This is a genomic window from Aquabacterium sp. G14 (assembly GCF_037482285.1).
Taxonomy (GTDB): domain Bacteria; phylum Pseudomonadota; class Gammaproteobacteria; order Burkholderiales; family Burkholderiaceae_C; genus Aquabacterium.
Genome location: NZ_JBBEYB010000010.1, coordinates 1 through 113819 on the forward strand (window position 1 = coordinate 1; position 113819 = coordinate 113819).

A 113819-nucleotide genomic window follows, 5' to 3' on the forward strand; every position below is an offset into this window, starting at 1 on the left:
ATTGTGAGCACAGCTGGCCTGGATGCGGTGCTGGTGGCAGTTGAATTGGCGCTGGAGAGCGCGCCACCGTCTGGCAAGGTCAGCGTCGAGCATGTGATCAATGTTCTGAGCAGGCTCAACCCTGCACCCACGCCTGAAGATGCACAGACCTGTTTGCAGGCGACAGTGGCCCCACTGGCCAACACGGCGCGCTACGACAGCTTGCGCGGGCAAGGCGGCACGGAGGAGATCAACCATGCGTGATATCGCTGCAGAGCTCAAACAACTGCGCCTGCACGGCATGGCGGGCGCATGGTTGGACCTGATCGAACAAGGGTCCAGTACGGGCTCAGAGGATGCACGGTGGTTGATTGAACACCTGCTGCAGGCCGAGGCCACAGACCGAGGCATGCGCTCGGTGAGCCATCAGATGCATGCAGCCAAGTTCCCTGTGCATCGAGACCTGGCTGGGTTCGACTTCGCTGTGTCCCCCGTTGACAGCAAGCTGGTTCACACGCTGGCAGAGACAGGCTTCACAGAAGTGGCGCACAACGTGGTGTTGGTGGGAGGGCCTGGCACCGGCAAGACCCACCTGGCCACAGCCATTGGCGTGTCCGGCATCACCAAGCATGGCAGGCGCGTGCGCTTTTACTCCACGGTGGATCTGGTCAACGCGCTGGAGCAAGAGAAGGCACAAGGCAAGGCCGGACGCATCGCGACGAGCTTGTTGCGCCTGGACCTGGTGATCCTCGATGAGTTGGGCTACCTGCCGTTCAGCCAGGCAGGCGGTGCGCTGCTGTTCCACTTGCTCAGCCGGTTGTACGAGCACACCAGCGTGATGATCACGACGAATCTGGACTTCGCGGAATGGTCGCGTGTCTTTGGTGATGCCAAGATGACGACGGCGCTGCTGGACCGGCTCACACACCACTGCCACATCCTGGAGACGGGCAACGAGTCACACCGATTCCTGCACAGTTCCAGCACGGCCAAGAGGCGCATCAAGGCACGAGAGCAGTCTCGGATGCAGGCTGCAGCAGAGGGCAAGGCCTGAAGCTCAAAGCGAAGGGGGAAGCCGCTGCGCGGCTTCCCCCTTGATGTTCAACCAAGCCGGCCGGAAAACTCAAAACCCAGGCCAGGCTCTACACTTATCCACAGCTGACCACCCTTTGGTCGGCTACCAGCCCTGGCTCAATATTGGATCGGCACGGTGGCTCAGATTTGGATCGGGGCGGACACATTGAGCTCGGTGCTTGGGATTACGCCATGAGTCACCATGCGCCTCGACGTAGGCTGTGGCCGCTTGTTTAAACGTAGTCTCGCGAAGTTGTTGTGCGCGTAACTCGCTGGCAAGGTTTTTTCGTTTTGCGATGGGATCCACCCCTGTGCCCACTTCATCGCGTGCCTGCCGAGCTTTCTCTCTTGCTTGTGCCAACGTCACGTCGGGGTAGCCACCCAAACCCATGTGGCGTCGTTTTTCCCCAACCATGATGCGCAACACCCATGACCGTGCACTGGCCTCGTTTACGTAAAGGTAGAGCCCTGCGACACCGCCAACGGCGTGATGGCCTGGCTTGGTCAACCGACTGACCTCCAGCGCAGACAGATCCTTTGCCTTACGAACCATAAAAGCCCTCTGATTTTTCCACCATCGTTTCTACCATCATGGGTGACATTGGTGTGCATGTCAATGCATGCGTTTGGACGCCTGCAAGAGTCATCTCCTAGAGGGGAAGTTGCAATTTGGATAACTTAGGGGCATATCGGATGATGGAGAGGCAGACACCCTCTCCGCCAAAACAAAGCCCAAGTGATTGATTCACTTAGGCTTTTTGGTTTTCAGGGGTCAAGCCAGGGCCCGCTGAATGAGGATCTTCTGCACATCGGATGTGCCTTCATAGATCTGGCAGACCCGCACATCGCGGTAGATGCGCTCAACGGGGAAGTCGCTCACATAGCCGTAGCCACCATGGATCTGGATGGCATCGCTGCAGACCCGTTCGGCCATTTCGCTGGCGAAGAGCTTGGCCATGGCAGCTTCTTTCAGGCAGGGCAGGCCGGCATCGCGCAGGGCAGCAGCGTGGTGGGTGAGGGCGCGTGCAGCCTCGATCTGCGTAGCCATGTCGGCGAGCTTGAAACCCACGGCCTGGTGGTTGAAGAGGGCTTGGCCAAAGCTCTCGCGCTCTTTGGCGTAGCGCAGCGCGCACTCCATGGCGCTGCGTGCCATGCCGATGCTTTGGGCGGCTATCCCGATGCGGCCGCCCTCCAGCGCCGACAGGGCGATCTTGTAGCCTTCGCCTTCCGCGCCAATGAGGTGGTCAGCAGGAATGCGGCATTGATCGAAGTTGATCTGCGCCGTGTCGCTGCTGTGCTGCCCCAGCTTGTCTTCGAGTCGTGCGACGACGTAGCCGGGGGTCGACGTGGGCACCAGGAAGGCGCTCATGCCACGCTTTCCCGCCGCTTTGTCGGTCACCGCGATCACGATGGCCACGTCCGCCTGCTGACCACTTGTGATGAACTGTTTGACGCCGTTGAGGACATAGTGATCACCATCGCGTGTGGCGGTGGTGCGCAAGGCCGCGGCGTCGGAGCCGGTGTGGGGCTCGGTCAGGCAGAAGGCGCCCAGCATGTCGCCCGCGGCCAGGGGGCGCAGCCATCGCGCTTGCTGTGTGGCGTTGCCGTAGTTCAGCAAGATGGCGTTGACCGGGCAGTTGGTCACGCTGATGGTGGTGCTGACACCCCCATCGCCCGCGGCGATTTCTTCCAGCACCAGGGCCAGCATCTGGTAGTTCAGGCCCGCACCGCCCAACTCTTCCGGCACGCAGATGCCGTAGCAGCCCAACTGGGCCAGGCCTCGGTGCACTTCTTTGGGAAAGGTACGGGACTTGTCCCACGCCGGCGCGTGCGGCCAGATCTGTTCTTGCACGAACGCGCGGATGGCGTCGCGCACCATGGTTTGGTCGTGGGTGAGGATCATGGGGGCTCCGCGGGTGTCAGAGCATCTCGATGGCCATGGCGGTGGCTTCGCCGCCACCGATGCACAGGGTGGCCAGGCCTTTGCGCAGCCCACGTGCGCGCAGCGCGTGCATCAGTGTCACCAGGATGCGAGCGCCCGATGCACCAATGGGGTGACCCAGCGCGCAGGCACCGCCGTTCACGTTGACGATGTCGTGGCTGACCTGCAGTTCGTGCATCAAGGCCATGGGCACCACGGCGAAGGCCTCGTTCACCTCCCACAGGTCTACATCCTGCACAGACCAGCCCGCACGAGCGAGCGCCTTTTGGGTGGCGCCGATCGGGGCTGTGGCAAACCAGCTGGGCTCGTGGGCGAACACGGCATGGCTCACGATGCGAGCCAGCGGACTCAAGCCCCGCTCGGCAGCGCTGGAAGCGCGCATGAGCACCAGGGCTGCGGCACCGTCGCTGATGCTGGAGCTGCTGGCGGCGGTGATGGTGCCGTCTTTCTTGAACGCGGGCTTGAGGGTGGGGATCTTGTCGAGCTTGACCTTGCCCGGGGCTTCGTCGGTGCGGATGACGGCCTCGCCTTTGCGGCTGGCAACGGTGACCGGCGTGATCTCGGCGTCGAAGGCACCCGAGGTGGTGGCCGCAACCGCACGTTGCGCACTGGTGGTTGCAAAGTGGTCTTGCTGTTCTCGGGTGAACTGGTACTTGGCCGCGCAGTCTTCACCAAACGTGCCCATGGAGCGCCCAGGTTCGTAGGCGTCTTCCAGGCCGTCGAGCATCATGTGGTCGAAGATGCGGTCATGACCAATGCGGTAGCCACTGCGTGCCTTGGGCAGCAAGTAGGGGGCATTGGTCATGCTCTCCATGCCGCCAGCGACGATGACATCGGCGCTGCCCGCGGCCAGCATGTCATGGGCAAACATGACGGCGCGCATGCCGGAGCCGCACATTTTGCTGAGGGTGACCGCGCCGGTGCAGATGGGCAGGCCACCTTTGAAGGCAGCCTGGCGGGCTGGAGCCTGGCCTTGGCCAGCCATCAGGCAATTGCCCATGAGGACTTCGTCCACCTGGCTGGGCGGCAGCCCGGCGCGTTCAACCGCTGCGCGGATGGCCGCGCCACCGAGGTCGTGGGCAGCAAGGGGGGCGAAGTCGCCCTGGAAGCTGCCCATGGGCGTGCGGGCAGCGGAGACGATGACGATGGGGTCCGTGGACATGGCGGTTCGCTTCAAGAAATGATGGATGGGGACGGATGAGCCATGCCGGCGCAGATGCCAACACGGAGGCGTCTCATCACTTGGGGGCCATGCGGATGGCGCCGTCGAGGCGGATGACCTCGCCGTTGAGGTAGCCGTTGTTCACGATGTGCCCCACCAGTGCGGCGAACTCGGCGGGCTTGCCCAGGCGGGCAGGGAAGGGCACCATCTGGCCCAGCGAGTGCTGCACTTCTGGCGGCAGGCCCAGCAGCATGGGCGTTTCCATGATGCCCGGGGCAATGGTCACGACGCGCACGCCGATGCGGCTCAGTTCGCGCGCCAGTGGCAGGGTCATGGCCACGATGCCGCCTTTGGAGGCGGCGTAGGCGGCTTGCCCGATCTGGCCGTCGAACGCGGCCACGGACGCCGTGTTGACGATGACACCCCGTTCGCCGTTGGCATCGGGTTCGGTGCGCGCCATGATGTCGGCGGCCAGTCGGATCATGTTGAAGCTGCCCACCAGGTTGATCTGGAGGGTGCGGGAGAAGGAGGCCAGCTTGTGCACCCCGTCGCGCCCCAGCACTTTCTCGGCGGTGGCGATGCCGGCGCAGTTCACCAAGCCTCGGAGGGTGCCCAGGCGTGTGGCTTCGGCGAAGGCGAGGCTGGCGCTGTCTTCGTCGCTGACATCGGTTTGCACGAAGCGGGCCTGGCTGCCCAGTTCCGCCGCCATGGCTTCACCCGCTTGCGCATTGAGGTCGGCGAGCACCACCTTGGCGCCCTGTTCGACCAGGTGCCGCGCAGTGGCCGCTCCCAGGCCGGAGCCTCCGCCGGTCACCACAAAGACGCTGTCTCGAATTTCCATGTGTCATGCTCCTGAGGAATGGGGTGGCACCACGCTCGGGCAGACGCCTGCCATCGTTGATGGGTGCCTGGATCTCCCGGCAATCTAGCGTCTTGGGGCGTATCTGGGAATGTCGCTTGCGCTCAATTGGGGTGAGCGAACGGGTCACTGCCTCTAAACTTCTGTGGATGCATCCCCGTCAGATGGAAAAAGGCAGTGTCTCGATCGGCTTTGTGGCAGAGGCGATGGCCTGTATCCGTCTGAGGGGGCTGGATCCGGAGGGGGTGTTGCGCCAGGCGGGCATTGCCCCCGATCTGCTGAACGCGCCCCATGCGCGCGTGTCGTCCCGCCAGTTTGGGGTGCTGTGGCACGCCATTGCCCAGGCCATCGATGACGAGTTTTTTGGCATGGACCGCCACCCGATGAAGGTGGGCAGTTTCACCCTGCTGTGCCATGCCGTGATCCAGAGTGACACGCTGGAGCGTGCGCTGTTGCGGGCCCTGCGTTTTTTGCGTCTGGTTCTGGACGAGTTGTCTGGCGAGTTGGTGTGTGAAGGCGAGGTGGCGCACATCGTGCTTCACGACCGACGCATGGACAGCGATCGGCCACAGGCCCTGTCGGCGCAGCCGCGTCGTGCCTTTGCGCACGGGACCTTCATGGTCATCCTGCATGGGCTGGCTTGTTGGCTGGTGGGGCGACGGATCCCGGTGATGGGGGCCTCGTTCTGTGATGACGCACCACCTTACGCGGACGAGTGGCGGGTGTTGTTTTGCCAGAATCTGCAGTTCCGGCAAGCGCGCAGCTGCATCAGCTTTCCGGCGACATACCTGGCGCTGGCCAACATCCAGAACGAGCGCTCCATGAAGGCCTTTCTGCGAGACGCGCCCGCCAACTTTCTGGTCAAGTACAAAAACAGTGCAGGTTTGGCGGCGCAGATTCGACGTCGTTTGCGGGCCTGGCCGCCAGCCTCTTGGCCTGATTTTGACGAGATGGCCAGGCAGCTGCACGCGTCTTCGGCCACGCTGCGTCGTCGGCTGAGCGAGGAGGGCACGTCGTATCGGGCGATTTGTGATGAGTTGCGGCGCGATCTGGCCATTTCCTTGTTGGGTGACACGCGGCGCAGCCTGGTGGACATCGCGGGCGAGTTGGGCTTTGCCGAGGCCAGTGCCTTTCATCGCGCGTTCAAGCGTTGGACCGGCGCTCGCCCGAGCGAGTATCGGCACCCACGCGAAGGGTGATGGGCGCGGATCGGAGTCCCCGCTTCCGCGGTCTGGCTTGTGTCAGCAAATTGCGTGGCGGGCGTGCGATTCGGGCTCGCAGAATGGCACAGTAGAGGCCATGAACATCATCATTTTGGGTGCTGGCCGCGTGGGCGAGAGTGTGGCTGAGAGCCTGGTCTCGGAGCAGAACGACATCACGGTGATCGACCAGGATCCTGTGCGCTTGCGCGTCCTGGAAGAGCGTCTGGACCTGCGCGGCGTGGTGGGCAACGGCATCCAGCCCTCGGTGCTGCGCGAGGCCGGTGCGCAGGACGCCGACATGGTCATTGGCTGCGCCACCTCCGATGAGTCCAACCTGGTGTTCTGCAAGGTGGCACACAGCGTCTTTCAGGTGCCGACAACCATCGCGCGGCTGCGTTCCCCCGAGTTCAGTGAGGGCGACGCCTTGCTGTCCAAGTCGGGCTTTGCGGTCGACGAGGTGATTTGTCCGGAAGACTCCGTCACGCATTACATCAACAAACTGCTGGAGTACCCCGAAGCCTTGCACGTGCTGGAGTTTGCGGGCGGTCGGGTTTGCCTGATCGGGGTGAAGGCCGTGGCAGGCAGTGCCTTGGCCGGGCGCACACTGGCCGATTTCAAGCAACTGTTCCCAACGTTCGAGATGCGGGTGGTGGCGCTCTACCGGCAGGACGTGGGTTTGGAGCCCAGTCGTGACACCGTGGTGATGCCGGGTGACGAGGTGTTCGTGCTGGCCGCCAAGGAACACATTCGCCAAGTGCTGAGGGCCATCCACAATATGGATGCCCCCATGCAACGTGTCATGATCGGCGGTTGCGGCAAGGTGGGTTTGCGCCTGGCCCGCAGCCTGGTCGGTCAGTACCAGGTCAAGCTCATCGAGCAGAGGCTGCCGCGCTGCGAGTACCTGGCCAGCCAGTTGCCATCCGATGTCCTGGTGCTCCACGGTGACACGGTGGACGAAGACCTGCTGGAGGAAGAGGGCGTCGCCGACATGGACATGTTCCTGGCTCTGACCGATGACGACGAGGACAACATCATGGCAGCGATGCTGGCCAAACGCCTGGGCGCTCGTCGGGTGATGGCCTTGATCAATCGTCGCTCCTACGCTGACATGCTCAATGGCGGCATGATCGACATCGCGGTGTCGCCGGCGCAGACGGTGATCGGGGAGTTGCTGACCCACATCCGCCGCGGTGACGTGGTGGGGGTGCACAGTTTGCGTCGGGGGGCCGCGGAGGCACTGGAGGGCGTGGCGCGGGGGGATGTGAAAACGTCCAGGCTGGTGGGTCGACGCATCGAAGAGATCCATCTGCCCACAGGTGCGCGGTTCGGGGCCATCGTGCGGGGAGAGGGGCGGCAGTCTCAGGTGTTGATGCCGCATCACGACACGCTCATCGAGTCCGATGACCACATCATCATTTTCATTCCACACAAGCGTCTGGTGCGTGCGGTAGAGAAACTCTTCCAGGTGGGGGCGACCTTCTTCGGGTGAACGTCATGCAGTTGTTTGGTCCGGTTCTCGCCTTGCTGGCGCGCATCCTGATGGCGTTTGCCTTTGCCTTTTTCGTGCCGTTGGCCTGGGCATGGTTTGCCGATGATGTGGCCCTGCGCGCCGTGTGGGCGGCCTCGTTCGGCCTGGCTTTCGGCAGCGGCTGGGTGCTGCTCTTGCTCACGCGCCGCTACAGCCGCGAGTTGTTGCCCCGTGATGGCTTTTTGCTGGTCAATCTGGTGTGGGTTGTGCTGACCGTTTACGCCATGGTGCCGCTGTTGTTCGCGGTGCCTGACATCACCGTCAGCAAAGCTTTCTTCGAGGCGATGAGTGCCTTGACCGCCACCGGGGCCACCGCCTTGTCCGGACTCGACAGCCTGCCGGTGTCGGTGAACGTGTGGCGCTGTTTCCTGCAACTGGTGGGGGGACTTGGCATCGTGCTGTTGGTGGTGGCCGTGTTGCCTTTGCTGGGACTGGGGGGCATGCAGCTCTACAAGGCCGAAACCCCGGGCCCCATGAAGGATGCCAAGTTCACGCCGCGCATCGCCGAGACGGCCCGCGGACTGTGGGCGGTGTACTTTGTGCTCTCGGTGGCGTGCTTCCTGGCTTATCGCTGGGCTGGCATGAGTTGGGCCGATGCCTTCATGCACATGTGCACCACCATGGGTCTGGGCGGCCTGTCGTCGCACGATGCGAGTTTTGGCTTCTGGAATTCGCCTGCCATCGAATGGGTGGCCACCTTGTTCATGACACTGGCGGGCATCAGTTTTCTGCGCTATTTCATGGTGTGGCGCACCCGCTCCATCAAGCCGGTCATCGACGACCGGGAGATCCGCATGTACATCGTGGTGCTGCTGGTGGCCACGCTGATGGTCTTCATCAGTCTGCTGGAACACCAGCCTCAGTCACATGCGGTGGACACGCTGCGCACCGCACTGTTCCATGTGGTGTCCGTGGCGACCACCACGGGCTATGCCTCGCAGGATTACACGCAGTGGCCTGTGGCCCTGCCGGTGTTGATGATGTTTCTGGGGGCATTTGCCTCGTGCGCAGGCTCCACCGGCGGTGGCATCAAGATGGTCCGCATGGTGTTGCTGATCAAGCAGGCCCGACGCGAACTGGTGCGCATCATTCACCCAAGGGTGGTGAACCCGGTCACCCTGGGCGGGCAGACCGTGCCGCCTGCGGTCATGCAGGCGGTGCTGGGTTTCATGCTGATCTATGGCGGTGCCACCATGGGGCTGACCTTCCTGATGCTGTTGTCGGGTTTGGACATCGTCACGGCGTTTTCCGCGGTGGTGGCCACGGTCAACAACATCGGACCCGGATTGGGGCAGGTGGGGCCGGCCGGCAACTTCGGTGGCCTGAGCAGCTTTCAGCTCTCGGTACTGAGCTTTGCGATGCTGTTGGGCCGACTGGAGTTCTTGACGGTGCTGGTGCTGTTCACCCGCCATTTCTGGCGTCGCTGATCCTTGCGCGGTCCGCCCAGTGCTTCACTGGGACATCGACTGCGGCCGATAATTTCGGTTTGCGGTGATCGGCGGAGATGGGTGTGCTGACCTTCATTTACCTGGTGGCCATCACGGCCGAGGCGATGTCTGGCGCCCTGGCAGCCGGGCGGCGGCGCATGGACATCTTTGGGGTGGCCGTGGTGGCTTTCGTGACTGCGCTGGGCGGGGGCACGGTGCGTGACCTGATCCTCGGCCATTTCCCGATTGGTTGGACCCAGCACCCCACCTACATCTACCTGGTGATCGGTGCCGGTCTGCTCACGGTGCTGGTGGCCCCCTATCTGCACCACCTCAAACGCACGTTCCTGGTCCTGGATGCCTTGGGGCTGGTGGCCTTTTCCCTGATCGGCTGTGATGTTGCCCTGCAGATGGACTATCCCGTGGCGGTGGTGATCATGGCGGGCATGATCACCGGCATCTTTGGCGGCATCCTGCGCGATGTGCTGTGCGCGCAGGTGCCGGTGGTGTTCCAGCGCGAGATTTACGCCATGGTGTCGCTGGCGGTGTGCATGCTGTTCCTGGGTTTGCGCGCCTTGGGCGTTGACCCCACGTGGAACACGGTGATCAGCCTGGTGACGGGCCTGTCGCTGCGCCTGGCTGCCATCTATTTCAGCTGGAGTCTGCCCACGTTCGCCTACGACCGGCGCTGGGACTGACGTCAGGTCATGGCAGTCGAACGGCGCCGAGGGCCTCGTAGAACTGCGCCAGGTGAATGCCATCGACCACGCCGTGGTGGGCTTGCACGGCCACCGGCATCACCCAGCGGTCATCGCGGGGGGTGAACTTGCCCAGCGTGATCACCGGGATGTAGGCATAGAGTGGGTCATACGGGTGCGTGAAGGCCGTGAAACTCAGCCAAGGCACCGTCGTGATGAAAAACATGTGGTGTTTCGCGCCCACCGACAGATCGGGGGCTTGCTTCACCGCTGCCATGCGCGCTTGGGCCTCCCGGCAGTAGGCCTCGAAGTCGTCGAGGTGCAGGCCGTCGCAAAACGAGAACAGGCCCCCCTCGCGCGCGACGGTGTAGCCTGGGTCGGTTCGGTCGTACTCATGGAGCACCCCGTCGATCACGCGCTGGCGGAAGGCTGCCACCGATTGCACCGCGCACGACACCGCATAGCTCATCCCCAGGAAAAACGAGCGTGCCTGGGCCTGGCAGACCTGCCGGATGTGGGTGACATCGACGTCGCAGGTGACGCTGAGTTGGGGCATGGCCCGATCGGCGAAGGCCTTGAGGATCTCGGCGCGCGGGTAAGTGGCGAGGTCGATGACGCGGGGCGTGGGAGGGTACACGGGAGGGCGTGGAACGTGATGGAAGCGGCATTGTCCCGGGCACCGGTAAGCCCGGGACTGGCGTGGGTTAAGGGTTTACCCTAGAATCCGTTCGTTTTCACTCACGCCTCATCATCATGCCTGCCGATCCGAACACCAGTCTGAACCTCATGCTGGGCTGGAGCGCCGCGCCGCTGACGGTGGCCAACGCCTACTTCAGTCAGTTGGAGCGGGGTTCGATCCACTCCCCGCATTCGCACGACCGTGCCTTGTCGCGCGCCCTCAACACCTTCAACACCCAGTGGTTCAACCTGGGTTTGGACGCCGTGAGTGCGTCGCGTCAGGCCATCCGTCAGGCCGAAGACCTGGGGCTGCCCAGTGCCCTGTTGTCGGCCACCGATCAGGTGCTCTCTCAGCAAGAGGCGTCCTTGCGTGCCACCGCACGCAAGGTGGTTCGCATGGCCTACGCCTACTGAGTCCGCTTGCGGTCACAGCGCTGTCAAATTGCGTCTCTATAAAGCGATCTTTACCGTTCCACGGAGAGAACGGTCAACTATCAGCATTGGAGATGGAAGATGCGATCGCTTTTGAGCCTGTCTGCCGCACTCGCTGTGGCGCTGTCGTTGACGGCCTGCGGCACCATGACGAATGAGGCCCCGGTGTCGGCCGAAGGTTTCCCCACACGCACGGCCGAGGGCCTGCTGGTCGGCCCCAACGGCATGACCGTGTACACCTATGCCAAGGACGGCAAGAACGCCGGCATGTCGGAGTGCTATGACGCCTGCGCCACCAACTGGCCACCGCTGACCGTGGCACCGGGCACCGTGGCCACCAAAGAATACCCGCTGATCATCCGCATGGATGGCAAGTACCAGGTGACGCTGGACGGCCAGCCGCTGTATTACTACGCCCAAGATGCCAAGCGCGGCGACACCGCCGGCGACGGCCGTGGCGAAGGTGCCTGGAAGGTCAACCGCCGCTGATCGGACACCATCGCGGCCAAGGGCATCACGGACCGTGGTGTCCGCTCAAGGGGTCGGGTGCATCCAGCGCCCGGCCCATTTTTTCATCTCGCTGACCCACAGCACCGCACTGCCCATGGCAAGGCACACGCCCCATTGCGCGAGGGTGAGTGGCACGGTGCCGAAGGCCACATTGAGCACCGGCAGGTGCACCACGGCTACCTGCAACAAGGCCGACAGTCCCACTGCGCCCCACAGCCACAGGTTGGTGTTCCCCGACTGGAAGACACTGCGCATGTCCGAGCGGGCGCTGAAGGCGTTGAACAACTGGGCCAGCACCAGTACGGTGAAGGCCGCCGTGCGGGCTACATCCAGCCCTTCCTGACCTTCTAGCAGACCGCCGGGCAGATACCCATCGAGCGTCAGCAAGGTGCACACGGCGATCACCAGTCCGTTGAGCAGCACGTCCATCCACATCCGCAGGTCGATCACCCGGTCGCTCAGGCGGCGAGGTGGGCGCGACATCACATCGCCACTCGGGGGGTCCATGCCCATTGCCAGCGCCGGGCCGGAATCGGTGATCAGGTTCACCCACAGCAACTGCGTGGCCAGCAGAGGCAGGATCACCCCGTGTGTGTCGTCCAGCAAACCCAACCATGCGGCGCCGATCACGCCCAGGAACACGGTCAGCACCTCGCCCATGTTGGACGACAGCAGATAGCGCAGGAACTTGCGGATGTTGTCGAATATGGCGCGCCCCTCGCGCACGGCTTCGACGATGGTGGCGAAGTTGTCGTCCGCCAGGATCATCTTGGCGGCCTCCTTGCTCACCTCGGTGCCGGTGATGCCCATGGCGACCCCGATGTCAGCCGTCTTCAGGGCCGGGGCATCGTTGACCCCATCACCCGTCATCGCCACGATGTGGCCTTGCGCCTGCAGGGCGTCGACGATGCGCAATTTGTGGGCTGGGGCCACCCGCGCAAAGACCGAGGTGTTGCGCACGGCATGGGCAAAGCCCGCATCGTCCAGCGCGTCCAGTTCGGTCCCGGTGAGCGCGCGGGCGCCAGGTTCGATCAGGCCCAGATCGGTGGCGATCCGCTCGGCGGTGCGAGGGTGGTCACCGGTGATCATGATGACGCGCAGACCTGCCCGGCGCGCTTCGGCAATGGCGTCACCTGCCTCCGCGCGCGGCGGGTCGATGATCCCTGCCGTGCCCACAAAGATCAGTTGCTCCTCCAGATCCTGACCGGCGCTCAGATCCTCATGCGGGGCCAAGGGGCGGTAGGCCACAGCCAGGGTGCGCAGGGCCGCTTGCGACAACTCGTCCACATGCGACAAGGCCTGGGCACGACGCTCGGGTGTCAGGGGCTCGATGGCATCGCCCACGCGCAGGTGGGTGCAGCGTGCCAGCAGCACATCGGGGGCCCCCTTGCACACCAGCACGGGCGCATTGTCCTGGGTTCGGTCATGCGCCAGCACCGACATCATCTTGCGGTCGCTCGTGAAGGGCAACTCTGCAAACCGTTCGAAGCGGGTGCCGCGCAGGCCCTGTACGCCCAGCTTGTGTTCGGCCACCAAGAAGGCGGCCTCGGTCGGGTCGCCCTGAATCTCCCACTGCCCGTCTGGGGTCTGGCGCAGGTCGGCGTTGCCCGCGAGGCTGCCTCCGCTCAGCAAGGCCGTGTGCTCGCTGTGGACATCGCCTTCGGTCAGTGTTCGACCCTGGTGCTGCACCTCGCCGTTGGGCGCGTAGCCCACGCCGGTCACATGGGTGCCGCCCGAGGCGGTCATGCCCCGCTGCAGGGTCATCTCCGATCGGGTGAGTGTGCCGGTCTTGTCGGTGCAGATGACCGAGGCCGAGCCCAGCGTCTCGACCGACGACAGGTTCTTCACGATGGCGCGCTGACGCGCCATGCGCTGCACGCCAATGGCCAGCACCATCGAGAGAATGGCCGGCAAGCCCTCGGGTACCGCCGCCACGGCCAGGGAGACGCCCAGCATCATCACCGACACCAAAGCCGGCACGCTGTGCACCTCGGTCACCAGCAAGACCGAGCCCACCACCACGGCGCAGATCACGATCACGGCCAGGCCCAGCATCTTGCCGACCCGTCGGATCTCCTTTTGCAGCGGGGTGGCATCCTGACGGGCCTCAGCCAGCAGGTGTGCGATGGTGCCCATCTGGGTTGCCATGCCCGTGGCCGTGACGATGGCCAGGCCGGTGCCTTGTGCCACGGCCGTGCCCTTGAAGACCATGTTGCGCTGGTCGGCCACAGCGGCAGGTTCGTGCAGGGTGTCGGCATGCTTGAGCACCGATTCGCTCTCGCCGGTCAGCGACGCCTCTTGCACGCGCAGGGCCGTTGCACGCACCAGTCGGGCGTCCGCGCCCACTGCGTCGCCTTCTCCCAGCACCAGCAGGTCGCCACGCACCAGGGTGTCGTTGGCCACCCGCTGCACCATGCCATCGCGCATCACCGAAGAGGTGGCCGCCACCATGCGTGCCAGCGCGGCCGCGGCATCGGCGGCCTTGGACTCCTGCACATAGCCCAGCACCCCGTTCAGGGCGACGATCACCACAATCACCAGCGCATCGACGGGCCAGCCCACCTGGCCCTCGATGTGCCAGGCCAGCAAGGTCACCCCCACGGCCGCCATCAGCAAGTAAATGAGCGGGTCCTGAAACTGCGTCAGCAAACGGCGCCAGGCCGGAGGTGGCGGGGCGTGCCGGAGCCGATTGGGGCCGTCGAGGGCGAGCCGACGAGCGGCTTCCGCAGCACTGAGACCCTGCTTGAGATCACTGTGCAGGGCTGCTGCAAGCGCGTCAGCCGATTGCAAAGAGGGGGGCTGGGGCAGATCGGGATCGGCCATGGTGAGGGCGGGGCGGCAGATGGGGGAAGAAGCTCAACCATACAGCCTGACCGTGACAGTCAGGGAGCGGGCGCGCCGCTCAGGCACGCGGTGGCAGCGCGATCACCTGTTCACCCAGCGGCAAGTGGGCCACCGGGGCCACCAGATCGGCCAGCGTCACACCGTCGAGCACCGCCAGATACTGTGCCATCGCGTCCTTCAAGGTGCGCTTGAGCAGACACAGGCCATCGAGTCGGCAGGTGTTCACCTTCGCATCGAAGCACTCCACCAGGTTGAAGTCCGTTTCTGTTTGTCGCACCACCGTGCCCAGCACGATCTGATTGGCTGGCTTGAGCAGACGCAAGCCGCCCCCACGTCCACGGGTTGTCTCCAGCCAGCCGTTGGCCGCCAGGGTCATGGCGATCTTGGTCAGGTGACTGCGCGAAATCCCGTGTTCTTGCGCGATCTCGCTGATCGTTGGCGGCGTCGGTCGGTTCTCGGTGGCGGCGCAGTACATCAGTACCCGCAGGCTGTAGTCGGTCCACTGGGTCAATCGCATGGTGTCAGTGTGTCATCACAAAAAGATTCACACAAGATGAATCTTCTGTGTTTAGAATATGCATGTTGAATGAATCTTTAAGGAGCCCCCATGCACGCCGTTAACACGCCACATTCGCTGGCCCCAGTCACCCCTCTTTCGGCCGATCTCGCCCAACAATCGCTCGGAGAGATCGCCGTGGCCTTGCCTGGCGCCACCGCCGTATTCCGTCGTCTGAAGCTGGACTTCTGTTGTGGGGGGCAAGTGCGTCTGGTGGACGCTTGTGCGGCCAAGGGCTTGGATGCCGACGCCCTGGTCACCGAACTGAAAGCCTTGGTGCGCGACGACCTGGCCCCCGCCACCCCCGAGCCTGCGGCCCTGGTTGACCACATCGTTTCGCGCTACCACGAGGTGCACCGTGCCCAATTGCCCGAGTTGATCCGCATGGCCCGCCGCGTCGAGGCCGTGCACCGCGATCACCCGCATGTGCCCGTGGGGCTGGCCGATCACCTGGAGCGCATGAACGAAGAGTTGTGCGATCACATGGCCAAGGAGGAAGGCGTGCTCTTCCCCATGCTCAAGGCGGGAGGACACCCGATGGTGGGTCAGCCGATTGCCATGATGCGTCACGAGCATGTCGACCACGGCGAGCACCTGGCTCGCCTGGTGGAACTCACCAACGAACACACGCCACCCCAGGGGGCCTGCAACACTTGGCGTGCGCTGTTCGCCGGCACCGCCCAGTTGGCCGAGGACCTCATCCAGCACATCCATCTGGAGAACAACGTGCTGTTCCCGGCTTTCGAGAGCCCGTCTCACTGACTTTGTCTCACATGATGGACCGGAGGGCGACAGAGTGCGCAACTTGTCGTTTTCCGGTCTTCTGGTTTTTGCGGGTGACAGGTAAAATCCATCTACTCCCTTTGCATGTCAGGGTCATGACCGTGCAACACCCAAGAGAACACGATGATCTTTGGAAAACTGCTGCCCCGTGAGGGCAATTTTTTTGAGCTGTTCAACCAGCACGCTCAACACACGGTCACGGCGGCCCACGCCTTTGCCGAGCTCGTCAAGCACTACGCCGATCCGGCCTTGCGCGAGCGCCACAACCGTGCTGTCGACGATGCGGAGGGGGCAGCTGACACGGTGACGCTGGAAGTCAACCGCCTGCTGCACCAGACCTTCATCACCCCGATTGACCGGGAACAGATTCACTCGTTGATCAACACGATGGACGATGTGGCGGACCTGTTGCAGGACGCCGCCGAGGCGATGTCGCTCTACGACATTCGCGCCATGACCGAGCACATCGTGCGCCTGACCGATCTGTGCGTGCGCTGCGTCGAGCGCGTCAAGACGGCCATCGGCCTGCTGCATCAGGTGGGTCAGGCCGCGTCGGCCGAAGCTGCCCTGAAGATCTGCGCCGAAATCGACCAACTCGAAGGCGAGGCCGACAAGGTGCTGCACACGGCCATGAGCAAGCTCTTCCGCGAAGAGCCCGATGTGCGTGAAGTCATCAAGCTCAAAGCCATCTATGAATTGCTGGAAACCGTCACCGACCGCTGTGACGACGTGGGCAAGCTCATCGAGGGCGTGATCCTCGAGAACTCCTGATCCGAGGGGCCTGACCATGGCAACCATGCAGGTGGCTCTCTGGGTCATCATCTTTCTGGTCGCGCTGGCGCTGGTGTTCGATTTCATGAACGGCTTCCACGATGCCGCGAACTCGATTGCCACCGTGGTCTCGACCGGTGTGCTCCGACCGGGGCAGGCGGTGGTCTTTGCCGCCTTCTTCAACTTCATCGCCATCTTCGTCTTCCACCTCAGTGTGGCAGCGACGGTGGGCAAGGGGATCGCGGCCCCGGGGGTGGTCGACGTCTACGTGGTGTTCGGCGCGCTGTGCGGCGCGATCACCTGGAACGTCATCACCTGGTACTACGGCATCCCCAGCAGCTCTTCGCATGCGCTGATCGGCGGCATCGTGGGCGCCGTGCTGGCCAAGGCGGGCACCGGTGCCCTGATCACCACCGGCATCCTGCGCACCGTGGCCTTCATCTTCGTGTCGCCGCTGCTCGGTTTCGTGCTCGGCTCCTTGATGATGGTGCTGGTGGCCTGGATCTGCCGGCGCACGGCTCCGGCGCGGGTTGATCGCTGGTTCCGGCGTTTGCAACTCGTGTCGGCCGGGGCTTACAGCCTGGGCCACGGCGGCAACGACGCGCAAAAGACCATCGGCATCATCTGGATGCTGTTGCTGGCCACCGGCTATGCCTCCACGGCCGACAAGAGCCCGCCCACCTGGACCATCGTGGCCTGCTATGCCGCCATCGGCATCGGCACCATGATGGGCGGTTGGCGCATTGTCAAGACCATGGGCCAGCGCATCACCAAGCTCAAGCCGGTGGGGGGGTTCTGTGCCGAAACCGGCGGCGCCCTCACGCTGTTCATCGCGACCGGTCTGGGCATCCCCGTGTCCACCACCCACACCATCACCGGCGCCATCGTCGGGGTCGGTTCGGTGCAACGCGCCAGTGCGGTGCGTTGGGGCGTGGCGGGCAACATCGTCTGGGCCTGGGTGCTCACCATCCCGGCATCGGGTCTGGTGGCGGCACTGGCTTACGGCGCCAGCCGCATGCTGTTCTGATCTGCAGTGGGGCGGGTTCCGCCCGGTTCCACAGGCAATGAAAAGGCGCCCACCTCGCGAGAGGGGGCGCCTTTTGCATGGCGCTGCCAGTTTTCCGTGCGTCAGGGTTGCGCCACCGTGGCCATCACCCAGTAGATCCCAGCTGCCATCAGGGCGGAGGCCGGCACGGTGATGATCCACGCAGCGGCAATCTTGAACACCGCCGAGCGCTTCACCAATTCCTGACGGTACACCTTGCGCATCTGCTTGCGCTCGGATTTGGTCAACTGCGCTTCGGCCGTCTTGGCCTTCAGTTGCTCCAACATGATGCGCTTTTGCTTGATGTCGGCTTTTGCAAAGTCGTTCAGGTAGCGCGCCACCGTTTCCTTGTCGTCACCCAGGTGGTGGCTCTTGATCTCTTCGATCATCTGGGAATAGTTCGTCTTGATGAACTCACGCAGGAAGCCCACCCCGAACACACCGCCCAGCGCAATGTGGGTCGAGCTCACGGGCAGCCCCATCTGCGAGGCAATGATCACCGTCACGGCCGCCGACATGGCGATGCTGAAGGCCCGCATCTGATCCAGCTCGGTGATCTCGCCGCCCACTGTGCGGATCAGCTTGGGACCGTACAGGGCCAGACCCAGCGCGATGCCCAGGGCGCCCACCATCATCACCCACAACGGGATGCCGGCGCTGTCCGACACCTGGTGTCCGCTGTTGAGCACCACGTCCGTGATGGCCGCCAGCGGCCCGATGGCGTTGGCCACGTCGTTGGCACCATGTGCGAAGCTCAGCAAGGCGGCTGCGCAAATCAGGGGCAGGGTGAACAGTGCGTTGATGCTGGCTTTGTCGTTGCTCAGGGTGGGCGCACGACGGCGAATCGAGGCGCTCATCAGCGCCCAGGTCAGCACGCCAATGGCCAGACCGACCAGCGAGGCGGTCAAAAAGTCTGTCTTCCAGACCTTGTTGAGGCCCTTCAGGATCAGGTAGGTCGCAAACGCGAAGGCCATCAGGCCGATCAGCAAGGGCACGGTGCGCTGTGCCGCACCCACCATGTCGGGTTTGTAGGTGATGGCGCGCTTGATCCAGAGCAGGAAGCCGGCGGCCACCAAGCCGCCCAGCACGGGTGAGATCACCCAGCTGGCCACGATCCCGCTCATGGTGCCCCAGTTGGCCGCATCCAGTCCGCCTGCCATCACGCCGGCGCCCAGCACCGCGCCCACGATGGAATGGGTGGTGGACACCGGCGCCCCGATGGCCGTGGCAAAGTTGAGCCACAGCGCCCCCGCCAGCAGGGCCGAGGTCATGACCCAGATGAAGCGGCTGCCGTCCGCAATGGCCTCGGGCTTGATGATGCCGCCCCGGATGGTGGAGACCACATCGCCCCCGGCGATCAGGGCGCCCGCCACTTCGAAGACGGCCGCCAGGATGATGGCGCCGGTCATCGTGATGGAGCGCGAACCCACGGCCGGCCCCACGTTGTTGGCCACGTCGTTGGCACCAATGTTCATGGCCATGTAGCCACCGATCATGGCGGCCATCACCAAAATGATCCCTTGCGGCCCCTTGGCACCGATGCCCAGCGCGGCATACAACATGATGCAGACCACGAAGATCAGTCCGAGGCCCAGGCGGAAGAACTCCTTGCGTCCGCTCTTGGTGGCTTTCTCGATTTCTGCAAAGTCTTTGAGTTGCATGAGAGGGGGGGCTTGCTGTAAACCCTGTATTGTGACAAATGTGTGACGGGCGGCGGTTCACACATCTTTACCCGCCACGCACACACAGTTCACGGCCTGGGCGCAACATGAATCCATCCAACATCCCATGGAAGGAGTGATGACCATGACACCACGCACCACCACCGCCAAGCTGGCGTCTCAACCTGCCCGCCGCCTTTGGGCCCTGGGCAGTGTGCTGCTGATCGGCGCAGCCGCCGCTGCCTTCAGTGCCACCGCTTTGGCTGGCGGTCACCGCGGCCATTCTGGCGACCACGGCTCCAACGGGCCGCATCAGGGCGGGGACTGCATGCACGAGGGCCACATGGGGCAAATGGGTCACATGGCCCGCCATGGCGGCAAGCACGCGATGGGCAGCACCCGACACCTGGACCGCTTGCTGGGTGACGCCCACAAGCTCACCGATGCCCAGCGCACCCAGATCCGTGACATTCAGGCCAAGGCCCATGCCGATCTGAAGGCCCTGCACACACAGGACCGCACGCCGATGGCCCACGGCCTGTCGCTGCTTGGCGAAGCCAAGCCTGATGCGGCCGCCGCCGAGAAAGCCCGTCAGCAGATGTTGGCGCACCATGACAAGGCCAGCCAGCGCATGCTCCAGGCCCAGCTGGACATCGCCAATGTGTTGACACCGGCCCAGCGCGCCCAGATTGCCGCCACACTGAAGGCACGTCAGGAAGGCCTGAAGGAGCGCTTGAGCGAGCGTGCAGAACGTCGCGCAGCCCATCAGGCCGCACGTGCCGCCTCGCAGCCGTCTGCAGCGCCGTCCGCCACCCGCTGAGCCCTCCCTTCAGACCGATCCGGAGCACGCGACAATGGCGGACATGAGCAATGAGCACATTCTGTTGATCGACGACGACCTGCGCCTGAGCGCCATGGTGGGCGACTACCTGCGCGGTCATGGCTACGACGTGTCCAACGCCCCGAGTCTGGCCGCCGGCCGGGAGTTGCTGGCCCGTCAGGCCTTCGATGCGCTGGTGCTCGACCTCATGCTGCCTGACGGCGACGGGCTCGATCTCTGCAAGGAGTTGCGGGCCTCGCCGCGACACCGGCATCTGCCCCTGCTGATGCTCAGCGCGCGTGGTGAGCCCACCGACCGCATTGTCGGCCTCGAAGTGGGCGCCGACGACTACCTGCCCAAACCTTTCGAACCCCGCGAATTGTTGGCCCGCATCCGGGCCTTGTTGCGCCGGGCCGGTCAGTCGGCCGACGACGGCGATGACGTGCTGCGTTTCGGCCGGCTTGAAGTGGACAACGGCCTGCGTCAGGCGCGTCTGGATGGCCAGTCCTGCGACCTGACGTCTTACCAGTTCGACCTCCTGCACGTGCTGGCCCAGCACCCGGGGCGCGTGATGAGCCGCGACCAGATCATGGATGCCCTCAAGGGTCACCCACTGGAAGCCTTTGACCGCTCCATCGATGTCCACATCTCGCGCATCCGCGCCGCCATCGAGGACGATCCCAAGGAGCCGCGCCGCATCCTCACCGTCCGTGGTGTGGGCTATGTGTTTGCCAAGAAGCAGGACGCTGACACCGGGGTCGCATGAAAACCCTGGCGCTGCGCATTTACCTGACCGTCGTCGCGGTCCTGCTGATCTTTGCGCTGATCACCGGCTGGCTGGCCCAGCACAACCTTGAACACGAACGCACCGTGGTCCAGAGCCAGTCGGCCTGGACCGAGCGCGCGGCTGCCTGGGGCGAGTTGCTGGAAAACAGCTTGCCGCCGGTCACCGCACCTGAGGCGTTGCAGGCCCAGGTCTTTCTCGATTGGGCTGACCGCTTGCGCCTTCCGATGGCCCTGGAGTCTCCCGAAGGCGAGCGCATCGCCACCTCCAGTTTGTTGCAGGAGCGCCTGCGTTTGGCGGGCGAGCACCGTCCGGTGTTGCATCGCGTGCAGCTCTCGGACGGGCGCAGCCTTTGGATGGCCAAGCGCCTGACTCGTGGCCCGCGTCAGCACCCAGGTGGGGCTTCCTTGCCAGCGGGGCTGTCACCGCCTGACGCACCGCCAGGCTCCATCCAGCCTTGGCTGGAGCCCCTGTCGCCCATGCTGCCCCCTTGGCTGGCACACGGTGCGCCCGCCCTCATCCTGTCCCTGATCCTCCTGTTTGTGGCGGTGGCCGTGAGCGCCTGGCCGGTGGCCCACCACCTGACGCGGCGTCTGCAGGCTTTGCGTCGCGGCGTGGAGATGTTCGGCGCCGGGGAGTTGCACCACCGTGTCGCCGTGGAAGGGCGCGATGAGGTGGCGACCTTGGCACGCAGTTTCAACGAAGCCGCCCAGCGCATCGAAGACCTGGTGACGTCCAATCGCAGCCTGCTGGCCAATGCCAGCCATGAGCTGCGCTCGCCACTGGCGCGGCTGAAAATGGCCGTGTCCATCATGGCCGACCTGCCACCTGAGCGCGCGGCCCAGATCAAGGATGAAATCCATCAGGACATCCGCGAGCTGGATGCGCTGGTGGAAGAGGTGCTGCTGGCCAGTCGCATCGACGCACGACAAACCATCGATCGCGGTCCGGTGGACCTGGTGGGGCTGATGGTGGAAGAGGCCAGCCGTGTGGGGGCAGAAGTCGATGTGGCCGAAGGCTTTCCGACCCAGCCATACCTGGGAGACGAGCGCTTGCTACGCCGCGCGGCACGCAACCTGCTGGAGAACGCACGTCGTTACGGTGGGGCGGATGTTCAGGTGGAACTCAGCCACGACCCCGCCTACATCTTCCTTCGCGTGAATGACCGCGGACCCGGCGTGCCGCCGGATCAGCGCGAGCGCATTTTCGAGCCCTTCTACCGTCTGCCAGGTCATGCCGAGCATGCCGGCGGCGTGGGCCTGGGGCTCAGCCTGGTGCGCCAGATTGCCGCCAAGCATGGCGGCCAGGCACGCTGCGAAGCCCGCGAGGGCGGGGGCAGCTGTTTTGTGATCCAGCTGCCCAAGACCCCTCCCGGGGTCTGAGCAGCCTGATACCGCAGGATCAGCCCTTGCGGCCGACGCTCTCGTACACCAATCCCGCCTTTTGCACGAGGCTGGGCTCGTACAGGTTGCGGCCGTCGAAGATGGTGGGCGTCTTGAGCGTGGCCTTGATGCGGTCGAAATCCGGGCTGCGGAATTCCTTCCACTCGGTCACGATCACCAGGGCATCGGCACCGTCCAGAGCGGCCATCGGGTTCTCGGCGTAACGCAGGCGGGGTTCGTCGCCGAAGATGCGACGGGCTTCGTCCATGGCCACCGGGTCGTAGGCGGTCACGGTGGCGCCGCGCTCGAACAGCTCGGCCAGCACCACACGGCTGGTGGCTTCGCGCATGTCATCGGTGTTGGGCTTGAACGCCAGGCCCCACAAGGCAAAGTGCTTGCCCTTGAGGTCTTCACCAAAGCGGCGCGTCACCTTCTCGACCAGCACATGCTTTTGGCGGTCGTTGGCCGCTTCCACGGCCTTGAGCACCAGCAACTCCTGGCCTTCGTCGCTGGCGGTCTTGATCAACGCCTTCACGTCTTTCGGGAAGCAGCTGCCACCGTAGCCGCAACCGGCGTACAGGAAGTGCGTGCCGATGCGGGGGTCGGAGCCAATGCCCACGCGCACCGCTTCGATGTCGGCGCCCATCTTCTCGGCCAGCAGGGCCAGCTCGTTCATGAAGCTGATGCGGGTGGCCAGCATGGCGTTGGCGGCGTACTTGGTCAGCTCGGCGCTGCGCACGTCCATCACCACCAGGCGTTCGTGGTTGCGCTGGAAGGGCGCGTACAGCGCGCGCATCAGCAAAATGGCCTGCTCGTCGTCGGCACCCACCACGATGCGGTCGGGGCGCATGAAGTCTTCCACCGCCGCGCCTTCTTTCAGGAACTCCGGGTTGGAGACCACGGCGAACTGGGCATCGCTGTTGCGCTTGGCCAGTTCATCGGCCACGGCGGCACGCACCTTGTCGGCCGTGCCCACCGGCACCGTGCTCTTGTCGACGATGACCTTGTAGTCCGTCATCAGGCGGCCGATGTTGCGGGCAGCGGCGAGCACGTACTGCAGGTCGGCCGAGCCATCTTCATCGGGTGGGGTGCCCACGGCGATGAACTGGATGGTGCCATGCGCCACCGCACGGGCCACATCGGTGGTGAAGTGCAGGCGACCCGCCTTCACATTGCGCGCCACCACCTGGTCCAGACCGGGTTCGTGGATGGGGATGCCGCCGTTTTCCAGGATCTCGATCTTGCGTGGGTCGACGTCCAGGCACAGCACGTCATTGCCCATTTCGGCCAGACAGGCGCCTGTGACCAGGCCGACATAACCGGTGCCAACAACGGAAACTTTCATGATGGGATGCTCTCTTGGATTGAATAGGGTGTGTGGAGCCGAGGCGGGTGCGGGTTCACGCGTGGCGTCATGCGTGGTACCGACGGTACCAGGCCACGAAGCGGCGCACGCCCTCGCTCAGGTCCACCTGAGGCTGCTGGCCCGTCCACTCGGCCAGGGCGCTGACATCGGCGTAGGTGGCGGCGACGTCACCGGGGGCCATGGGTTGCAGATCTTTTTGGGCCTGAACACCCAGGGCCTCTTCCAGGGTGCCGATGAAGTCCAGCAGGGGCACCGGCTCGCTGCGGCCGATGTTGAACACCTTGTACGGCGCCCATGAACCAGCGGCCGACGGCTCGGCGCGGTTGAAGTCGGGGTCGGCCACCGGCGGTCGGTCCAGTGTGGCCACCACACCGCGCACGATGTCGTCGATGTAGGTGAAGTCGCGCTTCATCTGCCCGTGGTTGAACACCTTGATGGGCTCGCCCGCCAGGATGGCGCGGGAGAACAGCATCGGGGCCATGTCCGGGCGCCCCCAGGGGCCGTAGACCGTGAAGAAGCGCAGACCGGTGGTCGGCAGGCCGTACAGATGGCTGTAAGTGTGCGCCATCAGCTCATTGGCCTTCTTGGTGGCCGCGTACAGACTGACCGGGTGATCGACCGGGTCGGTCTCGGCAAACGGCATCTTCACGTTGCCGCCGTACACGCTGGAGCTGCTCGCGTACACCAGATGCGCGGTCGCGTGGTGGCGGCAGGCCTCCAGGACGTTGACAAAGCCGACCAGATTCGACTGGGCGTAGGCGTGCGGGTTGGTCAGTGAGTAGCGCACGCCCGCTTGAGCGGCCAGGTGCACGACCCCGTCGAAGCGCTCGCGGGTGAACAGGGCCTGCAGGGCCGCGTTATCGGCCACATCCATGCGCTCAAAGCGCCAGCGCTCGGCCCCCGCCTGCTTTTGCAGATGGCTCAGCCGGTCCTGCTTGAGTTGCGGGCTGTAGTAATCGTTGAGATTGTCGATGCCGACGACCTCATCCCCCCGGGCCAACAAGGCCTGGGCCACGTGCATGCCGATGAAACCTGCGGCACCGGTGACAAGAAATTTGCGCATGGCCCGTATTGTCCGTCAGGCGCGGGCATCTCCCCAGCGCAGGCTGGTGCTTTCGTCGCCCTGGTAGGTGGTGTGACCGTGTCGGTCCACACAATATTGGGATGAGGCCACCACCTCGTTGAACACCGTGCCTTCGTTGAGGCGGGTGTATTCGAAAAGCACGCTGCGCACCACCTTGCTGCCCTGCCGCAGCAGGCTGCCGTGTCCGATCCAGGCGGGGCCTTCGATGGTCACGCCCGGCTCGATGCGGGTGCTGGAGCCGATGTACACCGGTCCGGTGATGTGGACGCTGTCCCAGTCGATGCGGGTGTTCAGTCCCACCCAGACGCCGGGGCGGACCTCGGTGCCGGGCATGTGCATCTGGTTGACCTCACCGCGCAGCACTCGCTGGCACACGGCCCAGTAGTCGCTCACCCGACCAATGTCGATCCAGTTGAAGAAGCGGCTTTGGGCGTAGAAGGGCAGGTGCTTCTCGACCAGCAGGGGGAAGAGCTGGCTGCCGATGTCGAACTCCTGACCGGGCGGGACCAGATCGAGCACGCTGGGCTCGAAGATGTAGATGCCGGTGCTGGCCAAACGCGAGCGCGCTTCAGTGGGTTTGGGCTTTTCCTGGAAAGAGGTGATCCGTCCGTCGGGATCGGCCACGACGATGCCGTAGTTCTGCACTTGGTCTTCAGGAACCTCCAGCGCCACGACGCTGGCGATGGCTTGCTTGGCGTGGTGCTCGGCCAGGGCCGCTTCGATGTCCAGGTCAATGATGGCGTCGCCACACAGCACCAGGGTCGTTTCGTCAAAAAAGCCGCTGAAATCCTGGATGCGGCGCATGCCGCCGGCCGACCCCACGGGGCGTGGCACGATTTCTCCATGTTCACGCACGCCCTCGTAGGCGTAGCCGATCTGCACACCCCAGCGGTGGCCATCGCCAAAGTAGTTTTCGATCTTCCAGTGGTTGAACGCCACGTTGATCATGATCTCCTTGATCCCGTGGCGCGCCAGGTGCTCGATGATGTACTCGAGCACCGGTTTGCCGAGGATGGGCACCATTGGCTTGGGCGTCTGCTTGGTCAGGGGGCGTACCCGGGTTCCTTGCCCGGCTGCCAGGATCATTGCTTTGGCCATGTGGACTTCTTCACGCGTGTGGCGTTGCTGGTGTAGCCGTACATGATGCAGCAAATGAATTGAGGCTCAGTGACGATCGGGTGGCGAGTCCCCCGTTGGAGGGGGACCGAGACCGTCCACGTCACCGTGAAGAGGGGTGTCTCCTTGCATAATCTGCCCCATCTCTCGTTCCAGGACCCAGGATGATCCTCATCACAGGCGGCGCCGGCTTCATCGGCGGCAATTTCGTGCACCATTGGTTTGAGCGCGGCGCGCGCCTGGGCTTGCCCGAAGAGCCCGTGGTGGTCTTCGACAAGCTGACCTACGCAGGCAACCCGCACACGATTGGCGAGCACCTGCAGGCCGGTCGTGCCACTCTGGTGCAGGCTGACATTGCCGACCGCGAGGCTGTGCGTCAGGTGCTGGCCACCCACCGCCCGCGCGCCATCCTGCACTTCGCCGCTGAGAGCCATGTCGACCGCTCCATCCACGGTCCTGGCGAGTTCATCCACACCAATATGGTGGGCACCTTCAGCCTGCTCGAAGAGGCGCGGGCCTACTGGGGGGGGCTAGAGGGGGCGGGCAAGGAGGCCTTTCGCTTCCTGCACGTCTCCACCGACGAGGTCTACGGTTCGCTCAGCGACACCGATCCAGCCTTCAGCGAAACCACGCCCTACGCGCCCAACAGCCCGTACTCGGCCAGCAAGGCCGGCAGTGACCACCTGGTGCGGGCCTACCACCACACCTACGGCTTCCCCACGCTGACCACCAACTGCAGCAACAACTATGGGCCGTATCACTTTCCGGAAAAGCTTATCCCGCTGATGATCCTCAATGCACTGGACGGCAAGCCGCTGCCGGTGTACGGCGACGGCCTCAACATCCGCGACTGGCTGTATGTGCGTGATCACTGCGAGGCGATCTGCCAGGTGCTGGAGAAGGGCCGCCTGGGCGAAACCTACAACGTCGGCGGTATCAACGAGATCAAGAACATCGACGTGGTGACCACCATCTGTCGCAAGCTCGACGCCCTGCGTCCGCGCGCCGATGGCCAGCCCTACGAGAGCCTGATCACCTATGTGAAGGATCGCCCGGGACACGACCGCCGCTATGCGATCGACCCGACCAAGATTCAGCGTGAGATTGGCTGGAAGCCAGCGGAGACCTTCGAATCGGGCATCAACAAGACGGTGCAGTGGTTCCTCGATAACACGGCCTGGATCGACACCGTGCGCTCGGGTGCTTACCGCGACTGGATCGCTCAGAACTACGCGGAGCGCGCATGAACATCCTGCTGTTGGGCAAAGGCGGTCAGGTCGGCTGGGAGTTGCAGCGCGCGCTGAGCACCCTGGGTGCCGTGACGGCCCTTGGCCACGACACGCTCGGCCCCGTCGCATGTCCGGACCTGCGTGCCGATTTCAGCCAGCCCGAGCAGGTGGCCGCGCTGGTGCGCGCGGTCCGTCCGGACGTCATCGTCAATGCAGCGGCCCACACCGCCGTGGACAAGGCCGAGAGCGAGCCCGAACTGGCACGTGCCCTCAACGCCACCACGCCGAGCCTGATCGCCCAGGAAGCTGCCCAGCTGGGTGCACTGCTGGTGCACTACAGCACCGACTATGTGTTCGATGGCAGCGGGGACCAGCCTCGCACCGAGACGGCCCCCACGGGCCCTTTGAGCGTGTACGGTCAGACCAAGCTCCAAGGGGAGCAGGCCATCCAGGCCAGCGGCTGTCGGCACCTGATCTTCCGCACCAGCTGGGTCTACGCTGCGCGTGGGGGCAACTTCGCCAAGACCATGCTGCGACTGGCTTCCGAGCGCGACCAGCTCAAGGTCATTGCCGATCAGATCGGTGCGCCCACCGGGGCGGATTTGTTGGCCGATGTCTCGGCCCATGCGATCCGCTCGGCGCAGTCTCAACCAACTCGCAGCGACCTGTTGGGCCTCTATCACCTCGTGGCCAGTGGTCACACGAGCTGGCATGCGTACGCCCGCTTTGTCATCGAATGGGCACGCGCGCACGGTTTGCCGGTTCGGGTGGCGCCCGAAGCCGTCTTGCCGATCCCGACCGCCGAGTACCCGACACCGGCTCAGCGTCCGCTCAATTCGCGCCTCGATACCGCCAAAGTCTGCCAAGCCTTCGGGCTGACCTTGCCGCACTGGCAGCAGGGCGTTGAGCGCATGCTCATTGAAATCTCAGGGAAGTGATTCATCCATGAACCGTAAAGGCATCATCCTCGCCGGAGGCTCCGGCACCCGTCTGCATCCCGCCACCTTGGCCATCAGCAAACAGCTGCTGCCGGTGTACGACAAGCCCATGGTCTATTACCCGCTCAGCACCCTGATGCTGGCCGGTATCCGAGACATCCTGCTCATCAGCACCCCGCAAGACACGCCGCGCTTCCAGGCGCTGTTCGGCGATGGCAGCCAGTGGGGCCTGAACCTGAGCTACTGTGTGCAGCCCAGCCCGGATGGCCTGGCGCAGGCCTTCATTCTGGGCAAGGACTTCGTCGGCAACCACCCCAGCGCGCTGGTGCTGGGCGACAACATCTATTACGGGCACGACCTGCAGCGCCTGCTGCACAACGCCAACAACCAGCCCTCCGGAGCGAGCGTCTTCGCGTACCACGTACACGACCCCGAGCGTTATGGTGTGGTCGAGTTCGATGCCCAGCATCGCGCCCTGAGCATCGAAGAAAAGCCCAAGGCCCCCAAGAGCAACTACGCGGTCACGGGCCTGTATTTCTACGACCAGCAGGTGTGCGACATCGCTGCGAACATCCAACCGAGCCCGCGCGGCGAGCTGGAGATCACCGATGTCAACGCCGTGTACCTGAAGCAAGGGCAACTCAGCGTCGAGATCATGGGGCGTGGTTACGCGTGGCTCGACACGGGCACGCACGATAGCCTGCTCGAAGCTGGCCAGTTCATCGCCACGCTGGAAAAGCGTCAGGGCCTGAAAGTGGCCTGCCTGGAAGAAATCGCCTACCGTTCGGGCTGGATCACGGCTGAGCAGGTTGAGAGGCTCGCGCAACCCATGCTCAAGAACGGCTACGGCCAGTACCTGCTCAAGGTCCTGCGCGACCAGGTTTTCTGAACACCATGAAACTCATTCCCACTCGCATCCCCGATGTCGTCATCGTCGAGCCAGCCGTGTTCGGCGACGAACGTGGCTGGTTCATGGAAAGCTACCACCACGGCAAGTTCGTCTCAGCCTTGGCCGAGTTGGGCCTGCCCGCGCCGCGTCCCTTCGTGCAGGACAACCACTCCTGCAGCAAGGCGGGGGTGTTGCGTGGTCTGCACTATCAGTTGCCGCCTCACCCGCAAGGTAAGCTGGTGCGCGTGACCCAGGGCGCCGCGTTTGACGTGGCCGTGGACATCCGCAAAGGCTCGCCCACCTATGGTCAGTGGGTGGGTGTGGAGCTGTCGGCCGAGAACAAACGCCAACTGTGGATCCCTGAGGGTTTCGCGCACGGTTTTGTCTCTCTGCAGGACGACACCCATTTCCTCTACAAGACCACCGATGTGTACGCCAAGGACTGTGAGCGTGCCATTGCGTGGAACGATCCGGACATTGGCATCGATTGGCCTTTGAAGGGACAGCAGCCTGAGTTGGCGCCCAAGGATGCACAGGCCCCCAGGTTGTGTGATGCCGAGACGTTCTGATGCGCGGGCTCACCTGAGCCCTCTGAGCGTGCGAGCATGAGCACGCCCAGTTTGAACACGGACCTGCAACCGGAGGCAGTGCCATGGTGGCGCCGCGTCCTCGTTTACGGGGTGTTTGCCCTGTTCGCCGCCTGGTGCATCAAGGCGTTTCATCACGACATCGTCCAGATTGACCTGACCCCGCTGCGTGCGGGCTGGACGGCGGTCGCCATCGCCGCAGCACTGTCTTTGCTGAACTACGCGCTGCGGGTGTGGCGGTGGCGTCTGTACCTGCAGCGACTGGGCCACGATCTGCCATGGGGCTTCGTGTCACTGACCTTCATGGCAGGTTTTGCTTTCACCTTGTCACCAGGCAAGCTGGGTGAGATGGTGCGGGCGCGTTACTACCTGCCGCGCGGCATTCCGGTGTCGGCCGTCAGCGGGGCATTTTTTGTCGAGCGCCTGTTGGACTTGGCCGTGATGATTTTGCTGGCCGTCGCCGTGCTGGCCGAGTTGCAGGCCTACCGGGTGTTCCTGTGGGTGGCCGTGGGCCTCGTGGGGGCGCTGCTGATGGGCGTGGCGCTGGTCCCATGGACCCGAGTGGCCGCACAGTTGATGGTGCTACACCAAGGCAAGCTGGTCACCGCCTTGCGCCCTCTGGTGAACATGCTGGTCAGCGCCCGTCAGTTTCTGGCGCCTGGTTTGCTGCTGGCTGGCCTGTCGATGGGGCTGATCGCCTGGGGTGCTGAGGCGGTGGGCCTCAAGTTGGTGGCCGATGTGGTGGCGCCCATTGAACTGTCCATTCCGGCGGCGATGGGCATTTATGCGATTGCCATCATCGTGGGCGCCCTGTCTTTTTTGCCAGGTGGGTTGGGTAGCACGGAAGCCGTGATGGCGGCCCTGCTGTTTGCCCATGGTTACACCATGCCTCAGGCTATCCTCCTGACTCTGGTGTGCCGTTTGCTGACCCTGTGGCTGGCCGTGTTGATCGGTTGGCTCTGCGTCTGGGCCCTGCGTGGCAAGACCTGATCGAATGTGTGAGTCATGACCCAAGCCGTTCCTTTGTGCGTGGACCTCGATGGATCGTTGATCCACAGTGATCTGTTGCTGGAATCTTTCCTGCTGCTCATCAAGCAGAACCCGCTGTACGTGCTCATCGCCCCCCTGTGGCTGCTGCGCGGCAAGGCGCATCTGAAAGCGCAGATTGCCCGCCGTGTCACGCTCAATGGTGCGGCTCTGCCTTACACACAGCCCTTTGTCGACTGGTTGCGTGCGCAAAAAGCGGCGGGGCGTCCGCTGTGGTTGTGCACGGCCTCGGATGCGCGTCTCGCGCAGGCCGTCGCCGACCACCTTGGTATTTTCGACGGCGTGCTCGCCAGCAACGGACGCACCAATCTTTCAGGACACAACAAGGCGGCCGAGTTGGTGGCGCGATTCGGTGAACGCGCTTTCGATTACTGTGGCAACCACCGGGTCGACGTGCCCATCTGGGCCAAGGCGCGCTCGGCCATCGTGGTCAATGCGCCCGAGTCTGTCCGTCTGGCCGCATCGCAGGTGGCCGTGGTCAGCCACGTCGTGCCCGCACCGAAGGTCGGTGTCAAGATGGTGCTGAAGGCCTTGCGTGTGCACCAATGGGCCAAGAATGCCCTGATCTTCGTGCCCGTGCTGGCCTCGCATCAGATGACCATGGCCACGCTTGGGGCGAGCCTCCTTGCCTTCATCGCGTTCAGCCTGTGTGCGTCCTCGGTGTACCTGCTCAACGACATGCTGGACTTGGAGGCGGACCGCCAGCACCACAGCAAATGCCATCGCCCTTTCGCGGCAGGGCAGTTGAGTTTGTTGTTTGGTCTCACCGTGGCGCCCTTGCTGTTGCTGGTGGCCTTGCTTTTGTCGCTGGCCTTGCCTGTGACCTTCCTGGGCGTCTTGGGTGGCTATTACGCGGCCACGCTGGCCTACTCGTTTGGCATCAAGAAAATCGTGATGGTGGACGTGCTGGCGCTGGCCGGGCTCTACACCATCCGCATCGTCGCGGGCTCGGCCGCCGCGGGGATTCCGTTGTCGTTCTGGCTCCTGATCTTTGCCATCTTCATTTTCCTGAGCTTGGCCATCGTCAAGCGCTATGCCGAGTTGCATGCGATGCGAGAGCAGGGCAAGTTGGCAGCGCAGGGGCGAGGCTACCAGGTCGAAGACCTGAATCTCTTGCAGAGCCTGGGGGCCTCATCGGGTTATCTCAGTATCCTGGTGTTGGCGCTCTACTTGAACTCGCCCGATGTGGCGCAGATGTACCGTCATCCCAAGTTCGCGTGGTTGCTGGTGCCCATCATGCTGTACTGGATCAGCCGAATCTGGATGCAAACCTACCGGGGACGCATGCACGACGATCCGCTGGTCTATGCGCTCAAGGACCGCGTCAGCTTGCTGACCGGGGTGGCAGCCGCCATTGCGCTGTACCTGGCTGTCTGACATCGGCATGAGCCCGGCCACTCCTGCGCGCGTGTTCACCTCCTGGGGGCGGGTGCAGCGTGTCGCCCACACGGCTTTGGGCCTGCCCAGTCGCCATGGGGCCTTGCCTTTGCCTGGGGGTGATGCCTCGGTGTTGCCTTTCGGCAATGGCCGCAGTTACGGTGACAGCAATCTCAACCCTGGCGGTGCCTTGTTGCTGGCCGGGCAACTGGACCGCTTCATCGACTTCGATCCGCAGACCGGCTTGCTGCGCTGCGAGGCGGGCGTGCTGCTGTCCACCATCTTGCGTCTGGTCGTGCCGCAGGGCTGGTTCTTGCCTGTCACGCCCGGCACGCAGTTCGTGACCGTGGGCGGCGCCATCGCCAACGATGTGCACGGCAAGAACCACCATGCGGCCGGATCCTTTGGCAACCATGTCACGCAATTGGAGTTGTTGCGCTCCGACGGCACACGTCGCCGGTGCTCGCCGACGCTGCACCCAGACTGGTTTGCCGCCACGGTGGGCGGTTTGGGTCTGACGGGTTTGATCACCTGGGCCGAAATCCAGTTGCGCCGGGTAGTCAATCCCTACATGGACACCGAAACCATCCGGTTTGACAGCCTCGAGGCCTTCTTCGAGTTGAGTCAGGCCTCCGAACGTGACCACGAGTACACCGTGGCCTGGATTGACTGCGCGTTCACAGGCCAGCGCCTCGGGCGTGGGCTCTTCAGCCGGGCCAACCATGCGCCTGTGGCCATGGATCTGTCTCTGTTGCCGCGCTCGCTGCCCAGTGGCGTTGCGGAGCCGAGCCGACGTGTACCCTTCACGCCGCCGATTTCCCTCATCAACACACTGTCGCTCAAGGCCTTCAACACCTTGTATTTCCACAAGCAGCGAACGCCGGTCGTGCGTGCGGTGCAGCATTACCGACCGTTCTTCTACCCGCTGGATGCCTTGCTGGAGTGGAACCGCATCTATGGCCCTCGAGGCTTTCACCAATACCAGTGCGTGATCCCGCCGGACGATGCTTTGGTGGTGACGCGACGCTTGTTGCACACCATTGCGCACAGCGGTCAAGGCTCCTTTCTGGCGGTGCTCAAGCAGTTTGGTGCGCCGGCGTCGCTGGGCATGCTGTCTTTTCCTCAGCCCGGCACGACCTTGGCGCTGGACTTCCCCAATGTCGGCCCACGCCTGCATCGCCTGTTTGATGAACTGGACCGCATCGTGTTGGCCGCCGGCGGACGGCTGTACCCCGCCAAAGACGGCCGCATGGGTGCTGCCTTGTTCCAGGCCGGCTACCCGCGTTGGCGTGAATTTGCGAATTATGTGGACCCTCGCTTCAGCTCTGGCTTGTGGCGTCGGGTCACGGAGACATCATGAGAAAAATCCTGATCGTTGGCGCCACGTCTGGCATGGCCGAAGCCTGCGCACGCCTGTGGGCCCAACGTGGTGACCATCTGTTCCTGGCCGCCCGCAACTCCAGCCAGTTGCAGTCGGTATGTGACGACCTGCGCGCGCGCGGGGCAGGCCGCGTGGGGCTGCAGGTGTTTGACGCGAACGATTTGTCTGCACATGCGGCCTTGCTGGCACAGGCCACCCACACCCTGGGCGGTCTGGACACGGTGTTGATTGCGCACGGCACCCTGTCTGATCAGGAGCGGGCGCAGCAGGATGTGGCCTATGCGCTGCAGGAAATCCAGACCAATGGCACGTCCGTCGTGTCGCTGATGAGCTTGGCCGGAGAGCAGTTTGCGCAGCAAGGCCAGGGCGCGATCGCCGTGATTTCGTCGGTGGCCGGCGACCGTGGGCGGCAGAGCAACTATGTCTACGGCAGCGCCAAAGCCCTGGTCAGTGCGTTCGCGTCGGGCATGCGCCAGCGCCTGTCCAAGCAGGGTGTGCACGTCATCACCATCAAGCCCGGCTTTGTGAGCACGCCCATGACAGCGCATTTGAAGCAGGGCGCACTGTGGGCCCAACCCGAGCAGGTGGCCAAGGACATCACGCGTGCCATCGATCAAGGTCAGCGTGTGGTGTACACGCCGGGCTTCTGGCGCTGGATCATGTTGATCATCAAACACATTCCGGAGTTTGTGTTTGTGAAGCTCAAACTCTGAGCCATCTCGGGCACATTGGCATCAGGCGTAGCGCTGCAGGAAATCCTGGTACGCCATCCGGATGCCATCTTCGAGCGTGGTCGTGGCTTTCCACCCGAGTTGCGTCAGGCGTGAAACGTTCATCAACTTGCGCGGCGTACCGTCTGGCTTGCTTGTGTCAAAGTTCAAAGTTCCGGTGAAACCTAGCACACGTGTCACGGTTTCGGCCAGCTCCCGGATGGTCACGTCCGTGCCAGTGCCGATGTTCACCAGCGGGCCGCTGTAGCCTTGCTCCATGAGAAACACGCAGGCATCGGCCAGGTCGTCTGCGTACAGGAATTCGCGCATCGGCGTACCGGTACCCCATACGACCAACTCCCGGTCACCACGCACCTTGGCTTCGTGTGTCTTGCGGATCAAGGCCGGCAGCACATGGCTGTTGTTCAGGTCGTAGTTGTCGTTGACGCCATACAGATTGGTCGGCATCACGCTGATGTAATCACGACCGTACTGTGCGTTGTAGGCCTCGCACATCTTGATGCCGGCGATTTTGGCGATGGCATAGGGCTCGTTGGTTGGCTCCAACGGTCCGGTCAGCAGCGCGTCCTCGCTCATGGGCTGTCGGGCGAGCTTGGGGTAGATGCAACTCGATCCCAGGAACATCAGCTTCTGAACGCCAGCGAGATGGGCACCGTGGATCAGGTTGGCTTCGATCATCAGGTTTTGGTAGATGAAGTCGGCACGGTACACATTGTTGGCCTGGATTCCGCCCACCTTCGCGGCCGCGATGAACAGGTAATCGGGCTGCTCTGCACTCAGGAAGTCGTGAACAGCACGCTGACTCAGGAGGTCGAGTTCCTGCCGTGTCCGCGTGATCACATTTTGGTAGCCCGCGCGCTGGAGTCGGCGCACGATGGCGGAGCCCACCATGCCACGGTGTCCGGCGACGAAGATTTTGGCGTTCTGATCCATGATGTGAAGTGTCGGAAAAAAGATAGGGTTGCGTTTGTCGATGAGATCCCGAAGTGGTGTCCCAGCCCGTTCACTGGCGGTTGCCAGGACTCGGTCTGTCGCGCTCAAGCAGCATCGCCTTCATGGTCCGGTAGATGAACAGTGTGTTGGTGACGGCGTATCGCTTGGCCAGGCGACGAGGCTCACTGCACAAGCGATGAAACCACTCCAGCCCAGTTCGCTGCATCCATGCAGGTGCGCGTTGGATGGTGCCTGCGTGATAGTCGAATGCCGCACCGACACCCAACATCACCGCGTTGATCTTGCCGCGGTGTTGCGCCATCCAGACCTCTTGTTTAGGGCAGCCCAATCCGACAAAAACGACATGTGCACCTGAGTGGTTGATCTGGTCAATATAGGCTTGGTCTTCGTCATGCGTCAGTTCCCGGAAGGGGGGAGACACCATGCCAACCACCTTCAACTTCGGGAAAGCAGTGCTGATGTGTGCCTTGAGTTTCGTGAGTGTGTGATCACTGCTGCCGAAGAAAAACACGGACTGCCCCAGCTTCTCTGCGGATGCCAGGTAGCGCCAAGTCAGGTCGGGGCCATTGATTCGCTCTTGGTTGGGGTGTCCACTGTGTCTCAATACCCACGCGACAGGTGCCCCATCCGGTAGGGCCAAATCAGCTTCTGCCAACACTTTCTGGAAGTCGGAACTCTGGCTGGCTGTCACGACCGAGTGCACATTGCAAAGAGTGACATAGCGACTTTGGTGCTGCCGCCCCCACTCAATGATGCGGGTCAGCGCATCGTCCCAACTCGCTGCATCGATGTGCGTGTCCAGCACCAGAGAACCACGTCGACCGATGGCGCTAAGAGATTGCGTGTGTTGGGAGTGAGGCATGTGTGCGGGTTCGAGGGCGCGAGCGTTCGGAGAACAGTTCGTGGGGGATTCGAGCGCGTTGGGCACCGGGGGCAACGTCATGGGCGCTCAGCGTGTCGATTTTAGGATTGAAGGTGCCGAGCAAAGTTCCGAAAGATGCCGTCACGAGGTGTCTGGGTCATCCCAAAAATGCGCATTCCAGCCCCCTTGGCTGTTGTCGAAAACGTAAGGCCACAAGGGATAACCAGAGGGCAGATGGCCAGGTTAGCTATGGTCTCATGTGGCGTGCGTGTGAAGTAGCAAGGAACCCGTTTTCAGGGGGGTATGGATGACCCGTGGTGCGGGAACTTCTGCTCACTTATCGGTCACATTACGCTCTGTACATTTACTTTTCACCTTTCTGTTCATGGCTGCTCCTCCTACGTCTGTGCGTGAACCCGGATCGACGGGTCTGGCTGTCGAGGTGACTTACCCGTTGCGCGCACTGTTGTGTCTGCTGGTGGGGATGGCCGTGATGTATGTGCCAACCTTCACTCGACTGGCCGAAACAGTCTGGAACACGGATGAGCAAGGTCACGGCCCCTTGATCCTGGCAGCTTGTGCCTGGCTGCTGTGGGACATGCGTGCCAGCTTGTTTGGCGCGCCGTCGAAGCCTGCGCCAGTAGCAGGGGGGGTACTGCTGACCTTGGCGGTGGCCATTTATGTGGTGGGTCGCTCCCAACAGGTCATCGAGTTGGAAGCCGGTTCGCTGCTTTTGACCCTGACTGCCTGCATGTTGTTGGTGGTGGGTGTCGCGGGAGTGAGGCGAGCCTGGTTCCCGCTGGTGTTTTTGTTTTTCATGGTGCCGTTACCAGGGGTCTTGGTGCAGGCCATGACCATGCCGCTCAAAAGCGCCGTGTCGGTGGTGGCCGAGCAGCTGATGTACTGGGCGGGCTACCCGATTGCCCGCACGGGTGTGACCTTGACGGTGGGGCAGTACCAGTTGCTGGTGGCCGATGCTTGTTCGGGCTTGAACTCTTTGTTCACCCTTGAGGCTTTAGGATTTTTGTACATGCGCGTCATGAACTACACCTCCAAGGCTCGCAATGTGATTCTGGGTTTGGCCATCATCCCGATTTCATTCATCTCGAACGTGACTCGCGTCATCATCCTGATCCTGGTGACTTACCACTTTGGTGACGAAGCGGGGCAGGGCTTCATGCACGGGTTCGCGGGCATGGTGCTGTTTGGTGTGGCATTGATCTTGACCTATGGTGTGGACCGCCTGCTGGCCGCGCGTTTTGACAAGCAGGGAGGCGCACGTGGCAAGCAGTGAACTGTCTGTGGGGCAGAGCGCACGCGTCAATATGGCGGTGGTGCTGCTCTCGTTGGTGTTGATGGTGGCTGGTTTGGGCTTGGCCGAGTGGTTCACACCCCGCCGCGTGTTGGCCGACGAACTGCCGCCCATCAACTTGTCGCAGACCGTGCCCGAGTCGTTCGGCGGCTGGAAGGTGGACCCGTCTGTGGTGCCGGTGTTGCCGGACCCGACCGTGACCGAGCAACTGGATGCGCTGTATTCAGAGACGCTGAGCCGTACCTACATCCGTGAGGATGGCGCCCGGGTGATGTTGTCGATCGCATATGGCAAGAACCAGAACTCGGCGTCGACCGCCGCACACCGCCCTGAGTTTTGTTACTCGGCCCAGGGCTTCGTGGTCAAGCAGTCGGTCAAGGACAAAATTCAGGTGCTGGACCACGATGTGAAGGTGGTGCGCTTGTTGGCGACGGCAGGCCAGCGGCGTGAGCCCATCACTTACTGGGTGACGTTGGGCCAAACGGCGAGTGTGCCGGGCTTCTCGCGCAAGATGGCCCAGATCAAGCATGGCCTTCAGGGCTGGATCATGGATGGCATGCTGATGCGCGTGTCCAGCCTGGTGCCTACTTTGGAGACGTCGGAGCAGGAGGCTGCCCGCGTGTTGCACACCCAGTTCATCAATGATTTGGCCAAGGCGATGCCTGAGGCCGAGCGTTCCCGTTTTTTTGGTTCGAAAGACTGAGACTGATATGTCCAAGAAAGTTGCATTGATCACCGGCGTCACAGGGCAGGATGGTTCTTACCTGGCGGAGTTTTTGCTGAAGAAGGGCTACGAGGTGCACGGCATCAAGCGCCGTTCCTCCTTGTTCAACACGGACCGGATTGACCACCTGTACCAGGATCCGCATGTGGACAACCGCAACTTCATCCTGCACTACGGTGACCTGACCGATTCGACCAGCCTGGTGCGCATCGTGCAGAAGGTTCAGCCCGACGAGATCTATAACCTGGCGGCCCAGTCACATGTGGCCGTGTCGTTTGAAGAGCCCGAGTACACCGCCAATGCCGACGGCATTGGTGCCCTGCGCCTGCTAGAAGCCATTCGCATCCTGGGCCTGGAGAAGAAGACCAAGTTTTACCAAGCCTCGACCAGCGAGTTGTATGGCTTGGTGCAAGAGATTCCTCAGAAGGAAACCACGCCTTTCTATCCCCGCAGTCCTTACGCGGTGGCCAAGATGTACGCCTACTGGATCACGGTGAACTACCGCGAGGCCTATGGCATGTATGCCTGCAACGGCGTGCTGTTCAACCACGAAAGCCCGGTGCGCGGCGAAACCTTCGTGACGCGCAAGATCACCCGTGCCATCAGCCGCATTGCACTGGGTCTGCAAGACTGCCTGTACCTGGGCAACATGAGCGCCCTGCGCGATTGGGGCCACGCCAAGGATTATGTGGAAATGCAATGGCTGATGCTGCAGCAGCAGCAGGCTGAAGACTTTGTGATTGCCACTGGTGTGCAATACAGCGTGCGCCAGTTTGTGGAGTTTGCCGCCAAAGAACTGGGCATCATCCTGGCTTTCGAGGGCGAAGGTGAAGCCGAAGTAGGCAAGGTGGTGGCGCTGGCTCCCGTCAATGGCCAGATGTTGGCCAAGTGCAAGGTGGGCGAAGTCATTGTGCGTGTGGATCCTCGCTATTACCGCCCTACCGAGGTGGAAACCTTGCTGGGCGATCCCACCAAGGCTCGCGAAAAGCTGGGCTGGACACCCAAGATCAGCTTGCAAGAGCTGGTGAGTGAGATGGTGCAGAGCGACTACGCATCTGCCAAGCGAGACAGTCTGGTGAAGCTGGCCGGGTTCCAGGCCTATGACCATTACGAGTGAGTGGCGCCGAATCGGGCCTGCTCACTGGGCACTGATCGATCAAGCGCTGGTGTCAGCAGCCACCTTTGCGGTGGGGATTTTGCTGGCACGGGCGCTGGACCCTGAAGGCCTGGCGTCTTACTCTTTGGCCATCAGCACGGTGTTGTGCTTGGCTTCGGTCCATCGGGCGCTGGTGGCGCAGCCTTTGAACATTCTGGGCGCGCAGGAATCGCACGGTCAGCGTTTGAGACGCTATCGCAACATGCTGCGTCTGCAGACCTGGATGTTGCCGGCCATGGCTGTGGTGGTGTTGGCGGCGGGGTGGGCGTTCTTTCCCATTCCGGGCTTGATGCTGGGTGCGGCCATGTATGCCGGGGTGTTTGCGCTGCACGACCTCATCCGCCGGTATCACTACACGGATGGGCAGATTCACAACGCCGTACCCGGCGATGTGCTGGGCTATGGCGGGCAGGGCGCGTTGTTGCTGCTCCTGGTGGTGATGGCTTGGCCGGTGTCTGCGTCGGGCGCCTTTTGGTACTTGATGCTGCCCTTGGTGGTGTCGGCCATCTGGATGCACGGTTTGATTCGCAGCTCTGGTCAAGGGGTGGCAGACGGACCGGGCGCCAAGGAGCACCTGGAGCAGCACTGGGGTAATGCGCGTTGGGTGGTGCTGAGCCAATTGGTGTGGATAGGGGCCAGCCAGTTGATCCCGTTTCAGTTGGCGGCTTATGCACAGCCTCAGGACGTTGCGGCCTACCATGCGGCCAATGCCTTGATGAATGCCTTGAACGTGTTCCGCCTGACCTTGGGTAACTACCTGCCAGGCCGCTCTGCGCGGGTGTTCGCACAAGGTGGGGCTGAGGCTTTGCGGCGTTATCTGCGCCAGGTGAGTCTGGCCTGTTTGGGCTTGACCGTCGCGGCGTTTATGTTTTTTGAGTTGACGGGTGATTTCTGGATCGACTGGCTGTTTGCAGGGAAGTATCAGGATGCCAAGCTGGTCGTGCCAGCGATGGCATTGGTGCATTTGCTGGCCATGTCGTCCTTGATCAGCGCAGCAGGCGCTCAGGTGATGGGGGCCACGCAGGTGATGTTCTGGTCCAACGCGGTGGCCACCGTGATGACCTTCACTTTGGGTTCGTGGGCCATCCACACCTGGGGGCTGTGGGGCAGCGTGTTGGCGTTGGCGATCGGTTTGTTGTTGCCAGCTTTGGTGCAGGCGGTACACCTGTCAGTGCATTTTCGGAGCCGTTTGGGGCAAGTATGAAGATTTCTTTGGTGACCTGTTCCTACCAGCAGGGCAAGTTTCTGGACGCGACGATGCGCTCAGTGCTGGATCAGGGGTATCCGGATCTGGAGTACATCGTGATTGACGGTGGCTCGAAGGATCAGTCGGTCGAGGTGATTCGGCGCCATGAGCATGCCTTGTCCTACTGGGTGTCAGAGAAGGACCGTGGTCAGACCCATGCCTTGCGCAAGGGGTTTGAGCGTGCCAGCGGTGAAATCTTGGGTTGGTTGTGCTCGGATGACCTGTTGTTACCAGGCACATTGAAGCGTGTGGCGGCTTACTTTGAGGCACACCCTGAGGTGGATGTGATCTTTGGCAATGCGCTGTGGATCGATGCGCAGGGGCAATACATCCGACCCAAGAAAGAGATGCCGTGGAACAAGTTTGTGTTCTTGTACGACCACAACTATCTGGCTCAGCCCGCCACGTTCTGGCGCCGCTCGTTGTACGAGAAGGTGGGAGGCTTGGATGAGTCCTGGAACCTCGGCATGGATTCGGATCTGTGGCTGCGGTTTGCGCATCATGCACGGCCTCACTATGTGAACGAGTATTTCGCATGCATGCGCGACTATCCTGAGCAGAAAACGCGTGCTCTCAAGCCCGCGGGTCGCACGGAAGACGCGAAGCTGATTGCGCGGGAGACCCCTGCCCTCCACAGCGTGCCCCAGAAGCCGCTGCGCTGGCTGGCTCGGGCGGGTCGCATTGGCATCAAGTTCGTGCACGGCGGCTACTGGGCTTCGCCCCCGCAAGAGTACGTGAAGGCGCTGGAGCGCTACCGGATCGTTTGAGACCTGGGCTGATCATGGGCGCCAAAGCAAAGTACGCATCGATCCATCGGCACCAGATGATGGTGACGAAGATGAAGCAGTCTGCATCGTTGGAGATGACGGACTACTTTTTCCTGTTCAGCTTGTTCATCATGCTGTTCTGGGCAATTGACCCGTTCATGGTCGGCCTGGACAACATCGGTGGGGTCAAGCGTTTCCCGACGATTTTGCTGCTTATGAACCTTGCCTTCATCGGCGTGGGGCGCTTGATGTTCCGCAACCGCAGTACCTACGTGAGCGTTCGCGACACGCTCCAGGAGATGCGCTATCTGGTGGCCTTTGCTGCCCTGGTCATTGGCGGGAGTTTGTACGCGCGTGAGGTCAAGGGCGTTGAAGAGACGTTTCTGACCATGGGGGTCTTCACCCTCATGGCCCCCATCACCTATTGGTACACGATCAATTCACTGGCCCCGATGAAGTTGCTGCGAGCCATCTTGATCGTTTTCACGTTCTGGGCGGTGGTGGCTTCAGGGATGCAGTTGGGTTTCTTTCAGGTGCACGAACTGTTTCACAGTCGTGAGCATTTGGTATTGCCTGTGCTGGGGACCTTGTTGTACTTCCTTCCGTGGAAGTTCGGTCGTTGGTGGGGCATCGCCATGGTGGCTTTGGTGGCCGTAGCTGTGAACAAGAACACGGGCTACATCATCACGGTGTTCGTGTGTGGCTACCTAGTTTCGCTCACGTTCTTTCGGCGCTGGCGTGCAATAAAAGACCGTTTGCTGAGCACCACCTTGCTGGTGGCCTTTGTGTCGACCATTGTCTTGGCGCTGGCTGCGGTCTGGGTGGGCTATACATACTTTGACGACCACATGCCAACTGGCAACCCGGAATACCGGCTTTATACCTACGACATTGCCTGGCAGCGTTTCTTGAGTTCGCCCATCTGGGGCACCTTGTTTGCCGAGTCAGCCGTGGTGTTTTTTGGCAAGTTTGATGTAGCAACGAGCACGCAGTATCTGCCCACACACAGTGATCCACTGGACATCATGGCGCATGGGGGCTTGATTGCCCTGACCCTGTGGCTGATGGCCATCGTGCCGGTGTTGTGGCGAGCCTTCAAGATGGCAAGTCTGTACGGTAGCCAGTTAGCCTGGTCTGACGAGTGGGTGCACCAGTCGTTCTTGCTGATGGCCTTTACCGCCTTGCTCGTGTGCTTGTTCAACCCCATTTACAACGTGCCAAACTTGGCGACGGCGAACTGGATGGTGTTGGGCTGCGTGCTGACCTCCACCAAGGTGTGTGAGCGTTTGCTTCATCGGGAGACGCCGTGATACGTCGCTGGGTGACCTGGGTTATAGGTGTTGGTCTGAACTGTGTGGCGCTGGCGCAGGCAGCAACTTTGGTGGCCACGCCTGAAACACTTTCGCAGCGTCTGCAGCAGTTTCGCAGTGGCGACACGCTCTTGTTGAAGCCCGGTGTCTATCGGGCAACGATTGACCTGCGCAACCGCATTGCGGAGTCCGATGCGCCTTCTGTGATCAAGGGGGATGTCTCTGGTGGTGGCCGTGTGGTGCTGCGGGGGTCGGATGTGTTGACCGGGTGGCGTTTGGTTGCAACTGGCGTCTATGTGCATGACCTGCAGAAGGAAACCAGCCAGGTTTTTGTGAATGGCCGCCTGTTGCAACAGATGGGGGGAACTGTGTTTGATGGTTACCCGGAGAACACCCGGAGCGCTTACCGCGAGCTACATCCTCACGATGGTGGCATCTGGCCGGGACGCAAGCCTGCGGTGGCGTGGCAGAGTTTGCCGGCGGAGAGCTTTTGGTACGACCGCAGCGCGCAGCGTCTTTATGTGCGGACTTCCGAAGATTTGCGAGACTTGTCGGTACTAGCTGAGGCGTCTCAGAGAGAGCGCGTGCTTTTCTTGGAGAACGTACAGTTCATGCAGGTTCAAGACTTGGATATTGAGCATGCCAATACGTCTGTGACCAACCGCGGTGGCGCCCTGGTGGTGTGGCAGAGTCGTGATGTGAATTTGCGTGGCATTCATGCCTCCTGGAACGACCTCATAGGCATTCAGCTTGCGGGCGAACGGGTGTCGTTGATTAAATCGGAAGCCATGTACAACGGCCAAGTGGGTGTAAGTGGCTTTGGCAGTCGGGTCACTGTGCAACAGGTCAAGGCCTCGTACAACAACCGCCGTGGTTTCAACAAGTGGTGGGAAGCTGGTGGTTTCAAGTTCATTGGTTCTGATGACGGAGGGCTGCGAGACTCGCACGTGGTGGATTGCCTGGCCTTGTTCAACCGGGGCGATGGCATCTGGTTTGACTGGAAGAACCGTGATGTGCAGGTGGCTCGCAACGTGTCGGCCTACAACGCTGGATTTGGCATCCATTACGAGGCCAGCAGCGGTGGGGTGATTGAGGACAATCTGATTTTCGGCAACGTGCAGAGGGGGGTGTATCTTTCAAGCTCTCGCGCCTCTCTGGTTCGTCACAACCTGATTGCGGGCAATGGCGGTGAGGGCGTGGTGGCCGTGACCGATCAGGATCGAAGGGATAACCAAGGGCGTCGTCTGGACTCAGATGCCAACCGTGTGGAGAGCAACGTGCTTGCCTGGAATGCGGGCGGCGCGGTTTACCTGTCATCGGATGCGGGCAATGTGTCGAACCGCAACGTGTTTTTCGGTGGGGGAGTGCCCAGCCGATTCAGTGTGAACTATCCCTCGCCTCTGAATTTGCCGGTATACGGTCTGGAGGCATGGTTCCAACGAACGGGGCAAGACGCGCGTTCGTGGTGGTTGAATGCACCCATGCCGGATTCGTGGGTGGCTTACTTCAAGGCGCAGTCAACGGCCAAGGCGCCATTGGTCACGTTGCTCAGCGATGCCCGCGGGCGCTCCTCCGATCACAGGCTGGTGCTGGGGCGGGATCTGTCTAGTTGGTCAGCAGATCCCTTCTTGCCAGAAGTGGGGCCTCGCCATGTGGCGCCATGACATGTGTGAGCTGACATTGACAAGGGCAAGCCATGCGTGTTTTGTTTGATGTTTTTGAACTGTCTCCCGATGGTGGGAAGAGCATAGGCATCTATCACTACGCACGCAATTTGTGGCGTGAACTGGTGGCCGATCTCCCCGAGGACATGAGTCTGGTTCTCGCCTGCCATGGCCGCAATGAGCAAGACTTTCCGGCGATGTCTCACCCCAGGGTGGAGCGGGTGTTGTTGCTCGACACGACACCTCGGCAGTGGCGGCGGCAGTGTTGGCTGAGGTGGGGGGCGCAGTCACTCGCGCGCCAAAAGGGTTGTGATGTTTACTTCACTCCCAAGGGCTTTTTGCCGGGGGGGTGGGGCGCGCCTTCGGGGGTGCGAACGTGTGCGGTCGTGCATGACCTGATCCCCTTGTGGTACGCCGAGCATCGGCCGGGCTATTTTCCTCGTTTGGAAATGATGGTGCTGGGTAGGGAGTTGCGTCGAACCTGTCTTCACGCCGACCGCCTGGTGACGATTTCTCAGGCATCAGCCGAGGACATCTTGGCGAGGGTGCCCCGCGCAAGACAGCCTGCCGTGGTTTACAACGGCTTGCCCCCAGTACCCCCGAAGGTGACGCGTCCTGAGCGGGAGCCTTTCATATTTGCGATGACATCAAGCTATCCGCACAAGAATGCACAAGCCATCATTGACGGCTATTTGCGTTACCGTGCGCGCGTTGCCCATCCTTTGGACTTGGTTGTGTGCGGACTGGAGGATCCGGGTTTGCCGGGCGTGAGTTGCCTCAAGGGGGTGAGTGCAGAGGTCTTGCACGGGCATTACGAGGCAGCAGAGTTGTTTTTGTTTTTGTCCCTCGTGGAGGGGTTTGGATTCCCCCCCTTGGAAGCTATGCAGCACGGCACCCCGGTACTGTGCTCGGACCTGCCGGTGTTGCGTGAGACCACCCAAGGTAATGCGCTATTCGTCTCTCCCACCGATGCCGATGCGGTGGGCGCCGCCTTGTGCCATGCGTTGTCAGGTGAGCAAGACAGGCTGCGGGCGCAATTGCGTCAACGTGCGCAGGAGGTGGTGGACTCCTATACCTGGCACCAGTGTGCCAAGGACGTGCTGAGTCAGTGGCGGATGCTAATGCGATCTCCTGCATTGGATCGATGATGAAAATCCTGTTGTCTGCTTTCGCCTTCTCGCCCGTTTGGGGCTCTGAACCTGGGGTGGGATGGTGCTGGGCCATCGAGATGGCCAAGACGCACGAGGTGACGGTGTTAACGCACCGTTATTTCGAAAATCACATGCGCGAGTTGGAGGCCAGCATGGGCCAACTCCCGTTTGAGGTGATTTACTTTGACGTCAAGCCGATCTGGCATCAGTCTTACGAGCGGTATTTGAATTCCCAGTTGTATGTCTTGCGTTGGCAGTGGTGTGCGCGCTCTTTTGTGAAGAGCTTGTTGAAGACCAGGCGTTTTGACCTGATTCACCATTTGACCTGGGGCACCATTCGTTACCCCAGTTTCTTGCAGAAGTTGGGTGTGCCTTTGGTGGCAGGGCCTTTGGGTGGCGGTGAGCGAGCGCCTTTTTCCTTCTACAAGGGCGTGCCGTGGCGTGAGCGTGTGCGTGAGATGCTGCGGGATGGCTTGATCTGGAGCACGGCCTGTGACCCTATGATCCATTGGACGTGGGGGAGAACCGAGGTGTTGCTGTGTCGCACCCGAGAGTCGATGGCTGCGCTGCCGTGGCACGTGCGCAAGCGTTGTAGCTTGGTTCAGGAAATTGGCTGCCCTGCGGCCTTGTCAGACAAGGAACTGATGTCCATGCCTGGGGCCGGTGCACCCCTTCGCTTGTTGCATGTGGGGCGCTTGCTGGCCTTGAAGGGTATGCATTTGGCTTTGCCCGCCTTGGCCGACATCACGCGACGAGGGGTGGACTGGCGTCTGACTGTGGTGGGTGTGGGGCCCATGCTGAAGCACTTGCAAGCCCAAGCGCATGCCCTGGGCATTGCCGGCCGCATTGATTGGTTGGGAGGTTTGCCACGAGAGCGAGTGATGGCGCTGTATGGCCGCCACGATGCCTTTTTATTCCCAAGCTTGCATGACTCGGGGGGCACGGTGGTGCTGGAGTCGCTATCCCAGGGTTGTCCGGTGCTGTGTGTGGACCTAGGTGGACCACCGCACTTTGTTGATGCGACCTGCGGTGCCGTGGTGCCTGTGCGATCTGGTCAACCCGCTCCTGTCGTGGCTGGATTGGTGGAAGTGTTGACGTCCTGGGCTGGCAATAGGTCAGCGCTTTACAGCTTGCGCCAGGGAGCCTTGCGTCGGGCCCGCGAGCTGAGTTGGCCTAACCGGGTGCGCGGAGCTTATGAACTGATCGAGTCAGCGTTGAGAACGAGCTGATGGAGTTTGTATCTCATGACTGTGACTTTGATATTGAAGCAAGGAATGGTGCTTTGAATGGGCTTGATGAGAACCTTGCTGGCTTTGGCTGTGGTTTTGGGGCATACCCACTCGGCTTATGTGCTGGTCGGCGGTCGCAATGCGGTCCAGATGTTTTATGTCATCTCTGGCTTTTTGATCTCGTATGTGCTGGTTGAGCGTCGTGCCTATGCTTCGCCTTGGGTTTTCTATGCCAATCGCTATTTGCGCCTGTATCCAATCTATCTGGTAGTTGGTCTGTTGACCTTGGTGGGCTGTGCGACAGCATTGAGGCCGGGCTTTTTCGAGATCTATCAGCAAGCGCCTTGGTCAGCAGTGGTTTGGCTGTTCTTGTCCAACTTGCTGATCGTGGGGCAGGATTGGTTGATGTTTGCGGGCGTGCAGGCTCATCAACTGGTTTTCGCCGTGGACTTCAGGACATCGGAAGTCCCTTTATGGAAGGGCTTGCTGGCGCCTCAGGCGTGGACTCTGGGGGTGGAGTTGAGTTTCTATGCGATCGCCCCTTTCATCGTTCACCGCCGAGGTTGGTTGTGGTGCTTGTTGGCAGTATCGATGGCGTGGCGCATTGCGCTGATCCGCGCTGGGATTGGAATGAATGATCCGTGGGACTATCGTTTTTTCCCCACGGAGTTGGCTTTGTTCATTTTGGGCGCTTTGGCGCATCAGATTCTGAGGCCTTGGTACTCGCTTTATCTGAAGCCTCAAGTGCTGGCGTGTGCCTCATGGGTCGCGTTTGTCGTGATGCTATTGGCCGTGCTGGCCTATCCATTCGTGCCGATGCCAGACCTGTTTAAGTCAGCGTTGCTGTTCGCGCTGCTGCTGCCTTCTCTGCCACTGCTGTTTGTGTTGCAGTCTGGCAGCAAGGTTGACCGAGTCATTGGAGAGCTGAGTTACCCCATCTACATCTGTCATTGGCTGGTGATTGAGGTGAGTGCCAAGTTGTTTGATGGGCGCACGCAAGGCGTTACTTTTTTGGCGACCGTAGTCGTCGCGAGCCTGCTAAGCGCTTACGGGCTCAATCGCTGGGTTGGCGAGCCCGTTGAGCGCTGGCGTGACAAATTGAGGGCGCAGGGTGAAGGCCGGTCTGCTTAAAACTCGTTGAGGATGGCGCCCACGATTTGGGTGCGTCCCAGTCCAACGGTATGGACAATGTTCTGCAGCGCTGTGAGTCGACTGTGATCGCGTCGCGCCATCAAAACCGCTGCACCACATTTCGCGGCGATGACGGCGCCATCTGCGCCCTTGGACGCAGCAGGTGTGTCCACAATGACGCGGTCAAACTTCGTCAGCAACTCTCTGACAAGCATGCCGAAGGCGGGACGCTCGACCAATTCCAAAGGGTTGGGTGGAACGACTCCGACGGGCAGGACATACAGGCTGGGTAGATGCTGAACGTGGTGAATCACTTGGGAAGTGGCGCGACCCGACAAGATGGACGATAGCCCCACGGCATGTTGCTGCAGACCGAAGATCTCGTGCTGACGTGGGTTGCGCATATCGGCATCGATCAGCAAGGTACGCCCAGACAGCTGTGAGAAGGCCACAGCAATGTTCGCTGCAAAGTAGCTTTTGCCGTCGCCACTGTCAGCACTGAGAACCGACAAGGCCTGACGAGGCTGATCATTGTGGCTGTAGAGCTTCATGATCAGATGGCTGCGCATGGTGCGGAATGCTTCCGCTTGGTCCGTGAAGGGCTTGTTGGCCACGACTAGGTCCGGATGGAAGCCCTGGGCAGAGTCTTGGGAGTAGGGGTAGTGGAATTGCTGGGCCAAGGCCCAGAGCACATCGTCGCTGCTGGCCATGCCCAATGCCACGGCAGCTTCGCCAAAACGTACGCCGTTGTCGCGCTGGTACTTGAGGATGTTCTCGATCTGGTCAGGCGACAGGTTGTTCGCCTGCTTGATGATGTCGCCAATGGATCGATCGCTGCCGCCAACGTCGCGTGCAATCTCGGTTTCAGCAAAGGCGCTGTCCATCAGCTGCGAGTCGGCATGTTTGGATTCACGGAAGTAATTCATGTTGTGCCGTGTGGATCAGTTGGGTGCAGCCGGCAGCATCCGGTTGTAGGTGGTGCGCTTGTTGAACAGCTTCAGACGTTTGGGCATCGGGCTGGGCAGCACGCCAATGACGGGGATCTCGAGTGCATGGATGAGGTCCGTGGCCGTGCGAATGCGACGATCCAGCAATTCAGCGGCCAAAGTGGTGAAGAGCGCAGCGATGGCGCCACCAAACAGACCCACGGCCAGGAAAATGAACATGTTGGGCCACGAGTGCTTGGGAGGTTCGACTGCGGGACTGAGCACGTAGGCGGAGGCTTGGTTGGCGTTACTTTCCAGATTGGTCTGGCTCAAGCGCAATTGAATGGCCTCTAAGACGCGTTGCGCGGATTCAACTTCGCGTTCCAGCAAGGCGACGCCGTCACGCTTGCCCTTCATCTCAAGTATCCGGGCTCGCTGTTCGTCATATGCTTTTTGAGCCGCCTCTAGGCGTGCGCGAACGATGGTGTCTGCTGTGCGCAGTCCGCCTGAAACACGCCCCACTTCGGCGTTGAGTTTGCGTTCCAGTTCAGCAATGCTGGCGCGAGTCTGCTTGAGCGTGGGGTGTTCATCACCCAGGCTCTGGCTGAGTTGGTTGAGTTGAGCGGTCTGTCGTGCAATTTCGGTTCGCAGTCCACCAATGACGGGGTTGGTGATGGCTTCCGCGGTGATGTCAGCGCGGCTGGTGCCCGCAGCACTGCGGTTGGAACTCTCTGCCAAGAGCGCTTTCAGGGAGACCACCTGTGAGCCAAGCTCGTTGAGGCGCGCCATTTCGAGATCCATTCGCTCGTCTGTGGTCACGATGCCTCGAGCACGCTGTGCCTCCGTCAACTTTGCTTGGGCTCGCTCGAGCTTTTCTCGTGCCAGACGTGCGCGTTCTTCAAAGTAATCTGAATACCCTCGCGCAGGACTGGTCCGGAGCTCAACCACGGTGTCGGTGTAGGCTCGCGCAAATGCGTTGGCGAGGACGGCGGCAAACTGCGGGCTGACAGATTCGTACTGCAGTCTGATGATGCTGGACTCTCGAACAACCGAAACACTCAAGCCTTTGAGCAGTGTTTTGCCCAACCAGTCTTCGAAGCTGCCACGCTGATCAGTTTCCTTGATCCACTTCGCACGCATCTCCGGGTTGTCTCCCAGCTTGAGCATGCCAACGACCCGCCTGGCGACGGCATCGCTGCGGATCATGTTGACCTGCGTGGCGATGTGCGCAGAGGGTTGCAACGTGGCTGACTGAACCATGCCCGTGATCGGATCTGGTTTGAGATCGACCACGATGCTGGTTTCTGCCGTGTAGCTCTTTGGCAGTAGCAGGCCCAACAAGATGGCGGCACAAAGGATGCTGAGGAACAAACCGATGGCCAGCCATCTGCGCGCCATCAGAATGCGGAAAAACTGTTCAAACGTCATGGTGCGCTGCCGAATGTGGTTGCCTGGACTCGCAGAGAGCGGGTTGTTTGATCACTTGAGTCCTGAGATGCCTTTGCTGATGGCAGCAGGATCCAGGCTGTCAGGGCCAGAGGCCGGTGCGGCCACTGGTGGTGTGTTTGACGAGGCGGCGCTGGCAGCCGATGCGCTGGCGGCAGCTGCACCGGCCTTGGGTTTGTTTACAAACTTGCCAACGTACTCGATCTTGGCGGCTTCGCGCAGGCCCTTCATTTCTTTCATTGCAAACTCGCGGCGACGCTCCGCCATCAGGTATTGCTCGATCGCTGGTTTGGCCTGATCGAAATTAACCGGTTGCGCTTTGGATGCGACCACCAACAGGGCCTTGAAGCCGTCATTGCCCTTGATGTAGAGGGCTTCACCATCGGAGACTTTGCTCAGTGGATCGATGATGCCGAGTGGCAGGCCTTCGGCAGCCTGGGTAATCTGGTTCGATGTGAATTTCACACCGCTGGCTTTGAGCACCTCGACAAACTCGGTAGGGCTGCGAGTGACTTTGAGCTGTTCAAGCAGCGCTGTGCCTTGCTCACCGGCTGCAGGGATGGTGAACTCTTGCAGCGCATACACCTTGCGTTGCGAGAACAGCGCGGGCTTCTCGTCGTAGTACTTGCGGATCTCTTCAGCCGTGGGGGTGCCTGCGCCCGCCGCTGCGGCTTTTTCCAGATAGGTGCGAGCCAGGATGCTGCGGCGGGTGGCCTCCAGCATTTGCACGACCTGAGGATCGCGGTCGAGTTTTTGCTCTTCCGCTTTGGCCACAGCCAGTTGCTGGTCAATCAGGCTTTCGAGCACCTGGTGGCTGGCGGCTTCGGCCTGCTCGGGTTTCAGTCCGGGTTGGCGCGACAGCACCTGGTTGATCTGGTGCACCGTGATCTCGCTGCCATCGACGCGTGCGGCCGCCTGGGTGGCCTTGCCTTCTCCCGAGGCGGACTTGTCGCCACAACCTGCCACCAGGGCGGCAGCGACGACGACAGGCAGCAGCGCCATCGATCGGATGGAGCGTTGGCGGGCAATGGCTTGCAGGCGATGGGTCATGGTGTGGCAGGGGTGATCAAGTCAAGGTGGGAACCAGAACGGGTGCACGCGTTCTTTTGCGTCACCGGTGAATGATCACGCAGGGAAGGGGTGAGTTCCCTGGGGTTTTCTCCTGCCGCTCACATGGGGGGCTGGGCCTGTTGTGCCGCCGTGACAGTGCTAGTCCAGCCCACTGGCTGTCATCAATGACCCGGGAACACGGCTTGCCACAGTGCCAATACCGCCTCGCGATGGGGGGCTGCGGTGGCCAGCGCCTCGTCCCTCAATTTGGTGCTGGCATCGTCCAGGCGCGCGCGGTGCTGGATGCGGCGCAGTTCGCGGTAGGCCTGTCCGGCGGCATGGCCGACGCCTGGGGGCAGCAAGCCGGCGTCTTCGGCGCGTTGCAGCAAGGCGATGTTGCCGACGTTGTCCAGCAAGGCCGGGTGCGCATGGCTGTGGGTCAGCACCAGGTACTGCACGGCAAATTCCACGTCGATCATGCCGCCGCGGCTGTGTTTGATGTCGAACTGGTCGGCTGGGCAGGCGTGGGCTTCGCGCAGGCGCTCGCGCATGGCGATGACTTCGTCGCGCAGCGCCACCGGGTCACGTTCGGAGGACAGGACACTGCGGCGCGTGGCTTCGAAGCGTTCGGCCAGGGCCAATTCGCCGGCACACCAGCGCGCACGGCTCAGCGCCTGGTGTTCCCAGGTCCAGGCGGTGTTGCTGCCGCGCTGGCGCTGATAGTCGTCGAAGGCGTGGAAGCTGGTGACCAACAGGCCGGAGTTGCCGTTCGGGCGCAACGCGGTGTCGATGTCGAACAGCTCGCCCGCCGAGGTGCGCAGGGTCAGCCAGGTGACCAATTTGCGGGCGAACAGCAGGTAGGCGTCGATGGCGCTGGGGGTGTCCGGTCCGGCCTGGGGGTCAGGTGCATCCTGGGTTTCGTCGAACAGGAAGACGACGTCCAGGTCGCTGCCATAGCCCAGTTCCTTGCCGCCGAGCTTGCCGTAGGCGATGACAGCAAAGTGAGGCTGGCGACCCACGGCGTAGCGGCCTTGCTTGCCCGGGCGTTGCTGGAGGTAGCTCCACGCCCACTTGATGGTGACGGCCAAGGTGGCGTCGGCCAGGGCGGAGAGGTCGTCGGCCACCTGCTCGACGGTGAGCGTGCCCTCGACGTCTCGCACCAGGGTGCGGAACACTTCGGCGTGGTGGGCGCGACGCAGCGTGTCGAGCAAGGCTTCTTCGTCGGCCTGACCCGCGCGAACCCAGGCGGTGTGGCGGTCTTCGAGGTCGCGCTGGTAGGCCGCAGCGTCAAAACGGCTGTCCAGCAGGCGCGGGTCGGCCAGCTCGTCGATGACGCCGGGGTGGCGCAGCAGGTACTGCATGGGCCACTTGGCCAGGCCCAGCAGGCGCAACAGGCGGTTGAGCACCTCGGGGCGTTCGTCGAGCAGGGCCAGGTAGCTGTCGCGGCGCAGCAGGGGTGTCAGCCAGTCCACAAAGTGGCGCACGGTGTCGGTACTCATGCACGGCGCGCCGTCCGGGCCCTCGGGGGCGTCCAGGGCAGCCTTGGTGGCGCGGCCAATCAGTTTGGCCAGACGCAGCTTGGCCGCATCGGACAGCAAGGCGACCTTGCTGTGCAGGGCGAACTGGCGTACGTATGGCGCCAGGTCTTCCGGCAATTTGGCGAGGAACTCTTCGCTGTCCACGGGCAGCGGTGGCCCACCACAGCCCTTGCAGCCGGTGGCTTTGGAATCGCGGCCGTCGTGGAGCAGGGCATCGAATTCGGTGGCCACAAACTCGCGCACATTGCACAGGGCTTCGAGCATTTGGCAGGTGCTGGAGCGGCACTCGGGGCGGTCGGCGCTGCCTTGTTCGCGGGGGAGGATCCCCAGGCTGTTGGCGATCCAGGCGAGGTCGGCATCCTCAGTGGGCAGCATGTGGGTCTGCTGGTCGTCGAGGAACTGGATGCGGTGCTCGATGCGGCGCAGGAAGGTGTAGGCCTCGGCCAGTTTCTCGGCCTTGTCGGCGGGAATCAGGCCGCGAGCCGCCAGGCGAGGCAGCGCCTTGAGGGTGGAGCGGGTGCGGATTTCCGGGAACTGGCCGCCGCGTACCACCTGCAGCAATTGCACGGTGAACTCGATTTCGCGGATGCCGCCGCGGGCCAGTTTGACGTCGTTGGCGCGCTCGGGGCGGCCGGCGGCGCGTCGGGTGGCCTCGTCACGGATCTTGCGGTGCAGTTGCCGCAGCCCTTCGAACACGCCGTAGTCAAGATAACGGCGGAAGACGAAGGGCATGACCAGATCGCGCAGGGCGAGGGCACGCTGGTGGTGTTCGCCGCCGGGCATGGCGCGCCGGGGCGCAATGATGCGGCTCTTGAGCCAGGCAAAGCGCTCCCATTCACGACCCTGAACGAGGAAGTACTCCTCCAGCATCCCCATGCTGACCACGGAGGGGCCGGAGTTGCCGTTGGGGCGCAGGGCCAGATCGACGCGGAAGACGAAGCCGTCTTCGGTGGTGTCGCCGATCAGGGTGGACAGCCGGCGGGCCACCTGGCTGAAGTATTCATGGGCGGTGATGCGACCGCGCACCACGCCGCCGTCTTCGATGCCTGTGGTGTGGCCCTCGTCTTCGTAGACGTAGATGAGGTCGATGTCGGAAGAAACGTTCAGTTCCCGCCCACCGAGCTTGCCCATGCCGATGACCCACATGTCGATGCGCTGGCCGTTGGCGTCGAGGGGGGCGCCGTGTTTGAGGTCGAGCTCGGCTTCGGCGGCGGCCAGAGCGTGGTCCAGCGTGACTTCAGCCAACTCGGTCACGGAGGCGGTGATCTCCAGCATGGGGGCGCCGCCTTCGACGTCCAGGCATGCCAGGCGTTCCATGACGAGGTGGCGGGCCACGCGCAGGGCCGAGCCCAACTCGCGCCCTTGCTCACGCAGATGGTCGATCAGGGTCGTGATCTCGGCGGTGCGGGGCGTGCTGGGAGCCGTCTGGGCGAACCGGGTGATCTCGTCGGCGTAGCGGCGGCGGACACGTTGGACGTAGCGGGAGTGGGCCGCAGGGGTGGCGGTCGGTACCGCATCGAATGGGAAATCAATCATGGACCGTGTCGCCGGCGAAGAGGTCTGTGCTAGGGTTATCGGTTGTCGATCCCTGGGGCTGTACTGGCAATGGTAGAGCAGCAGTCAGGCCACGTTGTAGGTGGTTCGACGGATGAACTGTCTGATCCATGTCTGAAACTCCTGCTTCTCCTGAGCATTCACCGAGCGCTGTGCCCCGGCGACACCATCCCTTGTGGTCCTCTGCCCTGATCATGGGGCTGGCCACTCGACGCGTGGTCCGCATGGGCTTGAGCTTGATGGGGGCGGTGTTGTTGCTGGCGGCCGTGGCGTGGGCGGTGTTGCTATTTCAGATTCTGCCCCGTATTGGAGACTGGCGGCAGGACGTTGCCGAACAAGCCACGCGGGCATTAGGGGTGACGGTGCGCATTGGCGCTTTGCAGGGGCATGCCGATGGCATGTGGCCGGTGCTGAGCCTGCGGCAAGTCGAACTGTTGGACGATCGGGGGCAGGTGGCCTTGTCCTTGCCGGAGGTGTCGGCACGGGTGTCGTTGGCCACCTTGTCACCTCAGGCGCTGTGGGCGGGCGAGGTGCGTCTGGATCGCCTGGAGTTGCTGCGTCCGGATCTGGATGTGCGTCGCGACCGCCAGGGGCAGTTGCATGTGGCGGGCCTGCGTGTGTCGAGCCAGCCTTCGGGAGCGGATGGCACGTCGGCGGGGGCCGATTGGGTGTTGTCGCAATCCCTCATTCGGATTCGCGGGGGCAGTGTCCGCTGGACTGACGAGCTCCGCGGCCGTCCCACCTTGCGGCTGCAGGGGGTGGAGGTGGCATTGCGCCATGGCCTTGGGCTGGGTCGACGCCACCATGAATTGAGCCTGACTGCGACGCCGCCGTCGGAGTTTGGCCAGGCGTTGCGTTTGAACATGCGCATGCGCCAGCCTCTTTGGGCTTTGGGCGAGCAGGCCCGGTGGTGGCAAAGCTGGTGGCCCACGCTCACCCGTCCCAGCCAGTGGCAGCGTTGGACCGGGTCCTGGGTGCTGGACATGCCTCATGTGACCGTGCAGACCTTGCAGCGTCACGTCGATCTGCCAGTCGAGGTGCGTGGCGGACAGGGCGCCGTGCGGGCGGAGCTGAGTTTGCGTGACGGGCGCCTGGCCGGTGGTGCGCTGCAACTGGCGCTCCAGGGGGTCGATGTGCGCCTGGCGCCGGAGTTGGCGCCACTGAGTTTTCGCCGTCTGACGGGACGCCTGAGCCTGGATCATCGGGCAGACCAGACTGGACTGGCATTTGAGCAGCTGGCGTTTGAGCTCACGGATGGACTGTCGTGGCCCGCCAGCGAGGGGCGTTTGGTGTGGCGGCATGCATCCGACCCCTTGGTGGATGTGGCCAAGGCTTGGCATCAGACGCGTGGTGGCCAGGCGCAGGCAGAGCATCTGGACCTGGCTCTGTTGGCGCGCGTGGCCGATCGCTTGCCCTTGGCGCTCGCGCATCGTCAACTTTTGCAGGAGCTGGCCCCGCAAGGGGTGGTGTCCGACCTGGATCTGAGCTGGGAGGGCGCTGCCACCGCGCCTTCGCGCTATCGCGTCAAGGCCCGTGTTCAGGGACTGGGGTTGGCAGAGTCCCGTGAGGGCATGCGACCCGGGCTGGCACAGGCGGATGTCATGGTGTCTGCCACCGACGCCGGTGGGCGAGCGGATCTGGCCATGAAGCAGGGGTGGTTGTCGTTTCCTGGCGTGTTCGAGGAGCCCCGGATTCCGCTGGATCGGCTCGATGCGCGAGTGGAGTGGTCCAGGCAGCCCGGGGGCGGGGGGGCTGCGCCCGCAGACTGGTCCGTGCGCGTGAGCAAAGCCAGCTTTGCCAACGCGGACGCAGAAGGTGAGCTGGAGGCCTCCTGGCGAACGGCCAAAGCCGGTGAGCGCAATGCTCAGGGGCAGGCCATGTCACATCTGCCTGGTGTGCTGGACATGACTGGGCGCCTGGCGCGCGGTGAGGCCACCCGGGTGTGGCGCTACCTGCCCTTGAGCATCCCCCCGGATACCCGCGACTACGTGCGGCAGGCGTTTCGCAGCGGTCACGCGGAGGATGTGACTTTCGAGGTCAAGGGGGATCTGAACGCCTTCCCATTCAAGGACGATGTGGGCGGGCGGTTCCGTGTACGGGTGCCGGTCCGTCAGGTCGTCATGGACTATGTGCCGCCAGCCTTGATGGGGGTGGCCGCGGACGCGCCCACGGGGTTCTGGCCTGCGTTCACCGCCTTGGAGGGCATGCTGCGTTTCGAGGGGCAGCGCATGCTGATCGACAACGCGCGCGCGCAACTCGGCACCATCGGCTCCGGGCGCTTTGCGCTCAACGAGGTCTCGGGGCGCATCGATGACATGGGCGCTGACGATCCGCACCTGACCATTCAGGGGCGCGGGGCTGGTCCCATGGACGACCTGTTGCGATTCCTGGCAACGTCGCCGGTCGGTGAGTGGACCGGGGGGGCGCTCAGCGCTGCGCGTGGCAGTGGCAGGGGGGCGTTGCAACTCTCCCTGGACATTCCGCTGAACCGAGGGGAAGACACCCGCATCCAAGGCCTGGTCACCTTGACGGACAAGGATCAGGCGGGCATGCGACTGAGCCCTGCTATTCCGGCCTTCGCCGCGTTGCGCGGCACCATTGCGCTGACCGAGTCGAAGCTGGACGTCCAGGCGCGCACCCGTGTCTGGGGGCAGGACATGGTGGTGCAGGGCAAGCGTGGCTCCGACGGTGTGGTGCGCTTCGCGGCCCGAGGGACCATGTCCGCCGAAGGGCTGAGGCAGGCCCAGGAGTACCCTGCTCTGGCCCGCTTGGCCAACCACCTGTCTGGCGAGACGCCGGTGAGCGTGAGCGTGGCGGCTGGCGCGCGCACCGAGGTCCAGGTGAACGCCAGTCTGCAAGGCATCAGCGCAACACTGCCAGCGCCGCTGACCAAGCCAGCCAGTGCCCTGTGGCCCTTGTCGGTGACCTATCGGACCGAGGGGGAGCGTGGTGAGCAGGATGCGATCATCGTGGACGTCGGCAACCCACAGTCGCTGGCGATGACCCCGGCGCTCATGCCGCGCGTGCGCGTGGACCTGCGTCGCGATGTGAGCGGCGCCGAGGCACGTGTCCTGCGCGGACTCATCAGCCTGACACAAGCCGCGCCGGGGCAGTCCACTGCGCTGCCGTCATTGCCCGCCAAGGGGGTGGTGGCCCAGTGGCAGAGCCCCGCACTCGATCTGGACACCTGGTTGCCGGTGGTGCAGAGCTTCCGCGGTGGCTCGGAGGGCAGTGCGCCGGTCAGCTTGGCCGATGGCCTGCCCGATACCGTGAGCATCCAGACCGGTGCACTGACATTCCGTCAACGCACGCTCAAGGACGTCTCTGCCACCCTGGCCCATCCCAGCCCTCAGGTCTGGCGATTGCAGCTCAGTGCCGATCAGGTGGCGGGCCAGGTGGAATGGGCCCCGGACAGAACCGCCGACAAATCCCCCTTGATCGCAGGCCCCTCCTCCACACGGTTGACCGCTCGTCTGTCTCGTTTGTCCATTCCCAACGCTGACGCGCAAGCCTTGCAGACCCAGGCCACCGCGCAGATGCTGTCGGGGGAGGCGGCCACCGAACTGCCGGCGCTGGACATCCAGATCGATCAGTTTGAATGGCGCGGCCTTGCGCTGGGGCGCCTGGAGGTGGAGGCACTCAACCGCTTGGTGCCCGTGGCGGGCAAGGGCGCGCTGCCCGAATGGCGCCTTCATCGCTTGCGCCTGAGCACGCCCGAAGCCCAGTTGGACGCCTCCGGCAACTGGGCTGCGCTGGGCACCCCGGGTCGACCGCGATCGGCCTTTGGCTTCACCCTGGACCTGCGCGACAGCGGGGCCCTGCTCACCCGCTTGGGTCTGCCGCAAACGCTGCGAGGTGGCAAGGGCCAACTCACCGGGCAGGTCAACTGGCTGGGTTCACCCCTGGAGCCCGATCCATTGACGATGTCCGGGGACATCAAGGTGCAGATCAACAGCGGACAGTTCCTCAAGGCCGATCCTGGCATGGCCAAACTCCTGGGTGTCTTGAGCCTGCAGTCCCTCCCTCGCCGCCTGACCCTGGATTTCCGCGATCTCTTCCAGCAAGGCTTTGCCTTTGATGCCATCGATGGTGACGTCAAGGTCACGCAGGGTGTGGCGGCCACGCGCAACCTGCGCATGCGCGGGGTGCAGGCGATCGTGCTGATGGAGGGGCAGGCCGATCTGGCTCAGGAAACGCAGAGCCTGCACGTGTTCGTGGTGCCGCAAATCAACGCCGAGGCGGCGTCGCTGGCCTATGCCGCCATCAATCCGGTCATTGGCATTGGCACCTTCATCGCACAGTATCTGCTGCGCAAACAGGTGGCCGATGCCAGCACCCAGGAGTTCATGATCACCGGCTCCTGGGCCGATCCGCACGTGGAAAAGCTGGAGCGCAAGCCCAAGCCTGCCGAGGTCACAACGCCCCAAAGACCTTCTTGAGCAAAGCGCTGCCTGTGCCGACCGGATCCTGGCGGATATTGCGCTCTTCTTCGCCGATCACCATGTACAAGGCGTCCAGTGCCTTGCCGGTGACGTGATCTTGCAAGGTTGCCCCCTGACCCTTGAGCAGGCCAAACTGCTGCGCCTTGCCGGCCAGATCGTTGTAACGCTGGGTGACCGACAGCTTCTCCAGAGACCTGTTCACCACTGGTTGGAACTGCACCGTCAGCGGTTCACGTGTCTTGCGGGCAAAGTACGCCGTGACCGCGTTGTCACCGCCTTGCAAGATACCGACCGCGTCCTGCACGCTCATGTCCTTGATCGCCTTGCTCAACAGTGGGCGAGCCAACGCCACGGCCTGCTCGGCGGCATGGTTCATCGCTTCGGTGAGTTGCTGCAGCTGCTTGCCCCTTCCCATGGCCTGCAACAGTGGGGCGGCCTGATCCAGAGGGGAGGGTAGATCGATGCGCACCCGCTCGTTGGTCAAAAAGCCGTTGTGCGCCCCCAGTTGAGACACGGCCACCTCTGCCCCCTTGTCGAGGGCCGCCCGCAAGGCAGCCGTGGCATCCTTGCTGCTGAAGGCCGCCGCCCACCCTGTTGCAGGCAGGGTGACCAGACCGAGGCACCAGACCCCGGCAGATGACAATACACTGCGACGTTTCATGATGTTTCCTTTCTGCTTGCTGTGGTGACACCCATGCCGATGAGCCGCCGTCTGTTGATCCTGGGCCTGCCTGTGCTGTTGAGTGCCTGCTTCTCAGGCACCCGCTCCGATTTGCCGGATTTGCCCTTCACCCAGCTGGATGGCAGCCAGCATCGCACAAGCGTGTTCAAAGGCAAAGTGACCGTGCTCAACTTCTGGGCCACCAGTTGCACCACATGTGTCAAGGAAATGCCGCAGATCGTGGCCACCCACCAGCGCTTTCAGTCGCAGGGGTTGGAGACGCTGGCTGTCGCCATGTCCTACGATCCGCCCGCTTACGTCATGCAATTCGCGCAAACGCGTCAGCTTCCGTTTCGTGTGGCCATTGACCACGATGGCAGTCTTGCCAAGGCTTTCGGGGATGTGCAACTCACCCCCACCACCTTGGTGATCAACCGCGAGGGCAAGGTGGTCAAGCGCTACGTGGGCGAACCTGATTTCGATGCCATGCACAAGCTGCTGGGGCAGTTGTTGAGCCAGTCCGCCAGCTGACGGGGGCGGAGGCATGCGCAGCGCAGTACATGGGGCCCGCAAGGCATCCCCACGCGGCCGTCACTTGGGCTGGCTTTTGGGACTCTTGGCGCTGAGTGCCTGCTCCCCCGCGCTCGACTGGCGTGAGCTGCGTCCAGCAGAAGCGCACGGTCTGCGGGCGATGTTCCCTTGTCAGCCTGACCTCGTGACACGCACCGTTTCCCTGCCCGGCATGGCGCAGCCCTTGCCCATGCAGATGTGGTCCTGCCAGACGGGCGAGACGACTTGGGCCCTCAGCCGTGTGCAGGTCAAGGAAGTGACCGACGTGGGGCCGACCTTGGCCGCCCTGGCGCGTGTCATGCAAGACAACTTGCAGGCTGCCAGCCAGATGGCGGGTGGCACAACCCCGGTGAGCGTGACCCCACTGGGGGCTGTGCAGGTGCTGGGCATGACGCCGCAGCCACAAGCGAAAGGGTGGCGCTTCCAGGCGCGACGTGTCGATGGCTGGGGCAGGCCCCTGGACATGCGCGTCACCGCGTGGCATTTTGCCCACGGCCTGCAGATTTTTCAGGCGTCGGTGTCGCGTCCGGTCGGTTCAGGCGGGACAGAACCACATGGCACGGCGCAAGATGCGGAGTCGTCCTTTCGGGACGGTTTTCAGTTCCCTGGTTGATCTCTCACCGTCTGTCTCATGCCCGGCCTGTTCATCATCGCGCACGCCCCCCTGGCCTCAGCCCTGAAGCTGGCCGCCGGACACTGTTTTCCTGAAATGGCGCAGCACTTGCAAGCGCTGGATGTGCCGCCCAACCTGCCATGCGAGGAGTTGGAGGCACAGGCGCGTGTCCTGCTGGGGATGGCGCAGAGCTCCGACGCCCGTGGTGAAGTCTTGATCCTCACCGATGTGTTCGGTGCTACCCCCTGCAACACCGTTCAACGCCTGGCAGACGGACAGCAGGTGAAAGTGATCACCGGGGTCAATGTGCCCATGCTGTGGCGCGCCCTCAACTACGCCAGCGAACCCCTTGACACGCTGGTCACGCGCGCCCTGGCTGGCGGCACCCAGGGTGTCATGCAGATTGCCTCCAGTCGGCCGCAAAACCAGGCCAGCCAACCTACCAGCCATGATCAAGACCACCGCCAACATCAGCAATAAGCTGGGCCTGCACGCCCGTGCCTCGGCCAAACTCACCAAGCTGGCCAGCAGCTTTCCCTGTGAAGTGTTCATGAGCCGCAACGACCGCCGCGTCAATGCCAAAAGCATCATGGGCGTGATGATGCTGGCTGCCGGCCTCGGCAGCACCGTGGAAATCGAGTGCGACGGCCCGAAAGAAGAGGAGGCCATGAAGGCCTTGCTGGCGCTGATCAACGACAAGTTTGGCGAGGGCGAATAACCCGACGAGGGTTTACCCTGGATCTGCTGCGAAATTGTCACAAGTTCGCGCAAAACCGTGATTTTTTGTTGCGCCCATACAGCAGGCTTTGTGCCCAGACGTAAGTTCTCAAGGCAAAGTTGGCTCATCCCGCAAAGGGGGGTGATCAGACATCCGTCCCCATTTGCGACTCACAGACTTGATCCCGTGTACCAAGGAGTCACAATGCCCCGTTCCTCTTCTGCCTCGTCGTTCTACCGCGCCCCGCTGAAGGCGTCTGCCCTGGTGCTGGCCCTGGCCGCTGCCACCAGCGCCATGGCCGCTGAAAACGGTAACCAACGTTACTCCGCCGGTATCGGTGGCAGCGACATGACCACGCCCGTGGTGCCAGGTTTGTACTTCCAGGCACCGATGGTGAAGTACCACGCTGACAAGATCAAAGGCAACGATGGTAAGCAACTGACCAATTATGTGAACCCGGCTTACCGTGCCAAGGTGTCTATTGACGCCGACACCTATGCCGTTTTGCCTCGCTTGACCTACATCAGCAGCCATCATTTTTTGGGTGCCAACGTGGGCGTGACCGCCATGCTGCCTATCGTAAAGCGTAAGGCGACTTTCGGCCTGACGACTGGTAACGCCACTGTGGACGGGCTGGCGGGCCTGTCTTCGGTGGCCGCAGGAATGAGCGGCTCCGAAACTGGCATTGCTGACCTGGAGATTTCGCCGGTCATGCACTGGGAAATCGGGGATCACCAGTCGGTCACCTTTGCACCGACCGTCGTGATGCCCCTGGGCGACTTCAAGGCCACTCAGCGCGTGAACACGGGCTTCGGCGACTACTACACCTTCCGTCCGTCCGTGCAATACGCTTTCATCGGCGATGGCTGGGACCTGGGCGGCCGTGCCGTGATGTCGTTCAACACCCGCAACAAGGACACGGGCTATTACAGCGGCAAGATCTTCAACTTTGACTGGCAGGCGATGGCCTTCGTGTCGGAGGACATTCGCGTTGGCGTGCAGGGTTACTTCGTGCGACAGCTTCAAGCGGACACCCTGACTCCGGCGCCGACCCTGGCCAATGCGATGACGCAGAAAATGCTGGCGGACCAGCAGGGCAACAAGGCCAGCGTCAACGCCATCGGCCCTGCCGTCGCCTGGTTGATGAACGGCGGTGAAATGCTGATCGAAGGCAAGTTCATCAAGGAATTCGGTGCCAAGAACCGCACCGAAGGTCAGGCCTTCTGGCTGACCATTTCCAAGCCCCTGTGATCTTGCCCCCTTTCTGTCTGGAGGTATGACCCATGCACGATGAACGTCAAAAGCCGGAAGCCATCAACACCCTGCGTCGCCAGTTGACCATGGGTGCAGCGGTTTCGACGCTCCTGCCTTGGGCCGCACCGGCCATGGCTCAGCAAGCGTCCTTGGAGGGGGTCGATCTGGCCCCGACCGTGACCGCCTACGGCCAAAAGCTGGTGCTCAATGGCTCTGCCGTGCGCAAGCGCGGCTACTTCAAGGCCGACGTCACGGCCTTGTATCTGCCCGAGAAGATGTCCTCGCCCGATGCCATCTACAAGCTCGATGGCGTGCGTCGCATCCAGCTCAACATCTTGCGTCGGTTCACATCGTCCACGATCACGCGCATCTTCCTGGCCGACTTCAAGGAGGCTGCCACCGAGGAAGAATTCAAGCGTCTGATTGGCCCGATCGGGCAGATCGGCGCCGCGTACGCCAACGTCAAGGAAGTCGTCAAGGGCGATGTGGTGAACCTGGATTGGGTGCCCGGCCGTGGCTGGTTGGCCACTCACAATGGGAAATCGCTCAACGAAGTGGATGGCAAGCCGCTGGTCATCAAGGACGAACTGGCCTACCAGATCTACATGCGCATGTACATTGGTCAAGGCGCACCGGCCGATCTCCGCAATGGTCTGCTTGGGCTGACCAAGGGCTGATCGGACTTGACTGCCGCGCTGCTCAGCGAGTGGCGCGGTAGTGTGCCTCCAACATAGGGGGCAAGGGCGTGTCGAGCAGGCATGCACACATGCGCAAGGCATCGGCGCTGTCGTCGCTGAGCAAGCCCTGAGGGCTGTGGTTGAAAGCTTCTTCCACCCAGGCTTTCACCAAAATCGCGCGCAACACCCAACTCAATTCCTGTACCGCCGACAAGGCATGTACCAGGCCATCCGCATCAGGGGGCGTGGGCATCAAGCTCGCCGCGGTGTCTTCGCCGCAGCGTTGCATCACCTGGTCGTACCAGACCTGCGAAGCGGGGTGTACGCCATCTGCGCGCTCCGGCATCGGAATGAAGCGCGCCAGATAGGAGCTCAGGGCGGAGACGTGGCTGCGATCGGCGTCCGGCAGTGTCGCGATGTCGGCATGATGGTGGGTGACTGGCAAAATCAGGGGCGCGCCGCCCGGTTGTCCGTTGAGGCGATGTCGCAGGGTCAGCCACCACAGTCGGTCGCGAGGACTGATGCGGCCGTCGGCGCGCAGCAGTTCACGGGCGTCCTGCACCACCTGGCGTCGGGCTTCAATCGGTGCCGATGCCAACTGGGCCGTCACGCGCTCGAATTCGGGCATGCGGTGCTGGGGGAGCAGCGATTGCACGTCTTCCAAAATCCGGGCACCGTGCGTCAAGGCCTGGCAGCGCACCTCCCACCAGCGGCGCTCCGAGGCGTTGCCCGCGTCCATCATCAAGGCCAGAAGCAGCAGGCGTTGCTCGGTCGGTCCTTGCAGGCGTTGAAGTCGGGCAAGGCTCTCACGGTCAGCATGTGCGCGGGCTTGCCAACCCTCGCTGTGGGCCTGAATCAGATCATGCTGGGCGCCTCCCGAGGGCCCGGGTGAGACCGAGCCACCCCAGGCCACTGCGGCATCGGCAGCCAGAGCGCCCTCGGGCAAAGAGGCCAGGCGAGGACGCCGGGGCTCGGACACGTCTTCGCGCAACAGGCGTGCGGGCAGCGGGGGCAAAACCGTCCCGCAGACGCGCCGGATGCGTTCACTCAGGCGCGGATGACAGGCGAGCAAATGGGTTTGTCCAGGCTCGTGCATGAGCATGGCTGCAACCATTTCAGCCGCGGGATGCTGCATGCGTCCCGCCAGCAGCTTCTGGTCGTGCCAGATTTTGCGCAACACATTGCCCAAGCCATCGCGCGTGCGGGTGAACTGGATGGCGCTGGCATCGGCGAGGAACTCGCGCTGGCGTGAGATGGCCGCCTGCAGGATACGGCCAGCCAGCCAGCCCATCCATCCCGCAGCGGTCAACACCAACCCGACCAACCATGTCAGCGGGTTGACTTGGCCTTCATGGTTGGGGCGCATCAGACTCTGGCCGTAACCGTGGATGAGCGACAAGCCCCACACCAGGGCCAGCATGCGCATGCTCAGGGGCAGGTCGTCTTCCTTGATGTGGCCAAACTCATGGGCCACCAGACCTTGCAACTCGGCGCGATTGAGGCGCTCCAGCGCACCCCGTGTCACGGTGAGGGCGATGTCATCGGCACCCCATCCCGCCACGAAGGCATTGATGGCATCTTCTCGGCGCATCACGAACACACGTGGCACCGGTTGAGCGCTGGCGATCGCCATTTCGTCGACCACGTTCAGCAGGCGCCGCTCCAGGGCGTCATCGGGGTCGGTGACTTCGACGGCACCCAGCCAATGCGCCACCCGCTCACCTCCTCCCGCACGCAGGCGCTGGGTCTCCACGATGGCGCCGCCCACCACAAACAGCAGCACCACCGCCGTGTTGGTCTCGAAGAAGAGGTTGGGGAAGCCGATGCTGACAGGCACCAGGGCCTTGTAGAGCAAGGCCAGCAGCAGGTTGATGGCAAGGGTGAGCGCCACCACCAGCACGCCAAACCACAGCATGAGCTGGAGGGTGCGTGTCTGGGCGGCGCCTTGGTGCTGACGAAAACGCATGGCCCCCTGCGGTCAGAAACTGACTTTCACCGGAGCGCGCTCGGCCTCGGAGGAGGTCGAGCGCAGCATCTCTGCCGTCTGGAAGCTGAACAGGCCGGCGAGCAGATTGGTCGGGAACTGGTGGATCGCGTTGTTGTAGTCCAGCGTGACGTCGTTGAACAGCTGGCGCGAAAACGCCACCTTGTTTTCGGTGTGGATCAGCTCCTCGCGCAGATCGGCCATCTGCTGGTCGGCCTTGAGCTCCGGGTAGGACTCCACCACCGCCTGGAAGCGACCCAAGGCACTGCCCAGAACGCCTTCGGCCAGACTCAGGCTTTTGATCGGGCCGCTCTGGTTCGGGTGGGACTTGACCATGTCGGTGGCTGCCATGACTTGTGCACGCGCGGCGGTCACACGTTCCAGCGTCTCGCGCTCGTGTTCCAGGTACTTGCGTGCGACCTCGACCAGATTGGGGATCAGGTCATGCCGGCGTTTGAGTTGCACATCGATCTGCGCAAAGGCGTTGCCGATCTCGTTGCGCATGCGCACCATGCGGTTGTAGGCCCCGACGACCCAGAACAGCAGGACCGCGCCCAAGGCCAGCAAGATGATCTGTGTGGTGCTCATGCATTCCCTTTGTCGTGTTGGTATTGTGCGTAGCCCTCACGACGCAGTTCACAAGCAGGGCAATGCCCACAGCCATACCCCCAGGCGTGCCGTTGACTGCGGTCGCCCAGGTAGCAGGTATGGGTGTGCTCAATGATCAGGTCGTTGAGGGCCTGTCCGCCCAGTGTCTCACTGAGTGCCCAGGTTTGCGCCTTGGTCAACCACATCAGTGGGGTTTCGATCGTCATGGGGCTGTCCAGCCCCAGGCTGATCGCCACCTGCAAGGCCTTGAGCGTGTTGTCACGGCAGTCCGGGTAGCCGGAGTAGTCGGTTTCGCACATGCCCCCCACCAGCACCGAGGCGCCGCGGCGATAGGCCAGTGCGGCTGCAAAGTTCAGGAACAGCAGGTTGCGCCCCGGCACAAAGGTGTTGGGCAAGCCGTTGGCCTGCATCTCGATGGCGCGCGATTCGGTCAGCGCAGTGTCGGAGATCTGGCCCAGCAGACCCAAATCGAGCAGATGATCTTCGCCCAGACGTGGCGCCCACTCCGGAAAGGCTTGCGCCAGTTCGGTGCGGATGCGGCCGCGGCAGTCGAGCTCGACCTTGTGGCGCTGGCCGTAGTCAAAGCCGATGGTTTCGACGTGGCTGTAGCGTGCCAAAGCCCAGGCCAGGCAGGCGGTGGAGTCCTGGCCTCCCGAGAAAACGACCAGTGCGGTGCGGGGAACCTGTGACATGACGGTGCAAGACGATGTTTTTTATGACTTTTTGAGCATAGCTTATGCCAGCTCAAAGGCCCCAAAAGCACGGGGTCAGATGACGTTCGCGTGACGATCTGAGGGACAATTCAGGGTTTTCGTCAGGATCAACCAACATGGCCGCGTTCAATCAAGAGACCGTCACCTACGTTCACCACTGGAACGACACGCTGTTCAGCTTCAAGACCACCCGCGACCCGGCGCTGCGTTTTGCCAGCGGCCACTTCGTGATGATCGGCCTGGAAGTGGACGGCAAGCCCCTGATGCGCGCCTACTCCATTGCCAGCGCCAACTACGAAGAGCATCTGGAGTTCCTGTCGATCAAGGTGCAGGACGGCCCCTTGACCTCGCGCCTGCAACACCTGAAGGTGGGCGACAAACTGCTGGTTAGCCGCAAGGCCGTGGGCACCCTGGTCGTGGACGACCTCAAGCCCGCGATGAACCTGTACCTGTTCGGCACCGGCACCGGCCTGGCCCCGTTCATGAGCATCATCCAGGACCCCTACACCTACGAAAAGTTCGAGAAGGTGATCCTGGTGCACGGCGTGCGCACGGTGTCCGAGCTGGCGTACCACGACTACATCACCCACGATTTGCCCGACCACGAACTGCTGGGCGAGCTGATCCGCGACAAGCTGATCTATTACCCGCTGGTGACCCGTGAGCCTTTCCGCAACCAGGGCCGCCTGACCGACCTGATCGAAAACGGCAAGATGGCTGCCGACCTGGGCCTGCAGCCGCTGAACCCGGCCACCGATCGCGCCATGATGTGTGGCAGCCCCTCGATGCTGGCCGACCTGTGCAAGATCCTGGATGCCCGTGGTTTCCAGATCTCGCCCTCGCAAGGCGTGGCGGGCGACTATGTGATCGAACGCGCGTTCGTGGAAAAGTAAATCTCACGCATCAGACATCGCCCAGGCATGTGCCCGGGCGTGTCTGCCGTCTGGTGGGCGTGAACCCGCCGTCTCAGGCCCCGACAGCGCGCCCCGCTTCGGGGTCTTTTTGTTGGCGCGTTCGGTGTGGGGTGATCTGCTGCATCACGCGGGCGATGGCCTGGCGAGCGGCCTGGGCACGCGGGTGATCCCAGTACTTGTCGAAGAAGTAGTGCATCACCGTGTTCACCACGGGCTCGACGAAGGTGACAACGCCAGCGATGGTGATGCTGCCCGTCATGGCGTAGGTCACGCTGAAGGCGGTGATCACGTGCATCACGCCGAAGGTTGCGGTTTTGGCCATGGTGGACTCCTTTGTCAGACGGGTTCTTGTTTGAGAATGGTTCTCATTGTTGCCAACGATAGGTCATGGGTCCAGTCAACTGATTCGATGGTGTCGATAGCGTTTGTTAAATACTGAGGATGCCCGTTGAAACGGACGATGCGGCGGCGGCCACCTCGCCCCGCGGCGTCACAGCATCTGCCACGCATTCAGCCCGGTCTTCAGGATGAGGGCGCCGACCACCAAGAGAAAGGCCACGCGGACAAAGCCGGCCCCGTGCTTGAGCGCCAGGTGGGTGCCCACGGCACTGCCAGCCACATTGGCCACCGCCATTGGCAGGGCCAGCGCCCACACCACGTGCCCGTGCGGAATGAACCAGGCCAGGGCGGCCACATTGGTGGCGAAGTTCAGGCGCTTGGCGGCGGCGCTGGCATGCAGGAAGTCCCAGCCCAGCAGGCGCACCAGTGCGAACACAAAGAAGCTGCCGGTGCCCGGGCCGAACACGCCATCGTAAAAGCCGATGAGCCCACCGATGCCAGTGGCGATCAGCACCTCGCCGCGCGCCGACCAGTGGGGCGCGTGGTGATGGCCCAGGTCCTTGCGCCACAGGGTGTAGACCCACACGGCGGCCAGCACAAACGGCAGCGCCACCCGAAAGCGCGTGGCCGGGATCAAGGTGGCCAGCCAGGCGCCGAGCAAGCCGCCCAGCATGGCGGCCACGATGGCCCCCATTAAGCGGGCCGAGGGCAGTTTCACACGCCGGGCGTACTGCAGCGCCGCCCAACCCGTGCCCCAGATGGACGCCGCCTTGTTGGTGCCCAGCAGCGTGGCCGGCACGGCCTGCGGGAACAGGCCAAACAGCGCGGGCACGATGATGAGCCCGCCGCCGCCCACGATGGCGTCCACCAGCCCGGCGCCGGCCGAGGCCAGCAGCATCAGGCTCACGTTGCTGAGGGTGAGGTCGAGCATGGCAGCGGTGTCTTCAAAACAAAGAGCCCGGCAGGGCGCCGGGCTCGCTTCAGCTCAGGGTGAGGGGCAGATCAGCTGCGCACTTCGCCCTGGCCCAGCACCACGTACTTCAGCGAGGTCAGTCCTTCCAGACCGACCGGGCCACGCGCGTGGAACTTGTCGGTGCTGATGCCGATCTCGGCGCCCAGACCGTACTCGAAGCCGTCGGCAAAGCGCGTCGAGGCGTTGATCATCACGCTCGACGAGTCCACCTCGCGCAGGAAGCGCATGGCGTTCGGGTGATTGGTCGTCAGGATGGCGTCGGTGTGGTGCGAGCCATACTGGTTGATGTGGGCGATGGCTTCGTCCAGCGAGTCCACCACCTTCACGGCGATCACCGGTGCAAGGTATTCCTCGTACCAGTCCTGCTCGGTGGCATCGACCACCTTGGCGCCGTCCACCTTGCCCAGCACGGACTTGGCGCGCAGGTCGCAGCGCATTTCCACCCCCTTGGTGGCGAATACGGCGCCGATCTTGGGCAGGAAGGACTCGGCCTGCTTCACATGCACCAGCAGCGACTCGGTGGCGTTGCAGGGGCTGTACTTCTGGGTCTTGGCGTTGTCGGTCACCTTCACGGCCAGGTCCAGGTCCACCTCGCTGTCCACATAGGTGTGGCAGTTGCCATCCAGGTGCTTGATGACGGGCACGCGGGCTTCGGCGCTGATGCGCTCGATCAGGCCCTTGCCGCCGCGCGGGATGATCACGTCCACGTATTGCGGCATGGTGATCAGTTGGCCCACGGCCACGCGGTCGGTGGTCTGCACCAATTGCACGGCGTTGGCGGGCAGGCCGGCCTGGGTGAGGGCGGCTTGCACCAGTTTCCACAGCGCCAGATTGGAGTGGATAGCCTCGGAGCCGCCGCGCAGCACGCAGGCGTTGCCGCTCTTGATGGCCAGCGACGCGGCTTCAATGGTGACGTTGGGGCGGCTCTCGTAAATCATGCCGAACACGCCGATGGGCACGCGCATCTGGCCTACGCTGATGCCGGTGGGGCGGCGGCGCACGTTGGTGATCTCACCGGTCGGGTCGGGCAGGGCGGCGACCTGTTCGCAGCTCTCGGCCATGGTCTCGATGACCTTGTCGGTCAGGCGCAGGCGATCGACCATGGGAGCAGCCAGGCCGTGGCGCTCGGCGGCCATCACATCGGCCTCGTTGCGCGCCTTCAGCTCGCCCGCATGGGCGCGAATCTGCGCAGCCAGGGCCAGCAAGGCGTTGTTCTTGGCGGCGGTGCTGGCGGCGGCCATCGTGGTGGCCGCGACGCGGGCGGCTTGACCCACGGCGGTCATGTACTGATCCACGGGCAGGTCGGCGGAAGGGGTGATCGCGGTGTTCATAAGGCAAGATTGTCGCAAACTCTGCTCGCCATGCACCAGGTCATCCACATTCACCCTGACGCCCCAGTCAAACCGCCTGAGGGCGCGCCGTGCAATGGCTGCGGCGTGTGCTGTCTGGCCGAGCCTTGTCCCGTGGGGATGGTGGTGAGTCTCAAGCGCCACGGTGCCTGCGCGGTGCTGGTGTGGTCCGAGGCTGCAGGGCGCTATCACTGCGGGCTGATGCTGGCCGCAGGGAGCGAGACGGTGGAGGCGGGGCCGGTAGCGGCGCGGGCTTTGCAGCGCTGGCCCAGGCCGGTGCGTGCCTTGGCGCTACGCTGGGTGCGCCGCCTGATTTCGGCAGGCAGCGGTTGTGATGCCAGCCTGGAGGTGGGCGCTGATCCGTCGGCAGGCGATGGCTTCGGGGAGCGAACGCAGGTCCGGTTGCCCGACGCGCCGCGCGAAGACCAGGGTTGAGGCCTCCTCAGCGCACGCCAAACATCATCGTACGCGCCAGCAGGCGCTTGACCGGACCCAGCGTCTGCACCGCGCCCAGGCCCAGGCCCCGCACGGTGGCGAGGATGGGGGCAGGCCAGGTGAAGCTGCGCGCCAGGAAGTCGGTGGAGGCGACCAGGGCCAGGCGGTCGGGTTGGCGGCGGCGCTCGAAACGGCGCAGCGCGCGTTGCACCTTCATCTGGCGCGCGGCATCGTCGTCCACCGTGGTCCAGGTCTGGTCTTTCAGGGCAGCCAGCAGTTCGTGCACATCGCGCATGCCCAGGTTGAAGCCCTGGCCCGCCACGGGGTGCAAGGTTTGCGCGGCATTGCCGATGCGCACCACCTGCCCGTCACTGACCAGATGCCGGTGGGCATTGAGGCCCAGCGGGAAGGCCTTGAGCGCTGACATCTGACGGATCGCGCCCACCTCTTCGTGGAAGAGGGTATTGAGCAAGGTGAGGCGCTGGTCGTCGTTCAGATCGCGCACGGGGTCGTCGGCCTGCTGCACGCACCACACCAGCGCGGCGCGCCGACCGATGGGGCCGCCCACCTGGACCTGCCCGGGCGGCAGCGGCAACAAGGCGGCCGGGCCGGAGGGGGTGAAGCGCTCGTAGGCCACGCCGGGCGCACTGCTGTCGTCCAGCAGCACCTGTCCCACCCAGGCGGTTTGTTCGTAGTCTCGGCTCACGCCTTCAGGCCATTGCAGCTTGGGCTGGTCGGCAAATACGCCACCTTCGGCCACCACGGCCAGGTCAAAGGTCTCGGCAATGTCAGCGTCGATCTCCACGCCTTGCGGCAGGGATTTGAAACCGCGCACCGGGGTGCCGAAGCGCATGGCCAGGCGATGTTCGTCGCTGCCGACGGCCTTCAACCAGGCTTCTTGCAGAGGGGCGACCAGGGTGCCGTAGCTCACCACCGCACCCAACTGCGGCACGCCTTGCTCTTGCGCGCTGATGCGCACAGCGGGCTGCTGCGACCCGGGCCACAGCACCGTGGGCTGTTGCTGCGACACGTGCACGGCCTTGATTGGTGCGCTGTGGCCGCTGGCTTCGATGGCCTCCCAGATGCCCATGCGGTGCAACTCCTGCACGGTGCCTTGGGACAGGGCCAGGGTGCGCGCATCGGCCCGCACGTCCTTGTCGGCCGGGCGGGCGTCGAACACGGTGATGCGCGCAGCGGGCAGGGCGCGCGCGGCTTGCAGCGCCAGGCTCAGACCCGCCGGGCCGGCCCCGATGATGGCCAGGCGCAGCTCGACCGAGGACAGGGGCGCGGAGGTGTCGGAAGCGTGGGGAGCAGACATGGGCAGACCTGAATAGAAAAAGCCGGATGCCCTTGTATTGTCCTGTGGAAAATCGGTGCGGGAGCCGGTGTCGCCCTTCCTATAATCTCGGGTCTGCCCGTGACCGGGCGTTTCGTCTGCAACTCCGCGTGAGCACCACTACCCCCCCCGCCAGCTACCGTACCCTCGCCGCGCCCGACATGGCCGAGGTCGATCAGGTCATCCATCGTCGTCTGTCCTCGCAGGTGGCGCTGGTCAACCAGATATCGCACTACATTGTCAACGCGGGCGGCAAGCGGGTGCGTCCGATGGTGCTGCTGCTGGTGGCGCGCGCCCTGGGATGCAAGAGCTCGCAGATGCACGAGTTGGCGGCGGTGGTGGAGTTCATCCACACCTCGACCCTGCTGCACGACGATGTGGTGGACGAGTCTGACCTGCGCCGCGGCCGCCAGACGGCCAATGCCATGTTCGGCAACGCGGCCAGCGTGCTGGTGGGCGACTTTCTGTACTCGCGCTCGTTCCAGATGATGGTCTCGACCGGCCGCATGCGCGTCATGGAAGTGCTGGCCGAAGCCACCAACGTGATCGCCGAAGGCGAGGTGCTGCAGCTGGTCAACATGCACGACCCCGACATCTCGGTGGACGACTACCTGCGCGTGATCGAATACAAGACGGCCAAACTGTTCGAGGCCAGTACCCGCCTGGGAGCCCTGATCAGCGACGCTTCTCCCGAGGTCGAGGAGGCCTGCGCCGCCTACGGCCGCGCCCTGGGCACGGCCTTCCAGCTGATCGACGACCTGCTGGACTACGAAGGCACCGCCGCCGAGCTGGGCAAGAACATTGGCGACGACCTGCGTGAAGGCAAGCCGACCTTGCCGCTGCTGGCAGCGATGCAGCGCGGCACGCCCGAGCAGCGCGAGATGATCCGCAACGCCATCCTCAACGGCGAGGTGGAGCGCATGCCCGAGATCGTGGCCGTGGTGAAGGCCACTGGCGCGCTGGATGTCACGCGAGAGGCCGCGCAAGCCCAGGCTGAAGTGGCGAAAAAGTGTCTGGAGGCCTTGCCGGCTTCGGAGTGGCGCGAAGCTCTGCTACAATTATCGTTTGATTCGATTCACCGCTCTTCTTGATCGGTTCGCAGTCGAAATCAATGACATCGGGGTGTAGCTTAGCCTGGTAGAGCGCTACGTTCGGGACGTAGAGGCCGGAGGTTCGAATCCTCTCACCCCGACCACCACATTCAGCCAAAAGCCCAAGTGAATCAAGCACTTGGGCTTTTTGCTTTGAATCGTCATGAATGTCGTTTCAAAGCAAATTTCCGGGCTCAGTGTCCCAAATTTGTCCCAAGACTTGAATGGGCATGAATGCAGGCGTGCGTGTTGCCAGGCTTAGCGCTTTGACACGCCACGCCTTTGGCTCTATGGTGTCAATGCACTCATGAACAACGATTCAAGTCAGCAGTCGTGATCACCATTCAGGACCTCAAGCGAGTACGTCACATCGCCCTGTGCGTTGCGGTGTTCGCCTGTGGCGTGGGGTTTCTGGCGTGCGTTGCTGAACTGATCGGTATGCAGTTCGAGGCGGCAGACTGGCTGCACCAGTTCTCCACCGTTTTGGCTTGGACAAGCCTGCTGGCCGTCACCACAACCATTGGGGTGATGTTTCTGGTTTGGATGCCCGTCCACGACCAGATACTGGCCTCTCTTCGCGTGACGCGGGGGCGGCGCTTGAAGTGCTCAGGTTACGCCGAGGCGTTCATCTCTGCGCCTCAAGGCCGTTCGTCTCCGCCTCCCCGGCATCGCCATCGCTGAATTTGCGTCGCGGCACGTGTTCGTGCCGCTGTAGCGACTTGGTCGCTTAACGCCACAGTGATGGTGAACGACATGCCCAAACCATTTGCCGCGCAGGACAGCGGCACTCCTCGAATCATTTTCATTGAACAGCTGGCGGCCTTGATTGGCAAGCGGGTCACGACGATTCGCACTTGCGCGACCAATGCCAAGTACCAGCACCTGATTCCCGCACCCTTTAAGCTTCCGCACAGCAGGCGTCTTTGCTGGCACGAGGCCGACGTTCTTCGTTGGATTGAATCCACCCGGCCGGCCGAGCCGCCTCCACGTAAACGCCCTCGCGGACGCCCAACCAAGGTCGAGCAACTGGCGCGTGAACGGTGGGCTCAAACCTCCGCAGCTCGCACGTCCGAGAACGGAGGCGACCAATGAGCGCCGAAAAGCTGATCAACGCCAGTGTCGCCATCAGCATGGACGCTCCGTCGGGCGATGAGCGGATGTTCTGCCACTCGATCATGAGTCAGATCGGCCTGCCACGTACCCAGATCCAGGGGCGCGAGTTTCATCACAGTTTCGGCGCAGCTTGGCTGAGCATTCAGGCTGGATTGTTGGATGAGGGGGCGGGGCCTGTTCCGCAGCCCGTGCCTTACGGCGCCACTGCCCGACTGGCGCTCATCTGCACGACAACGCTTGCGCGGCGATATCGAAGTCGCGAGGTGGATGTCGGCCGCTACGCAGCGACCTTCTTGTCCATGCTGGGTTACGACCTCCAAGGTCACCGCTATCGGATGCTGCGGCGGCAAATGCATGCCTTGGCGGCTTGTCGTCTACAGATTGGTTTTCAGGGGCGAACGGTCAACAGCCTTCCCATTCACCAGTTTGATGCTTGGCAACCGCGCCGCGTTAGCAGCGCCTCTCGATGGCCTGGTGTGCTCGTTTTGAGCGCGGAGTTTTACGACGATCTCATCGAGCACAGCGTGCCGCTGGATGGCCGGGCGTTGGCAAGACTCAAGGGGTCCGCACTTGCGCTGGACATCTACACCTGGTTGGCCTACCGCCTACATCAAATTCAAGGTCAGCCAGTCGAAGTCTCGTGGGCGGCGCTGATGCGGCAGTTTGCCCATGAACCACGCGGCGCGCATGCCGCTGAAACCTTCCGCAAAGGATTCCTGCATGCGCTGCACAAGGTGCTGATGGCCTACCCACAAGCGAAGGTCACCCGATATCCGGGCGGATTGGCGCTGCACGCCTCGCCACCGCCCGTGGCGCCAAGAAGCTTCGAGGTGAGTGCGCCCCGCTGTCCGCGACGCGAAGGGAGGGCTGCATGAGCGCCCTCATCCAAGACTTGAAAGCCAAGATGCTTCAAAGCACCGAGCTTCTGCGGCAGATTGCGTCCGACCGCTCGCGCAGAGCCGGCCGCTCACCCGACACTGAACACGATTACCTCAGACTTGGGCAATCGCTGCTCACAAGAGCCAAGGCAGCGCAAGGAGGGCTGGTCGGTGTGGTGTCAGACACCCGGCGCCCCACCACGTTCCAGAAGCGCATCTCCGCCTTGCGGTTCACACTCCAACAACGGCAGTTGGAGCTGTTGGGCAGCATCATTGAGCCCGTTTCGGATGAGCAGGCGCAAAGGCATATCGCAGCATTCGAAGAACAAATCGGGCACGTTCAAGCGCTGATCGAGCTTCGGCGTAGAGGCGTGAGAGGGCCGCGAGCGCTTCGCAACAGCAAGCGACGCGCCCTCAGTGGACTTCCCGCTGACTGGCGCGTTCAACTCTGCAAGCGCGGGCGTGCGGGCCGGTATCGCGCTGCACTGTTGGTCGCGGCTTTGACCGGGTGCCGCCCCAGCGAGCTGGAGAAAGGCATCAAGGTCTGGCTGACGCGGGACGCAACAACCGGGCAGACGCACATCTACCTGGAGATCGCTGGCGCGAAGGTCAACCGCGAGCAAGGGCAGCCCCGCCGCCGTCTGACCTTCGCCATGGACGATCCGCATCCGTTGGTGTCGATGCTCAAGGAACTGCTACCCGACAAGGCCGACGCCCCGGTTGTCATTCACATCGAGAGCGCCATGAACTTTTCGGCCGAGGTGCAACGCTTGGCAGCCTGTCTGTGGCCCTCGCACCGGCACACCGTGACCGCGTACTGTTTCAGGCATCAGTGGGCTGCGGATGCCAAACGGAATGGCGATGCAGAGGCAGTCAGCCGGGGGCTCGGCCACCTGTCTTCCAAGACACAGCGGGTTTACGGCACAGCATCGCAGGGCAGGCCGCCGCACGCCTTGAAACCATCAACCATTGAGGCGGATCGATCCATCAAGGGCTCGGCCGCAGATGTTGTTCCGCCCGATCCCGACGAACCGGAGTCCGCAAGCTGATCGGTGAAAACGGAATGGGGTAATCATTGGTTTATTGGGGTAATTGGCATGGTTCATACCCCAATTTGCAGTAGCATTACCCTATTCTTCCTCGTCCGGATGCTGTTGCATGCAATCACTCTCGCCAGACTACCTCGCCAAGCTGCGTTTCGACGCGCAGCAGCTGGCGACCCTGCGCGCCCTGGGTGAGTTCAGGGGCAAGCAGCAGCTCTTCGTGGCGCAGTCGCCGGAGGTCTTGAGCGACCTGCGGCAAGTGGCGGTGGTCGAGTCCACCGAGTCGTCGAACCGCCTGGAAGGCGTGGTCGTCGCCGCGCACCGGCTCAAGTCACTGGTGCTCAAGAATGCCACGCCGCAAAGTCGTTCCGAGCAAGAGGTGGCAGGCTATCGCGATGCCCTCGGTCTGATCCATGAGAGCGGCGAGCAGATGCCGTTTTCCGAAGGCACGGTCTTGCAGCTGCACGGCATGCTGTACCGCTACATGCCCCAACCAGGCGGGCACTGGAAGGCCACCAACAACGACATCGTCGAGCGCCACCCCGATGGCAGCTCACGCATCCGCTTTCGTCCGGTTGCCGCGCACCTCACGCCCATCGCGATGGCGGACCTGATCGCGCGCTACCGCTTGGCCTTGGATCAGCACTTGGCAGACCCCCTGGTGCTGGTACCGCTGGCCATCCTCGACTTCCTGTGCATCCACCCCTTTCCGGATGGCAACGGCCGCATGGCACGTCTGCTCACCCTGCAGCTGCTCTATCACTTCGACTATGCGGTGGGCCGCTTCATCAGCCTGGAGCGCATCTTCGAAGAGTCGAAAGAGAGCTACTACGAAACGCTGGAAGCCAGCTCCCAGGGCTGGCACGAAGCTGCACACAACATCGCCCCATGGCTCGACTACTTCTGGGGTGCCCTGCTGCGCGCCTACAAGGAATTTGAAGAGCGCGTGGGCACCATCGAACGCGGCCGGGGCGCCAAGGGTGACCGCGTTCGCTCTGAGATTCTCAAACGCCAACTGCCCTTCTCGATATCGGAGATCGAGGAAGCCTGCCCCGGCATCAGCCGCGACATGGTGCGCGTGATCCTGCGCGCCATGAAAGCCGAGGGGGTGATTGCCCCTACGGGCAAGGGCCGCGCAGCGAAATGGAAGCAAACCGGGTTGCAGAGCACACCCAAACCCAACGACACCAGCAACGGAATCGGGCCTGGGAGTCCCTCAGCAAAGACATGAAAAACACTGGAAAGCAAAACTTGCTGGACAGCCTGGGGCAGATGTCAGCCCCGGAGCTGCGTCGGCTGCTGACTGAACACCTGACCCGCCAGAAGCTCGGCCTGTACTGGGAACGCGACGCCATTGAGCACGACAAGGCGCTGAATGCCAATGTCGTGCTGCCACGCCTTGTGCCCGAGTGGAGCCACACGCCCGAGGGCTGCACTGAGCACCGGAACTTGATCATCGAAGGCGACAACTTCGACAGCCTGCGCTTGCTGCGTGCCACGCACGCCGGCAAGGTACGGGTGATCTACATCGACCCGCCCTACAACACGGGCAACAAGGACTGGGTCTACAACGACAGCTACGTCGGGCAGAACGACCGCTGGCGACATAGCCAATGGCTGGAGTTTCTCTATCAGCGGCTGACGCTTGCACGTGACCTGCTCACGAGCGATGGCGTCATTCTGGTCAGCATCAATGATGAGAATCGCGCTAGGCTGGAGTTGCTGATGGACGAGGTCTTCCCTGGCCGCCGCGTGGGTTGCTTTGTCTGGCGCAGTCGAACCGGTGGAAACGACACGAAGGGCGCATTCTTCTCCGACAACCATGAGCATGTCTTGGTCTACGCCAACCCAGGATTTCGCTTTTCGGGCGATGAGAAGTCGTACTCCATGTACAAGTACCAAGAGGGTGACCGCCTCTATCGACTGAGCGACCTAACAAAGGCTCACGACTACCGCGAGCGGCCGAACACGTACTACCCAATCCACGACCCACTGACTGACACCTTCTACCCGTGCAACCCGCAACGTGTATGGGCCTACGCCTCGGAGAAGAAGGTCAAGGATGGCCAAAAGATCCGAGGAGACACGATTGAGACCCTCATTGCCAAGAAACTGATCTGGTTCCCGCCGGAGCAGCGGGTTGAAGTCTTTGAAACGTTAGAAGAGCTGCAAGACGCGATTCAGCGGAGGGACGTGCCAATGAGCGGAAGCACACCGCTACTTTTTGACGGCATGCCAGATTTGGACTTTTGGGTCGGCAGGCGTGTCGGCTACGGGCGTCCCGCGTTCAAGCGCTTCAAAGAGGGATTGAAGAATGAGAACCAACCTATCTCATCTTGGCTAACGCCGCGACAAGAGCAAGACACGGTGGTGGAAGGGCTCAACATGCCTGTGGTCGGAACCACTGAAGAGGGATCCAAGGAGCTCAAAGAAGTAATGGGGGACAAGGCGTTTCCATACCCGAAGCCGCCTTCATTGCTCAAAGGCCTGCTGGCGCAGGCTACTCGCCCAGACGATATCGTGCTGGACTTCTTCGCCGGTTCGGGCACAACCGGACAGGTGGTCATGGAACTCAATGTGGAGGATAGCGGTCGCCGTCGGTTCATTCTCTGCAGCAGCACGGAGGCCAATGACAAAGAGCCCGCCAAGAACCTGTGCCGCGATGTGTGTGCCGAACGCATGCGCCGGGTCATGCAGGGATATGGGGACAAAGACGCCCTCAGCGTGGCTCAAGGCGGCGAGTTTGCCTATCTGCAACTCGACAAGCTGGACGCAGCCGATGTAGCACTGGATGCCACAGCGGACCATGCAAGCACTCTGCTGACCATGCGCCACGCGGCGGCTGCGCCTGTGACACATCAAAGCGGCGCAGTACGCCTCATTGCCAAGGGCGCCGACTGGCTGATGGCGCTGTGCCCCACCGTCAACGCGCAGGTGCTGGACGAGTTGTGCGGCTTGCCAGATCGGCACCATGTGGCCCGCTTGGTGGTGTACGCCCCACGCCCAAAGTCCTTGGCTGCCCTGCTGGCTGAGCGCGGCATCGAGGCACAAGTCCACGCGCTGCGCCAAGCACTGATTCAAGGCCAGGGAGGCCGCCCACAATGAACACGCCCGACACGCAAACAACCACGATGCCTGCGGCACAGCCCAAGTTCCAAGCCACGCTGGACCTGACAGTCCGAGCCTCAACGCATCAGCCCGAGCAGTTCCAGGCGGAACTGATGAACAACATCACCAAGGCTTTGTTGCGCACGCCATCACCGCCGTGCCTGCTGCGTGCACCCACGGGCTCGGGCAAGACCTTTGTCATGGGCCAAGTCTTGCAACGCGTCGGGGCGCAGCGCAACGTGCTGTGGTTTTGGTTTGTTCCTTTCGTGACACTGGTGGGGCAAACGCTGGATTCGCTGTTGCAGCACGCGTCGGGCCTGTCGCCCGTGCTGTTCTCGCAGGGGCGCAATCAGGACCTGGGTGCGGGCACGGTGCTCATTTCCACGGCACAAGGCGTGGCGCGCGCCCAATGGCGCACCAAAGGCTACGACGCTGATGCCGACGACGATGTGCGCACCTTGGCGGCCTTGGTGGCCCGCGCTCGTGCCAAGGGCCTGCAGATTGGGCTGGTGGTGGACGAAGCGCACATTGGGCTGGACAAGAGCACCGAGTTCGGCAAGTTCGCGCACTGGCTGCAGGCGGACTACATGCTCATGGCGACCGCCACGCCCAAGGACCAACGTCTGACCGACTTCCTTGCACACGCTGGCTACAGCGGGCAGGAGCACTTTTCGGTCAGCCGGGATGATGTCGTCAAGGCCCGGCTGAACAAGCAGTACATCGAGGCGGTGGTGTACAGCTTGGGCACCACCATGCAGCAGGTGACCGACTTGCGGCGCACGGTGTTGCGCCAAGCCTGGGCACGCAATGTGTTGATCGGCCAACGGCTGCAGCGAGCCGGCATTGCCTGCACGCCTTTGCTGTTGGTGCAGGTCGCCAATGGCGAACGTACCGTGGACGAGGCCGCTGAGGAGCTGATGCGGCAATGCAATGTGCCGCTCGAAGCCATCGGCAAGCACTCTGCCGATGAACCCGACCCGGTGTTGATGGCGGCGATTGCCAACGACACCACCAAACAGGTGCTGATCTTCAAGCAGTCTGCGGGCACGGGCTTCGATGCGCCACGCGCTTTCGTGCTGGCCAGCACCAAACCCGTCAATGACGCGGACTTCGCCATGCAGTTCATTGGCCGTGTCATGCGAGTGGCACGCCAGGTTCGCGAAGGTTTCCCCAAGCCGCAGCCCATTCCCGCCGAACTGAACACCGCCTATGTGTACCTGGGCAATGCCCAGGCGCAGGCGGGCTTTGAAGCGGCCGTGCAAGCCACCAGTGCGGTGAAGAGCCAATTGGAGGGGCAGACCGAGAAGCTGATGACCCGGCACACCGTTGCGGGGGGCGTGGTCTACACCAACCGGCCCACGGCAGATCAACCCCTGAGCTACAGCATGGGGCTGCCAGGTACACAAGCAGCAGCCCAAGTGCAAGCCTCAGAGGCTACGCCCACTTCACCTGCATGGCTGCCTCCTGCCAGCGACGCCACACCTCAACCCTGGGGGCAGGATCTGTTCGGCGATCCCCATTGGACGCTCGACACCCAAGCAGCAGAACCGGCTCAGAAGAGGTCACCACGCATAGGCAAACCTCGCACGCGCTCCGAAGTGTTGGAGGCTTTGACTGAAAACCGCCTGAAGGCGTTTCATCGCAAGGGCAACTTGCCTAGTTTGGCTGCCGCGCTCAAGTCTGAGGAAAAACCATCGCTGGTTGATCTATCGGCCATCTCGCTGCAAGTCGCGCAGTCTTTGGAGATCAGTTCGACGCTGGCCCTGACGGCGGTTAATGCGGCGCTCAACCGAGTGCGACAGAAAGAGCTTCACAAGGAACTCACCGAAGGCACCAGCTACGCCGAGGACATTCAGGTTGTGACGGATCGGGCAGCCTTAGCGCGAGAGGCGATGGCTGCCCTGGAGGAGCTTCCACACGCGGAGGAGGAGGACTACCGCATCATCGTGCAGGCCATTTCCGCCCGCTTGAAACCCACTTTGGACGCTGCGCTGGAGGCTGCCCCTTCCCAAGTGGCGCTGTCAGAGCAAGACCTCGTGCGTCTGTCGCGGGATGCTGCCCACTGGGTCATCCGTGACTGTGCCCAGGAGCTCCGCGAAGCCATCTTCCAAGCCATTGCAGACCAAGCCAAGCAAGTCGATGCCCAGCCCCTGCCCGATGTGATGATCTTCCCGGAAGACCTTGCTCTAGAAGCTTCCAGCAAAAACATCTATGGCGTATTGCCCCCCTCCACCGAGGATGCGCAGGACGTAGAAACAGTGCTCTTCATGGACGAGCGGAACTGGTGGACAGATCAGGTGTTCGCATTCGATGACGGCAGCACCTTCAGCGTCGGTCGGTATGACGGCTGGGTAAAGCTCAATACCCTGGAGCAGGCATTCGCCAGAGCGCTGGACGAGGCTGATTTCGTACACTGGTGGCATCGAAATCCTGACAAAAAACCGTACTCGGTTCGCGTCGTGCGGGCAGAGCACGACCACTATTTCTACCCAGACTTCGTGGTCTGTGTTTCGCATGAAGCCGGTGAAGCCCCCATGCAGCGCCTGCTGGAGACCAAGGAAAGCACCAAGGACGCTGCGCGCAAATCGCAGCACTTCCCCGCCGCTTACGGCAAGGTCTTGTTCCTCACACCGGATGGCAACCGCCTGCGGTGGGTGAATGACGACGGTAGCTTGGGTGAGGTGGTCAAGCTGACAGAGCCGCAGGCGATTCAGGCAAAGCTGAAGGCGTCTCGGGCGCTATACGCGAAAGGATAAGTCTCATGCGTTCTCAAAAAACTGTCTATTGCACTAATTGCGCGTTGGCGCAGGCGCCGCAGGTGCCGCAGGTGCCGCAGGTTATAGGAGCACTGAAGTGATGCACTTCCATTTTGAAAATCTTGGCTTGCTGGATCAGGCTGATTTGACGCTCGCTGATCTCACGTTGGTTTGCGGTGAAAACAATACCGGAAAGACTTACGCAACCTATGCTGTGTACGGCTTTCTGCGCAGTTGGAGAGGAATATTGCGCTATGTGATTGAGGATGAAATAGATAATCTTCTTAAGGATGACAACCAGAACCGAATTGATCTGGCCGCAATGTTCGATGGCAAAGTGGACGATTACCTCGCACGCTTGGGCCGAGAATATGTGAGCGGTCTACCACGCGCCTTTGCCACTGATAGCAATGTTTTCGAACACACCGTGTGTGTGCCGAGCACATGCCGTGACACTGACCTGCTGACACAGCCTTACCAACGCCGGGTGCAATCCGGCCCAAGTGGAAAGGTGCTCGCCACCCTAAATAAGGAAGCTGGAAGCGCCGTGCTGGAGGTACTCGTAGCTGACGCCGAAGTGCTGCAGCGTCCGTTCGGCGGACTAAGCGACTTTATCGCCGACGCGATTGCCGACATCGTATTCGCGCAACATCTACCGCGCGTGCACATCGCCAGCGCTGAACGAACTGGTGCTGCCATCTTCCGAAAGGAGTTGGATATGGCACGCACCCGAATGCTCAAAAGACTCAATGAAATTGACTCCAAAGAGTTAAAGCGCAACCCCTTCAAACTCTTGCAAGAGATCGAGGCTGACTACGCTTGGCCAGTGGAAGACAACGTTGAGTTTGTTCGCCAACTGGAGGACATTGACAAGTACACCGGCGATCTGGCCAAGGTACACCCAGAGTTGCTGGACGCGTTCGACGCCATCATCGGCGGCAGCTACAAGGTGGTAAAGCAGCAGCTCGTATTTCAGGCCAAGGGAGCTGCCAAGCAGCGCTTTACCATGAACGAGGCATCTAGCTGTATTCGCGCCTTGCTGGATGTAGGTTTTTACTTGCGTTGCCGTGCACGCGCAGGTGACCTCTTCATCATCGACGAGCCGGAGCTGAACCTCCACCCCAAAAACCAGCGTGCTTTTGCGCGTTTAGTTGCACGGATGGTTAATTCCGGCATCAAAGTCTTCATCACCACCCATAGCGACTATCTGGTCAAGGAGTTGAACACCTTGATCATGTTGAATCAGCGCACAGAACATACCCGTCGTGTTCAGCAGCAACATGGCTACGCCGATGCCGAATTGCTCGATCCGACCAAAGCACGGCTTTACATGACTGGCACTGCCGTCAAACAAGCCAGTGGCGCGGGGCGTCGCGGCAAAATTAGAACTTTGAAGTTGGCCACAATTTACCCGGACCGTGGCATCGAGGTGGAAACTTTTGATGACACCATCGAAACCATGAATGCCATCCAAAGCGAAATCCTCTACGGAGGTGATCTCTGATGGCATTGAGTGTCGAACTGGATTTGCTGCGAGAGTCCCTCTCTTGCTGTGCCTATCGGGGAGATCAACACTCCGACGTGTTGATTGAAGAACACGATGTTCTGGCCAAGTTGAAAAAGGTCACTCTGCGCGCATCAAACGGTGATTGGTTCAGCTTTGACCCCGATAAAGGTCGGGGCTCCAAGGCGCTGATGTCCCCCTTGCTGACCACAGGAAAGGCTCACGATCATCATCGGGCATGTGACTGCGTGGTACTTATTCGGCGCGACGACAAAATCACTGCAATTTACATTGACCTAAAGTCTGGCAATCCAACTGGGTATTCAGGGCAGTTCAAGAGCACACGCCAGTTCTTACGCTACGCGATTGGGCTGATTGAGGAGTTTCACGGTCAGTCGCTGGAGTTGGGTGAAGAGCGCTATGTGGTGCTTTACGGCGGGAAGCCTGCACTCATACAGAAGACAGTGACGGCCCCCAAGCCACTCAAGATGGGCAAGACGCAGCCCGACAAACCTTACAAGCGCGAGGTAACCAATCCTGGGCAGTTGTATCTCGCAGAACTACTGAGATAGCAGCCGAGCTTCCGCTCGACCACGTTTGGCAGCTGGGAAGGCATGTACGCAATGATTACGTTTGCGGCGAGGTCAATTCAATGTCTTGACAGCGCAGATTGACAAGGGAGAAAAGTGACAGAACAAACCAGCAGCCAGCCGTCCGGCACCACCTGGTTCGTCGGGGCCAGCTTCGGTCACACCGATGATCAGAGCTCCCGCTTCCTCGAAGAAGGTATCTGGGAGATCAGCAGCCCCAGCCAGAAGGAGCAGGCGCTGGTTCGCTCCATGCGGCCTGGTGAGCGCATTGCCATCAAGGCCGCGTATGTGCGCAAGCACGGTCTGCCTTTCGACAACCGTCAGCAGACGGTGTCTGTCATGGGCATCAAGGCTATCGGCGTCATCACCGAGAACCCACAGGACGGTGAGCGCGTCAAAGTGCAGTGGCAGCCCGCCGATGGCGTGCGCGAGTGGTACTTCTACACCTACCGCCCCACCATCTGGCGCGTTGTGCCCGGCGAATGGAATGCGGATGCGCTGATCGAGTTCGCATTCAACGGCAAGCCCCAAGACATCGAGCGATTCCGCAACGCGCCGTACTGGAAGGACCGCTTCGGCACCCTGTTCCAGTGGGCGGACTTCTACGAGGCCATCGCCGAGAAGCTGCTGGCCTACGCAAGCAACCGAGCGCCGCTCATTCAGGGCATCCACCAGATTGCTCAGCGCGTCCAAGGCCTGGGCTATCTGCAGGACAAATTCCCAGATGGAAGCAGCGGCCCACTGCAGGACATCTGCCCGTTCACAGTAATGGGCACGTTCAACCGAGGCATGACGGACGCCAACCGCAAGCTGATTGCTGCAGCGCTGGCGAAGCTGCTCGGCGTCACCGTGCCTGTGCCTGCGACGTTCGAAGGCATCCCTGTGCTCAACAACCAGCGCTCCTGGTTCTTCCGCTACGCGGACAAGCGCGGGGCGGGAGACATTGATGCCCTTTGGCGCGTCTTTGCCGCAGCGCAGGCGCTGGTTGAAGACGACGGGCCGGGCACCCGCGACGAGTTCATCGAGGCCTATGACGCCGCAACCCAGGTCTGGGGTGTGGCGTGGAATCTGTCCACTGGCTTGTATTGGGCTGCCCCCTGGGAGTTTCCGACGCTGGACAGCCAGTCGCGGCACTACATCCAGAAGCGCCTCGGCGTTCCGATCACCACCCCAGCGCCGCAAGCGCCATGTGATGCGGCCACGTATTTGCAACTTGCCGACGACTTGCGCACGCGGTTCGCGGAGGATGACTACCCGGTGCACAGCTTCCCGGAGTTGTCGCTGGCATCGTGGCAGTTCAAGGATGCGACGCCTGCGCCTCAGGAGGACGAAGTCGCGCCGGACATGCCCGACGATGACTCAGGTGATGAGCTTGCAGCCGAAGTCGTCCAGTCTCAGGCCCCCATCGTTCCCTACTCCCTAGCCGACATCACGCGTGACGGCTGCTTCATGTCGGAGCCAGAGCTTGAGCAGCTACTGGACCGGCTGCGCACCAAAAAGAATCTGATCCTGCAAGGGCCACCCGGCACCGGCAAGACATGGCTGGCCAAGCGATTGGCCTTCGCCTTGATGGGCCAGAAGGACGAAAGCAAGGTCAGAGCCGTCCAGTTCCACCCGAATCTTTCGTACGAGGACTTCGTGCGCGGCTGGCGGCCTACTGGTGAAGGCAAGCTGACGCTCGCCGATGGTGTCTTCATGGAGGCCATCAAGGCTGCGAAAAAGGAGCCCGCAGCCAAGTTCGTCGTCGTCATCGAGGAGATCAACCGAGGCAATCCGGCCCAGGTGTTCGGTGAGTTGCTGACGCTGCTGGAGGCAGGCAAGCGCACCCCCAGCGAGGCGTTGGAGCTGTGCTACCCGGATGCTGACGGCGTACGTCGGCCGGTCCACATCCCCGAGAACCTTCATGTCATCGGCACCATGAACATCGCGGATCGGTCGTTGGCGCTGGTCGATTTGGCGTTGCGGCGCCGCTTTGCGTTTGTTGGTCTTGAGCCTCGCCTCGGCCCAGCATGGCGGAACTGGGTGGGTTCAGCGTGCGGCGTGGATGAAGCACTGGCGTCAGACATTGAGCGACGCATGGCCGAACTGAACGAGCAGATTGCAGCGGATGCACGCTTGGGCAAGCAGTTCCGAATCGGTCACAGCTATGTCACGCCCGTGCATCGGCTGGATGCGGGCGGCACCCGGCGATGGTTCCAGCAAGTCGTGGACACAGAGATCGGCCCCCTGCTGGAAGAGTATTGGTTTGACTCCCCTGAGGAGGCACGTCAGGCCACCGCACGGTTGCTGCAGGGCTGGTGATGGGTCTCATCGCGCCACCGACTTCCACCGAATCAGGGGTCACGCCCGGATTCGTGGGGCGCATTCCAGTCCGGAACCTGTGGCTGTTGATGCTGTATGCGTCGGAACTGTTTCGGACTGGCGGCACCGCCCATGTGGCGGTCGAAGAAAGCCCAGATGAGTTGCCCGATCTGGTGGCAGAAATTTTGGCCCATGCCGTTGAGACTCGGCTACACCGTCAGCTGAGCCTGGGCTACCGATCTCGGGAAGAGTGGCTCGGCCGCGTTCGCGGGCGCATCGATGTGCTGACCACTGAGCGGCGCCAGTTGCTGGATCGCGGCTTGGTGGCCTGCCGCTTTGCGGAGCTCACCATCGACACGCCACGGAATCGTTTCGTCCGCGCTGCATTGGAGTCCGTCGCCCGCTTGGTCAAGAAGCCAGTTGTCGCCCATCGGTGCCGATTTCTTGCTGCTGCGATGTGGTCCCGAGGCGTCGCAGGCCAGCCGCCGACCCGCGCCCAGATGAGCGCTGATCGATTCGGACGCCATGATGCGGACGACCAGTTCATGGTGGCAGCAGCCAAGCTTGCCTATGACCTGGCGCTACCCACGGAATCCGCAGGCGGCAACGTGCTGGCGATGCCTGGCCGGGAGGAGGCTTGGGTTCGTCGTCTGTTTGAGCGCGCCGTTGGCGGCTTGTATGCCGTGGTGCTCAGTCCACTCGGGTGGCATGTTCGTTGCGGCGCGACGCTGCAGTGGCAAATCTCGTCCAAGACGGAAGGTATTGATGACATCTTGCCTGCCATGCGGACCGACGTGGTGCTCGACCATGGTGGCTCGGGGCGACGTATCGTCATCGACACCAAGTTCACCTCCATCGTCACGGCAGGGTGGTATCGGGAGCAAAGCCTGCGCAGCGGCTACATCTACCAAATGTACGCCTATCTGAGGTCACAGGTCGGCTGCGGTGATCCACTGTCAGACTCGGCAAGCGGCTTGCTGTTGCACCCTTCCGTCGGAACGATGATCGATGAGACGGTCGTCATCCAGGGGCACCCGATCCGCTTTGTGACCGTAGACCTGGCAGCCAAGCCTGCCGACATTCGTGCGCAGTTGCTGCGGTGCTTCGAGGTGTCATGCTGATGCGATCGTGGTCGAACCTGGCCCTCGGTTGCCACACTGTTGGCCGACATGACGCCACACTGTGCGGCGGGGTGTCAGCACATTGTTGTCACATTCATCAGAGGCCTCTTCGCACAGACTTCGCACATTGCACCCACCTGTTTCGCACACAGAAGGCAGCGTTCTTCGCGCATAGGCTGGCACCGTCTTTCGCACATTCATGCTGGACGCACGGTCGCAAGCAGGCTGTCCCCACCGCGTTCGGCACATTCTTTGAGCTCGCATCTTCGAGCTCAAAGAATGTGGCCGCTGAGCACAAAACCGGCAGGTTTGGCGGGAAGCGGCTGATGGGGACAACGCGAGCTCAAGCTGCGTCCAGCATGGCGTGCCAGCTGAGAACCCGTTGCGGCCATGGGCCGAGATGCCGCCAGGTGCGGCGGTGGGCAGCAGCATGCAGCATGGACTCGAACTGAAATGGCCAACCCTCGCTCACTTATTTACGGGCTGTACACCCACTGGGACACCGTCGAAGTCTTGGTGCGGCTGTCGCGCGAGTTTGCGGTGCTGACCAGTGATCAAGTGCTGGGCTGTATCGCGAAAGTGTCCCCGCAGCTAGACGCCGAGGCGCAGGGCGGGGCGCTACGCGCCATGGTGAATGCGGACATCCTGCAACCGTGTGCCCGTAGCAGCGACCTACAGCTCAATGCTTACGTGCTGGATTTCGTGCGTGGGCTCACACGTGAACATGAACTGGGCTTGGCCGCTGTGCTGCAAGCGCGCGTTGCCGCCATCCGCGAGGCTACCGAGGCGCTCAACGAGGGAATGCAAGGTGCCGACATGGATCGGGTGCGGGGAGCCGCTAACAAGCTCGCTGAACTGTTTCGCCAGATCAGCCTGCAACTGGACCAAGACCGCCACGCGCTGCTGGAACTCGCTGAAGACGCAAAGAGCGCCGACGCCAGCATGCCCATCGCCCAGCGCTACCGGCATGTGCTGGAGGCTTACGACCAGTACGTCGAGCCGATGAACCAGATGATGGACACCGGCCCGCAAGGCACGTTCTACCGTTACCTTGAAGATGCCGAACGCTCACTGGATCTGGCCTTTGAGCAGCTGTCGGTTCAAGGCGGGCTGTACTCGCATCGCCTGCAGCTCAGGCAGGTAGCGCACCAGGCCAAGGAGCTGCGGCGCTTTGGCCGCCTGATCGCTCAACAGTGTGCCGACACGGTGTTGCCACTGCGCGAGGAGATGCGTCAACACAACGCACTGACCAGTGCGGTCAGCATGCTACTGGGGCAGGTGCGAAAACGGGGCCTGCGCCGAGCGTTGTCGTGCCCCACGGGCGACACGGCACTGCCCGTCTGGCGCAATGAGCGCGGTTTCCGCTTGCAACTGGGTGATGAGGTGCGCGCGGTCATGGCCGCTGCACGGCAGTACCAGCCGCAGTCGGTGACCTTCCCACAAGACGAGCCCGACAACACCCCGTCGCTGCTGGAGCACGTGGACGAGTCGGCCATTCGGGCACACCTGCAACGTAGCCTGCCGGTGGAGAGCCTGCTCGACTGGCTCAACACCCACCACGGCCATCTGCAGGACGCCACCCTGCTGCGGCTCTTTCACGAGCTGCAGCACGACAGCGCATGGCTCGTCGAAGCCTGCGAGCAGCCAGAGAAGACCACGCTGCAGACCATCCGCATCCTGCATCACCCCCATCGAGTGAGTTTCCGGGAATGACAACGCCTCATCTTCTGACGACCCCGCTGGCACAGATGCCCGCGCTGGCAGAGCTGTTCCGGCTTTTCCTGTCAGGCAAGCACCTGAACCGGATGGCCGAGCCGGCTCTGTGGGCGGAGCTGGAAAAGCACGAGCCCAGCTACGTCGGCCTGTTTGCGGCCCTGGGCTTCGAGCTGCGCCTGGATGCCCGTGGCTTTGCCTGGTTCCACAGTACGGACGCCAACAGCAACATCGGCAAGGTCAGCCGCCAACTCGCCCTGCTGTTCATGGTGATCTTCGACGCACAAGCCAATGCGGGCAAAGCGCTGCAACGCTTCACCGACTGGTTCATCGACAGGGAGTGGCTGGCCGAGGTGTACGAGCAGCAGAAAGACCTGCTGGATGCCGAAGGACTGTCGCCTGACGGGCTGATCGACCTGCTGGGGCGGGCCAGCACCTTGGGATTTGCAGTCGCTGAACCAGCGGGTTGGCGACTTCTGCCCGCTGTGTGCCGCTATCTGGATCATTTCGAGGGTCTGGCTGCAACTTCCCGAGAAGATGACAACGAACCCGACGTGGGCACTGAGGACAACGCTGACGACGTGCTGAGTGACGAGGAGATCGACTGATGCAACACGGCTTCCAACGTCTGGTCTTGCTGGGCAGCGCGGGCTACTCCCGCGCAGAACTCCCCTTGGATGGCGCGGTCTCCCTCGTGGCACCTAACAACACCGGCAAAACCAGCCTGATCAATGCGCTGCAGTTCCTGCTGATCATTGACCGGCGCCGCATGGACTTTGGCGCCCACGACGTGGAGAAGAGCCGACGGTTCTACTTCCCGAACAACAGTGCCTATGTGCTGCTGGAGGTGTCACTGCCGGAGTCGGGCACCATGGTGCTGGGGTGCGTCGGCAAGGGCGTGAGCTTCGAGTACGAGTACTTCGCCTACGCCGGCCCACTCAAGGTCGAAGAGTTCTGCCTGCCAGATGGCACGCTGGTGGCGCAGCCAAAGCTAGCCAGCCATCTGGCCACCCATGGCCGCCGCGTGTTCAGCTTCAGCGGCAGCGAATTCGCCGACATGGTGTACGGCGGCCGAAACCGCAAGCTGACTGGCTCGCAAGACTTCTGTGTGTTCCGCCTTGAGCACGCCAGCGATGCCAGCATCTTTCAGCGCGTGCTCACCCGAACACTGCGTTTGGACAAGCTGCGCTCCAGCGAGGTGAAGGACTACCTGCTGCAAATCTTCCGGCGCGACTTGCCCGACGCCAGCATCGACTTCAAGGCAGAGTGGGACAAGGCCTTCGCCGACCTCAACGCCGAGCGCGGTCAGTACCTGGCCGCCGAACGCCTGAAAGGCACCCTTGCTGAACTGGAGCGCAAGCACGACGCACGGCTGGCATTGCGAGGCAAGCTGCTGTGCTGGCGGCCCATGATCGACGAGGCGTTGGGCCAGTGGCAGCAGCACTTCGAATCTCGCCAGCAAGCCCTGCAGCATGAGCTTCAGCAGTGCGATGGTGAGCTGGACCGCTTGCGAGAGCAGGACCGTCAGTCCGTGCGTGAGCAGAGCCAGTGGGAGCAGGAGCAGAAGCAACTTCGCCAGGAGAGCCAACAGCTGCAGGCATTGCAACAGCGATTCGCACTGGTCGAAAGCCGGGCGGTTCTAGAGACGTGCCGCCGCGACGTGCAGGCCCAACGAGATGCTCTGGTGGTCCGCTTGGGTCAGGCGCAAAGCCGGCCTCCGGCATCCATCGAACGCGAGCTCGCCCGCGTGGACAGAGAGCTGGTCCAGCTGACACAGGAGATGCGCACCCAAGGCCACAACCTCTACCAGCAGCTGGCAGGCGCGTTGCCGCCCAATCAATTGGCGGCGCTGAACAAGGTGCTGGCAAGACCCGTGCTGACCTTGGGCGCCGAAGACTTCCAGCTCGATGGCCAGGCGCTCTCCAAGGCTTTGGGAGATGCCAATGGTGAGCATGCCGGCCTGCCGGGCCTGCAGCTGCGCGTCGCCGCCCTGCCTGAGCAGCACCAACAGCGCGGCCTGGCCGAGCTGGGCGAGCTGCTGCGGGATTTGCAGCAACAGCAGGTGCAGCTCAAGGAGCAGCTGGCAACGGCACAAGCGCTGGAACTCGTCCAACGCGAACGTGATGCATTGGAACAGCAGCTGGTGCAGCTGGACGCCGAGTTGCGCGACTACGGCCAGATGCAGGCCCTGCAAGACAGCGACGCTGAGCGGCAAGCACGGGTGGTGACACTCGACCAGAAGCTCGCCGAGCTGGCCACCAGTTTGGCGCAATCGGCTGCCCGGTACCGGGCGCTGGATCAGCAGCGTCAACAGAGGCAGAAGGATCTGGATTCACTCGGGCAACAACACCGGCAGATCGAGCAACGCCGCAACCAACGCATCGATCAGGAAGGCCCGTTCACCTGGCTGTCCGACTCACCCCACCACCCCTGGTTGGCACAGCCGGAGTTCGCGCTGGACCAGCTGGCCGAGCGCCTGCAGACCTATCAGGCTGACTGCCGCCAGTTGCTGGAACTGGACGACCAGATCCGCCGACTGCTGGGCGAAATCCACACGGGCGGGCTCACCAAGTACCAGTTCGTCGGTGAGCCCGAGGCGGAGATCGCGCGCCTGGTGGAGTTCGCCCATCACCTGCCGCAGGAAGCCGAGGCCCTGGAAAAGAAGGTGCGGTCGGCGGTGGTGAATGTGGCCGCTTGCCTGCGGGAACTACGCGATGGCTTGGCCGCCTTCAAACGCCGGATGCGCGAGTTCAACCGCAAGATCAGCGGGCGCCAGCTCTCCGATTTGGCGGTCTTCAAGATCGAACCCGAGGACGAAACCGCGCTCGTCGAGGCCATCGAGCTGCTCATCAGCACGGCGGCCACAGTCGGCAATGGCGAAACCTTCGAACTCTTCAACCAGCAGAGCGTGCTGGATGATGACCAGCTCAACCGTGCCAAGACCCTGCTCATCGAGGAAGGCAACGCCCGCCACGGTTTGCGCGTGGCCGACCTGTTCCGTCTGCGCTTCTGGGTGGGCAAGGCTGGTCGCGAGCCGGAAGCCTTCGATGACCTCGACAGCGCCGCCTCGAACGGGACGGTGCTGATGGCCAAGCTGGTGACGGGCTTGGCGATGCTGCACCTGATGCAGGATCAGCGGCGACCGATCCAAGGCATTTGCTATTTGGACGAAGCCCTGGCGCTGGATGCGCGCAACCAGCGCAGTCTGATCGAGACTGCTGCCGAGTTCGGCTTCTCGCTGATCTTCGCCTCCCCAGCGCCGCTGACCACCGTACGCTACTGCGTGCCCATTCATCATCGGCAGGGTAGCAACCAGATCAGCCGCTTCAGCTGGCAGATCATCGAACCCGTGGAGGCCTGATGGCGGATCAAGCCCTGCGCGCGGCGTTGCTCAAGCTGCAAGCCAAGAGCCCCTTACCCGCCAGCCAGTTCACCGCTGCACAGCGCATGGCTCTGGATCAGTTTGCCCGGCAAACAGGTGCCGTGAACTGTCTGCGCCAAGGCCGAGGAGACGTATACAGCGTTTGCGATCAGGCGGTGTTCGACGCTCACGTGACGCAGCTCTCCCCTCAGGTGGCGCCGTCAATCGCCGAACAACTCCCGCTGCGCGCACAGCATGTGGCCCATGCCCGCGACAGCAAGGCCCGGCGTCATCAACACGGCATGTACTACCCGTTGCTCAAGGCGGTGGGCGGCGCGGTAAGCTGGCATGAGGCTGACCGGGATGCGGAGTTGGCACTGAGCGCTGCCACGTGCGACTTCGGTGCGGCCTCCCTGCGCATTCAGCCAGATGACGCCTGGCACACCGAACAGGCCCTCTGGCTTGTCGAGAACCAAGCTTTGTTTGATCGCACGGACTGGCTGCCTGAAGGAACGCAGGCCACGCTGCTGTACTACGGCGGGCAGCTCGACGGCAGGCTTTTGTCATGGCTGGGTCATCGCCCCCGTGCTAGCCGGGTAATCCTCTTTGCCGACTATGACGGCGTGGGCCTGAGCAACTTCGCGCGACTTCGTGAAGCGCTGGGCGATGCTTGCGATTTTTGGTTGATGCCGCAGTGGGAGAGCAAGCTGGCGCGGTATGGCAGCATCCAGCTATGGCGGGGCACCTTGCGCCACTTCACCACCGCCGTGGCGCAACTACCGGCGTCCGTGCGCGAGCTGACCGAGCAGATGCAGCACCTGGGAATGGCACTGGAGCAGGAAGCGGTATGGTTGCCCTCGTCCTAGTCGCGTTCGTTCGGCAGTTCAGCCAGGTTTGACTTTGCCTGGACGGGGGAAGTCGTCTTCATCGAGACGCATCGTCTCGATCTTTAACGCCAATTGCGTGGGGCTCAACCCCCTGCGCATTGCACTGCGCAAGCTCACCTCCAAGAGGCGCCAGCCCAATGAGTCGCCGTTCGTGAACACAAAGTCCTGCCCAGGCGGCGCTCCGAGGCGTTGCATGAAGCCATGGGCCAGTTCGCCAGTAGGAATCTCCTGCCTACCCTGCTCGGCGAGGCTCATGAGCGCAAAAGCGGTCGCTTGCGGGTCTTGCGTAGGGATGCCTTCCAGCGCAACGGGCAGCACGATCATTCGGTCGGGGCTGACCATCGCGGCCAAATCGTCCTGCGCAGTCGGCCCCGGCGTGAGAGACAGCCGAACCCATGCCTCGCCCCACTGCAGAAATCTTGTATGGGACATGCCCGGATGCTCATCGAGAAACAAGCATCGGGGCGCCACTGGCTCCTGAAGCAGGTTGAAAACGGTGCGCAGGTGCGCCCATTCACCTTGGTCGCTCCAGGTGTGCACCATGTCCGACCGAAGCTGCCCACCTTGAACTCCCAGGTAGTAAAGCAACGCCGTCACGCGCGCCGCAGAGATGACCTGCGGTCTGCCTTTAAGCCATGCAGACAGGTTGGCCGCGCGAATGCCGGTGGCGTCAAACACCGCTGCCAACGTGAGGCCTCGCAGACGCAAGAGCGCACCGGCCAGTATGGGGAGTTGCTCGCTGCTCAAGGCAGACATGTCGGCCTCCAAAAGAATCACAGTAAATCACTATAACCAAGGCCAATGCGGCAAGCGAGCGCTGGATCATCGCGCTTTACATTGTTATAGTAAGTTATAGTGAATCGCAAGAGGCCGCCATGACTCGTCCTAACAGCCGTCGCCCCATGAGCCGCGCCGCCTACCAAGCTCGCCTGGCCGCCTTGAAAGCCGAGCACCCATGGCTGGCCAAGCAGGTGGTGGAGCCCGCCCCTGGCCACTTGGCGGTGCTGGCCCATTTCGTGGGCCAGTGCGAGCTGCTGATGAAGCCGGCCGACTACCGCCACCTGCCGCTGTTTTGCGCCACCAACCAGCGCGACAAGCTCAGCCTGCGGGTGGAACTGGTGGGCGCCAGCATCAACAGGGACAGGGCTTTGTTGGATCTGATTGAGGCCGCCCGACATGCCGCCCAACAACATTGCCCGGTTTGCTCGGCGCCCGTGATTGGCGGCGATGCGAATGCAGGCCAGGGAGTCCGCTGTAAGCAGCATGAGTCCACCATCGGGCTCTTCGCCGAAGACCTCAAGCGCAATCACAAACTGGCGGTAGCGGCAGGGCTACTCCCGGCCACCACCAAGCCCGAGGAGTCGGTGCGTGGCGAGCCGCTCGATCCGTCCATCGACGATGCCGTACACGCGCTAGTGCAGTCGCTGCCCGACATGAAGCCACCGGCAGCGGGGCTGGATCAGCCCGCCCCGCAGGCACCTCGGGCAACACCCCAAATCGCGTTTCTGGACGCCGCAGGCCTGCGCAGCTTTGTCGAACGCCACCGCGCCAAGCCCGACGAGAAGGGCAAGCGGGCGCAGTACATCGCCGAACGCATCCGGGCTGCTGGCCACGAACGACGCAAGCTGAGTGAGCTGCCCGATGACTGGACAGAACTGATCGAAGACTTCCAGCGCGACTTTCCCAACCTCGCGGAACTGGCCGAGGTACTGCACGACCACTTCGCCCTGCATGCGATGGGCGATGGCCGTGTGGCATGGTCGCCTATCCTGCTGGTCGGCCCGGCCGGGATCGGCAAGACGGAGGCTGCCCGCTGGCTGGCTGGGCGGCTGAGCCTTCCCTTCCGTGTGATCGACATGGCCAGCACCCAATCCAGCTCACCGCTGGCGGGATCGGAATCGTTCTGGTCGAACTCGGAGCCCGGCGTGGTGTTTGAGCTGCTGGCGTACCAGCCGCTGGCCAATCCGGTGATCGTGCTGGACGAGCTCGACAAGACCGACCAGCAACGTCAGTACGACCCACTCGCGGCGCTCTATACCCTGCTGGAACCTCGCAGCGCGCGCGACTTCATCGACCTCTCGATCCGCGACTTCGCTATCGACGCCAGCCACGTGAACTGGATCGCAACGGCCAACAGCATCGAAGGCATCCCGGCGCCGCTGCTGTCGCGCATGACCGTGCTTCAGGTGCAGGCCCCAAATGCAGAACAGGTGGCTCACATCGCCCAACAAATGTACGGCCGCATGCGGGCAGAGAGCCCCTGGGGATCGGTCTTTGCGCCGAAGCTGGATGAACAGGTGGTGGAGGAGCTGAAGCGCCTGCCGCCGAGAAGCTTGGGGTTGGCACTGAAGCGCGCCCTGGGGCGCGCAGCACGGGAAGAGCGGGATCACATTCAGGTGTGCGACCTGCCGGACCTGTCTGCCGCAACTCGCAAACCGATGGGGTTCACGGCATGAGACCGCTCCAAGGCGCACGCCCCGTACGGGTGTGAGCGTTTCAGCGCAGCCGCCCTGTGTGGCCAACAACGCTGGCAGGCAGTGTGCCGGTTGAGCATGGGCGCAACTCAGAGCGTTGCGTACGAGAGACGCTGAGGGCCCGGCGCAGCACCCATCCTCGTCGGAGTGGGCGGATCGGCATGCAGCCACAGCAAGAAGATCAAAACAGAAAATTTCTTCAGCGGTCGCGCGGGAGTCGAAATGACGCCAGAAATCTAACCTTTCGACTGTTGCCGATGTGCGCAACGCCACCATTGAAAGGTTCCCCTATGTCCAAGTCCTCTGCCAAGTCCACCCCGATGACCAGCCAGGCAGCCGCTCGCATCCAATCGTCTACCGCCAAGTCCAACGGCGGTCACGTGGCAGCTGGTAGCTTCGCTGCGCGGGCACAGAGCGCCGCTGCCGCGAATCAAAGCGGCACCAAGGGCTCGAAGTAACCGGAGCTGAGCCTGGCGCCAGCGATGGCGCCAGGCCTGAAGTTGAACATGAGATACAGCAACGACAAGACGGTCTCCGCCCTGGTGCGGACACTGGTCCGCTCAGGTTGGCAGTACGTGAACGGCAAAACGCATGGCAAGCTTGTCGCGCCAAATGGCCGCAGGCTTGCGGTGCCGGGAACGCCGAGCGACTGGTGGGCCAGCCTGAATTTCCGCAGGGACATTCGCCGCATCGCCGCGACCAAGTGACCATGACAAAACTACAGCCCCCTTACCCCAGATTCGGCGAATGCGTCTCGGCCTTGGCCGGTGCAATTGACGCTAACAAGACCGGCAGTGACGTTGGACGCTTGGCCCGAGAAGGCGATTTCGACTGGGAGCGACTGGATACGGTCATTGCCGAACTACTCGTTGACAGCATTGCAACAGTCGTCGGAGATCCAACCCGCCAAATCTTTGAGCGCTGGGTTGCCGCCGTTCGGTCTGCCTACACCACGCTTGTGCTGGACGTGTCATTGGATGCCCTGGGACGCAACGATGTCCTTCCAGTATTGGTCGAGCACTTCTTTGCTCCGGCCGGCGGACAACTGCTGCGGCAAATCAGCGCCGACATCCCGGGCCCTGATTTGCAGCTTTTGCTCGCGGACAACCAGCAACCACTGCAGGTGACGCTCGAATGGCTGGATAGCGCCGTCGGGGGTCCCGTAGAGAAACTGCTGTATCCAGGAAGCACTGGATCGGCTCGGGTCGAGCAGGAAAAGGTCCGAAAGTGGCGTACCGGCACCGACATTCCATCAGCGCAAAGCATCAAGCTGTTCCACCAAAGGTTGACCGAACGCTGGAAGCCGCTCCCTGCCAGCCCTGTTTGGCTGATGATTGCTTCTGCCCTGTCGAGGCTAGAAAAGCAATCGGCGGCACCGCTGCGGTCGTTGTTGCACCTATACGTACAAGGGAGCACTCCGCCCAGGAGGCCCATTGACAAGCTGCTATCCGAGTTGGTCGTCCGCGCCGGACACGCATGGCCCGAACTCGCTGAGCCTGGCCGACAGCTTTGGCATGACCTCCGCCGCACGTCGGCAAAGCAGCCTGGCGATCAAGAGCGGACATGGCAGCAAATCGAAGCACTGGAGCGGCTGGCCACAACCAGCGACCCGGAAGGACGCACCGCTTATCACTACAGCAGGATGAAAGGCCGCTGGCATGTGCTGTCCGGGCAGTATCAGGAAGCGCTTCCGCACTACAAGAAGGCGTTCGAACAGGCGTGCTATCGAGCAGGGCACCAAGTCAAGGACATCATTTCCGAAGCGTCATGCCTGTCAGCCTTTCTACCGAAGGAACGGGTGTTCCTGAAGCAGCTCAAGCACGTGGGCATCACACTTGGGCTGTACCGCAAGCCTGAAGCGGGATCGGTTATCGAAGATTGGGAACTTGATCAGCTCGCACTGCAGCTACCACTCGAATTTCCAGCATGCGGACGATTCGCGGAATGCCAGCAAGATCTCGCAGATGAGCCCATTCAAGGATGGCTTTTCATCGACCGAGACGCTATTGCCAAATTAAAACCCGACCTCAAGACACCGAGTCGCGTACGGGCCGTGCATTCTGCAGATGGGCAGGTTCGCCGCTGGCCACAGTTACGCCTGTTTGCTTCGTTTGGGCTTGTTGAGCAAGTCGAAGCTCTGCTCGACGCGGGCGCCTCGGTAGACGAACTGGACAGCTCCAATGCATCCGCACTGCTCTGTGCACTTCAGCACGCAGAACAGAGCGGGAAGCGCGAGGTACTGGACCTGCTGTTGGACATACCCCATCAACGTGCCACCATCAATTCGGCCACCCAGCGAAAGCAACTAACGCCATTAATGTGCGCAATAGATCTGGGGCTGCCGGATGTCGTCGAAACCCTGGTCATACAAGGAGCAGATGTTGAGCAGCGTGCGCTGACCGACAGCCAGTCACCGCTGTACTACCTAGTGAGCCAGTTGTCTGGCAGGGTGAACCCGACGCGGATGCTGGTCACCTTGACTGCGCGAATGATGCAGGAGCCAGACTTGGTGCTTCAGGACACGTTACGCCGATTCGGTGTTGGGGTCGCGGGCGCCTTCGGTTCGAGCACAGCCGCGCTGCGCTCGCATCAAGAACTGGCAGTTGCAGTGGCCAAGGCGCTGGTTGAGCAGCACGTGTCAAGGCAATCCGTTCCCAAGTTGATGCGAATCGCAGCAACACTTCTGGAGGCAGGCGCCAACCCGAACGCATCTCACAAGTACCCTGTTCCCGGCCGAACTCCGCTGATGCTGGCGGCTGAAAGCGACTTGCCCGAGCTGTTTGATTTGATGATCCAACGGGGTGGTGAGCCACTCAGGCCAGATGCACACGGGCAAAACAGTTTGCAGATCGCGCGAGCCTTTCAGTCAAGGCGGGTACTGAACTATCTGAGCCAAAGCTCTCGTTGACGGCAGGCCCCTTGGGTTGGCTCCTGCGGGCTCGTGGCTGCGACCGTCCACTCATCAGGCGATTACGGTAATTACGATAGTTACGGTAATCGTCTCGTGCTCTCAGCCGCGTTGATGCGACTGACCACACCCATGGCAGAACCATGTCTTCCGCCACTGGTCTTTGGCAACGCTGTAGTCTTTGGCCTGGATGTGCCAGGCCTTCATCAGCAGCCATCCCACTGCAATGAGGCCCAAGCCAGCAAGCGCCTCTTTCCAGTTGTGGGCGAGCATGGCGACCGCTGACATGTCCAGCCTGCAGCTCCGCTCGAATACGTCACAGCTTGTCGATGCATGGTAAACGACCGCGCAGCCAAGTCCGAGGCTCACCACAAAAGGCATAGGCGATGGTGGCGAGGGTGGCGCGCAATGCTGAGCAAGCAACGTGGCCTGCGAGCCGTGGCTGCTCCCTTGCGCAAACTGGCCATTCGACGTGAAGGCGATGTGCTCAGCTTGAAAGTGCTGTGTTCCATCAGTATGCGCCACAGCCATCCGCTGAATGTGGGGGCTGCCGCAACGAGGACATTGCATCGACATGTTCATCCCTCCGTTCCTTCTGTGTTGATGGTGCAGGTCAGCGTGGGATCGCGACCCTCCATATCAGCAGAGAGCACGCCGACTTTGGTCAATCGGCCATAGGTCCTGCCGTCCTTGCCCAACTGCAGTGCGGCCGCCTTCACCACCTGCTGCAAGCTGACACCGGACATGAAGCTGCGATAGACGTGCTCGCCACCATCGCGAGAGACTGCGATCTTGTGCACGGTGAGCCCATGAACCCCGAGGGGCTGGGTCAAGGTGACCGGGGTGATGCCTTGGCCTGGTTGCCATCCCGACAACCTGAGTGCGGCCTCTGCTTGATCAAAGCGTTTGCTGATCGAGGCGCAAGACAGCGCCTGCTCAAGCTGGGTCTTGGCCTTACTTCCAACTGGCTGCGTAGTTGTGCTGGCGCCATAACCGACCAGCCACAGATTCGTTGGCGCGCCCGGTTGCCAGCCGGTGTCGCGCACCAGTTGCTGAATGAAGCCCTGGAAGGCGAGCTGTTGCCGCTCGCTGATCGGTTGCCTGTCGGGAATGGCCAGCATTGGCGGCTTGGGCCCGGATGTGCGCAGGTTGCCGCTGTGCTCAAGGGCGGTTTGCTGCATGAACAGATGCAGGTTGGCGGCGTTGTTGACCGCATAGCCGACCGATTGACCCCAACACACGGAGAAGGCGGGCACAGCTTCCGACTTGCTCATGCTCCACCAGATCGTGGCGGTTGCCGACCAACAGTCGTTCCGGGCCCAGTCCGTCACTGTGACTGCCACACGGGGAAAGTACGTCTTTGCCGTCCCGTCGTAGGGATGCTTGCTGAAGACACCGGCCAAACGCGTCGTGCGGACGCTTGGCAAGGCGGCGCCTTCTTGGCGCTCGAAGTTGTTGGGCGTGGCGGTTTGAGCAGACTGGGCCTGGGCGCCCAGTGAGAGCCGCACCTTGGTTGATCCGTCCGGCTGCGCTTGGGTGGTTACGCACCCTGAAAGCGTCTGAATCAGTGCCAGTACGCAGATGGATGTCATCAAGCGCAGGCTGGACGCCTTGCGATGACTGCGTGACGTCACGCAGCCTGCGGTGTGGAGTCGTCGCAAGCCTTCCATGATCTCGTTTCCCTCTCGAATGTTATCTATAGACACGTGTCAATAGTGTACATATTCGGAAGACTCACTGTCCATGAGACCGAGTCGAAACCAGTCGTTGATCGAAGCCTTGGGGGTGGAGATCAAGGTGCGCCGCTTAGAACTCGGCTTGTCGCAGGAGGACCTGGCTGGGCGCTGTGAGTTGGATCGGCCCTATATCACCTTGATCGAGAGCGGGCGCAAGCAGCCCACCATCAGTGTGCTGCACCGGCTGGCAGGAGCGTTAGAGTGGTCGCTTGCGGAAATGTGTGGCCGCGTCGAGGTGCGCTACCAGGCAATGGCAGCGTGATGGGCTTGACCCGACTGTGGCGCGATGGGTGGCGTCAGAGCTTGAGCAGCACGGCGTAGGCACCAATGGCGGCAAGGGATGCCGCGCATGCCACGGTCGCCAAGGTCACCTTGACCCTGTCGAGGATGGACACTGGTGAGTCATCGTCATCGGATTCAGACGATGTGGAGAGGGGCAGGTACAGAAGCCCCCCCAAGCCCAGTGCGGCCAACAGGTGCGTCTTGTATGGCCAGCCCGCGTGAAACATGCCCGCCGTCAGAAGGCAAAGCCCAGCGCAGCAAGCAGCGATGATCGCCCAGGCCCGCAAACGCTCACCCTGTGAGGCGGGCGCGAGGGGAACATCGGACGTGAGGCGCATCGACATGATGATCGCTGCCACCATGGCAAAACCTTGGGTCGCGGCAATCACGGCAAGATGATTCAATGCGCTGTCTCCGGCCAGAAGTAGTCAAACGAGGAGGATGCGCCTGTCGCCCCGACCGCCGCCCCCACGAACATCATGACACCGACCACCCAGCCTGCTGGGTTGCTGGCCATCGCGACAACGCCGACCGTGGCCAACGCACCACCCGCCACGCCACCCGCAACCGTGGCGCCCTCTTTGGCCGCCTGACGAGGCTTGTCTTCAGCAGTGGCAACGTTGTAGACAGCGAACGCGAGGGTCGCCACCAGAAAAACTCGTCCCGCAGCGCCGTACAGCTTCACGCGCATGTTGACGCCATGATTGGACTTGCCTGCGCTCTCGACGATCTGCACCCAAACCTTTTCCTTCTGTGCAGAGGTCAACGACTCGAATGGCCGACCGAACAGTTCATTGGCCTTATGGCTTTGCATGTAGTCCAGAGGAAGTCCCGAGGCCTTCATGTCTTTTGACAAGGCCAGACCGAAGTCGGTGATCCTGGCGCGTGTCAGCTCCATGATCTGATTACGGATGGCATTGGCCGTCCTGGCCGCTTCGTGCGGGGTGATCTTGCCCTCTTTCACGAGCTGGATCAGTTCTGCCCTGGCGGCGGCTGTCTTGCGGGTGTAGTCGGCGCGCGCAGGTGGGTCTTTGATGATGCTCTCGGCAAACGCAGCAGAGGCCGCTTCCATGCCCTGAAGCGCCCTGGCAAGCTCGTTGCCTTGTGCCTGCGCTGGCGTCGTGTCGCTCTTGACGGTGGACTGAGATTTTTGGGTCGTGATGACCCTGAGTGCTGGGCCGTTAGCCATCGATTGCTTCCCCGAGGATTTCACAAGTCACTTCGGCAGCGGAGCTGCCTGTGGGGATCGCGGAGGTTTGACCCTTCTCATCGGTCACGCCCTCAATGACCTGATCCTTCCAACGCAGACGGTACGGCTGCTTGGTCAGGGGCATGTCGGTCAAATCGCACCTCAGCACAAAGCGATGGTCGAACAAGGCCTTCATCGCTTCGTTGACGGCTTGGGCAGCCGCCGCACCTGAGCTCGCAGTCACGGCTTGCGCGCCATGGCTTGTGTTTGATGAGCCACCACCGTCACCCACACGAGAGACAACCTGGCTGGAGATCAGCACAGCGCCACATGCGCACAGATCGCCGTGTCGAGCCACTGGGGCACCATCCACGATCATGGTCGGGTCACCCGTCACGATGACGGTGGTGCCATGACCCTTCTTCGGGCAAGTGACTTGGTCACCGACGCGCGCCAAGCGCTTGCCATGGGTGTCTGTGGTTTGCGTGGACCCGATGACCACGCCACCATGGCTGGTCTGGTCGCCCATCACGATGAATGGCCTCATTGCTTCCCCTGTCATTTTTGGGAGCGAATCTAGCAGGCCCGACCACCGCCTCAATGTCTTGCCGAGTAACAAAGCGTTGCCCAACTGCCGCCATTTCGCTGTCCTGCGGCTTGTCCACAGAAATGGCGCCAACCACTACCAGTTGAGCTATCTGAACGCTATCAGAACCCCTATCTGTACAGAGCAGGGGCGATCTATCGAACACGCCTGGGGTGATCTATCGAGGAAAGGCTGCCGCCAGGCGGGGTGATCTATCGAGATTTGGCAGGGGCGATTTAACGTGGATAACTTCTGCTGTCCACGACCTTGTCCACATCAACCGAGCTTCTTGGCCAGGTCTTCTGCGCGAGGGTGGTAGTAGCGCTTGAGCATGCGCAGGTCTTTGTGGCCCGTGACCGCCGACAGCTCCAGGACGTTCGTCAGCTTCTCGGCCAAGCGCGATGCTGCCTCGTGGCGTGTGTCGTGGAAATGAACGTCTTCGAGGAAGCCCGCAGCAGGGCGGCACTTGGCTTGTTTGCAGTCGGCACGGTATTGCTCTTGAGCGCGCTCAATGGCTCGGGCAAAGCCCTTGCGCAATGCCAATGCAGTGGTTGGAAAGACGGGGCCGGTCCGTTGGGGTTCTTCGATGTCACTGTCCTCTTCGTCAACCTCTGGCAGAGGCAGCGCCTGCAGGATTGCGACGGCCCGAGTGGACAAGGGCACCGTTCTCGGATCACCGTTCTTGGTGTCGGGCAAGTGGGCGGTCTGGCGCTTGAGGTCCACGTTCTCCCACGTGAGCGACAGCAGCTCACCACGTCGCATCGCAGTTTCGATGGCCAGTTTGACCAATGGCAGCAGCCAGGGGTTGCGGGCGCCCTTGCTGAACGTGCCATCGGCCAAGCGCTCACCACCTGTCAGGGCGGTCAGGAGGTAGGTTTCTTCCTCGGCTGAAAACCGGCGATCACGAGCCCGCGCCTTCTCGGGGCGCTTGATCAGTGGGATCGGGTTTTCAACATGCACCCCCCACTCGCGGCGGGCATGGTTGATAACGGCAGACAGCACATCAATTTCGCGATTGACGGTGGCGCCGCTGACTTGCTTGAGGCGCCGGTCTCGCCAACTGGCCACGGCGCTGCTGGTGACAGCTGACATCTTCAGTTTGGGCAGGGTCACGTCTTTCATGAGGACGTCGATCTTCACGGACTCGATGTCGGCCGACTTCTTCGACGGTGTGACCTCCGTTTGATAGCGGCGCAAAATGGCTCCGAGGGTGTTCTTCTCAGCCTCGCGCCGATCCACCACGCCGCCCGTGTCGGCGGCACGCTCCAGCTCACGAACCCACTTCTCGGCGTCCTCCTTGTAGGAGAAGGTGCGTGACTGCGCGGGGTAGCCCTTGCGCCGCACCTTGGCTTGCCACTGCAATTCGCCGCGTTTCGTGATCGTGCCCATGTCTCTTGTGTCCCAGATTTGTCCCAATTAATGCTGGGGCAGCTTAGAACATCAGTGGATAAGGGGCAAGTGCCTAGCGTTCGGGACGTAGAGGCCGGAGGTTCGAATCCTCTCACCCCGACCACATATTCCTTGTTCGCCAAGAATTCACAAAGCCCTGCACGACAGGGCTTTGTTGTTTCTGACTCTTGGCCCACCCTCAGCGCCTTCTCTGAGCCAATGCCGCGGTCATGGGGTGTGCCCGTTGCTGGTACGCGGCAGCAGGTACCGGCTTTCTCCGTGTTTGAACAACCGGATGCGATCAGGTGCCAACTGTCGCCGTTGCAGTGCGATGGTCAGGTCTTTGGGCGGTTGATCGAAGGGTTCCTGTGTCAGTTCGAAGGTGCCCCAATGCAGGCCGATGGCCTCGCGGGCTTGCAGGTCCAACACGATCTGCACGGCATCGTCGGGGTTCGTGTGCTGCGGGCGCATGAACTCCCGCGGTTGGTAGGCGCCCACGGGCACACCCAGGTAGTCGATCGGTCCCAGTCGGCGGCGAATCTCTTTGAAGTCGTCCGAGTAGCCCGTGTCACCCGTGTACAGGAAGCGCCAAGCTTGGGGGCGCGAGTCGCTGTGCCACTCAATCACGAAGCCTCCCCACAGCGACCGATTCGTATCGAACGGGGTGCGCTTGCTCCAGTGTTGTGCGGGTGTGAGGTGCACGGTGAGTGGGCCCGCCTGCTCGTGTTGCCACCAGTCCAGTTCGCTCACCCCGGCAATGTCTTCCTCGTCAAACCAGGCTTTCAGGCCCAGCGGCACGATCCAGCGGGGCGGCTGGGCGCGGGCCGCCAAGGCATGGACGGTGTCGGCATCAAGGTGGTCGTAGTGGTTGTGTGAGATCAGCACCAGGTCGATGGGCGGGAGTTGATCGACGCGCACAGGCGCCGGGACACGCCGCTTTGCCGACAGCCAGGGGTGCGGACCGGCATGGGCGCTCAGATGTGGATCGAGCAAGATGTTGAGGCCGCCGACTTGCAGCAACATGCCTGCATGGCCCAACCAGGTGAGCACGGGCGCTTCATGACGTTGCGAGATCAGTGTCAGGTCTACCGGGATGCGCCAGCGCGCGGCAAAGGCTTCGTAGCCGCCTGTCGGGGGCGCAATGGGCTCAAAGTCACCGCGCCAGCGGCGCCACATGATTTCGTACCAGGGAAACTGCCCGATCTGGACCTGGGTGTTGGTGTTGGCAAACCCCTCTGGGCGGTGGTGGGGGCGGGCGGGATCAGGGTGTGTGGTGGGTGCGGAGCAGGCCGTCACGCACAGCAGACCCAGCAGGCAAAGACGGTGGAGGTTTTTCATTTGATGGACGCTAACACCGTAATGTGAAACACGCGGGCACTGAGCTTGTCGAGATTTTTGACAATCATTTGCGTGTCAGCGGCGGTCATTTCTGTAAGTGCTTGTTTCTCAAGGTGTACTTGTCATTGGCACAAAACGTGCTGTGACAGGGGTATCAAGTTGTATTGGGCGGTCCCTATCATGACAAGCATTTTCCGCAAGGGCATTTTGGTCAGTTTGGCCGCGACCGGTTTGTTGGCTGTTGCGTCGCCCGCTCAGGCGGTGTTGTTGCCAGGGTCAAATGTCATGTCGACCGTTCAGTACGGTGATTTCGCTGTCTACTCACTGGACCTTCTGGAGCAGTGCGCGAGCGCGAATGACTCGCGTTGCAAGCCCAGTGGCCCTCTGCCCATTTCTTCCAACGGTGGCTTCACCAAAACACAACTCACGGTGTTCACAGGCGAAAACGGTGGTCCGCAATCGACCAACCAGCCTGAGCCCTTGCCCAACGGTGCGCCCGGTGACAACGCTTTTGCGTCGCCCAGCGGCCAGCAGAGTTCGACTTTTCTGATGGGTTCTGCGTTTTCGCCAGAGCCATCGCCTTCTTTCGCGGGTGACCAGGCGGGTAAGTGGGACATCAAGGTGTCTGCGCTGCGCAGTTATCTGGGCAACAACGATCTGGTGTTCATCTTTGACAACTCGCAGGAAGGGGATGCGGCCAACCAGTGGTTGCAGATCTGGGGCCAAGCCCGCTTGCTGTCGGCCGATGGCACCAACCTGCTCGGTTGTTTCGAGTTGAACAACACCTCGGCAGCTGGCTGCACCTCCACGGCACCTGCCCAGCCCAACGGGCCCTTTGATTTCTCCTCGCCTTATGTCACCGTGTTCACAGGTTACTGTGTGGACAAGGTGAGCGGCATTGCCTACAACCTGGGCACGGGCACGGCCACCACCTGCGCCAACAGCAACGGCTACTATGTGAACGGCAACATCGGCAGCGCCAATGCGGACAACGCTGCCTACAGCAAGGCGCTGAACGACTTCATTTTTGCGCCGACCACGGCCGCTGATTGGGTGCTGTCGCTTGACATCCGCACCGCCAACAACAACGGTAGCGCCGAAACCCTGTGGATTTGCAGCAATTGCAAGGTGTCGACCACCACGGAAGTCTCCGAGCCTGCTTCGCTCGCCCTGCTGGGTGCAGCGCTGATGGGGGGCGCCTACGTCTCGCGCCGTCGCTCGCGTCAGGCTTGAGATCTGAATCCGCGCTTCGGGCTGTGATGCCCGGCCGCGCTGATCACCACCCCGCTGCGGCGGGGTTTTTTCTTTCCGGGCCGCTCCGGCCGTATGCTCACGATCTTGGCGGGCGCAGTGCCCGGGCGGTTGCAGCAAGTGGACGAGAACTGGAAAGATGGATGGCGTACCCTCCTTCAGCATGAAGGGGCCATGAATGGCCTGCGCGCCTTGCTCGCCCTGGCCTGCGTGCTGGCGGTGGGCTGGTGGGCAGGGCGCCAAGACGAGTTGATGCCCGTGCTGCTGGGCGTGATCGCCAGCGCCTTGACCGAGACCGATGACAACTGGCGTGGCCGCTTGCGGGCGCAGTTGATGGCGCTGGGGGCATTTGTGATGATGGCGTGGGCGGTGTGGCTCACCCTGCCGTGGCCCATCCTGCTCATGACCGTGCTGGCGCTGTCGGCCTTTGGCCTGACGATGCTGGGGGCGCTCAGCGAGCGCTATCGTGCGATCGCGTTTGGGTCGCTCGTTTTGTTCATCTACGTGGCCATGTCGGCGCGTACCAGTCGCCTGCATGCGCTGGATGTGACGCCTTTGATGCTGGCTGGGGCCGCCTGGTATGGCTTGGTGTCGGTGCTCTGGGCGGCGCTGCTGCCGCAGCCTCCGGTGCGTCACCGCCTGTCGCAGTTGTACGCCTTGTTGGGCGAGTACCTGCACCTGAAGGCGCAGTTGCTTGAGCCGGTGCGCGATGCCGACCGGGCCCAGCGTCGCATGGCGCTGGCGCTGCACAACGGCCGGGTGGTGGAAAGCCTGGGAGGCACGAAAGAGGCGATTTTCAGCCGTCTGGGCAAGCGGCGGCCACCGCCCTGGTTGCAGACCGCGATGCGGCAGTACCTCGCCGCGCAAGACATCCATGAGCGTGCCAGCTCGTCTCATGAGCATTACGAGTTGCTGGCCGATGCGTTCTTTCACAGTGATGCGCTGTACCGCTGTCAGCGGGTGCTGGCGTTGACGGGGGACCAGGCCTTGAAGCTGTCGGTGGCCATGGCCCAGCGCCGCAGTCCCGAGCACCACGGCGCCACGGCACGGGCCATCGAGGACATGCAGGCGGCGATCGCGCACCTGTCACATGGGCAAGCGGCCAGTCGTTCCTTGCGGGCCTTGCAAGCCTTGGGTGACAACCTCACGGCGTTGGCGCAGGTGTTTCGCACGGTGCTGGAGCCGGGGCAGGGCGAGGTGGATCAGAGCCTGCTCGACACCCACCCGCGCACGCTGGGGGAGGCCTGGCGGCGCTTGCGAACGCAGCTGAGCCTGCGCTCGGTGTTGTGTCGCCATGCGCTGCGGCTCAGCGTGTCCCTGATGGTGGGGTGCGGTGTGATGTGGCTCACGGATGACCCGCACGGCTTCTGGATCCTGCTGACCATCGTGTTCGTGAGCCAGCCGCAGTACGCGGCCACCTTGACCAAATTGACCCAGCGGGTGATGGGCACGGTGATCGGGCTGGCGCTGGCCTGGGCCTTGATTCGCCTGTTCCCGGGGGCGGTGATGCAATCGGCCTTGCTGGTGGTGGCGGGCGCGGTGTTTTTGGGCTCGCGGCGCACCAACTATGTGGTGTCCACCAGCGCCGTCACCACGCTCTTGTTGTTGAGCTTTCACCAGATGGGCATGGCGCAGGGCGTGATCCCGGCGCGTTTGCTCGATACCGTATTGGGCGGGGCGATTGCAGCCGTGGCCGCCTGGCGGGTGTGGCCGAACTGGCAGGCGCGCCAGTGGCCTCATCTGGCGGCGCAGGCCTTGCGCACCCAGGCGCGCTACCTGCATGACATCCTGCTGCAGTATCAAACGGGCAAGCAAGACCATCTGGCCTATCGCTTGGCGCGGCGCAATGCCCACAAGGCCGATGCGGCGCTGTCCAACGCTTTGTCGGCCATGCTCAAGGAGCCGGTGCGGGTGCGCCTGGACACCGCTGTGTGTGGGCGCTTCCTGACCTTGTCACACACCGTGCTCAACTACCTCTCGGCGCTGGGGGCGCATCGCAGTGAGGTGTCGTTACAGGCCTGCAGCGAGCCAGTGCTGGCGCAGGCCGATCGCCTGCAGGCGGCTTTGGGCATCCTGGCCGATGCGCTGGAGGCGCGTGAGGCCAGCCCGCCAGCGGCGGCGTCGGCGCTGCTGCACAACGATCTGAGTGACGCTGACAGCGAGGCCGGTCTGGCAGCCATGTCGCGCACCGAACGCTTGCTGCACACGCAACTCACACTGGCGTTGCGCCTGGTGCCGCCCTTGCAGGCCGAGGTCTGGCGCTTGAAGGGCTGGGCGCCTGCGCTCAGCGCGTCGGCGCCGTCCGGCGCTGCCAGCCCAACCAGATGAGGGCCAGACCCGTCAGACCCACGGGCAACAGCGAGCCCAGGTTCAACCAGGTCCACCCTTGGGTGGTGATCAGGGCCCCCGAGGCAAACGAGGTGATGGCCATCACGCCAAACACGCAGAAGTTGATGGCTGCTTGCGCCTTGTCTTTTTCTTCCGGCCGGTAGGCTTGCATGGCCAGGGTGGTGCTGCCGGTGAACAGGAAGTTCCAGCCCACGCCCAGCAGGAAGAGCGCCACCGCGAACTGGTGCAGGTCTTGCCCTGACAACGCGATGCCGATGCAGGCCAGGTTCAACACCACACCCGCACCCATGATGGTCAGCACGCCGTGGCGTTTGATGAGGTGGCCGGTGACAAAGCCCGGAGCGAACATGCCGATCACGTGCCATTCCAGCACGAAGGCGGCGTCGTCAAACGGCATGCCACATACCTGCATGGCCAGCGGCGTGGCCGCCATCAGCAGGTTCATCACGCCATAGCCCAGGGCGGCCCCCACGGTGGAGACGATGAACACGGGTTGGACCATGATGTCCCGTAGCGGGCGGCCGGTGTCGCCGCCTTGAGCCTGCCGCACGGCAGGTGGGAACTGGATGCCCCTCATCACGATCATCGACAGCAAGGCCACCACCGCCAGGGCCAGGTAGGCGCCCAAAAACGGCGTGCCCAGGCCATCGCGGGTGTGCTTGGCCAAGTTGGGGCCGACGACCGCTCCCAGCAGCCCGCCGGCCAGCACCAGGGAGATGGCTTTTTCGCGGAAGGCCGGGGTGGCCAGTTCGCCGGCGGCAAAGCGATACAGCTGACCGTTGGCGCTGTAGTAGCCAGCCACCACAGTGGCGGTGACCAGCAGCCAGAAGCTGTGCAGCCACAGCGCCAGGGCGCACAGCAGCGCCGAGCCCAGGGCCACCGCCAGTCCCAACTGGAACGATACCTGCCTGCCCCAGCGTTGCTGGCTGCGCGCGACCAGCCCGGTGGACAGGGCGCCGCCGACCACATAGCCCATCACCGGCAAGGTGGCCATCCAGCCCGCGGGGGCCAGGCTGAAGCCCACCAGGCCGTTGATGGCGATGAAGACGACGTTGTTGGTCAGGAAGAGCCCCTGGGCCGCAGCCAGAAGCCAGAGGTTCTTGTTCATGGAAACCGCCGATGGAAGGAAGAGGGCTGACGCATGATACCGGTTGGGGTATGGTGTGCGTGCCAGGTGGGAGATAAGCTGCGGCGCTCAGGGGGATGCCAAGGCCGCTTCAAGCATGTCGATGAACACGCGGGTCTTGGCCGGCATCAGCTTGCGTCCCGGGAACACTGCCCACGCGGTGTGTGAGGGCAGGCACCAATCGGGCAGCACCCGGCGCAGTTCGCCTCGCTGCAGCCAGGGTTGGGCGAACAGGTCGGGCACCGCGGTGATGCCGGCCCCGGAGCGCGCCAGAATCAGCAGCAACTCCGGCTGGTTGGCCATGACACGGCTGGGTGGTGAGCCTTCCCAGCGCTCCTCGCCGCGCGACAGCACCCAGTGACCGGGCTCGGTGCTGTCGCTGGCTCGGCCCGGCAGGCGAACCGTGTCGTGCTGCAACAGGCTTTCCGGGCACGTCGGCTCCCCATGCTCGGCCAGATAGCTCGGCGAGGCGTACAGCCCGTTGGTGAACACGGTCAGGCGACGCGCGGCCAGCAGCGCGTCGTCGGGCAGGGCGCCCATGCGCACGGCCACGTCAAAGCCTTCGCCCAGCAGGTCCACGCGTCGGGGCGACAGGTCCAACTCCAGCGTGATGCGCGGGTGCAGGGCCACGAAGGCGGCCAGCATGTCGGCCAGCAGCAGGGTGGCGAAGTCGCTGGGCATGGACACGCGCAGACGCCCACTGGGTGCCGCCTGCCGGTGTTCGCGCAAGGCGGTGACGGCTTCCACCTCGGCGGCCACCTGGCGGGCGTGCTCCAGCAGCAACTGCCCGAACTCCGTGAGGGTTTGGCGCCTGGTGGTGCGCAACAGCAACCGCTCGCCCAGGTGGGATTCGAGCCAGGCGATGCGGCGCGACACCGTGGATTTGGGCAGGCCCAGGCGCTCCGCGGCGCGGCTGAAACTGCCCAGGTCGGCCACACGGGCGAAGATCAGCAGGTCGTTGGCCTCGATGCCTGCGGTGGATTCGGTATATTGTTCCATGGGCGGATCAATGTTACCCATTTCAGGCTCTTATCAGGCGAATTGTTGAGGAATAAAGTTCATTCATCGACTCACCCACTTGGAGCCCTCTCATGAAGATCCTGCAAATCAACTCCAGCGCCCGCGTTGAAGGTGCCAACTCCACCCGTTTGGCCAACACTGTCACCGCCCGCCTGCAAGCCAAGAATCCCGGTGCCAGCGTCACCGTGCGCGATCTGGCCGTGACCCCGCACCCCGTGCTGGACGCCGCCGCCCTGGGCGCCCTGTTCACCCCCGCCGACCAGCGCACCCCCGAGCAAGCCGCCCGCGTGGCCCTGGACGACGCGCTGATCGCCGAGGTGCAAGCCCACGACGTGATCGTGCTGGGCGTGCCGATGTACAACTTCGGTGTGCCCGTGCAACTGAAGACCTGGCTGGACGCCATCGCCCGTGCCGGCGTGACCTTCCGCTATACCGCCAACGGTCCGGAAGGTCTCATCCAGGGCAAGAAGGTGTACGTGGCCTTTGCCCGCGGTGGTATCTACCGTGGCACCCCGGCCGATTCGCAAACCCCGTATATCCAGACCATCCTGGGCTTCTTGGGCATGACCGATGTGAAGTACATCTACGCCGAAGGCCTGGCCATGGGCCCCGAAGCGGTGGACAAGGGCTTCACTCAGGCCGAAGACGACCTGCTGGCAGCTCTCGGCTGACCCACACGGATCAGGCATCATCCGTCCGACAGAGGAGATCGACCCATGAACAGTTCAGACACCGCGCTTGCCGTGCGCCAGTCGCGCACAGTCGAGCAATTGATCGTGGGTCATCCCACGTCGGACGGGGCGGGCGTCAAGCTCACCCGCGTGCTGACACAGAACCTGCAACGCCGGCTCGACCCCTACCTGATGCTCGACGCCTTTGGCAGCGACAACCCCGATGACTACATCGCCGGATTTCCTGACCACCCACACCGCGGTTTCGAGACCATCACCTACATGATCGCCGGCCGCATGCTGCACCGCGACAGCGCCGGCCACGAAGGTCTGCTGGAGAACGGTGGCGTGCAGTGGATGACCGCCGGCCGCGGTGTGATCCATTCCGAGATCCCGCAGCAGGAACACGGCGTGATGGAAGGCTTTCAGCTGTGGCTGAACCTGCCGGGCAGGGACAAGATGTCGGCGCCTTGGTACCGGGATTTTGCGGCTGCCGACCTGCCCAAGTTCACGACGCCGGATGGCGTGGCGGTGACCGTGATTGCTGGTGAGAGTCATGGCGTGACGGGGGCGGTGACCCGCGAGGCGAGTGCGCCTACCTACCTGGATGTGCACCTGCCGGCGGGCAGCCGTTTCGAGCAGACTTTGCCTCCAGGGCACAACGCCTTTGTGTACGTGTACCGAGGCGAGGCCCGCATTGCCGATACGGCCTTGCCCGTGCAACGCATGGCCATCTTGCGCAACCAGGCCGATGCCGACGGGGTGGTGATCGACGCACAGGCCGAGACGCGCTTGCTGCTGATCGCTGGCCAGCCGCTCAACGAGCCGATTGCGCAGTACGGGCCGTTTGTGATGAATACCCAGCAGGAGATCTACCAGGCGGTCAACGACTTCCGCGCGGGTCGATTGGCCTGACAGCGGGGGTGTCCCGGCGGCTCCCCTCGGGCATTTTCCGTCAGATGCCACAGTGCCAACGTATGCCATTTGCTGCAGCGCGTCATGCCATTGATAATGCCGCACACCTCTTGAACAGGTCATACCATGGCATTGACTAAGTCTTCCGTTTCCCTGTGCGTGGCGCTGGTCGCCTCCACCCTGTCAGCATCTGCGCTGGCGGCTGAAGCCCTCAAGATTGGCATGGTGCTGCCCCTGAGCGGCCCCTATGCCTCCTATGGCCAACAGATCGAGCGCGGTGCCCGTGTCTACCTCCAGCAACACGGCGGTCAGATCGCCGGCCGCAAGGTGGAGCTGGTCCTCAAGGACGATACCGGTGTCTCCCCTGACGCCGCCAAACGTGCCGCTCAAGAGCTGCTGGGCACCCATAAGGTCGACATCCTCGCGGGCTTTGGTCTGACCCCGGCCGCCCTGGCCGTGGCCCCGCTGGCGACTGCCGCACGCAAGCCCATGGTGGTGATGAACGCCGCGGCCTCCAAGGTCACGCAGCAGTCCAGCTACATCGTGCGCGTGTCCGAGACCCTGCCCCAGGTCACTGCCCCGATTGCCACCTGGAGTGCCATGAACCGTGTGCGCAAGGTGTTCACACTGGTCAGCGACTACGGCCCCGGGCACGATGCAGAGGCCGAGTTCAAACGCACTTTCAAATCGCTGGGCGGTGAAATCGTCGGCGATGCCCGCGTCCCCGTGGGCCAGTTGGACTTTGCCAAGGTGCTGCCACGCATCAAAGCCGCTCAGGCCGAAGCGGTCTTCCTGTTCGTGCCGCCGGGTGAGCAAACCGTCGCTTTCACCAAGGCCTTCGCCCAGGCTGGTCTCGACAAGGCAGGCGTGCGCATCATCGCCACCGGTGACTTGACCGAAGAAGGCTCGCTGGACGCGATGGGCGACAGTGCGCTGGGCCTGATCACAGCGCACCACTACGCCGAAAGCCACAATTCGCCTGAAAACAAGGCGTTTGTGAAGAGCTACAGCCAAGCCTATCCGACCAGCCGTCCCAACTACATGGCGGTGGGGGGCTACGATGGCCTGCAACTCATCGACAAGGTGTTGACCAAGACCGGTGGCGACGCCAGCGGGGACCGCTTCATGGCGGTCGCCAAAGGCATGAGCTGGACCAGCCCCCGAGGCACCATGACGATCGACGCCAACACACGTGACGTCGTGCAGACCGTCTACATCCGCAAAGTGCAGCGCGTCAACGGCAAGCTGCAGAACGTGGAGTTTGACAAGGTGTCCAACGTCAAGGACCCGGGCAAGGAGTAAGCGGCCCGCGGCGCCCCCCACCCGAGTCCGGGTGGGTGCCCGTCACAAGCCCGCGTTTTTCAGGCGGTTGGCCTGTTGGCGGTACACCTCCACTGGGTTCGTTTCGAACAGGTGCACCAAGCCGAAGATCTGGTTGACCTCGTCGAGGTGGTTCATCTTGTAGTCGGTGCGGATGACCTTGCCGAGGTTCATCGAGCAGGTTGACACCAGCCCATCGTTGGCCTTGCCGTTGAAGAATGCGCCGGTCAGTGCCAAGGCACCATCACTGATGTCCAGCAAGTTGGTCAGCTGTTTGTTACCGCCCCACGAGTAATACCGGACTCCCTGA

General features: G+C 62.6%; 101 protein-coding genes, 1 tRNA gene and 2 pseudogenes (1 of these 104 running past the window's edge). 68 read left to right on the plus strand and 36 right to left on the minus strand.

Annotation, left to right across the window (positions count from 1 at the left end; genetic code table 11):
- Window positions 1–243, plus strand: a pseudogene (locus WIT60_RS11655) (IS21 family transposase); the annotation flags it as partial.
- Window positions 236–1033 (plus strand): IS21-like element helper ATPase IstB, encoded by a 798-nt coding sequence (istB, locus tag WIT60_RS11660; RefSeq protein ID WP_012080644.1) that lies wholly within the window; start codon window positions 236–238, stop codon window positions 1031–1033. The pseudogene WIT60_RS11655 and the gene istB, both read left to right, overlap by 8 nt.
- 123 nt (window positions 1034–1156) lie before the next feature.
- Here istB and WIT60_RS16895 read toward each other — a convergent pair whose 3' ends face one another.
- The 4 genes from WIT60_RS16895 to WIT60_RS11675 all read right to left on the minus strand — a co-directional run bounded on the left by WIT60_RS16895 (window position 1157) and on the right by WIT60_RS11675 (window position 4998).
- Window positions 1157–1606, minus strand: coding sequence for an Arm DNA-binding domain-containing protein (locus tag WIT60_RS16895; protein ID WP_445207693.1), 450 nt, complete (start codon window positions 1604–1606; stop codon window positions 1157–1159).
- 219 nt (window positions 1607–1825) lie between these two features.
- Window positions 1826–2956, minus strand: a complete 1131-nt coding sequence (locus tag WIT60_RS11665) for an acyl-CoA dehydrogenase family protein (protein WP_339584088.1) — start codon at window positions 2954–2956, stop codon at window positions 1826–1828.
- A gap of 16 nt (window positions 2957–2972) precedes the next feature.
- Window positions 2973–4157: an acetyl-CoA C-acyltransferase gene (locus WIT60_RS11670; RefSeq protein WP_339584089.1), complete on the minus strand. Its 1185-nt coding sequence runs from the start codon at window positions 4155–4157 to the stop codon at window positions 2973–2975.
- A 76-nt stretch (window positions 4158–4233) separates the two neighbouring features.
- The gene (locus WIT60_RS11675; RefSeq protein ID WP_339584090.1) at window positions 4234–4998 is read right to left on the minus strand and encodes a 3-hydroxyacyl-CoA dehydrogenase; all 765 of its coding nucleotides are present in this window, start codon (window positions 4996–4998) and stop codon (window positions 4234–4236) included.
- Between the two features lie 167 nt (window positions 4999–5165).
- Between WIT60_RS11675 and WIT60_RS11680 the strand changes: the two genes are divergently transcribed.
- The 4 genes from WIT60_RS11680 (at window position 5166) to WIT60_RS11695 (ending at window position 9871) form a co-directional block, all read left to right on the plus strand.
- Complete coding sequence (locus WIT60_RS11680) at window positions 5166–6215, plus strand: AraC family transcriptional regulator (RefSeq protein ID WP_339584091.1); 1050 nt, start codon at window positions 5166–5168, stop codon at window positions 6213–6215.
- A gap of 100 nt (window positions 6216–6315) precedes the next feature.
- Window positions 6316–7707: a Trk system potassium transporter TrkA gene (trkA, locus tag WIT60_RS11685; RefSeq protein WP_339584092.1), complete on the plus strand. Its 1392-nt coding sequence runs from the start codon at window positions 6316–6318 to the stop codon at window positions 7705–7707.
- A gap of 5 nt (window positions 7708–7712) precedes the next feature.
- On the plus strand, window positions 7713–9173 hold the full coding sequence (locus WIT60_RS11690; RefSeq protein ID WP_339584093.1) for a TrkH family potassium uptake protein: 1461 nt from the start codon (window positions 7713–7715) through the stop codon (window positions 9171–9173).
- Window positions 9174–9250: 77 nt separating this feature from the next.
- Complete coding sequence (locus WIT60_RS11695) at window positions 9251–9871, plus strand: trimeric intracellular cation channel family protein (protein WP_339584094.1); 621 nt, start codon at window positions 9251–9253, stop codon at window positions 9869–9871.
- A gap of 7 nt (window positions 9872–9878) precedes the next feature.
- Here WIT60_RS11695 and WIT60_RS11700 read toward each other — a convergent pair whose 3' ends face one another.
- Window positions 9879–10508, minus strand: a complete 630-nt coding sequence (locus tag WIT60_RS11700) for a CatA-like O-acetyltransferase (protein ID WP_339584095.1) — start codon at window positions 10506–10508, stop codon at window positions 9879–9881.
- 116 nt (window positions 10509–10624) lie between these two features.
- Between WIT60_RS11700 and WIT60_RS11705 the strand changes: the two genes are divergently transcribed.
- Both WIT60_RS11705 and WIT60_RS11710 read left to right on the plus strand, forming a co-directional pair.
- Window positions 10625–10963 (plus strand): hypothetical protein, encoded by a 339-nt coding sequence (locus WIT60_RS11705; RefSeq protein ID WP_339584096.1) that lies wholly within the window; start codon window positions 10625–10627, stop codon window positions 10961–10963.
- 99 nt (window positions 10964–11062) lie between these two features.
- On the plus strand, window positions 11063–11470 hold the full coding sequence (locus tag WIT60_RS11710; protein WP_339584097.1) for a COG4315 family predicted lipoprotein: 408 nt from the start codon (window positions 11063–11065) through the stop codon (window positions 11468–11470).
- Window positions 11471–11515: 45 nt separating this feature from the next.
- Here the strand turns inward: WIT60_RS11710 and WIT60_RS11715 are convergent, their stop codons facing one another.
- Window positions 11516–14314, minus strand: a complete 2799-nt coding sequence (locus tag WIT60_RS11715) for a cation-translocating P-type ATPase (protein WP_339584098.1) — start codon at window positions 14312–14314, stop codon at window positions 11516–11518.
- A gap of 79 nt (window positions 14315–14393) precedes the next feature.
- On the minus strand, window positions 14394–14852 hold the full coding sequence (locus WIT60_RS11720; protein WP_339584099.1) for an RrF2 family transcriptional regulator: 459 nt from the start codon (window positions 14850–14852) through the stop codon (window positions 14394–14396).
- Window positions 14853–14942: 90 nt separating this feature from the next.
- Between WIT60_RS11720 and ytfE the strand changes: the two genes are divergently transcribed.
- The 3 genes from ytfE (at window position 14943) to WIT60_RS11735 (ending at window position 17472) form a co-directional block, all read left to right on the plus strand.
- Window positions 14943–15653 (plus strand): iron-sulfur cluster repair protein YtfE, encoded by a 711-nt coding sequence (ytfE, locus tag WIT60_RS11725; protein WP_339584100.1) that lies wholly within the window; start codon window positions 14943–14945, stop codon window positions 15651–15653.
- 144 nt (window positions 15654–15797) lie between these two features.
- Window positions 15798–16445, plus strand: a complete 648-nt coding sequence (locus tag WIT60_RS11730) for a DUF47 domain-containing protein (RefSeq protein ID WP_339584101.1) — start codon at window positions 15798–15800, stop codon at window positions 16443–16445.
- A gap of 16 nt (window positions 16446–16461) precedes the next feature.
- A complete protein-coding gene (locus WIT60_RS11735) occupies window positions 16462–17472 on the plus strand; it encodes an inorganic phosphate transporter (protein ID WP_339584102.1) in 1011 nt (336 codons plus the stop codon).
- A gap of 101 nt (window positions 17473–17573) precedes the next feature.
- Here WIT60_RS11735 and WIT60_RS11740 read toward each other — a convergent pair whose 3' ends face one another.
- Entirely contained in the window at window positions 17574–19151 is a 1578-nt protein-coding gene (locus WIT60_RS11740) for an inorganic phosphate transporter (RefSeq protein ID WP_339584103.1), read from the minus strand.
- A 145-nt stretch (window positions 19152–19296) separates the two neighbouring features.
- On the opposite strand from WIT60_RS11740, the gene WIT60_RS11745 reads away from it, so the two are divergent.
- Genes WIT60_RS11745 through WIT60_RS11755 form a run of 3 tightly spaced genes read left to right on the plus strand, consistent with a single transcriptional unit; the run spans window position 19297 to window position 22137 of the window.
- On the plus strand, window positions 19297–19971 hold the full coding sequence (locus WIT60_RS11745; protein WP_339584104.1) for a Spy/CpxP family protein refolding chaperone: 675 nt from the start codon (window positions 19297–19299) through the stop codon (window positions 19969–19971).
- 43 nt (window positions 19972–20014) lie between these two features.
- The gene (locus WIT60_RS11750) at window positions 20015–20737 is read left to right on the plus strand and encodes a winged helix-turn-helix domain-containing protein (RefSeq protein ID WP_339584105.1); all 723 of its coding nucleotides are present in this window, start codon (window positions 20015–20017) and stop codon (window positions 20735–20737) included.
- Entirely contained in the window at window positions 20734–22137 is a 1404-nt protein-coding gene (locus tag WIT60_RS11755) for a sensor histidine kinase (RefSeq protein ID WP_339584106.1), read from the plus strand. The genes WIT60_RS11750 and WIT60_RS11755 overlap by 4 nt, the downstream gene beginning before the upstream one ends.
- 19 nt (window positions 22138–22156) lie before the next feature.
- Here WIT60_RS11755 and WIT60_RS11760 read toward each other — a convergent pair whose 3' ends face one another.
- From WIT60_RS11760 to WIT60_RS11770, 3 genes are all read right to left on the minus strand, one after another.
- Window positions 22157–23482, minus strand: coding sequence for a UDP-glucose dehydrogenase family protein (locus tag WIT60_RS11760; protein WP_339584107.1), 1326 nt, complete (start codon window positions 23480–23482; stop codon window positions 22157–22159).
- 67 nt (window positions 23483–23549) lie between these two features.
- Window positions 23550–24566 carry an NAD-dependent epimerase gene (locus tag WIT60_RS11765; RefSeq protein WP_339584108.1) on the minus strand — a complete coding sequence of 339 codons (1017 nt, stop codon included), beginning with the start codon at window positions 24564–24566 and terminating at the stop codon, window positions 23550–23552.
- A 15-nt stretch (window positions 24567–24581) separates the two neighbouring features.
- Window positions 24582–25685 (minus strand): nucleotidyltransferase family protein, encoded by a 1104-nt coding sequence (locus tag WIT60_RS11770; RefSeq protein WP_445207694.1) that lies wholly within the window; start codon window positions 25683–25685, stop codon window positions 24582–24584.
- A 182-nt stretch (window positions 25686–25867) separates the two neighbouring features.
- Here WIT60_RS11770 and rfbB point away from each other — a divergent pair, with 182 nt between their 5' ends.
- The 8 genes from rfbB to WIT60_RS11810 are packed head-to-tail and all read left to right on the plus strand — an operon-like array spanning window position 25868 to window position 33864.
- The gene (rfbB, locus tag WIT60_RS11775; protein ID WP_339584109.1) at window positions 25868–26950 is read left to right on the plus strand and encodes a dTDP-glucose 4,6-dehydratase; all 1083 of its coding nucleotides are present in this window, start codon (window positions 25868–25870) and stop codon (window positions 26948–26950) included.
- Window positions 26947–27870, plus strand: coding sequence for a dTDP-4-dehydrorhamnose reductase (rfbD, locus tag WIT60_RS11780; RefSeq protein WP_339584110.1), 924 nt, complete (start codon window positions 26947–26949; stop codon window positions 27868–27870). The genes rfbB and rfbD overlap by 4 nt, the downstream gene beginning before the upstream one ends.
- A gap of 7 nt (window positions 27871–27877) precedes the next feature.
- Entirely contained in the window at window positions 27878–28759 is an 882-nt protein-coding gene (gene rfbA / locus WIT60_RS11785) for a glucose-1-phosphate thymidylyltransferase RfbA (protein WP_339584111.1), read from the plus strand.
- Window positions 28760–28764: 5 nt separating this feature from the next.
- Window positions 28765–29328: a dTDP-4-dehydrorhamnose 3,5-epimerase gene (gene rfbC, locus WIT60_RS11790; protein WP_339584112.1), complete on the plus strand. Its 564-nt coding sequence runs from the start codon at window positions 28765–28767 to the stop codon at window positions 29326–29328.
- A 36-nt stretch (window positions 29329–29364) separates the two neighbouring features.
- Entirely contained in the window at window positions 29365–30336 is a 972-nt protein-coding gene (locus tag WIT60_RS11795) for a lysylphosphatidylglycerol synthase transmembrane domain-containing protein (protein WP_339584113.1), read from the plus strand.
- A 15-nt stretch (window positions 30337–30351) separates the two neighbouring features.
- Entirely contained in the window at window positions 30352–31770 is a 1419-nt protein-coding gene (locus tag WIT60_RS11800) for a UbiA family prenyltransferase (RefSeq protein ID WP_339584114.1), read from the plus strand.
- 7 nt (window positions 31771–31777) lie between these two features.
- Window positions 31778–33130, plus strand: a complete 1353-nt coding sequence (locus WIT60_RS11805) for an FAD-binding oxidoreductase (protein ID WP_339584115.1) — start codon at window positions 31778–31780, stop codon at window positions 33128–33130.
- A complete protein-coding gene (locus WIT60_RS11810) occupies window positions 33127–33864 on the plus strand; it encodes an SDR family oxidoreductase (protein WP_339584116.1) in 738 nt (245 codons plus the stop codon). The genes WIT60_RS11805 and WIT60_RS11810 overlap by 4 nt, the downstream gene beginning before the upstream one ends.
- A 21-nt stretch (window positions 33865–33885) precedes the next feature.
- Here WIT60_RS11810 and fcl read toward each other — a convergent pair whose 3' ends face one another.
- Both fcl and WIT60_RS11820 read right to left on the minus strand, forming a co-directional pair.
- Window positions 33886–34815, minus strand: coding sequence for a GDP-L-fucose synthase (gene fcl, locus WIT60_RS11815; protein ID WP_339584117.1), 930 nt, complete (start codon window positions 34813–34815; stop codon window positions 33886–33888).
- Window positions 34816–34885: 70 nt separating this feature from the next.
- On the minus strand, window positions 34886–35698 hold the full coding sequence (locus tag WIT60_RS11820; protein ID WP_339584118.1) for a WecB/TagA/CpsF family glycosyltransferase: 813 nt from the start codon (window positions 35696–35698) through the stop codon (window positions 34886–34888).
- Between the two features lie 385 nt (window positions 35699–36083).
- On the opposite strand from WIT60_RS11820, the gene xrtB reads away from it, so the two are divergent.
- The 10 genes from xrtB to WIT60_RS11870 all read left to right on the plus strand — a co-directional run bounded on the left by xrtB (window position 36084) and on the right by WIT60_RS11870 (window position 47388).
- Window positions 36084–36992 carry an exosortase B gene (gene xrtB, locus WIT60_RS11825; protein ID WP_339584119.1) on the plus strand — a complete coding sequence of 303 codons (909 nt, stop codon included), beginning with the start codon at window positions 36084–36086 and terminating at the stop codon, window positions 36990–36992.
- Window positions 36979–37713 carry an exosortase-associated protein EpsI, B-type gene (gene epsI, locus WIT60_RS11830; protein ID WP_339584120.1) on the plus strand — a complete coding sequence of 245 codons (735 nt, stop codon included), beginning with the start codon at window positions 36979–36981 and terminating at the stop codon, window positions 37711–37713. The genes xrtB and epsI overlap by 14 nt, the downstream gene beginning before the upstream one ends.
- Before the next feature lie 7 nt (window positions 37714–37720).
- The gene (gmd, locus tag WIT60_RS11835) at window positions 37721–38851 is read left to right on the plus strand and encodes a GDP-mannose 4,6-dehydratase (RefSeq protein WP_339584121.1); all 1131 of its coding nucleotides are present in this window, start codon (window positions 37721–37723) and stop codon (window positions 38849–38851) included.
- Between the two features lie 49 nt (window positions 38852–38900).
- Window positions 38901–40094 carry a lipopolysaccharide biosynthesis protein gene (locus tag WIT60_RS11840; protein ID WP_339584122.1) on the plus strand — a complete coding sequence of 398 codons (1194 nt, stop codon included), beginning with the start codon at window positions 38901–38903 and terminating at the stop codon, window positions 40092–40094.
- 11 nt (window positions 40095–40105) lie between these two features.
- Window positions 40106–40903, plus strand: a complete 798-nt coding sequence (locus WIT60_RS11845; RefSeq protein WP_339584123.1) for a glycosyltransferase family 2 protein — start codon at window positions 40106–40108, stop codon at window positions 40901–40903.
- Window positions 40904–40917: 14 nt separating this feature from the next.
- Window positions 40918–42213 carry an O-antigen ligase family protein gene (locus WIT60_RS11850; protein ID WP_339584124.1) on the plus strand — a complete coding sequence of 432 codons (1296 nt, stop codon included), beginning with the start codon at window positions 40918–40920 and terminating at the stop codon, window positions 42211–42213.
- The gene (locus WIT60_RS11855; RefSeq protein ID WP_339584125.1) at window positions 42210–43877 is read left to right on the plus strand and encodes a right-handed parallel beta-helix repeat-containing protein; all 1668 of its coding nucleotides are present in this window, start codon (window positions 42210–42212) and stop codon (window positions 43875–43877) included. The genes WIT60_RS11850 and WIT60_RS11855 overlap by 4 nt, the downstream gene beginning before the upstream one ends.
- Before the next feature lie 32 nt (window positions 43878–43909).
- Window positions 43910–45025 (plus strand): glycosyltransferase family 4 protein, encoded by a 1116-nt coding sequence (locus WIT60_RS16960; protein WP_510166982.1) that lies wholly within the window; start codon window positions 43910–43912, stop codon window positions 45023–45025.
- Window positions 45025–46257 (plus strand): glycosyltransferase family 4 protein, encoded by a 1233-nt coding sequence (locus tag WIT60_RS11865; RefSeq protein ID WP_339584127.1) that lies wholly within the window; start codon window positions 45025–45027, stop codon window positions 46255–46257. Before WIT60_RS16960 ends, WIT60_RS11865 begins: the two co-directional genes overlap by 1 nt.
- A 66-nt stretch (window positions 46258–46323) precedes the next feature.
- Window positions 46324–47388 carry an acyltransferase family protein gene (locus tag WIT60_RS11870; RefSeq protein ID WP_339584128.1) on the plus strand — a complete coding sequence of 355 codons (1065 nt, stop codon included), beginning with the start codon at window positions 46324–46326 and terminating at the stop codon, window positions 47386–47388.
- On the opposite strand, the gene WIT60_RS11875 is transcribed toward WIT60_RS11870, so the two are convergent.
- The 4 genes from WIT60_RS11875 to glnE all read right to left on the minus strand — a co-directional run bounded on the left by WIT60_RS11875 (window position 47385) and on the right by glnE (window position 53884).
- Complete coding sequence (locus WIT60_RS11875) at window positions 47385–48314, minus strand: polysaccharide biosynthesis tyrosine autokinase (protein WP_339584129.1); 930 nt, start codon at window positions 48312–48314, stop codon at window positions 47385–47387. The genes WIT60_RS11870 and WIT60_RS11875 overlap by 4 nt on opposite strands.
- Window positions 48315–48329: 15 nt before the next feature.
- Window positions 48330–49742, minus strand: coding sequence for a chain length determinant protein EpsF (epsF, locus tag WIT60_RS11880; protein ID WP_339584130.1), 1413 nt, complete (start codon window positions 49740–49742; stop codon window positions 48330–48332).
- Between the two features lie 51 nt (window positions 49743–49793).
- Window positions 49794–50810 (minus strand): EpsD family peptidyl-prolyl cis-trans isomerase, encoded by a 1017-nt coding sequence (locus tag WIT60_RS11885; RefSeq protein ID WP_339584131.1) that lies wholly within the window; start codon window positions 50808–50810, stop codon window positions 49794–49796.
- A gap of 182 nt (window positions 50811–50992) precedes the next feature.
- Entirely contained in the window at window positions 50993–53884 is a 2892-nt protein-coding gene (gene glnE, locus WIT60_RS11890; RefSeq protein WP_339584132.1) for a bifunctional [glutamate--ammonia ligase]-adenylyl-L-tyrosine phosphorylase/[glutamate--ammonia-ligase] adenylyltransferase, read from the minus strand.
- Window positions 53885–54075: 191 nt separating this feature from the next.
- Here glnE and WIT60_RS11895 point away from each other — a divergent pair, with 191 nt between their 5' ends.
- Window positions 54076–58341, plus strand: a complete 4266-nt coding sequence (locus tag WIT60_RS11895; RefSeq protein WP_339584133.1) for a YhdP family protein — start codon at window positions 54076–54078, stop codon at window positions 58339–58341.
- Here the strand turns inward: WIT60_RS11895 and WIT60_RS11900 are convergent.
- Window positions 58316–59005 (minus strand): DUF4197 domain-containing protein, encoded by a 690-nt coding sequence (locus tag WIT60_RS11900; RefSeq protein ID WP_339584134.1) that lies wholly within the window; start codon window positions 59003–59005, stop codon window positions 58316–58318. The two genes, WIT60_RS11895 and WIT60_RS11900, sit on opposite strands and share 26 nt — an antisense overlap.
- A 33-nt stretch (window positions 59006–59038) precedes the next feature.
- Between WIT60_RS11900 and WIT60_RS11905 the strand changes: the two genes are divergently transcribed.
- The 6 genes from WIT60_RS11905 (at window position 59039) to WIT60_RS11930 (ending at window position 62837) form a co-directional block, all read left to right on the plus strand.
- A complete protein-coding gene (locus tag WIT60_RS11905; RefSeq protein WP_339584135.1) occupies window positions 59039–59536 on the plus strand; it encodes a TlpA disulfide reductase family protein in 498 nt (165 codons plus the stop codon).
- Between the two features lie 184 nt (window positions 59537–59720).
- Window positions 59721–60188 carry a hypothetical protein gene (locus WIT60_RS11910; protein ID WP_339584136.1) on the plus strand — a complete coding sequence of 156 codons (468 nt, stop codon included), beginning with the start codon at window positions 59721–59723 and terminating at the stop codon, window positions 60186–60188.
- 18 nt (window positions 60189–60206) lie between these two features.
- The gene (locus tag WIT60_RS11915) at window positions 60207–60668 is read left to right on the plus strand and encodes a PTS sugar transporter subunit IIA (RefSeq protein WP_339584137.1); all 462 of its coding nucleotides are present in this window, start codon (window positions 60207–60209) and stop codon (window positions 60666–60668) included.
- Complete coding sequence (locus WIT60_RS11920) at window positions 60637–60906, plus strand: HPr family phosphocarrier protein (protein WP_339584138.1); 270 nt, start codon at window positions 60637–60639, stop codon at window positions 60904–60906. Before WIT60_RS11915 ends, WIT60_RS11920 begins: the two co-directional genes overlap by 32 nt.
- Window positions 60907–61110: 204 nt before the next feature.
- Window positions 61111–62157: a SphA family protein gene (locus tag WIT60_RS11925; RefSeq protein WP_339584139.1), complete on the plus strand. Its 1047-nt coding sequence runs from the start codon at window positions 61111–61113 to the stop codon at window positions 62155–62157.
- A 32-nt stretch (window positions 62158–62189) separates the two neighbouring features.
- Window positions 62190–62837, plus strand: a complete 648-nt coding sequence (locus WIT60_RS11930; RefSeq protein WP_339584140.1) for a chalcone isomerase family protein — start codon at window positions 62190–62192, stop codon at window positions 62835–62837.
- Window positions 62838–62859: 22 nt separating this feature from the next.
- On the opposite strand, the gene WIT60_RS11935 is transcribed toward WIT60_RS11930, so the two are convergent.
- The 3 genes from WIT60_RS11935 to queC are packed head-to-tail and all read right to left on the minus strand — an operon-like array spanning window position 62860 to window position 66122.
- Window positions 62860–64803 carry a M48 family metalloprotease gene (locus WIT60_RS11935; RefSeq protein ID WP_339584141.1) on the minus strand — a complete coding sequence of 648 codons (1944 nt, stop codon included), beginning with the start codon at window positions 64801–64803 and terminating at the stop codon, window positions 62860–62862.
- A 12-nt stretch (window positions 64804–64815) separates the two neighbouring features.
- Entirely contained in the window at window positions 64816–65409 is a 594-nt protein-coding gene (locus WIT60_RS11940; protein ID WP_339584142.1) for a LemA family protein, read from the minus strand.
- A complete protein-coding gene (gene queC / locus WIT60_RS11945) occupies window positions 65406–66122 on the minus strand; it encodes a 7-cyano-7-deazaguanine synthase QueC (RefSeq protein ID WP_339584143.1) in 717 nt (238 codons plus the stop codon). Before queC ends, WIT60_RS11940 begins: the two co-directional genes overlap by 4 nt.
- A 137-nt stretch (window positions 66123–66259) precedes the next feature.
- Between queC and WIT60_RS11950 the strand changes: the two genes are divergently transcribed.
- The gene (locus tag WIT60_RS11950) at window positions 66260–67036 is read left to right on the plus strand and encodes a ferredoxin--NADP reductase (protein WP_320365665.1); all 777 of its coding nucleotides are present in this window, start codon (window positions 66260–66262) and stop codon (window positions 67034–67036) included.
- Window positions 67037–67109: 73 nt separating this feature from the next.
- Here WIT60_RS11950 and WIT60_RS11955 read toward each other — a convergent pair whose 3' ends face one another.
- The 3 genes from WIT60_RS11955 to WIT60_RS11965 form a co-directional block, all read right to left on the minus strand.
- Complete coding sequence (locus tag WIT60_RS11955; RefSeq protein ID WP_339584144.1) at window positions 67110–67379, minus strand: DUF2061 domain-containing protein; 270 nt, start codon at window positions 67377–67379, stop codon at window positions 67110–67112.
- Window positions 67380–67547: 168 nt separating this feature from the next.
- On the minus strand, window positions 67548–68327 hold the full coding sequence (locus WIT60_RS11960; RefSeq protein WP_339584145.1) for a sulfite exporter TauE/SafE family protein: 780 nt from the start codon (window positions 68325–68327) through the stop codon (window positions 67548–67550).
- Between the two features lie 71 nt (window positions 68328–68398).
- Window positions 68399–69700 (minus strand): glutamate-5-semialdehyde dehydrogenase, encoded by a 1302-nt coding sequence (locus WIT60_RS11965; protein ID WP_339584146.1) that lies wholly within the window; start codon window positions 69698–69700, stop codon window positions 68399–68401.
- Between the two features lie 9 nt (window positions 69701–69709).
- Between WIT60_RS11965 and WIT60_RS11970 the strand changes: the two genes are divergently transcribed.
- The gene (locus WIT60_RS11970; protein WP_339584147.1) at window positions 69710–70153 is read left to right on the plus strand and encodes a hypothetical protein; all 444 of its coding nucleotides are present in this window, start codon (window positions 69710–69712) and stop codon (window positions 70151–70153) included.
- A gap of 7 nt (window positions 70154–70160) precedes the next feature.
- Here the strand turns inward: WIT60_RS11970 and WIT60_RS11975 are convergent, their stop codons facing one another.
- Window positions 70161–71471: an FAD-dependent monooxygenase gene (locus tag WIT60_RS11975; protein WP_339584148.1), complete on the minus strand. Its 1311-nt coding sequence runs from the start codon at window positions 71469–71471 to the stop codon at window positions 70161–70163.
- Between the two features lie 128 nt (window positions 71472–71599).
- On the opposite strand from WIT60_RS11975, the gene ispB reads away from it, so the two are divergent.
- From ispB to WIT60_RS12060, 17 genes are all read left to right on the plus strand, one after another.
- Complete coding sequence (gene ispB / locus WIT60_RS11980) at window positions 71600–72580, plus strand: octaprenyl diphosphate synthase (protein ID WP_339584149.1); 981 nt, start codon at window positions 71600–71602, stop codon at window positions 72578–72580.
- Window positions 72581–72607: 27 nt separating this feature from the next.
- Window positions 72608–72684: transfer RNA gene (locus tag WIT60_RS11985), tRNA-Pro, on the plus strand.
- Between the two features lie 229 nt (window positions 72685–72913).
- A complete protein-coding gene (locus WIT60_RS11990) occupies window positions 72914–73261 on the plus strand; it encodes a hypothetical protein (RefSeq protein WP_034399624.1) in 348 nt (115 codons plus the stop codon).
- Window positions 73262–73333: 72 nt separating this feature from the next.
- On the plus strand, window positions 73334–73672 hold the full coding sequence (locus WIT60_RS11995; protein ID WP_074921133.1) for a helix-turn-helix transcriptional regulator: 339 nt from the start codon (window positions 73334–73336) through the stop codon (window positions 73670–73672).
- Window positions 73669–74568, plus strand: a complete 900-nt coding sequence (locus WIT60_RS12000) for a replication protein RepA (protein WP_016445648.1) — start codon at window positions 73669–73671, stop codon at window positions 74566–74568. Before WIT60_RS11995 ends, WIT60_RS12000 begins: the two co-directional genes overlap by 4 nt.
- Window positions 74565–75620 carry a site-specific integrase gene (locus WIT60_RS12005; RefSeq protein WP_339584150.1) on the plus strand — a complete coding sequence of 352 codons (1056 nt, stop codon included), beginning with the start codon at window positions 74565–74567 and terminating at the stop codon, window positions 75618–75620. Before WIT60_RS12000 ends, WIT60_RS12005 begins: the two co-directional genes overlap by 4 nt.
- A 109-nt stretch (window positions 75621–75729) precedes the next feature.
- On the plus strand, window positions 75730–76845 hold the full coding sequence (locus WIT60_RS12010; RefSeq protein WP_339584151.1) for a Fic family protein: 1116 nt from the start codon (window positions 75730–75732) through the stop codon (window positions 76843–76845).
- Window positions 76842–78719 carry a site-specific DNA-methyltransferase gene (locus tag WIT60_RS12015; protein ID WP_339584152.1) on the plus strand — a complete coding sequence of 626 codons (1878 nt, stop codon included), beginning with the start codon at window positions 76842–76844 and terminating at the stop codon, window positions 78717–78719. Before WIT60_RS12010 ends, WIT60_RS12015 begins: the two co-directional genes overlap by 4 nt.
- Window positions 78716–81478, plus strand: a complete 2763-nt coding sequence (locus tag WIT60_RS12020) for a DEAD/DEAH box helicase (protein ID WP_339584153.1) — start codon at window positions 78716–78718, stop codon at window positions 81476–81478. Before WIT60_RS12015 ends, WIT60_RS12020 begins: the two co-directional genes overlap by 4 nt.
- Before the next feature lie 100 nt (window positions 81479–81578).
- The gene (locus WIT60_RS12025; RefSeq protein ID WP_339584154.1) at window positions 81579–82982 is read left to right on the plus strand and encodes an AAA family ATPase; all 1404 of its coding nucleotides are present in this window, start codon (window positions 81579–81581) and stop codon (window positions 82980–82982) included.
- The gene (locus tag WIT60_RS12030) at window positions 82982–83554 is read left to right on the plus strand and encodes a hypothetical protein (RefSeq protein WP_339584155.1); all 573 of its coding nucleotides are present in this window, start codon (window positions 82982–82984) and stop codon (window positions 83552–83554) included. Before WIT60_RS12025 ends, WIT60_RS12030 begins: the two co-directional genes overlap by 1 nt.
- A 114-nt stretch (window positions 83555–83668) precedes the next feature.
- Window positions 83669–85873 (plus strand): McrB family protein, encoded by a 2205-nt coding sequence (locus tag WIT60_RS12035; RefSeq protein ID WP_339584156.1) that lies wholly within the window; start codon window positions 83669–83671, stop codon window positions 85871–85873.
- Complete coding sequence (gene mcrC / locus WIT60_RS12040) at window positions 85873–86994, plus strand: 5-methylcytosine-specific restriction endonuclease system specificity protein McrC (RefSeq protein WP_284465228.1); 1122 nt, start codon at window positions 85873–85875, stop codon at window positions 86992–86994. Before WIT60_RS12035 ends, mcrC begins: the two co-directional genes overlap by 1 nt.
- 453 nt (window positions 86995–87447) lie before the next feature.
- Window positions 87448–88707: an MksB family condensin complex protein gene (locus WIT60_RS12045; RefSeq protein ID WP_284465229.1), complete on the plus strand. Its 1260-nt coding sequence runs from the start codon at window positions 87448–87450 to the stop codon at window positions 88705–88707.
- Entirely contained in the window at window positions 88704–89315 is a 612-nt protein-coding gene (locus WIT60_RS12050; RefSeq protein ID WP_284465230.1) for a condensin complex protein MksE, read from the plus strand. The genes WIT60_RS12045 and WIT60_RS12050 overlap by 4 nt, the downstream gene beginning before the upstream one ends.
- On the plus strand, window positions 89315–92068 hold the full coding sequence (locus WIT60_RS12055; protein ID WP_339584157.1) for an Mks condensin complex protein MksF: 2754 nt from the start codon (window positions 89315–89317) through the stop codon (window positions 92066–92068). Before WIT60_RS12050 ends, WIT60_RS12055 begins: the two co-directional genes overlap by 1 nt.
- Window positions 92068–92934, plus strand: a complete 867-nt coding sequence (locus tag WIT60_RS12060) for a DUF7281 domain-containing protein (protein ID WP_339584158.1) — start codon at window positions 92068–92070, stop codon at window positions 92932–92934. The genes WIT60_RS12055 and WIT60_RS12060 overlap by 1 nt, the downstream gene beginning before the upstream one ends.
- 18 nt (window positions 92935–92952) lie before the next feature.
- Here the strand turns inward: WIT60_RS12060 and WIT60_RS12065 are convergent, their stop codons facing one another.
- Window positions 92953–93711 carry a helix-turn-helix domain-containing protein gene (locus WIT60_RS12065; RefSeq protein ID WP_339584159.1) on the minus strand — a complete coding sequence of 253 codons (759 nt, stop codon included), beginning with the start codon at window positions 93709–93711 and terminating at the stop codon, window positions 92953–92955.
- Window positions 93712–93830: 119 nt separating this feature from the next.
- Between WIT60_RS12065 and WIT60_RS12070 the strand changes: the two genes are divergently transcribed.
- The 4 genes from WIT60_RS12070 to WIT60_RS12085 all read left to right on the plus strand — a co-directional run bounded on the left by WIT60_RS12070 (window position 93831) and on the right by WIT60_RS12085 (window position 98337).
- Window positions 93831–95411 carry an AAA family ATPase gene (locus WIT60_RS12070; RefSeq protein ID WP_339584160.1) on the plus strand — a complete coding sequence of 527 codons (1581 nt, stop codon included), beginning with the start codon at window positions 93831–93833 and terminating at the stop codon, window positions 95409–95411.
- A 308-nt stretch (window positions 95412–95719) separates the two neighbouring features.
- Window positions 95720–95887, plus strand: coding sequence for a hypothetical protein (locus WIT60_RS12075; RefSeq protein ID WP_008650361.1), 168 nt, complete (start codon window positions 95720–95722; stop codon window positions 95885–95887).
- A gap of 48 nt (window positions 95888–95935) precedes the next feature.
- Window positions 95936–96136: a hypothetical protein gene (locus WIT60_RS12080; protein ID WP_339584161.1), complete on the plus strand. Its 201-nt coding sequence runs from the start codon at window positions 95936–95938 to the stop codon at window positions 96134–96136.
- A gap of 2 nt (window positions 96137–96138) precedes the next feature.
- Entirely contained in the window at window positions 96139–98337 is a 2199-nt protein-coding gene (locus WIT60_RS12085) for an ankyrin repeat domain-containing protein (protein WP_339584162.1), read from the plus strand.
- Window positions 98338–98439: 102 nt separating this feature from the next.
- Here WIT60_RS12085 and WIT60_RS12090 read toward each other — a convergent pair whose 3' ends face one another.
- Window positions 98440–98919, minus strand: a complete 480-nt coding sequence (locus tag WIT60_RS12090) for a hypothetical protein (RefSeq protein WP_339584163.1) — start codon at window positions 98917–98919, stop codon at window positions 98440–98442.
- A complete protein-coding gene (locus WIT60_RS12095) occupies window positions 98916–100007 on the minus strand; it encodes a hypothetical protein (protein WP_339584164.1) in 1092 nt (363 codons plus the stop codon). The genes WIT60_RS12090 and WIT60_RS12095 overlap by 4 nt, the downstream gene beginning before the upstream one ends.
- A 73-nt stretch (window positions 100008–100080) precedes the next feature.
- Between WIT60_RS12095 and WIT60_RS12100 the strand changes: the two genes are divergently transcribed.
- Window positions 100081–100335, plus strand: a complete 255-nt coding sequence (locus tag WIT60_RS12100) for a helix-turn-helix domain-containing protein (RefSeq protein WP_008650347.1) — start codon at window positions 100081–100083, stop codon at window positions 100333–100335.
- Window positions 100336–100369: 34 nt separating this feature from the next.
- Here the strand turns inward: WIT60_RS12100 and WIT60_RS12105 are convergent, their stop codons facing one another.
- The 5 genes and pseudogenes from WIT60_RS12105 to WIT60_RS12125 form a co-directional block, all read right to left on the minus strand.
- On the minus strand, window positions 100370–100759 hold the full coding sequence (locus WIT60_RS12105) for a hypothetical protein (protein WP_339584165.1): 390 nt from the start codon (window positions 100757–100759) through the stop codon (window positions 100370–100372).
- Window positions 100756–101544, minus strand: coding sequence for a hypothetical protein (locus WIT60_RS12110; RefSeq protein WP_339584166.1), 789 nt, complete (start codon window positions 101542–101544; stop codon window positions 100756–100758). Before WIT60_RS12110 ends, WIT60_RS12105 begins: the two co-directional genes overlap by 4 nt.
- A gap of 304 nt (window positions 101545–101848) precedes the next feature.
- Window positions 101849–102091 (minus strand): annotated as a pseudogene (locus tag WIT60_RS12115) (PAAR domain-containing protein); the annotation flags it as partial.
- 315 nt (window positions 102092–102406) lie between these two features.
- Window positions 102407–103519: a site-specific integrase gene (locus tag WIT60_RS12120; protein ID WP_339584167.1), complete on the minus strand. Its 1113-nt coding sequence runs from the start codon at window positions 103517–103519 to the stop codon at window positions 102407–102409.
- 228 nt (window positions 103520–103747) lie between these two features.
- A complete protein-coding gene (locus tag WIT60_RS12125; protein WP_339584168.1) occupies window positions 103748–104857 on the minus strand; it encodes an MBL fold metallo-hydrolase in 1110 nt (369 codons plus the stop codon).
- Between the two features lie 180 nt (window positions 104858–105037).
- On the opposite strand from WIT60_RS12125, the gene WIT60_RS12130 reads away from it, so the two are divergent.
- Window positions 105038–106090, plus strand: a complete 1053-nt coding sequence (locus WIT60_RS12130; RefSeq protein WP_510166983.1) for a PEP-CTERM sorting domain-containing protein — start codon at window positions 105038–105040, stop codon at window positions 106088–106090.
- Between the two features lie 192 nt (window positions 106091–106282).
- Window positions 106283–108436: a YccS family putative transporter gene (gene yccS, locus WIT60_RS12135; protein ID WP_339584170.1), complete on the plus strand. Its 2154-nt coding sequence runs from the start codon at window positions 106283–106285 to the stop codon at window positions 108434–108436.
- On the opposite strand, the gene WIT60_RS12140 is transcribed toward yccS, so the two are convergent.
- A complete protein-coding gene (locus WIT60_RS12140; RefSeq protein WP_339584171.1) occupies window positions 108393–109565 on the minus strand; it encodes an MFS transporter in 1173 nt (390 codons plus the stop codon). The two genes, yccS and WIT60_RS12140, sit on opposite strands and share 44 nt — an antisense overlap.
- A gap of 87 nt (window positions 109566–109652) precedes the next feature.
- On the minus strand, window positions 109653–110582 hold the full coding sequence (locus WIT60_RS12145; RefSeq protein WP_339584172.1) for a LysR family transcriptional regulator: 930 nt from the start codon (window positions 110580–110582) through the stop codon (window positions 109653–109655).
- A 92-nt stretch (window positions 110583–110674) separates the two neighbouring features.
- Here WIT60_RS12145 and WIT60_RS12150 point away from each other — a divergent pair, with 92 nt between their 5' ends.
- The 3 genes from WIT60_RS12150 to WIT60_RS12160 all read left to right on the plus strand — a co-directional run bounded on the left by WIT60_RS12150 (window position 110675) and on the right by WIT60_RS12160 (window position 113491).
- Window positions 110675–111274 carry an FMN-dependent NADH-azoreductase gene (locus WIT60_RS12150; protein WP_339584173.1) on the plus strand — a complete coding sequence of 200 codons (600 nt, stop codon included), beginning with the start codon at window positions 110675–110677 and terminating at the stop codon, window positions 111272–111274.
- 45 nt (window positions 111275–111319) lie between these two features.
- Window positions 111320–112189: a pirin family protein gene (locus WIT60_RS12155; RefSeq protein WP_339584174.1), complete on the plus strand. Its 870-nt coding sequence runs from the start codon at window positions 111320–111322 to the stop codon at window positions 112187–112189.
- Between the two features lie 126 nt (window positions 112190–112315).
- The gene (locus WIT60_RS12160) at window positions 112316–113491 is read left to right on the plus strand and encodes an ABC transporter substrate-binding protein (RefSeq protein ID WP_339584175.1); all 1176 of its coding nucleotides are present in this window, start codon (window positions 112316–112318) and stop codon (window positions 113489–113491) included.
- 42 nt (window positions 113492–113533) lie between these two features.
- Here WIT60_RS12160 and WIT60_RS12165 read toward each other — a convergent pair whose 3' ends face one another.
- Window positions 113534–113819 carry the 3' end of an esterase/lipase family protein gene (locus WIT60_RS12165; protein ID WP_339584176.1) on the minus strand. It continues 659 nt past the right edge of the window, so 286 of the gene's 945 nt are visible here — the last part of the coding sequence; the start codon falls outside the window, past its right edge; its stop codon occupies window positions 113534–113536.

Bases quoted from the DNA above. Each gene is read 5' to 3' on its own strand.
- WIT60_RS16960 (WP_510166982.1), top strand. From the start codon at position 43,910: ATGCGTGTTTTGTTTGATGTTTTTGAACTGTCTCCCGATGGTGGGAAG.
- WIT60_RS11870 (WP_339584128.1), top strand. From the start codon at position 46,324: ATGAGAACCTTGCTGGCTTTGGCTGTGGTTTTGGGGCATACCCACTCG.
- mcrC (WP_284465228.1), top strand. From the start codon at position 85,873: ATGGGTCTCATCGCGCCACCGACTTCCACCGAATCAGGGGTCACGCCC.
- WIT60_RS11955 (WP_339584144.1), bottom strand. From the start codon at position 67,379: ATGGCCAAAACCGCAACCTTCGGCGTGATGCACGTGATCACCGCCTTC.
- WIT60_RS11905 (WP_339584135.1), top strand. From the start codon at position 59,039: ATGCCGATGAGCCGCCGTCTGTTGATCCTGGGCCTGCCTGTGCTGTTG.
- WIT60_RS11920 (WP_339584138.1), top strand. From the start codon at position 60,637: ATGATCAAGACCACCGCCAACATCAGCAATAAGCTGGGCCTGCACGCC.
- glnE (WP_339584132.1), bottom strand. From the start codon at position 53,884: ATGATTGATTTCCCATTCGATGCGGTACCGACCGCCACCCCTGCGGCC.
- WIT60_RS11720 (WP_339584099.1), bottom strand. From the start codon at position 14,852: ATGCGATTGACCCAGTGGACCGACTACAGCCTGCGGGTACTGATGTAC.
- WIT60_RS11915 (WP_339584137.1), top strand. From the start codon at position 60,207: ATGCCCGGCCTGTTCATCATCGCGCACGCCCCCCTGGCCTCAGCCCTG.
- WIT60_RS12110 (WP_339584166.1), bottom strand. From the start codon at position 101,544: ATGGCTAACGGCCCAGCACTCAGGGTCATCACGACCCAAAAATCTCAG.
- rfbB (WP_339584109.1), top strand. From the start codon at position 25,868: ATGATCCTCATCACAGGCGGCGCCGGCTTCATCGGCGGCAATTTCGTG.
- WIT60_RS11745 (WP_339584104.1), top strand. From the start codon at position 19,297: ATGACACCACGCACCACCACCGCCAAGCTGGCGTCTCAACCTGCCCGC.
- WIT60_RS11900 (WP_339584134.1), bottom strand. From the start codon at position 59,005: ATGAAACGTCGCAGTGTATTGTCATCTGCCGGGGTCTGGTGCCTCGGT.
- WIT60_RS12140 (WP_339584171.1), bottom strand. From the start codon at position 109,565: ATGAACAAGAACCTCTGGCTTCTGGCTGCGGCCCAGGGGCTCTTCCTG.
- WIT60_RS11800 (WP_339584114.1), top strand. From the start codon at position 30,352: ATGACCCAAGCCGTTCCTTTGTGCGTGGACCTCGATGGATCGTTGATC.
- ytfE (WP_339584100.1), top strand. From the start codon at position 14,943: ATGCACGCCGTTAACACGCCACATTCGCTGGCCCCAGTCACCCCTCTT.
- WIT60_RS11675 (WP_339584090.1), bottom strand. From the start codon at position 4,998: ATGGAAATTCGAGACAGCGTCTTTGTGGTGACCGGCGGAGGCTCCGGC.
- fcl (WP_339584117.1), bottom strand. From the start codon at position 34,815: ATGGATCAGAACGCCAAAATCTTCGTCGCCGGACACCGTGGCATGGTG.
- WIT60_RS11710 (WP_339584097.1), top strand. From the start codon at position 11,063: ATGCGATCGCTTTTGAGCCTGTCTGCCGCACTCGCTGTGGCGCTGTCG.
- WIT60_RS11680 (WP_339584091.1), top strand. From the start codon at position 5,166: ATGCATCCCCGTCAGATGGAAAAAGGCAGTGTCTCGATCGGCTTTGTG.
- WIT60_RS12120 (WP_339584167.1), bottom strand. From the start codon at position 103,519: ATGGGCACGATCACGAAACGCGGCGAATTGCAGTGGCAAGCCAAGGTG.
- WIT60_RS12085 (WP_339584162.1), top strand. From the start codon at position 96,139: ATGACAAAACTACAGCCCCCTTACCCCAGATTCGGCGAATGCGTCTCG.
- WIT60_RS12010 (WP_339584151.1), top strand. From the start codon at position 75,730: ATGCAATCACTCTCGCCAGACTACCTCGCCAAGCTGCGTTTCGACGCG.
- WIT60_RS12050 (WP_284465230.1), top strand. From the start codon at position 88,704: ATGACAACGCCTCATCTTCTGACGACCCCGCTGGCACAGATGCCCGCG.
- WIT60_RS12090 (WP_339584163.1), bottom strand. From the start codon at position 98,919: ATGAACATGTCGATGCAATGTCCTCGTTGCGGCAGCCCCCACATTCAG.
- WIT60_RS11960 (WP_339584145.1), bottom strand. From the start codon at position 68,327: ATGCTCGACCTCACCCTCAGCAACGTGAGCCTGATGCTGCTGGCCTCG.
- WIT60_RS12060 (WP_339584158.1), top strand. From the start codon at position 92,068: ATGGCGGATCAAGCCCTGCGCGCGGCGTTGCTCAAGCTGCAAGCCAAG.
- WIT60_RS11950 (WP_320365665.1), top strand. From the start codon at position 66,260: ATGGCCGCGTTCAATCAAGAGACCGTCACCTACGTTCACCACTGGAAC.
- WIT60_RS11670 (WP_339584089.1), bottom strand. From the start codon at position 4,157: ATGTCCACGGACCCCATCGTCATCGTCTCCGCTGCCCGCACGCCCATG.
- WIT60_RS12025 (WP_339584154.1), top strand. From the start codon at position 81,579: ATGCACTTCCATTTTGAAAATCTTGGCTTGCTGGATCAGGCTGATTTG.
- WIT60_RS11940 (WP_339584142.1), bottom strand. From the start codon at position 65,409: ATGAGCACCACACAGATCATCTTGCTGGCCTTGGGCGCGGTCCTGCTG.
- WIT60_RS12070 (WP_339584160.1), top strand. From the start codon at position 93,831: ATGACTCGTCCTAACAGCCGTCGCCCCATGAGCCGCGCCGCCTACCAA.
- WIT60_RS11820 (WP_339584118.1), bottom strand. From the start codon at position 35,698: ATGCCTCACTCCCAACACACGCAATCTCTTAGCGCCATCGGTCGACGT.
- WIT60_RS11875 (WP_339584129.1), bottom strand. From the start codon at position 48,314: ATGAATTACTTCCGTGAATCCAAACATGCCGACTCGCAGCTGATGGAC.
- WIT60_RS11805 (WP_339584115.1), top strand. From the start codon at position 31,778: ATGAGCCCGGCCACTCCTGCGCGCGTGTTCACCTCCTGGGGGCGGGTG.
- rfbA (WP_339584111.1), top strand. From the start codon at position 27,878: ATGAACCGTAAAGGCATCATCCTCGCCGGAGGCTCCGGCACCCGTCTG.
- WIT60_RS11765 (WP_339584108.1), bottom strand. From the start codon at position 24,566: ATGCGCAAATTTCTTGTCACCGGTGCCGCAGGTTTCATCGGCATGCAC.
- WIT60_RS12015 (WP_339584152.1), top strand. From the start codon at position 76,842: ATGAAAAACACTGGAAAGCAAAACTTGCTGGACAGCCTGGGGCAGATG.
- rfbD (WP_339584110.1), top strand. From the start codon at position 26,947: ATGAACATCCTGCTGTTGGGCAAAGGCGGTCAGGTCGGCTGGGAGTTG.
- WIT60_RS12080 (WP_339584161.1), top strand. From the start codon at position 95,936: ATGAGATACAGCAACGACAAGACGGTCTCCGCCCTGGTGCGGACACTG.
- WIT60_RS12155 (WP_339584174.1), top strand. From the start codon at position 111,320: ATGAACAGTTCAGACACCGCGCTTGCCGTGCGCCAGTCGCGCACAGTC.
- WIT60_RS12150 (WP_339584173.1), top strand. From the start codon at position 110,675: ATGAAGATCCTGCAAATCAACTCCAGCGCCCGCGTTGAAGGTGCCAAC.
- WIT60_RS11705 (WP_339584096.1), top strand. From the start codon at position 10,625: ATGCCTGCCGATCCGAACACCAGTCTGAACCTCATGCTGGGCTGGAGC.
- WIT60_RS11695 (WP_339584094.1), top strand. From the start codon at position 9,251: ATGGGTGTGCTGACCTTCATTTACCTGGTGGCCATCACGGCCGAGGCG.
- WIT60_RS11850 (WP_339584124.1), top strand. From the start codon at position 40,918: ATGGGCGCCAAAGCAAAGTACGCATCGATCCATCGGCACCAGATGATG.
- WIT60_RS11925 (WP_339584139.1), top strand. From the start codon at position 61,111: ATGCCCCGTTCCTCTTCTGCCTCGTCGTTCTACCGCGCCCCGCTGAAG.
- WIT60_RS11770 (WP_445207694.1), bottom strand. From the start codon at position 25,685: ATGGCCAAAGCAATGATCCTGGCAGCCGGGCAAGGAACCCGGGTACGC.
- WIT60_RS11730 (WP_339584101.1), top strand. From the start codon at position 15,798: ATGATCTTTGGAAAACTGCTGCCCCGTGAGGGCAATTTTTTTGAGCTG.
- WIT60_RS12000 (WP_016445648.1), top strand. From the start codon at position 73,669: ATGAGCGCCGAAAAGCTGATCAACGCCAGTGTCGCCATCAGCATGGAC.
- WIT60_RS11885 (WP_339584131.1), bottom strand. From the start codon at position 50,810: ATGACCCATCGCCTGCAAGCCATTGCCCGCCAACGCTCCATCCGATCG.
- WIT60_RS12030 (WP_339584155.1), top strand. From the start codon at position 82,982: ATGGCATTGAGTGTCGAACTGGATTTGCTGCGAGAGTCCCTCTCTTGC.
- WIT60_RS11740 (WP_339584103.1), bottom strand. From the start codon at position 19,151: ATGCAACTCAAAGACTTTGCAGAAATCGAGAAAGCCACCAAGAGCGGA.
- WIT60_RS11865 (WP_339584127.1), top strand. From the start codon at position 45,025: ATGAAAATCCTGTTGTCTGCTTTCGCCTTCTCGCCCGTTTGGGGCTCT.
- WIT60_RS11755 (WP_339584106.1), top strand. From the start codon at position 20,734: ATGAAAACCCTGGCGCTGCGCATTTACCTGACCGTCGTCGCGGTCCTG.
- WIT60_RS12145 (WP_339584172.1), bottom strand. From the start codon at position 110,582: ATGGAACAATATACCGAATCCACCGCAGGCATCGAGGCCAACGACCTG.
- WIT60_RS11930 (WP_339584140.1), top strand. From the start codon at position 62,190: ATGCACGATGAACGTCAAAAGCCGGAAGCCATCAACACCCTGCGTCGC.
- WIT60_RS11810 (WP_339584116.1), top strand. From the start codon at position 33,127: ATGAGAAAAATCCTGATCGTTGGCGCCACGTCTGGCATGGCCGAAGCC.
- WIT60_RS11995 (WP_074921133.1), top strand. From the start codon at position 73,334: ATGCCCAAACCATTTGCCGCGCAGGACAGCGGCACTCCTCGAATCATT.
- WIT60_RS12055 (WP_339584157.1), top strand. From the start codon at position 89,315: ATGCAACACGGCTTCCAACGTCTGGTCTTGCTGGGCAGCGCGGGCTAC.
- WIT60_RS11965 (WP_339584146.1), bottom strand. From the start codon at position 69,700: ATGAACACCGCGATCACCCCTTCCGCCGACCTGCCCGTGGATCAGTAC.
- WIT60_RS11795 (WP_339584113.1), top strand. From the start codon at position 29,365: ATGAGCACGCCCAGTTTGAACACGGACCTGCAACCGGAGGCAGTGCCA.
- WIT60_RS16895 (WP_445207693.1), bottom strand. From the start codon at position 1,606: ATGGTTCGTAAGGCAAAGGATCTGTCTGCGCTGGAGGTCAGTCGGTTG.
- WIT60_RS12045 (WP_284465229.1), top strand. From the start codon at position 87,448: ATGGCCAACCCTCGCTCACTTATTTACGGGCTGTACACCCACTGGGAC.
- yccS (WP_339584170.1), top strand. From the start codon at position 106,283: ATGAATGGCCTGCGCGCCTTGCTCGCCCTGGCCTGCGTGCTGGCGGTG.
- rfbC (WP_339584112.1), top strand. From the start codon at position 28,765: ATGAAACTCATTCCCACTCGCATCCCCGATGTCGTCATCGTCGAGCCA.
- queC (WP_339584143.1), bottom strand. From the start codon at position 66,122: ATGTCACAGGTTCCCCGCACCGCACTGGTCGTTTTCTCGGGAGGCCAG.
- WIT60_RS12075 (WP_008650361.1), top strand. From the start codon at position 95,720: ATGTCCAAGTCCTCTGCCAAGTCCACCCCGATGACCAGCCAGGCAGCC.
- epsF (WP_339584130.1), bottom strand. From the start codon at position 49,742: ATGACGTTTGAACAGTTTTTCCGCATTCTGATGGCGCGCAGATGGCTG.
- WIT60_RS12130 (WP_510166983.1), top strand. From the start codon at position 105,038: ATGACAAGCATTTTCCGCAAGGGCATTTTGGTCAGTTTGGCCGCGACC.
- WIT60_RS11665 (WP_339584088.1), bottom strand. From the start codon at position 2,956: ATGATCCTCACCCACGACCAAACCATGGTGCGCGACGCCATCCGCGCG.
- WIT60_RS11715 (WP_339584098.1), bottom strand. From the start codon at position 14,314: ATGGCCGATCCCGATCTGCCCCAGCCCCCCTCTTTGCAATCGGCTGAC.
- WIT60_RS12020 (WP_339584153.1), top strand. From the start codon at position 78,716: ATGAACACGCCCGACACGCAAACAACCACGATGCCTGCGGCACAGCCC.
- WIT60_RS12065 (WP_339584159.1), bottom strand. From the start codon at position 93,711: ATGTCTGCCTTGAGCAGCGAGCAACTCCCCATACTGGCCGGTGCGCTC.
- WIT60_RS11690 (WP_339584093.1), top strand. From the start codon at position 7,713: ATGCAGTTGTTTGGTCCGGTTCTCGCCTTGCTGGCGCGCATCCTGATG.
- WIT60_RS11935 (WP_339584141.1), bottom strand. From the start codon at position 64,803: ATGCGTTTTCGTCAGCACCAAGGCGCCGCCCAGACACGCACCCTCCAG.
- xrtB (WP_339584119.1), top strand. From the start codon at position 36,084: ATGGCTGCTCCTCCTACGTCTGTGCGTGAACCCGGATCGACGGGTCTG.
- WIT60_RS12160 (WP_339584175.1), top strand. From the start codon at position 112,316: ATGGCATTGACTAAGTCTTCCGTTTCCCTGTGCGTGGCGCTGGTCGCC.
- WIT60_RS11975 (WP_339584148.1), bottom strand. From the start codon at position 71,471: ATGTCTGCTCCCCACGCTTCCGACACCTCCGCGCCCCTGTCCTCGGTC.
- WIT60_RS11760 (WP_339584107.1), bottom strand. From the start codon at position 23,482: ATGAAAGTTTCCGTTGTTGGCACCGGTTATGTCGGCCTGGTCACAGGC.
- WIT60_RS11735 (WP_339584102.1), top strand. From the start codon at position 16,462: ATGGCAACCATGCAGGTGGCTCTCTGGGTCATCATCTTTCTGGTCGCG.
- istB (WP_012080644.1), top strand. From the start codon at position 236: ATGCGTGATATCGCTGCAGAGCTCAAACAACTGCGCCTGCACGGCATG.
- gmd (WP_339584121.1), top strand. From the start codon at position 37,721: ATGTCCAAGAAAGTTGCATTGATCACCGGCGTCACAGGGCAGGATGGT.
- WIT60_RS12095 (WP_339584164.1), bottom strand. From the start codon at position 100,007: ATGGAAGGCTTGCGACGACTCCACACCGCAGGCTGCGTGACGTCACGC.
- WIT60_RS12100 (WP_008650347.1), top strand. From the start codon at position 100,081: ATGAGACCGAGTCGAAACCAGTCGTTGATCGAAGCCTTGGGGGTGGAG.
- trkA (WP_339584092.1), top strand. From the start codon at position 6,316: ATGAACATCATCATTTTGGGTGCTGGCCGCGTGGGCGAGAGTGTGGCT.
- WIT60_RS11750 (WP_339584105.1), top strand. From the start codon at position 20,015: ATGAGCAATGAGCACATTCTGTTGATCGACGACGACCTGCGCCTGAGC.
- WIT60_RS12125 (WP_339584168.1), bottom strand. From the start codon at position 104,857: ATGAAAAACCTCCACCGTCTTTGCCTGCTGGGTCTGCTGTGCGTGACG.
- WIT60_RS12005 (WP_339584150.1), top strand. From the start codon at position 74,565: ATGAGCGCCCTCATCCAAGACTTGAAAGCCAAGATGCTTCAAAGCACC.